Here is a 113,735-nt window from a genome sequence, read left to right on the forward strand (position 1 = left end):
TTCGGCCGCTGCCTTTCGCAACTCGATAACGGTGGCTATCGGGCCACGATCCGGCATCACTTCGAAGCGAAGGCCGGGCGGCAATCGCCGTTCGTATTTTGGTCGATGCTGACGCCCCAACTCGTCGATCTCGCCCTCGACTGCTTGCCCGCCGCGCACTTGAAACTGTGGTTCACACGGTTGCTCGAGGACATCCGAGAAAACCGCTCGGGCCTGCCCGACCTCGTCCGCTTTTGGCCCGCCGAGCAACGCTACGAGTTCATCGAAGTCAAAGGGCCGGGCGACAAGCTGCAAGACAATCAAACGCGCTGGCTGCGCTTTTGCATTGCACACGGCATGCCGGTGCGCGTGCTCGATGTCCGCTGGGCTCAAGGGGCCGGCGTTGCCACGGTGATGGCCGCGGCATGACGTACGTCGTAGCAGTGCGAACGCTGTGCGAGTTCACGGCCAAGCGCGGCGACCTCGATCTTCGCTTCACGCCCTCGCCCACGGCGTTGGAGGGCATCGAAGGTCACGCGTTCGTCACGTCCCGCCGCGCCGCCGGCTACGAGTCAGAGCTGACACTGAGCGGCGCCCACGGCGAGCTGACCGTGCGCGGCCGCGCCGACGGCTACGATCCAAAGGCAAACCGGCTCGAAGAAATCAAGACCTATCGCGGTACGCTCGATGCGATGCCCGACAATCACCGTGCGCTGCATTGGGCGCAAGCGCTCGTATACGGCCATTTGCTGTGCCAAGCAAGAGGGCTCGCGCAGTTGGATGTGGCGCTCGTCTATTTCGACATCGGCACGCGCAAGGAAACCGTCCTCGCGCAATCGTACGATGCGCCCGCACTCCACCGTTTCTTCGCCGAGCAATGCGAACGATTCCTCCGTTGGGCCGCGCGCGAAAGCGCACACCGGGATGCACGCAATGCCGCGCTCGAAGCAATGCAATTTCCGCACGGCGCATTTCGCAGCGGGCAGCGCGAGCTCGCGGTGGCGGTGTACCGTGCCGCACGTGGCGCAAGCGCATTGATGGCGCAAGCTCCGACCGGCATCGGCAAAACGCTCGCAACGTTGTTTCCCGCCCTCAAGGCCTGCGGGCAAGGGCATATTGAACGAATTTTCTTTCTCACGGCAAAGACGCCAGGCCGCGCGCTCGCGCTCGACGCCATCGAGTCGCTGCATCGGCACGCCGCCGCGCAGGCCGCCGAAGTGCCATTGCGCACGCTCGAACTCGTCGCGCGCGACAAGGCCTGCGAACATCCGGACAAAGCTTGCCACGGGCAATCCTGCCCGCTCGCACGCGGCTTTTACGATCGGCTCGCCGGCGCGCGCGAACAGGCGCTCGCCCAGCGCCGCCTCGATCGCGAGACGGTGCGTGAAGCGGCGCTCGCGCATGGCGTGTGCCCTTACTACTTGGCGCAAGAGCTAGCGCGATGGTGCGACGTGGTCGTGGGCGACTACAACTATTACTACGACGGCAGCGCGCTGCTGTACGCGCTCGCGCGCATCAATCAATGGCGTGTCGCGGTGCTCGTCGACGAAGCGCATAACCTGCTCGAGCGCGCCCGCAAGATGTACTCAGCATCGATCGACCAAGCTGCGTTCAAAGCCGCGGCAAAGAGCGCGCCGCAGGGGCTCAAGCAACCGCTGCAACGCTTGCAGCGCGAATGGAACGCGCTCAACCGGACGCAAACGGACGCGTATCTTGCGTATGCCGAGGTGCCGTCGCGGGTATTGTCCGCCGCGCAGAATCTGATCGGCGCCGTCACCGATCATCTGGCCGACGCGCCGCTTTCGATCGACGACGCGCTGATGCGCGTGTTCTTCGACGCCATGCATTTCGTTTCGCTGTCCGAACAATTCGCCGAGCATTCGATCTTCGACGTGCGCTTGAGCACGCAAGCCGCAGCGCGCCGCACAAAGCCTCGATCGACGCTGTGCGTGCGCAACGTCGTGCCGGCGCCGTTTCTCGCGCCGCGCCACGCACAGGCGCATACGACGGTCATGTTTTCCGGCACGTTCGCACCGGAGCATTTTTATCGCGACATGCTCGGCTTACCCGAGCGCGCCGCATTCATGAACGTCGACGGTCCTTTTCGCCCGCAGCAATTGAAAGTCCATATTGCGGCGCACATCTCCACGCGCTGGCGCGATCGCGAACGCTCGCTGTCGCCCATTGCCGATCTGATGGCGCGGCAGTATGCCGACCGCCCCGGAAATTACTTAGGTTTTTTGAGTAGCTTCGACTACGTTCAACGCGTTTTCACGCTCATGCAAGAACGGCACCCGGACATCCCCCTATGGGTGCAAGCGCCCGGCATGGACGAAGCGGCGCGCGATGCCTTCCTCGCCCGATTTCGCGCGGCCGAGCGCGGGATCGGCTTGGCGGTGCTGGGCGGCGCGTTCTCCGAGGGCGTCGATCTGGCAGGCGAACAGTTGATCGGCGCGTTCGTCGCCACCTTGGGCCTGCCGCAAGTGAACGAAGTCAACGAACAAATGCGCCGCACGATGGAGGCCAAGTTCGGCAGCGGCTACGACTACGTCTACTTGTACCCTGGCTTACAAAAAGTCGTGCAGGCGGCCGGGCGCGTCATTCGCACCGAGACGGACGTTGGCGTCTTGCATTTGATCGACGACCGCTATCGGCGCGCCGAAGTACGGCGCCTGCCGCCGAAGTGGTGGGCGCTGCCTTGATGCCCATTAAGCAAACGCCCCATTCGCCGTTCAGCCGAACTCTGTGCGTTGTAGGCCACGCAACGCAGCAGCGAGCGCTGCCGGTCTCCCGGCCTAAAGTCAAGGCTCCCCGCGCCGATAACACCGGATGAGATGGTCGCCATCCAACTCTATTCCTGACAGCTGGGACCCGGAGGAGGCGGAGAGTGCGTCCCCCTGCTGCTAACCAAGAGAGACTCGGACCTATGCTGGCATCGATTCGCGGACGTATCCTGGCGGCTTGCGTCGCCATCGTGGCGACAGCCCTGGCTGTGACGGGAGGCCTCGTCTACACCGTCGTCAAGCACCACAACGACGAGGCGATCGAGCAGAACTTGATGTCGATCTTGACGGGGCATTCGCTTGCGATCGATGAATGGATCTCCGACCGCGCAAGACAAACTCAAGCACTGGCCGATACGATCGCAATCGGCGAAGGCGATCCGCTGCCGGCGCTGAAGCTGCTGGCGAAATCGGGCGGTTTCGAGGTGATGACGCTCGGGTTGCCGGATAAAACCGCGTTCTCCAACGTGCCGCTCGCACCCGGGTACGATCCGACCGCGCGGCCCTGGTACAAGCAAGCGGTTGCCGCCCAGCAATTGGTCGTCACGGCGCTGTACAAAGACGCGTCGAACGGAAAGCCCGCCTTCGCGTTCGCCGTGCCGATCGTCCGCGATGGCGCCGTGAAGGCGGTCATGGCGGCCAGTCTCTACATGGAAAGTGTGAGCAGCATCGTGACATCGGTGCATCCCACGCCATCGAGCTTCGCATTTCTGGTCGACAAGGCCGGCCGCATTATCGCGTCGGCCAAAACCGATCTCATCATGAAGCCGGCCACCGAACTCTCGCCGGCGTTGACACCGGAGACGCTCGAAGGGCTGAAGTCCGGGGCTAATACGGCTACGGTCGACATCGACGGCGCCGCTAAACTACTGCGCGCGCAGCCCATCACGGGCACCGATTGGTCGCTGGTGCTTGCGCTGGACAAGTCCGACGTGACGGCGGGGATGCGCGCCGTTGCAACGACGACCCTCGTCGCCATCATTCTGGTTGCGCTGATCGCCGCCGCACTCGTGGGTGCGCTGACCAACGCGGCTTTCAAACGCGTGCTGCGCGTGCGCGACGCATTGATCGACGTCGCGAGCGGCAGCGGCGATCTCTCGACCCGATTGCCTGCCGCAGGCAAAGACGAAGCTGCTCAGATCGCACACGCGTTCAATCTCTTTGCGGAAAAAGTCAGCGCGATCCTGCTGCAGATCCGCGTAAGCAGCGAATCGGTCAACGTTGCCAGCGCCGAGATCGCTCAGGGCAATCAGAACCTATCGAGCCGCACGGAGCACGCGGCGTCTAGCTTGCAGGAGACTGCCGCGGCGCTGGAGGAAATCGCCGGCACCGCGCGCAACTCGGCAGATGCGGTCACGCAAGTGAGCCAGCTCGCCGCGTCCGCCTCGACGGTCGCGACGCGCGGGGGTCAAGTCGTGGGCGATGTCGTTTCGACGATGGAAGAAATCACGAAGGCTTCGGATAAGATCGCCGACATCATTGGCGTGATCGACGGCATCGCCTTCCAGACGAATATCCTTGCGCTCAACGCAGCAGTGGAAGCGGCACGGGCGAGCGAGCACGGGCGCGGTTTCGCCGTCGTGGCCGCCGAGGTCCGCGCGCTCGCGCAGCGTAGCGCGCAGGCCGCCAAAGAGATCAAGGAACTCATTCACTCCTCCGTCGAAAAGATCGGGGAAGGATCGGCGCTCGTGCAAACGGCCGGCGCGACGATGACCGAGATCGTCGACAGCGTGCGCAGCATCTCGGGCGTGATCGGCGAGATCACGGTCGCCGCTAGCGAGCAGAGCACCGGGCTGGGGCAGGTGAACCAGGCCCTCGCGCAGCTCGATCACACGACGCAGCAAAACGCGGCGCTGGTCGAGCAGTCGACCGCGGCGGCCGCGCTATTGCGTGAAGAAGCGTCGAAGCTCGCCCATGCGGTCGGGGAGTTCAAGCTCGCGCACCACTGAAGCGTCGTCTAACTCATGGTGATGGTGCGTCACCGCTCAGACAAGCGCATCCCAGCCTCGTCACAATCGATGGGCACGGCTCGAGAAGACCGTCTACGAGCCTGACCGGCCGCTCTGCGCGCCGTGTTTCCAACGACAAGAAAGACGAACGCAATGGGGCAGCGCCATGGCTCGTCGCATCGCATTGATCGGAGCCGGGGTCGCTTTGTTGGGACTGTATGCCGCCGCACAACCGGCGCCGCCGTTGGCTGTGCGCCCGTTCTCGGTGCGAGCGCCTCTCGCCCGCGTGGTGGTCGATGCGCCGAAGGCGGCATCCGCGGCCGATGCCACGCAAATCGAAAGCTTGTTGGCGGGCCAGCAATTGAAGCCCGTGCCCGGCACCGTTCCCGCCGATGCCGGCGCCGACGCAGCGACCGAGATCTCCCGTTGCGTTGCGCAAAACATCCGCGCCCTCGATCCGAGCAATCCGCATTGGAACGAAACGGACCCGCGCTGGCAGCCTATGCAACGAATGATCGAGCACGATTGCGCTCGACGCCGCGAATACCGGATCCAGCACGTGGAGCCGCAATTGCAGCGGCTGTACCGGGATGCACTGGCGAACAGCTATGCGAGACGCTTGTCGCATGGCGATGCAGACTTCTTGATCGGTTTTTACGCCACTGAAACGGGTCACCGTTTCCAGGCATTTCAAAACCGTTTGACGGCGATCGAATTTGCCGCCATGCAAAACATCCAGGCGCTAGGCGATCGCAACGGCGGCGTCAACCCGCCCGCCGCCGCCCCGCCCGATGTCGTCAAACGTCGTGCCTCCCTCTTGCTCATGTCGCGTCAGACCTTGCTGATGGTGCAATGGCAGCGCGATGCCGTCCGAGCGGGCGGCGACGCGAGCGGCGGCGCGGTCGCGCCGATGGTCATGAGCATGGCCGCGGCCACGGAAGGCGACGCGATCGATCGCGTCGACAAGGAGTTCGCACGCGACTTGCCGGCATTTTCCGCATTTCTCGCCTCACCGGCCGAGAAGAACGAAATCCGCGCATTGGCGGACGCGCAAATGTCCTTCGGTAAGGCTTCGGCCACGCAATTGATCAAGCTAGCGCCCGAATGGAACGGAGATTTGCGCAAGTGGCAGGAACGCTACCGCGCCTTGGCGCACGCATCGGGCGCAGCCCCTGCCAATGCACCCGAGCGCAAGTGACTGGGTACGCACGCGAGCGTAGCCGCGATTGCGCTCGATACTTCACCGCCGGGCATCTTCCACTTCGTAGTGCACGGAGAGCTGCCCTTTCTTTTCCTTGACCTTGAGGATGCGGATCGCGCCGACGGCCGCCGACGCGGCGACATGGGTACCGCCGCAGCCGTAGGCGGGCAGATGGCCGAAACCGATGACCCGTTTCTCGCCGTCCCACGTCATCTGGCGTGGCAGATCGGCGGCGACATAGGCATTGGCCATCGCGGAGACCGTGTCCGCATCGAACGCGGGCGCGCCTTCATTCGCTTCGAAGACGACGCGCGCCTCGCCCGGCCAATGGTGCCCCTTGACGGCGCGCCAGCCAAGCGCGTCGCCACAGTAGCCGATCAGATGGCCCGCCGAGTGCAGGCGCGCATGGAGCGCCCGCGATTCGCCGCACACTTCGATCGCGACTTCGCCTTCGGCAACGGCCCGATCGCAGATATGGACGACCTCGGCGTCGACCGCCACCACCCGCACGACATTCGCGTCCGCGATCGTGCCGCGATCGGACAGTTGGCCGCCCCCTTGCGGATGAAACAGCGTTGCCGATAGAACGACGTCGAAATGACCGTCATCGCGTTGCGTGCAACGCTGCACGCGCGCCTTCGTCGCGAGGCTGTCGTCCGTCATGTAGAGGCGTTCCGTCATGCTGCGTATCCTTCTCTCCGGGTGGGTTGGAGGAGAATCGAGCGCATCGTCGCGATGCGCCCGGGTCCCGCTCTTTGCATGGGCAAGAGCGTATCGGGACCCACGTCGCGGGAATTGTAAAAAATTGACGGATGGACCGCGGCAGGGCGCGATTGCCGAAATCGAGCGCGGTCCTCAATACCTCGATGGCGCCACGCCGAATGCTTGACGGAAAGCGCGATTGAAGTGACTTTGATCGTAGAACCCCACGCCGTGCGCCACTTCGGCGATCGTCTTCGAACCGCGCGCCAACAGCCCACAGGCATGCTCGAGACGCAGCCGTAGCAGCCACGCGTGCGGCGTCATGCCGATCGTCTGCTTGAACTGCCGCAGAAATTGAAAACGACCAAGCGCGCACAGCGCAGCCAGTTCATCGAGCGTAATTTTTTCGCTCAAGTGTGCGCAACAATAGTCTCTGACGCTTTGCCACTGCCACGGCGCGAGCACGCCGCCCGTCTCCCGCGGCACGATCGCGCGCGAGCGCGTCAGCAATAAGTTCATCGAGCGCAGCCACTCCGACTGCACCGCGAGCGAATCGGTCGCCTCGCTCGCCCGCATCACATCGAACAATCGCACGAGCTGCGCCGCAAGCTCGGGATCTTCGAGCAGCGCGCCGCCAAACCGCGGCTCCCGCGGCGTCTCGCTCACGGCTTCAGACACGTCGCACAGCAAATCGCGCGAAAGCCGAAACGTCCTCAGCGTGTATCCGCGCTCGCCCTCGCTTACCCCATCATGAATTTCTCCGGGCGGCATCAGCGAGATGCAGCCGGGGCCGACCCGCACCGTTTTGCCGCCGAAGCGTTGCCGCTGCACCCCCTCCGTCACGAGCCCAACGTGGTAGTCGAGGTGGAAATGACGCTCGAAGCTGAACGTCGAAAACTGCGCGGCGCCCAGCACGAGGCCGGGCATGTCGGCCAGATGCCGGTAGTGGACGAAGTCTTGCCCGACGCTGAGCGGCCTCGTTCTCGACATGTCAATCCACCTGCTCCATGGGCCGTCCCGTCATCGGCACGGCCCCGCTCGCTCGTTCGCCCGCGGCCCGCCGTGCGCCTGCGCGTGCAAGGCCCCAGTCGTCCCCGCCGTCACCGTATCGTTCACGTAGAAACGCCAAAAATGCGTTGACCTTCGGCGATGCGCTCAAGCGCGCCGGATGCAGCGCATAAAGCTGCAGCGGCTCGAGCTCCCAATCGGGCAGCAGCCGGATGAGCCGGCCCGCCTCGACGTCGCTTCGCGCCGCCTCGGGTTTGACCGCCGCGATGCCGCCGCCGCTCAGCGCGACCTGATAGCCGATCGACGGATCGGCCACGGTCAGGCGCGGTTCGAAACATACCTCCTGACGGGTTGCGCCACGGCGCAGCCGCCATGAGGCAAACCCGGCCGGAACCCCCGGCCCGCGACAGTGGACGGTGATGCAATGGTGCTCGCGCAGATCGGCCGGTACCGCAGGCATGCGCCGGCCTGCGAGATACCCGGGGCTCGCGTACGTTGCGAGCCGGATCTTGAACAGCGGCGTCGCGCGCAACGTGGAATCCGGGCTGGGGTAAGGGCCTATCACGATGTCGGGCGCGGGATCGGGCGCGCGATTCTCGCCGGACACGAGCTGCAGCTCCACACGCACTTCGGGATAAGCCGACAGAAAATCGCCCAGCACCGGCCCCACGGCGAAGCGTGCGAACGGCACCGAGGTTGCGACGCGCAACAGCCCGCGAGGCCGCGCGTGCATCGCCCCGATCGCGAGATCGGCTTGCTCGGCTTCCTCCAACATGCGCCTGCAACGCTCGAGGTAGAGCTCGCCGGCTTCGGTCAGCATCAGGCTGCGTGTCGTGCGTTCGATGAGCCGCACGCCCAAGCGATCTTCGAGCCGCGTCAGCGCACGGCTGACGCTCGATTTAGGCAGGCCGAGCCGCTGCGCCGCCACGGTGAAACTTCGCGCCTCGCAGATGTGCGCAAAGCATTGCATCTCGTTCAGGTCGATCATCGGTGCTTCTCACGCATTGTTCCCCCTCGGCAACAGATTGTTCAAGCTCTGTCAATTGTTGCAAATGATAGCCAATCTTTCGAGCGAGCGTCCGATTCGGATTCCATCCACCCGAGGGAGAACATCGATGTACGTAATTACCGGAGCAAGCGGCAATGTGGGCCGTGATATCGTTGCGCAGTTGGCGGCGGCGGGGCATCCCGTGCGCGCATATGTGCGCGACCCGTCGAAGTTGGCGCAATGGGCGGAGCGCATCGAACTGGTCGCGGGAGACTACGACACGCCCGATGCGTTCTCGGACGCGCTCGAAGGTCATGTCGAGGGCGTCTTTCTGATGAACATCGGCAGCGCCGAGGCTTTTCGCGAGCTCGTCGCGCGCATTGCCGCGAAGCGCGTGCCGCGCGTGGTTTTCCTGTCGACGGCGATGGTGCAAAACGCGCCCGACACCCTGCTCGGCCGGCTGCATGGCGAGAAGGAAGACATCGTTCGCGCGGCGGGGCTCGACGGGCGTTTTCTGCGTCCTACCGGTTTCATGTCGAACGCTTACCTATGGCTGCCGAGCATCCGCGCGAACGGCGTCGTCCCCAATCCAATGGGCGACGGGCGCGCTGCCCCGATCGCGCCCGAAGACATCGCTGCCGTCGCCGTGCGGGCCTTGACCGACGCATCGCTCAAGGAAAGTGTATTGACGCTGACTGGAGGCGAGGCCATCAGCGTGCCCGAGCAAGCCGCACTCCTTGCGCAAACCCTCGATCGCCCATTGCGCTGTGTCGACATCACGCTCGACGAAGCGCTGGGGAACCTGACGCGAGCCGGCGTGCCGCTGCCGGTCGCGGCGTCGGTCGTGAAGGCGTACGAGCAGGTCAAGGCGGGCCACGCGGCCACGATCGTGCATACCGTGGAACGCGTGCTCGGCCGCAAACCGATGCGGTTCGAGCAATGGTTGAAGACGCACGCCGAGCGTTTCGAATAACGCCTCGCGCATTCGCCCGCTCGCGACAACGGGACACGAAGCGGCACGCTTGCCGAATCAGGCTTGCGCGACGCAGTAATAGGGAGGGGTTGAATCTCCCATGCCAAGCGGACTATGCTTTCCTGTTGGTCACCCACGGGAGCGAGCATGGACCGCATTCAAGCAATGGAAGTTTTCACGCGCGTCGTCGATGCGAACAGCTTCACGCGCGCGGCCGAAACGCTGGGCATGCCGCGCGCATCGGTGACGACGATCATTCAAAACCTCGAGGCTTTTCTCGGCCTGCGTCTCATGCACCGCACGACGCGCCGGCTTTCGCTCACGCCCGACGGCGCCGCCTACTACGAGCATTGCATCAAGATCCTCACTGAAATTGCCGAGGCCGATGCGAGCTTTCAAGTCGGCAATCGCAAGCCGAGCGGTGCATTGCGCGTTCACATGCCGAGCGCGCTCGGGCGGCGCATCGTCATTCCGGCGTTATCCACGTTCCATCAACGCTTTCCCGACATCACGCTCGAGCTCGGGTTGTCGGACCGGCCGGTCGATCCGATCGAAGAAGGCGTCGATTGCATGATTCGCATCGGCCCGCTCGAGGATTCGTCGATGGTGGCGCGGCGCATCGGCATGCTCAAACGCATCACGTGCGCATCGCCCGCCTATCTCGCGCGATGCGGGGAACCCACTAGCATCGAGGATCTGGCCTCGCATCGTGCCGTGAATTTCCGCGCGGCGCATGGTGGACGACCGATTCCGTGGGTGTTCGTCATCGACGGCAAACCCGTCGAAGTCAAAATGGACAGCCTCGTCTCGGTGAACGACTCCGACGCCTACGTGACCTGCGCCATCGAGGGCTTCGGCATGATCCAGCCCACGCTATTCATGGTGCTGCCCCAACTGCTCGACGGCTCCTTGAAAGAGGTGTTGACCGGTTTCAACCCCAAGCCGAAGCCGATTTCGATCGTCTATCCGCACAATCGTCATCTTTCCGCCAAAGTACGCGCCTTCGCGGAGTGGATCGACGAGTTGTTCGATTCCATGCCGGCGCTCGACGATGTCTCCCGTCCGCGTGAAACCCCCAAACAAAAAGAAACGCGGCAACGTCGCGATGCTGTCACCGCCTGACTGGGGGTATCGGGTGGGCGTTGGTTGTTAGCTGTCGGTGATCGCGGTGCACCTGCCCGTCAACCCGGTGTGCCGCCGATCGAAATCACGCGAGGCGGCCGCACGGGCTCGACGCTTGCCGGCGGTGCGGCGCGCCACGCCGCCGGCGTGAGGCTCGTTTCCCGCTTGAACGCTCGCTGGAATGCCGCCTCCGATGCATAACCGACGGCTTCGCCCACCGCCGCCACCGACTGTTCGCTTTCTTTCAACAATCGGCTCGCTTCGGCAATGCGAATACGCGTCACGAATTCGGCGGGCGTCATCCCAGCCGCCGCGCCGAAGCTGCGAATCAACGACGAGCGCGACATATTCGCGATCTCGCCCATCTCTTCGATCGTCCAAGCTTGCGACGGCGTTTGAACGATCCGAACGGCGAGTTCCCGCAGGCGCGGATGAGCGGCCAATGCAAGCATGCCCGCGGGGGCTTGCGATTCATGCATCGCCGCACGCAGCGTAAGGCCGAACAGCGCCGCGGACAAGTTGCGCAAGACCGAGGCATAGCCGGGCTGCAACTGCTCGGTTTCCTCCTTCATCAGCGTGAGCAAACGGCCCAAGCGCCTCTCGTTCGATGTGGCGGTTGCGCTCGATGTGGCGGTTGCGCTCGCGGCGGCGCCCGCGTTCGCGCGCACGATCAGATGTTCCGGAAGCAACGCGCGATACAGCCGCCAGGCCGAGTAGCTCAATAGGAACCGCCCGCACAGCAGGACCGTGGGCACGCTGCCGGTCTCGTCGTGCATTGCCCCTTGCGCGTGGCTCGACCGCCCGTGGGCGAGCATGGCGCCGTCCGCCAGGTCCACGATGCCGTGCGCCTCGCCCGAAGGCAACACCAAGATGTCGCCGGCATATAGCGTGGTCGGTTCGAGGCTCGGCCCATGCACCACCGCAGCGCCTGCCATCACTGCGTGATAGGGCATTTCTCTCGGTCCGCTGCCTGCGTTCTCGAGCGCCCACGGCGAGCGCAATTCGCATCGCTCGTCGAGGCGGCCGTCGACGGCGCCGAGGTTCAACAGTCCATCGAGCAAATCCAAAGCTATCGGCATATGCATATTGGAACGATCGAGCATGTTTGTGAGCCTGGCGAGCATTCATCGAATGCCGCCCGCTTTCTTAAAGTACAGACACCGCATCACGCGGCTTCATCCACCGAATGCAACCCAGGAGAGCAATATGTCCAGACTTCCCGCCATCGCCCCCGAAGATACGTCCGACGCCGCGCGCCTCGTGTTCGATCGTGTCCGCAAGGCAGCCGGCAAGGTACCGAACGCCTATGCGCTGATCGGCGGCTACAGCCCCGCCACGCTCGAACTCATGCTGCAAGGCGACGCGATGCTCGCCGGCGGCCAACTGAGCAAGGCCGAAATCGAAGCGATTCGAATCGCCGTCAGTTCGCTCAACGGTTGCGATTATTGCGTAGCCGCCCATTCGATGCTGGGCCAGCGCGCGGGCTTGCCAGCCGACAGCTTGCGTCGGCTTCGCTCGGGCGAGGCGTTGGATGATGCACGACGCGATGCGCTCGTCACCTTCGCGCGCACTGTCGCCAGCACGCGAGGCACGACCGACCCCGCTGTGCTCGCGGCCGTGCGCGAAGCAGGTTATTCGCCTGCGCAAATCGTCGAAGCGTTGCTCGCCATTTCGTTGATTACGTTTACGAATCTGTTCAACCGTGTCAACGATACGGAGATCGATTTTCCGATCCCGCAATGACGGTTGTAGCGTAGCGACGCGATGCACGGCGGCACACACGTCAGTTCGAATCGAGATCGTTCGGGCTCGATTCGGTGCATCATACTAGCCCGCGATAGCAGGGGCGATATGAATTGAATTCCCGGCGATGGGGCGGCGCACGTCGTCCCTCGCCGGCCGCCGCTCGACTGTTACGAAAACCTTGATGCGTTGGAGAAGACTTTGAATAAAGCGAATTCGACGGAAAGCCGGCCCGCATCCGAACTCATCGATGAAAAAATCGCGAGCTTGGGCGACTGGCGCGGCGAGACTTTGAAAACCGTGCGCGCGCTGATCCGAGAAGCCGAGCCCAATGTCGTGGAAGAGTGGAAATGGATGGGCACACCCGTGTGGTCGCACGACGGCATCATCTGCACCGGGGAGTCGTATAAAGCGGTCGTGAAGCTCACCTTTCTCAAAGGGGCTGCGTTGAACGATCCGGCCAAGCTCTTCAACTCGAGTCTGGACGGCAACGCCCGGCGCGCCATCGACCTGAGAGCAGGCGAGCAGATCGACGCAAAGGCGTTCAAGGCGCTCATCCGCGAAGCGGTCGAGCTCAATGCCGCGAGCGCCGCAGCCAAGCCCAAGCGAGCAAAGAAGTAGCTCCCCTTTTGATCGGGGGCCGCTAAGCGGCAACGATTGCCGCGCCCCGCGCGGGCGCGCCTGTTCGACAGCGAGGAAGGGCGCGCAAACGGTCCGCGCGGCCCGCTCACGCTCGTTTCCGGCCTCGTGCAAGTCCCTAGGGGTTGTCCGCACACTTCAGAAAGCGCTCCTTGCTGCCGTTATCCCGACGGAGAGCGCAGCTTCGGCGCGCAGCGACGCCGCCGATTCAGGAACCGCAGCCTGAGCGGCACTGCTTGGACGAATAGCCACTTGGACGGCATGGAAAACCCTGAGATGGACTGCGACGACGAGTACCGCGTGCCGGTCGGAGACCTGCATATCGCCGTCATTCGCTACGATGCAAGCGGCCAGCGACGCTACATGAACCGCGCCGCCACGGCAATGATGACCGCCTTGTCGGGTGGCTCGCGCGTGGTGCTCAGCGAAGCTCAACTGCTCTCCGCGCCCCGGTACCGGCGCTACCTCGACGCCATCCGCGACGTGGCGGCCACCGGGGTCGCTCGCGAGATGGAACTCGCATTCGACGGCCTGCCCTCGGCGCAACGTCAGCATTATCTCGTTCAGTTGGCAGCCGACCCCGTCAACGACGGCACATCGAGCGTGCTCGCGATCTGCTTCGACATCACCGCGCGCATCCACGCGGAGGCGCAGCTGCGCGAACGCGAATCATTCCTCGAATCGTTGCTCGATACGATTCCGATCCCGGTCTTCTCGAAGGACCGAGCGGGGCGGTATCTGCAATTGAACCAAGCGTTTCAAGATTTTTTGGGAATTTCGAAAGCGCAATTCGTCGGCAAGACCGTATTCGAAGTCAATCCGCCCGAAATGGCGAAAACGTATTTCGAGAAGGACGAAGAGCTATTTACCCAAGGCGGCATTCAGCGTTACGAATTCAAAGCGCGCAATGCAAAGAAGGAAGACCGCGAAGTCGAATTCACGAAGGCGGTGTTTCACGACGCCGAGGGCCGACAGGCTGGGCTGATCGGCGCCATCTTGGACATTACCGAGCGCAATCGCGCCGGCGCCGAGCTGCAAGCTCAATACGACCGCATTCTCGAACTGAACAAGAACCTCGAGGAAAAGGCGCTGGAACTGTCCAAGCGCGAGCGCGAATTCCGTACGCTCGTCGAGCATTCGCCCGATACGGTCGCCCGTTACAACCGTGATCTTCGCCGTCTGTACGTCAACCCCACTTTTGCGTCGCATGCGCCCGGCGGCGTTCGTGCCGTGCTCGGCAAAACGCCCTCCGAATATCCGGGCGGCGCGAGCGCCGCGCACTACGAGCAAGAGATCGCACGGGTGCTCGCTACCGGCGTCGATAGTCAGTTCGAACTGAAATGGCGGCCGGGTGATGGCGAACAGTTGTGCCATTTGATCAGGCTGACGCCGGAATTCGGACCGAACGGCGAGGTGGAAACCGTGCTCGCCGTAGGCCGCGATATCAGCGAACTGCATGCATCGCGCGAGAAGATCCATCGCATGGCGTATTACGATCCGCTGACGGACTTGCCGAACCGGACGATGTTCAACGAAACGCTGCGCCGCGTGGCCGATGCAGGCGCGCAGGACCGGCTGACGGCCGTGATGATGATCGACATGGATCGCTTCAAAGGCGTCAACGACACCATGGGTCACGCGGTCGGCGACGAACTGTTGCGCGAGGCGGCCGTGCGGCTGCTCGAAAGCGTGCGGCCCGGCGATACCGTCGCGCGCTTCGGCGGCGACGAATTCGCCGTCCTGCTGCCGGATGCACGCAATCGCCGCACGCTGGAGCAGATTTCGACCGCGATCATCAACCGCCTTGGAGAGCGCTTCCTGCTGGGCGGCAAAGAGGTCTTCATTTCGTGCAGCGTCGGCATTGCGCTGTTTCCGATCGACAGCACCGATGCGGACGATCTGCTCAAATATGCCGATTCCGCGATGTATCTCGCCAAGCGCTCGGGCCGTCGCGGCTTTCGCTTCTACACGAACGAGCTGACCGTCGAAGCGACGTCGAATTTGCAGTTGGAAACCGAGCTTCGACGTGCTATCGATCACGGTGAACTCGAACTGCACTATCAGCCGCAAGTTGCGTTCTGCGATGCGAGGGTGATCGGCGTGGAAGCGCTCTTGCGCTGGAATCGCGCCGGTTCGGGTTTCATTCCGCCCGATCGATTCGTGCCCGTCGCCGAGGAAACGGGGCTCATCATCGACCTCGGAAAGTGGGTGCTGCGCGAGGCCTGCAAAGCGGCCGCGGAGTGGAACACGGCGGGCGCGGCGCGGCACACCGTCGCCATCAATCTCTCGCCCCGGCAGTTCCAAGCGCGCGGTTTGGTGCAGACGGTCGAAAAGATTCTCGGCGAAACAGGCTGCCGGCCCGAATGGCTCGAATTCGAAATCACCGAAAGCCTGCTGCTCGAGGAAGACGAATCGGTTACGCGCGCCCTTGCCGCATTCAAGGAAATGGGAAGCTCGATCGCCATCGACGATTTCGGCACGGGTTACTCGGCGCTCAGCTACCTCGCCCGATTCCCGATCGATACGCTGAAAATCGATCGCTCCTTCGTGCAGAAAGTCACGTGCGATGCTCGCCATGCGGAACTCGTCAAAGCCATTCTGTCGATTTCGCGGTGCCTCGGGCATCGCGTCGTCGCGGAGGGCGTGGAGACGCCGGAACAAGCGGCGTTTCTCGATATGCATGGGTGCGAAGTGGCGCAGGGCTTTCTCTACAGCAAGCCGTTGCGCAAGGTGGAAGTCGCCTCGCTGCCTCGCTACCTGAGGCCGGAAGCCGAGCTCGACTCCGACCTGCAAATGGCTAGCAGCGGCCGCTAGCCGCGATCCGGCCCAAAGCCGATGCGATAGGCGAAGCGCGGTTGCTGCGCTATCCCACCCGGGCCTTGATGCGACCCAGGATCTCCTGGGTATGCTCTCCGATCCGAGCCAGCGCCTGCCGCACGCCCGGCCGCCGGCCGCCCATCGTCAAGGGCAGCAAGACGACGTCGGTCGTACCGCCCTCGTCCGTCGTCATCGGCGCAAGGCCGCCGCTTGCCTTCAGATGCGGGTCGTCCAGCAACTGCTCGGGCCTGACTATCGGGGCATAGGGGATGCCCGCGGCTTCGAGCTTCGGCACGAGTTCGGCGACACGCTGCGCCGCGAGAAGCTCGCAAAGCATCGGAATCAGCTCGCCGCGCGCCGCCACGCGTTGCGCATTCGTCGCGAAACGCGGCTCGGCCGCCAGATCGGGACGCTGCAGCACGCCGCACAGCGCGACGAATTGCTTGTCGCTGACCGCGCCGATGAATAATTGCTCGCCCTGAGCCAGCGTGAAAACTTCGTAGACGCTCCACGCCGACACCCGCGCCGGCATGGGCGGCAGCGGCTGCCCCGTCATCGCATACTGCTGCATATGCTGCGAGCACAAGAACACGCAGTTCTCGAACAGTGCGCTTTGCACTTCTTGCCCGCGCCCCGTTCGGTCGCGCTCGCGCAGCGCCGCCAAAATCCCGATCGCGCCGAACATGCCGCCCATGATGTCGTTGACCGAGGCCCCGGCGCGCAGGGGGCGCCCGGCCGGGCCGGTCATATAGGCTAGCCCGCCCATCATCTGCACGACTTCGTCGAGTGCGAGTCGCTTCTCGTACGGTCCTGGGAGAAAGCCCTTGTGCGATGCGTAGACGAGCCGCGGGTAGCGCGCGCTGAGCGTCTCGTAGTCGAGCCCGAACTCGCGCATCAAGCCGGGCCGGAAGTTCTCGATCACCACGTCGCATTCGCCGATCAGTTCGACGGCCTGCGCTTGCCCTTGCGGCGTCGCGATATCGATGACCACGCTCTTCTTGTTGCGATTGAAAGTGCGGAAGAAGCCGATGCCCAGCCCCGGGAGCCGGCGTGTCTTGTCGCCGCCGGGCGGCTCGACTTTGATGACCTCGGCGCCAAGATCGGCGAGGATCATGCCGCAGGTCGGCCCCATCACCATATGCGTGAATTCGACGATACGAATTCCCGAGAGAGGAAGTGAGGATGCGTCGTTCATTGGATCTCGTTCGCCAAGTTGCCGGACATGCCCGTAGCCCAAGCCTTCGGCAAACCGGAGCGCGCAAGCGCGCCGTGCAACGTCTCGCCCGGCAACCAAGCAGGCAAGTGGGCGCGCAGCGCGAGCAAACGCTCGATGTCGATGCCGGTTTGGACACCCATCTCTTCTAGCATGAACACCAGGTCTTCACTCGAGGCGTTGCCGCTCGCACCGGGCGCATGGGGACAGCCCCCTATCCCGCCAAGCGATGCGTCGAACCGCTCGATACCGGTTTCGAGCGCCGCATGGACGTTCGCCAATGCAAGGCCCCTCGTATCGTGGAAGTGCGCGCACGCCAGAGCTTGGCCCGCGATCCTCCGCGCTTTCTCGAACAAGGCACGCACGGCCCCAGGCCCCGCATACCCGACCGTATCGGCAAGCCCGACCCGATCGGCTCCGGCATCGAGTGCCGCCTGCATGCAGCGCAGCACTTCTTGGTGGGGCACCTCCCCTTGGATCGTGCAGCCGAAAGCCGTGCTGATGCCCACTTCGATACGCGTGCGCGCTCCCGATGCGTCGCGCGCCGACCGTATCCGCGCGATCTCGGCCACCACTTCATCCGGCGTTCGGCGCAAGTTGGCAAGGCTGTGCGCGTGACTCGCCGATAACGGCACGAGCAGCGCGTGCGCCTGCGCTTCGAGCGCACGCTCGGCCCCTTTCAGGTTGGGCACGAGCACGGATACGGCCAGACCGGGCAAGCGCTTGGCGTAGGCGACGAGTTCCGCGGTATCGGCCAACTGCGGCATCAGGCGGGCGGGAACGAACGAACCGACCTCGATTTCGCGCTGCCCTGCCTCGTAGGCCCGGCGTATCCATTCGCATTTGCGGGCCGTGGGCAGGATCGTTCGAATGCTCTGCAGACCATCGCGCAAGCCCACTTCTCTGACGATTGCGCGGGAAGGGAGTGACTTCATCGTAAAGGCTGTCTCCGGTGACTTCGCCGGTCGCTTGCTCGCCGGCCGTGTGCTAACTTTAGACATTCCCGCCCGTCCATCAAGCGTTATTTTGGAAGCGGAGACATTCCAGATCGGAAATCCATAAACCGCAGGTTCGACTGCATACCGCACGGGCGTTCGAATGCGTGACATCGATTTGAAGACGCTGCGCCTGTTCGTGGCCGTGTGCGATCACCGCAATATGGCGCGGGCCGCCGAAGAAATGCATATCGAGCCGTCGGCGATCAGCAAACGCATCGCGCAGCTCGAAAGCGATCTGGGCGTCCCCTTGCTCGTGCGCACCCGCCGCGGCGCGCGACCGACGCCGGCCGGCATCGTCCTGCTCGAACATGCGCGCAATGCGCTGTTTACGATGGAGCGGATCGCCAACGATGTGGCGGGCTTCAAGCGCGGGCTCGTCGGCAGCGTCACGGTATGTGCATCGGCATCGGCGATCGCCGAGACGTTGCTCGACGACATCGCTTCGTTTCTGCGTCAGCCCGAACATGAAAACGTGAAGGTCAGCGTGGACGAGCAAATCTCGCTCGAACTCGTGCGGCGCGTGCGCGACGGCGAAACCTCGATCGGCGTGTGTTGGGACAACGTCGATCTGCAGGGACTCACGCATCGCCCCTATCGGCACGACCATTTGGCGTTGGCCGTCCATCCCAGCCACCCGCTGGCGCGCCACAAGTCGCTTTCGTTCGAACAAACGCTCGATCACGAGCACGTGGGCTTGCCGCCTTCGACGGCGGTGCACACCATGCTGCGCCGGGCGGCCGCCGCGCTGGGGCGCAGCGTGTCGTATCGCATGATCGTCTCCACCTTCGACGCAACGTTTCGCGTCGTAGCAGCCAACCTCGGCATCAGCGTCGTACCCGCCGAAGTGGGGCGAACCTATGCCCGGATCTTCGACATGAAGATCGTCGCGCTGACCGACCCATGGGCCGAGCGCCGATTCGCCGTGTGCTTCAAAGACTACGAAGCATTGCAGCCGGCCGCGCGCAGGCTCGTCGAGCATTTGACGGCACGCCCGGCCGCGCGTCGCAGGGAAAACGAAAGTTGATGGCCGCGGCAAGTTTGCTCACAATCGCGTGATCGACCGACGGCCATGCGCCCCGCTCTTCACGCTCGTGCTGCGCGTCGATGTCATGGCAGTGTCACGCAGGGTCTTCGCATCGAAAAACGGCGCACCGCGCGCCCACACTCAACGAGCATTGCATGGAGACACCCGATGAAAGCCACTTCTCTTGCAACTCCCATTGCGGTTCTACTCACGAGCGCGGCCATCGCCGGCGTATCGTTCTTGTCCACGGCACGTGCGGATGATCGGGACGGCGCTCGATCGAATCTCGATCGCTTGCCGTGGTTCGTCGTCGCGAGCAGCCTGAGAGCCACGACCTACGATGGCGTCAGCGACGATCTGCTCACGGCAGGGCTCGGCAAAACCGGGCTCGCCGGGCCGGCGCCCACGATCGCGAACCCCACTACGCCAACCGCCGCCGAACTGCGCCGGCTGGCGATCTGGTCGAACTACCGCGCGCTCGTCGATATGACCGCCAACGGGGGCTATGGGCGCTTCTGGGGTCCCAATATCGACGTCGACGGCAACGACACCCTCGGTGAAGGAAAAATCGCAGGCGCCGAATACATCGCCTATGCGGACAATGGCAGCGGCAAGCAAAACGTCACGTTGATGGTGCAAGTGCCCGCGCAATTCGATCCGCAAAAACCTTGCATCGTGACCGCGACCTCGTCGGGTTCGCGAGGCGTCTACGGCGCCGTCTCCGCGGCGGGCGAATGGGGGCTCAAGCGCGGCTGCGCGGTCGCTTATACCGACAAAGGCTCGGGCAACGGCGCGCAAGAATTGATGACGGGTCAAGTCACGCTGATCGACGGCCTACTCGCCGACGCCGCGACCGCCGGCAACAAGAGCCTGTTCACGGTCGACGCGAGCGCGAGCGAGCTCGCGAGCTACAACGCGGCCTTCCCCTACCGGTACGCATTCAAGCACGCCTACTCGCAACAAAACCCCGAGCAGGACTGGGGCACGGACACGCTCGAAGCGGTTCAATTCGCCTACTGGGTGTTGAACCACCAATTCGGCGCAGCCGCCGCGGGCGCGCATCGTCGCGGGCGCTACGAGCCGGGCAGCATCACGACGATCGCCGCCTCGGTCAGCAACGGCGGCGGGGCCTCGCTCGCCGCGGCCGAACAAGACACGCGCGGGTGGATCACGGCGGTCGTCGTGGGCGAGCCGCAGATCAACGTCGACATGCCCCATCGCGCTCGTGTCGTCGAAGGCGGTCAACCGATCGCGGAGGCAGGCAAACCACTGGCCGATTACGTGACGCTCGCCAACCTGCTGCAACCGTGCGCGGCGCTCGCACAAGCCGCAACCGGTGCGCCTTATTTGACCGCGCTACCCCTTGCGCGCACCACGGCGATTCGGCAAGCGCGCTGCGCCTCGCTTGCGGCCGCCGGCTACGTGAAAGGCGCCGACCTGCAAGCGCAAGCCGACGATGCGCTCGCGCAACTGCATGCCGCAGGCTACGAAGCCGATTCCGACACGTTGCAAGCGCCCATGTGGGACTCCCAGGCCGAGCCGGCCGTCGCGGTGACTTATGCGAACGCTTATACGCGCTCGAGCGTGCTCGATAACCTTTGCGGCTTCAGCTTCGGCACGACGAACCCAGCGACGGGCGCGGCAGGCGTGCCGCCGGCCGTCTCGCCCATGCCCACCGTGTTCGGCCTGGGCAACGGCATCCCTCCCACCAATGGCATCAGCCTCGTCTATCACGCCGGGACGACGGGTGCTGCCGATCATCGGCTCGCTACGCCCGACGCAAGCTTTGCGGGCGCTGTATGCATGCGTCGCCTTTGGACGCAGCACGACCCGCGCATGCGCATGAGCGTGCGCGCCATCAGCGTCCGCGCCGACTTGCACGGCAAGCCCGCGATTCTCGTCCAAGGCCGCAGCGACGCGCTGGTCCCGATCAATCACGCTTCGCGCGCTTTTCTGGCCGCGAACAGCGTGCGAGAAGGCGCACGCAGCCAGGTGTCACTGTACGAAGTGACCAACGGCCAGCACTTCGACGCGTTCCTCGGCGTGCCCGGTTTCGATACGCGCTTCGTACCGGTCCATTACTACTACCTGCAGGCGCTCGACCTCATGTGGCGTCATTTGCACGAGGGTGCGCCGCTGCCGCCGTCGCAAGTGATTCGCACCGTGCCGCGCGGCGGCACGCCCGGCGCGGCGCCGGCTCTGACCACGGCCAACCTGCCCGCCATTCGATCGAATCCGGGCAGCAACGCCATCGAGGCGCGCCACGGCGTGGTGGACGTGCCGCATTAAGCCTGAACTTCCGCGGCGTTTGCGTTGTCTTCTTATTGACCAGCGGCTTGTACCGGGCGCCACGCGCTACAAGCCGTCATTCGATCGTACGTCTCATCAGGAGAATTCATGCAACGCCGTCGATTCATTGCACTGACGGGCGCCGCACTCGCATCGAGCGGGCTCGCGCTCTCGGGATGCACGACCACGCCGCCCTCCTCGAGCGCCACACCCGAGGCCAACGCCGGACGGCGCGCATCGATCGACGCCGACGTCGACGCAACGCTCGGCCGTCTTTACTCGACCGTGCATGGGTCGCGCGAGTTGGCGGGCAACGCGCGCGGCGTGCTCGTCTTCCCCTCGGTCATCTCGGCGGGCTTCTGGATAGGCGGGCAATACGGCCAAGGCTCGCTGCGCGTCGGCGGCCAAACGAGCGGCTATTACAGCATTGCAGCGGCCTCGTTCGGGCTGCAGATCGGCGCGCAATCGAAAGCCATCATCATGCTCTTCATGACGCAAGAGGCGCTCGACAAATTCACGCACAGCCAAGGCTGGGCGGCCGGGGTCGACGCCACCGTCGCCGTGGTGCGCGTCGGCGCGAACGGCAACGTCGATACGTCGACCGCAACGGGTCCCGTGGAAGCGTTCGTGCTCACGAACGCGGGATTGATGGCCGGCGTTTCGCTGGAAGGCACGAAGATTTCGCGCCTCGTGATCTAAGGTAGCTGGCGCGAGCGCCGCCCGCGCACGGCCTGCGCAAGCGACTCGAGCACGGGCGCAGTCTGCGCCCAGCTCAAGCAGGCGTCGGTGATCGATACGCCGTGACGCAACGGCACGCCCGGCTTCAAATCCTGCCGGCCGGCCTCCAAATGACTCTCGATCATGACGCCGACGATGCGCTTTTCGCCGCTCGAAAGCTGCTCGGCGATATCGTTGGCGACGTCGATCTGCTTCTCGTGCGCCTTGCCCGAATTGGCGTGGGAGCAATCGATCATCACTTGTTCGCGCAGCCCGGCGGATCGAAGCGCTGCGCAACATGCCTCGACGCTCGCCCGATCGTAGTTCGGCCCATGCTTGCCGCCGCGCAAGATCACATGGGCATCCTGATTGCCGCGCGTTTCGAAAATCGCGGCCATGCCCATTTTCGTCATACCCATGAACGCGTGGCTCGCGCGCGCCGCGACGATCGCATCGGCTGCGATCTGCACGCCGCCGTCGGTGCCGTTCTTGAACCCGATCGGGCAGCTCAAGCCCGACGCCAACTGGCGATGGCTTTGGCTTTCCGTCGTGCGCGCGCCGATAGCGCCCCACGCGATCAGATCGGCGATGTACTGCGGACCCAACAAGTCGAGAAACTCGGTCGCCGCCGGCAGCCCCAGGCCGTTGATATCGAGCAGCAACCGGCGCGCGGCCCGCAAACCTTCGTTGATGCGGAAACTGCCGTCGAGCCGCGGATCGTTGATATAGCCCTTCCAGCCGACTGTCGTGCGCGGCTTCTCGAAATACACGCGCATGACGATGAGCAACTCGTCGCGCCATTGTGCGGCGGCGGCCTCGAGCCGCTGAGCATAATCGAGCGCTTGATCGTGATCGTGGATCGAACAGGGGCCGACCACCGTCACGAGCCGATCGTCGCGGCCGTGGAGGATGTCGCCAATTTCCACGCGCGTGCGCTCGACGAGCGTTTGCACCTCGGGCGGCACGGGCAATTCGTCTTGCAGGAGCGCGGGAGAGATCAGCGGACGCACCGCACCGATGCGGACGTCGTCGATTCGGGTCGTGTCTTGCGTCGCGTCCGCAACGCCGACTTCTAGGTCGTGTGATGGATTGTCGATGTTTCTCATTACCGTCGCTCCTGGCCGCATTAGAGGCGTCGATTATGGCACTTGCGACGCGGCCAACAGCGGCCGAAACACCCAAGGGATGAAAGGCATGCGTGAGGTCGATCACCGCACGCGAGGGTGCGGCCGCGCCATGGCGCGGCCGCCAAGGCTGGCCGCTTACTTCCTTACTTCTCCTCGCCCTTGATTTGCGGGAGCGCCGACGCCTCGCCCGGCGTGAGCAGCCCGACTTGCGAGTAGATGCGCAGCTTCTCGCGCGTGTCGGTGATGTCGAGATTGCGCATGGTCAACTGCCCGATGCGATCGCGCGGCGAGAACGTCGATTGCACCTTCTCCATCGACAAGCGTTCCGGCTGATAGGTCAGATTCGGCGACTTCGTGCTGAGCAGCGAATAATCGTTGCCGCGACGCAGTTCGACCGTTACCTCGCCCGTGATCGCGCGTGCCACCCAGCGTTGGGCCGTCTCGCGCAGCATGATGGCTTGCGGGTCGAACCAGCGGCCTTGATAGAGCAAGCGGCCCAGACGGCGGCCATTGTCGCGGTATTGCTCGATCGTGTCTTCGTTGTGAATGCCCGTGACGAGGCGTTCGTAGGCGATGAACAGCAGCGCGAGCCCCGGAGCCTCGTAGATGCCGCGGCTTTTCGCTTCGATGATGCGGTTCTCGATCTGATCGCTCATTCCGAGGCCGTGGCGACCGCCGATGCGGTTGGCCTCGAGCAGCAACTCGACGGCATCGGCATATTCGACGCCGTTGAGCGCCACGGGGCGGCCTTCTTCGAAGCGAATCGTGACTTCTTCGTTGGCGATTTTCACATCGTCGCGCCAGAACGCCACGCCCATGATCGGGTTCACGATCTTGATGCCCGACTCGAGGCTTTCGAGGTCCTTCGCTTCGTGCGTGGCGCCGAGCAGGTTCGAATCGGTCGAATAGGCCTTCTCGGCCGACATCTTGTATTCGAAGCCCGATTGGCGCATGAATTCGGACATTTCCGCGCGGCCGCCGAGTTCATCGATGAATTGCTGATCGAGCCAGGGCTTGTAGATCTTCAGACCGGGGTTGACCAGCAGGCCATAGCGGTAGAAGCGCTCGATGTCGTTGCCCTTGTACGTGCTGCCGTCGCCCCAGATGTTGACGCCGTCTTCCTTCATCGCGGCGACGAGCATCGTGCCCGTGACGGCGCGGCCGATCGGCGTGGTGTTGAAGTACGTCAGGCCGGCCGTCGATACATGGAAGGCGCCGCATTGCAGCGCCGCGATGCCTTCGGCGACGAGTTGCGCGCGGCAGTCGATCAAGCGAGCGCCGGCGGCGCCGTATTCGAGCGCGCGGCGGGGGATCGAATCGTAATCGTCCTCGTCGGGCTGGCCCAAATTGGCCGTATAGGCGTAGGGGACCGCGCCCTTGAGCTTCATCCAGTGCAGCGCGGCGCTCGTGTCGAGGCCGCCGGAGAAGGCGATGCCGACCTTCTGGCCAGCCGGGAGGCTTTCAAGAATAGTACTCATGAGGAAAACCGTTCAATCGAGGAATGGAGGTTGAATCGAGCAAACCGGCCGTCTGGCGCCCGCGCAAGCGCCGCCCCAGGGGGACGAACGAAGCGCGAAAAGCGCTATTGTAGCCCGTGCGAGGGGGAGGCGGCCCGGTTTGGGGGCTCACCGAGGGCTTCCGCATGAAGACCCGCATGGACAAACGGATTGCCGCAGCCGTAAACACGCGACAGGCCATTGAGGTTACCCGCGCGTTTTCCGGCCGCGCCGGTATCCGAGTTCGGTGTGCAGGCGTCACCTCCCGCGTCATGCGGATGCGCGTTCGCCCCGTGCCGATCGGCGGCCGGCACCGCTTGCCCTTCGGATAGCGCGGCTCGACAGGCCACAGCGAACGCCGTCATGCGGCAAGCTGCGCCGGCTTCGTCAGAACGCGCTGCCGCTTGGCGACGCGCTTCGCGCCCACGCTTTCCGCGTCCGCAAGACCGATGCGCAGCTTCCTCGGCGCGGGTCCGGTCCGTACGCTTGCAATGACCTCGGCGGCGGATGTGATGACCGCCGAGCCGAACAAATCAGTGCTTCCCTAACATACCGGAATGCAATGTAGCGAGGCACATCCAAACATGCCGACGGCAAGTACGAGTGCCGTTGCGATTTCAATGAGCTTCCTGATCATCCCTTTCCCTCTAAGTTCAAACCTCGATATATGACGCAGACTGCGACGCGACGAGCCTCGGAGGCGTTGGGCACTGGCAGACGCAGAGGTCGTCGCTTAGCGCTGCCTGTCGCCCATCCGGCCCGGTGGTTGATATCCGCGGACCATCGCACACGATCTTTCCCATCGACTTACAAGCAGGACACCAAACTGGATCGTTCTCATAGGCCTGCTCGCGATCGCCGATCAGATCGTTACCGTCCCCGCTCTGTACGATGCCGCCAGCGGTTGTGGTGTCGCCTTTGACAATGTCGTACCGGCGCATAGCGGGCTCTCTTACACCGCGCCAGGACGCAAACGCAAGCTGTTCAGCAACGTGTCCCAGACCTGAAGCGCGCCGGCTTCGTCGACGGGGGAGGTGGCTTGTTCCGGCGTTAAATCGGGGCTGCTCGCACCAAGCAGTAGTTGAATAGCCGTGTGGGGCATCGCTAGCGTACCCGGTGTGCCCGGTGCTAGCAGGTAGAACTGATAGGAAGTGATCCCACCGTCTTTAATCTCGAATAGCACTTCTTCTGCATCCATGCCGGCAACCGTGCGCTTACCTTCGCGCAGAATGCGGAAATGTCCCGGCAGGCGGTTCAACTGCGCCTGTAGTTCCGGCAGAGTTTTCGTCAGCGGCTCGTTTTGATCCCCATCTATCGAGTTGCGCATCTTGATCAGGAACAGAGCGGGCCTCCCAGGCATCAGCGCGAATGACTGGCTAACCTCTTCGCCGTATGGCGAAGAGCCCGTTACAATTCCGCCGTCAAAGCAAAAACCGGCTTCCGTCGGTACCGTCGAGTTATTTCGTACCTTAATTCTGTGGTACGTGTCGTTGTAGATTTCACCTACTCTGTCAATCGCAGATGAGCCGATCCACCCCGTTGTATGGAACAACGTCCCATCCGAAAACATGTACCCCTCCGTGTGAAAGGGCAGCTTTGCTGCCTTTGCAACCCCTTCCTGATACACAAAGACCTTGGACCCCTTAGTTGGCGAAACAATCCTCTCGAGCCAGGCATGTCCCGTCTTTTCAGTCAAATCGACGGGATTTACGCGCTGGTTGGTACGTAACGTCTTCTCCAAGGCCTCGATCTTGGAGTGATACGTTTCTGGCGACACGTTGTACTGTGTCTCGAGCCGGTCTCCTCTAATCTCGTACCGCTGGTTTGAAATCTCGCTAGTCGCGGGTCGATCGAATACGAAGCGCCCGATGCACCACGGACGCCCGTTGGAAAGTAAGGGATTAGTCATCGTCGGTTCCCCTGAGAATGCGGTCGAGAGGGCACACATGCCCGCCAGGAACAATAGAATTTTTGCAATGGGTCTCAGCATGTTGGCTCCGGTGCGTCCTGCGCGATTTGCACGATGCTGTATAGGAGGGCCCAGCGCGTCCACGGATGCTTGTAGCTGAACTGGTGATCGTAACCGTGTTGAACGAAGGCCATCCTTACGCCTGGCGCGGCATCTCCTTTCACCCCCGGAACGAGTCCCCTTGCCTGCGCTTCGGCCGACCACACGGGGACCGTGCCATCGCCAGCAATGATTCCATTCTTGCTGTCGTGCGGCACCAGGTCGGACGGGGCAGCATCTGCGGGCAGCCTGCTTGTCTTCTGCACCTCGAACTCGATGGTCAACTTGCGTGCTTCCAAATAGACGCGCAAGTTACCGGTATGCGAATCACGCAGTAGCTTTGCAGCACGCAACTCCTCCTCCGTGACATCGGATGGCATGTTGCCTTTCCATATCACCCTACCCCAGGTCAGCAGGTCCTTAAGATTTTTCCCTTTCTCAACACCCGGTTTCAGCGCGCCATTGCCATATGAAACGTATGTCGTCCCATGATATGCGTTCTTAATTTTCGATTGATTTTGTACAACTTTGAACATTGTGTCACCAAAATGTTCTAGCACGGTTTTCCCGGAATTACTTATATCAAGTTTTTTCTTTACGATTCCGGACGGATCAAGCAGCGATGGGTCCGGCACTAGGCCGTACCATTTTTGATTGACATAGATTTCATTGTACGCGTCGCCGCCTTCCGGTAACTGCATTACGGGTGTCCCATCGAGCCGTGTAAATATCCACCAAGGCTCGCCGTTGATGTAGTCCGGCATTGGGATCAGCTCGAAGGGGCCCGGTGCGTTCGCGATGACGGCTGTGAACTCGTTTGCATCACGTCCGACAAGACTGCCATTGATGAAGCTACTGAGGCCGCCTTCATTTCCACCGCCAGTGCGGAACCGCTTGGCCGCAACAGGCGCCCCCGTTGCCGGCTGCACGCTGTGAAACACACCGTGCATCAGATCCGCGGCACCGTGCATGGCGATTGCCATTCGGGCAACTAGTCCGCCCATGGAGTGCGTCAAGATGATTGCCTTGCCGGTATGGTTTTCCGCGCAGATCTCCCTGATGCCCATCAGCCGCGTTGTTTTCTTGGTCTTTGGGTCGTAGTAGTCCGAGCCCTCGATTACTTCCTTGCCTGAGTCTGCGTTCGACTGCAGCCAGTTATAGCCAATCGCATACACGCGGTACCGATACTTCGCGAAGTGCTGGAACGCTGGGGAATCCTCCGTCAGCACATCGCCCTTGCCGTATGCGCCATAGTCGGCCGGTGACGTACCCAACAGAGGCTTGAGCGCCCACGTTTCGCCCTCGGGGTCCGGGTTGATCCAGGCTCCCGTTGTCTTACCAAGCTTCATTGGTTCATTGAGTTGCTCTTCTAGCCAGGCCAGCACCGGTTGATAGCTTGTGCGATGCACAGATCCCCAGCCGCGCCGTCTCGCCTCGGTTTCATCGATAAACTGGTTTGTGGTGTCGCCCTTATCGTGCTTCCCGACATTGATCGGCCCGAGCGGCGTCACGGCCGCCTGCGTCGGATCGAAGGTTTTCTCGCGCGACGAGGCACCGGTAAACCACAACTCGATCAGCGTCCCGAGCGCTCCGACGCTTGCCGACACAGTGTCCGTGTTAGGCGCGAAAAACAGTTCGCCGCCAGTTTCCTTGTTGGTGAGCAGCGACCCCATCACGCCCGGCAAGAGAATCACCGGAATGATCGGCCGCACGTCGCACAGCATCTCTTTCGGCCGAGTGTCGCTCGCCGGCGTCAACGTCGCGTGCGCGTACGAGGCCCCATCCTTATCCGTGCGTCCCGCCAGCCGCACGACCTCTTGCTGCGCGCTGTCATCGAAGGGCGACCCGTTGCCCTGACCGTCTGTCTGGTTATCGCTCATTTCGGCTTATCGAATTAGAGTTTTTATCGCGAATCACGCTGAAGTTCCGCCGGTCTTCGGATTCGGCCGCAGCGCGCGCAGCATGATCGACTCGACGTTTTCGCTCTTCTGCTCGGGCACATGTCCGAGTTCGTTCGTCGTACCGGTAAGGCGCGTGCCGTCCGCCCGAACAAGCTCGTACGGGTGGTTCTTCAACACCTCACCGGTTATGCGATCTCGCAGCACATAAGGATCGTTGAACTTCGTTTTCGGTAAGCTGTTCATGTGCTCCGCGACGGAACTCGGCCCCTGTCTGCTGAATGAAGCCGATTTGAACGTTCTGGCGCCGCGCGTGCCATCCTCGATGCCGTCGGCCGTAATGCGGATGTAGGAACCGCCGCACGTGAGCATCAATTCCTGTTTGGCCTCGAGAATGATCCGTCCTTGGTTGCTCGTCAGCGTCATGTTCTGATCCGCGTAGAGCTGCATCTCGTCGCTTTGGGCCGCAACTTCGATCTTGCCCTTAGCCGCGAAAAGCTTCATTCCGGCCTGCTGAACGAACAGGCTGAACTTCTCGGCGGCCGCCATGACGAGTGACTTTCCAGCGGCAACATTCGCGTTTTCGCCACTGACCACGCTAACCTGTCGATCGGCCGCCAGTTGAGCCGATTGCTGCGTTGACAGAACGATGCCGGCAGGGCTCGCCATTGCGATGACTGGCGTAGCGAAGCTATTGGCTGCACCCGTGCCACCGCCCCCCGTGCGCCCACTGGGCGTGGTGCCCGAACTGCTTTGACGCGTTGCGCTCACCATCGCCTCGAGAACGTCTTGGCTCGCTTGCAACGGCTCGGCCCGTGCCGTCGTACTGGCATTCGACAACGACTCGACCAGCATCCCTGTGCGATTCAACTGATCGTGTAGCTCGTCCGCACCAAGCTGTTCACTGTCGTATGACTTTGCATGCGTGCTGACATATAGCCCGCGATTGGCTCGCACTGCCCCGTAATCATCGGTGTGCAAGATAAACCCGCTGCCCAGATAGCGGCCCCGCGTATTGCCGTCCTGCTGAATCAGGTAGCCCTGGTGGAAAGCGCTGTAGCTCTTGCCCGTGTAGCTCGTAAGGCGTGTCGCGCCCTGGTTCGTCGCGTCGTCGTGGACCAGCGCGTTATATGCTCCGGAATTGCCGAACCCGCGCGAGCGGAAACCGGAATGCAAAACGTTTGTGTGCCAAGGCGGTCGGGTCGTGCCACCCGTGAGTCGGCCGAGGACGAACGGACGATCACAATCGCCACCCCAATGGCCGATCGCCAACCATTCACCCGCGCGGGGCACGTGAACGCCGCCGTAGCCGTTGCCGGTATCGGCTTGCATCGTGAGCAACAAAGGTGAAGAAACGAATGCGCCTTCCGGTGTCTGCCGGTCCCACGCAAAGCGCGCGCGGATCCGATTCAGCTCGTCGGCCCATGCCTCTTCGCCTTGCGGCGCAACAGCCTGCGCATGCTCGATCGGCATGACGGGCTTACGGTGCTCGAAGGGGCTTCGGTATTCAACTTTTGCCGGCTGCGCCTCGAGTTCGACGACGAAAAAGCCCGTCTGCCCATCGGCAATATGCGGTTTCGACGTGAAGCGCTTGCCGTGTGCGGCTTTCGCTTGCGCAATCGCACGTTGCAGACTGTGAGGGAAGGCCGCGTCATGGCGTCCGATGGGCACGTTATTCTCGATATGCCAGCGCAATTCGATAGCGACGAACTCCCGATCCTGCGGTTGCCCCTTGGCGTGCCGCGGGTGGTTATTTAACTCGAACTGCGAACCGACATCCGCCCATCGCAAGGCGCCCACGCCCAAGAAGCGACACGCCTGCGCATCCCAGGCCTGGGTACGCAAGCGCGCACGATCGTAGCCGGCATCCGAACTAGGATAGCCGTAGGGCAGCGACTCGAACACTTCCATCGGCGCCGCCGGGATCTGGCGCGACTCATCGTATCGCCATTTCTCGATGGTGTATGTGGTCGCTTCGAGCCGACTCGACGCTTCGAAGTCATAGCCCGGCCGCATGTAGTCGAACGACCGGTTGGTATAGCGCACGCTTTGGAGCGTCTGCAGGGCCGACCACTGCGTGAGGCCGTCGACTTCATCGTCCGTATTGCCCCGATAATACTGAACCGATTTTCCCTTGGGCAGTGCCGCGAGACGATCCACGATGACAAGCGTGGTCTGCCCTGACTGGTCGCGTGCGTGCTCCCAAAAGAAGTACCAGCCTTCGTCCTCGAGCATGCGATGGACGAAATTCAGATCGGATTCCGCCTGCCGACAATACGAGCGCACGCGGGGCTCTTGCGCGATGTCAAGACGAACGCAGCCTTGCAGTTGCGGATACCGATCGAGGACGTCGAGCACGATTTGGCGCGCGTCTTTCTCGAGCCAGTAACGGTCGTCGCGAGTATGACCAAGGAAATAAAGCGCCGACGAAAATTCGAGCTGATAGACAGCTAGATCGCCGTCGCTGCCGAGCACGCCGATACGATGGACAAAGCCGTGGATGGGACGGTATGTCGAACCGGACGATGATGCAGTTGCCTGCTGAAGCCATAACGTTACGGGCTGATGCATCAAGGACAATAGCGAAATATTGTTCTGGATCGAAACCGCATCCACCGTCCAACGATAATCGCGGCCGATCTTCGCCCAGCCTTGGGCGCGCAGCGGAATGAGGACGTCCGGGCCGAGCGGTGTATCGAGCCTCAGCAAGCGTTCTCGTTGCAGCACCCCTCGCTGTATTGCAGCGTATAGGTCGCCGTACTTCAGTTCCCCGAGCGAAGCGGATCTGATTAGCATTGTTGTTCCAATCTCTCAGTTGCTCGCGACGGCCGCGGAGCGAAGAAAGCCGCTGACTTTCGTGCGGCTTCGATATTTATCCTACGATACTAACATGGTGCCAGTACCCTCTGCCTCAAAATGGCTGGGATGCTTGAGCATCCAGATGAGGGGCCTTTTGGGGTATCCGAGGCGGCGAGATTACGAATGTTTTTCAGGTCATCTGGCGCCGCGCGCTAGCTGCCAGGGCCCGTGAATGTCGGGCCGTTTGGTACCATGCAGCCTTTTCAGACCAGGCTGACCGCAGCGTGACGCACCGACTCATCACGAACGTAAGCGATTCATGCATCAGATGGGCGCGCCGCATGCGGCATCCGACCCGGCGCGGCGTGCTGTTCGCGCTTGCCGCCCCGCCCGCCCTCATCGTGCTGTACGTGCTCGTGCTGATTCCGTTCACGCCGAGCATCAGCGACATCCGCAAGGCGCGCGTCGATCGCCCGGCGCAGATCCTCTCGGCGGATGGGAAGCTGCTGGCCGAATTCAAGCCGTCGAACCGCGAATGGGTCACGCTCAAGCAGATTTCGCCGCACATGGTCGATGCGCTGATTTCGACCGAGGATCATCGCTTCTACGAGCACCACGGCATCGACTGGAAACGCACTGCCGCCGCGGCGTTGCACACCTTTCACGGCGATCGTCAGGGCGGCTCGACGATCACTCAGCAACTCGCGCGCAACCTGTACCCCGACGAAGTGGGCCGTGCCCCGACGCTCACGCGCAAGATCAAGGAAGCGATCACCGCCGAGAAGATCGAGATGGCCTACAGCAAGGACCAGATTCTCGAAACCTACTTGAACACGGTGCCGTTTCTCTACAACGCCTATGGCGTGGAGATGGCCGCACGCACCTATTTCAGCAAGTCGGCCGCCGAGCTCGACATTCTCGAAGCCGCCACGCTCACCGGCATGCTGAAAGGCAACAGCTACTACAACCCGGTGCTCAACCCCGAACGCGCGCTGCAGCGGCGTAATACGGTGCTCGCTCAGATGGTGAAGTACGGCCGGCTGAGTCCCGCCGCCTACGACAAGCTCAAAGTCAAGCCGCTCGCCGTCGATTTCGAGCGTCAAGTCGAGCCGCCCGGCCCCGCGCCGCATTTCGCGCAGCAATTGCGCAAGTGGTTGATCGGTTGGGCCGATGCGAACGACTACAACGTCTACTCCGACGGCCTGATCGTGCATACGACGATCGATGCGCGCCTGCAGGCAATGGCCACTGCAGCCGTCGCGCTGCAGGGCAAAGCCTTGCAATCGATTGCCAACGGTCAATGGAGCGGCCGCGCGGGTTGCTCGCCGGCGAACGATCTATTCAGGACGTTCATGCGCGAATCGCCCGAATATCGCAGTGCACGCGCAGCGGGTCAGAGCGACGAGGCTGCGTTGAAACAGCTCGGCGCCGACCGCGGCTTCGTGCGCACCCTATGTCGCGACAAAACCGAGGTGCAGGCGGGTTTTCTCGCGATCGATCCGCGCAGCGGTGCCATCAAGGCTTGGGTGGGTAGCCGCGACTTCACGGAAGAACCGTTCGACCATGTGCAACAGGCGCGGCGCCAGCCCGGCTCGACGTTCAAGCCGTTCGTCTATGGCGCGGCGTTCGCGACCGGGGCGAAGCCGACGGATACGTTCATCGACCAGCCCGTCGAGATTGCGCTGAAGGGCGGCGAGATCTGGCGCCCGGACGACGACGCCCCGCCGAGCGGCAAGCCGATGACGCTGCGCGATGCGCTCGCCTACTCGCGCAACCGGATTACGGCGCAGCTGATCGAACGGATCGGCGCCGAGCGCGTCGCGCGGCTCGCGCAAGCGATGGGCGTGCGCGACAGCAAGCTCGACCCGGTGCCCTCGCTCGCGCTCGGCACCAGTCCGGTCACGGTCAAGGAAATGGTGTCGGCCTATGCCACCATTGCAAACGACGGCGCCTATCTCGAGCCGCGCATGATAACGAGCATCGAGGATCACGACGGCCGCGTGCTGGCGCAGTTCGAGCCCGCCGCCCCGGAACAGGCGTTGCCGGTCGCGGCCGATCGCACGTTGATCGACGTCATGCGCGATGTGGTCAATCGCGGGACCGGCGCCGCCATTCGCTCGCGCTACGGGATTCGCGCCGACGTGGCGGGCAAGACCGGCACGACCCAGGGCAACACCGACGGCTGGTTCATTCTGATGCACCCGCAACTGGTTGCGGGCGCATGGGTAGGCTTCGACGACGGCCGCGTCACGCTCGGCGGCAATTACTGGGGCGAGGGCGCGCACAGCGCGCTGCCGATCATCGGCGACTTCTATCAACGGGCATTGCGCGCGCGCCTGATCGATGCTCGCGTGCGATTCGACACCGAGGTGCAGCCGGGCGCCTTCGATAGGTTCCGCGACAAACTGCGCGCGTGGATGGCGTGGCTCTCCGGCGCGAAGCCGCCGGTGCCGGCGCATCGCGCGCCGGTGCAACGCGCGCCGTCGCCCGCGCCTGCCGCGCCGTCCGGCCCTGCGTCGGAAGCGCCGCCTGCGTCGGCGACTGCGCCCGCTTCGTCGGCTTCACCTTCGTCGGCCTCCGCCCCGTTGCCGGCGTCGGTGCCGCCGCTGCTCGGCGTACCCGGGAGCAGCCCGCCGTCGGCGGCGTCCAGCACTTCCGGCGGCGCCGCGCCGCAACTGGCGCCAACCATCGTGCCGCCAGCGCCGAGTGCACCGAATGCGCCAAGTGCGCCGCCACCCAGTACGCCGCATGAAAACCGCGGTTTCCCGCCGATAGGGGCGGGATCGTCGCCAACCCCGACGCCCGATCAGCCGCCGGCTCCGGCTCCGGGGCCATCCGGGAACGGCGCTGCGGGCAATACACCGCAGTGAGGCCGGCTCGCGCGCTAGCTCGCCTAGACCGCGCCGCCGGTGAGCGCCCGCACGTCTCGCTGAAGCCACCCGGCCGGACGGAACCGATTCCATTCCAAGCGAACATTTCGCCACGCTACTAGAATTGCTGCTTTGCGGGTTTTCCCCGCTTGATTACGGCAGCCCGCAATGCACCACAACGAAGCAGCAGTAAGAATTAAAGCCGGCTGGGTCCTCCTAGCCTTGGCGGTAGGCGGCTTCGCGATCGGCACGACCGAGTTCGCGACGATGAGCGTCTTGCCGCTATTCGCGCAGGGCCTAGGCATCAGCGCACCCGTGGCCGGGCATGTCATCAGCGCCTATGCGTTGGGTGTGGTGGTCGGCGCGCCCGCGCTTGCCGTGCTGGGCGCGCGGCTAGATCGTCGCGACCTGCTGATCGCGCTGATGGCGCTGTTCGCCGTGGGCAATACGCTGAGCGCGCTCGCGCCGAGCTACCGCTGGATGCTCCTGTTCCGCTTCATTAGCGGACTGCCGCATGGCGCTTATTTCGGCGTCGCGGCACTCGTCGCCACCTCGCTCGTGCCCGAGAACCGCCGCACGGTCGCCGTCGGCCGCATGTTTCTTGGGCTCACGGTCGCGACCATCGTGGGCGTGCCGTTCGCGAACTGGCTCGGTCATGCAATCGGCTGGCGCTGGAGCTTCGGCTTCGCGGCGCTGATGGGCGCGCTCACGATGACGTGCGTACGGCTATGGGCGCCTTCCACGCCGGCCGCCGCCGGCGCGAGCCCGCTGCGCGAATTGAGCGCGCTAGGCCGTGCACAGGTCTGGTACACGCTCGGTATCGGCGCGATCGGCTTCGGCGGATTATTCGCTGTCTATACCTATTTGGCCAACGTGCTCATGTCGGTGACGCATGCGTCGGTGGGCATGGCTTCCTTGGTGTTGAGCATCTTCGGGGTTGGGCTCACCGCGGGCAATATCGTCGTGCCGATGTTCGCCGACCGCGCATTGATGCGCACAGCCGGGCTCTTGCTGGTCTGGAGCGCGCTGACGCTGCTGGCGTTCCCGTTGGCCGCCTCGAACGTCTGGACGATTGCGATCGATGTTTTCCTCATCGGGGTGGGCGGCGCGCTCGGCACCGTATTGCAGACGCGTTTGATGGACGTCGCGGAAGATGCGCAAAGCCTCGCCGCTTCGCTCAATCACTCCGCGTTCAACACCGCCAACGCGCTCGGGCCGTTCCTCGGCGGCCTCGCGATCGCAGGCGGCTTCGGCTGGACCTCGCCGGGTTGGGTCGGAGCGTTGCTCGCAGTGGCCGGCCTCGGCGTTTGGGCGATAGCGGGCTTCGCGCAGCGCAACGCCGAACGAAAAGCGGCGCGATTGGCGTGCGGCGCCTGCTTGGAAACTCAGGGGCGGTGAGCAGGTTCGTACCCGCCGCTGTGCGATGGCCATGTACCTGCGTAACGCGTCGGCCCGCTTCCGACTGTGCATTCTCGACATCAATGCATGAGGCAAACCTAAAGGGTCGCGGTGACGCCTCCATCGACATAAAGAATGTGGCCATTGACGAAGTTCGACGCATCGCTCGCCAAAAACACCGCCGCGCCAACGAGGTCCTCCACGTCGCCCCAGCGCCGCGAGGGCGTGCGCCCGATCAGCCACTCGCTGAACTTCTGGTCCTTGACGAGCGCGTCGGTCAACTCGGTCTTGAAGTACCCGGGACCGAGACCGTTCACCTGAATGCCATGCTGCCCCCAGTCGATCGCCATGCCTTTGGTCAGCATCTTCACCGCGCCCTTACTCGCGGTATAAGCCGCGATGCTCGGACGACCTAGTTCACTCTGCACGGAACAGATATTGATGATCTTGCCGTGCTTGCGCTCGATCATGTGCCGTGCCACCGCCTGACCCACCAGAAACACGCTTTCGACGTTCGTCTTCATCAGTTCGTCCCACTGTTCGTGCGAGAACTGTTCAAGCGGCGCCCGACGCTGCATGCCGGCATTGTTGACGAGGATGTCGATCGCACCGACATCCTGCTCGATGCGCGCGACGGCACGCTCGACGTCTTCCGGCGAGGTTACGTCGAAGGGGGCGGCATGCGCCGTCGCCCCCTCGCCGCGCAATCGCGCGACCGCTCCAGCGAGCCGTGCTTCGTTACGCGCATTCAGCACGACTTCAGCGCCCGCGCCCGCCAACCCTCTCGCCAGCGCGAAGCCGATTCCCATGCTCGCCCCCGTGATGAGCGCACGGCGGCCCGTGAGATCGAACATCCCCAGATTGCTTTTCAATTCGACTCCTCGTTCAATCGATACATTCCCTGCGGTCGCCCTGCGCCGCGATCCATCGGATCGCCTCGACCAGGTTGCGCTCTACGGACTGTCCCGCGGATAAACACAGCACGCGTTCCTCGCCCACGGGCGATTCCAGCGCGGCGAACTGATCGGCCACGAGCGACGCGGGAAACGTATGCCCCTGCCGTTGCGAGACGCGTGCGTTCGCTTCGGGCAGCGGGATCTCCAAGAACACGAACATCAGGCCGTTCAAGCCGCCGCGCAAGCGCTCACGGTAGCTGCGTTTCAGCGCGGAACACGAGAGGATCGTCGTCCCTTCGTCCGCACCCATGCAGGCACACAACCGGTCGAGCCAAGGCTCCCGATCGCGGTCGCACAACGCAATTCCTCGACTCATCTTGGCGCGGCTCTGCGCACAATGATAGTCGTCCCCTTCGATGAAACCGCCGTTCAACGCCTTGGCGAGTTGCAGCCCGAGCGTCGACTTCCCCGATCCGGACACGCCCATCACCACCACTTTATGCGCCACGTTCCGCAGTCCAATTCAATGCTTCGCTCGTCGATACCGTCATACCGGCGCATGGATCACTCGCGCCGGCATTGCTTTCGGGGTGTTCATCCTCATCACGGGCCTGCGAACGTGCCTTCCCGGCCGCAGTGCACAGGCCCCTAGCTCGAATCAAGACAGCGGCGTGAACTTGAGCTGATCGATGGGCGTCACCTTATCGGTGCGGGTAAGTCCATAAGGTGTCTTCGGCCCAAGCCACTTGTCGAAGATACTGCTCATTTCGCCACCTTGCTCCATCGCATTGAGCGACTTGTTGACGGCGTCCAGCATCGCCGGCTCGTTCTTGCGCAAACCCACGGCGATCGGTTCGATCAGCATCGGCTCCGACGCGATCGCCACGGCGCCGTCGGTGCCTGCCACCTGCTTGACGATTTCCGTGGCCGTCATCTGATTCGTGACGAAGCCTTTCACTTTGTTCTGCTCGAGCGCCAGAAACGCCGAGCTCGTGTCGTGGAACGTAACGGCCTGCCCGCCTTTGATCGAGAGCGGGATCGACTGCGCCGAAGTCGATCCGTCTGCCGCGCTGATCTTCTGTCCCGCGAAATCAGTCAACTTCTTGTTCGCATCGGACTTCTTCACGACCAGCACTTCCTTGGTTGAATAATACGCATCGCTGAAATCGATCTGCGTCGCTCGGGTCTTCGTATACGCTAGATTCGCCACCACGATATCGACACGCCCCAGCTTCAGTTGCGGAATGCGCGCCTCCACGGCCAGCGGTTCGAGCTTCGCCTTGACGCCAATGTGCTTCGCCACGGCGGTGCATAAGTCGACATCCATCCCTTCCAGTTGACGCGTTTGCGCATTGGGATACGAGAAAGGCTGGACATTCGAGTACACGCCGCAGGTCAGTTCACCGCGGCCTTTGATATCGGCCAGTTGATCGGCGAAAGCGGGAGCCATCCACGCGACAGCGCCCAATGCGACCCCTATCCCGGCGTAAATCTTCTTTACCTGCATTGCAAACTCCTCATATTGTGTAGTGCGCTAAACCACCAATCAACCGGGCATCTGGGCGATGCCCAACCTGCTTCTCGAGCGCCTGCCGACGCACTCAATGCGTACGAAGATCGGACAGGAACCGCTGCGCCCGCGCGTGCCTCGGGCGCGTGAAAAACTCGTGCGGCGGAGCCGTTTCGAGTATCTGCCCCGCGTCCATGAACCACACTCGGTCTGCCACTTCGCGTGCAAAGCCCATCTCGTGCGTGACGCACATCATCGTCATGCCCTCCTGCGCGAGGCTCTTCATCACGCTCAATACCTCACCTACCATCTCAGGGTCGAGCGCACTGGTGGGCTCGTCGAATAGCATTGCCGGGGGGTCCATCGCCAGTGCGCGCGCAATCGCGACACGCTGCTGCTGCCCGCCCGACAACTGCGCCGGGTACGCATTCGCCTTGCTGGATAGGCCGACTCGCGACAACAGATCGTTGGCCTTGCGCTCCGCTTCCGCGCGCCTGAGCCCATTTACTCGCATTGGCGACAGCGTGATGTTCTCGAGCACGGACAGGTGCGGAAATAGATTGAACTGCTGGAATACGAAGCCGATACGACTACGGTACGTGTTGAGCCCGAGCTTCTTATCGTGGATGTCATGGCCGTCGAAGAAGATTTTCCCGCGATTGATTTCCTCTAGACGATTGACGGTGCGAATCAATGTCGACTTGCCCGACCCCGAGGGCCCGCACACAACGACAACCTCGCCTTTGCGCACCTCGGCGCTCACGCCCACGAGCGCGTGATACTCGCCGTACCATTTGTCGACGCTGGAAAATTTGATCATGCGACATACCTCGAAATGAAGGAGCGCCTAGTTCTTGGTGGGCAACGGATCGGCCAACGCGACCGCACTCGCCTTCAAGTTCGCGACGGGCGTGCCTGCCCGCTTGCGCGTCACACGCCGCTCCAAGTACTGTGCGAATTGAGTCAGCCCGTAGCACAGCACGAAGTAGCTCATCGCAAGGATCAGGTAGACGGGGAATGGCTTGGTCAGCAAGCGATTGTTGATTTGATCGGCGGCAAACGAAATTTCTTGCACGTTGATGATGTAGCCGAGCGAGGTCTCTTTGATGGTCGAGACGAACTGAGTGACCATGCTCGGCACCACGTTGTAGAGCGCCTGCGGCAAGATCACGGCGCGCATGGTCTTCAGATAGCTCAGCCCCAGCGCGCGCGCTGCTTCCGTCTGTCCGCGCGGCAGCCCTTCGATGCCGGAGCGAATGATTTCTCCCAAATAGGCCGAGTCGTACACCACGAGCGCGCACAGCATCGTGACGAAGCCCGTGACGGGATAACCGGTCAACACGGGCACGAGGAAATACACCCAAAAGATCACCATGAGAAGGGGCACGCCGCGGACCAAGTACACCAGCCCCGTGGCGGGGGCGCGCAGGATCGCGAACGGGCTGATGCGCGCCAGCGCAACCAAAACGCCCAGCGGAAAAGCAATGGCGAGTGCCGAAAGCGAAAGCAAGATGGTGAGCACGACGCCGCCTAGCGGACCATGTGGGTATTGCCCGATCAGCAGAAGCGTCCAGTTCTCGCGCAGGATGTCGAACATGTTCACCTGGCTCCCGGAACACGGAAGTGCGCTGCAACCCGCGCCCCGCACAGCATGATGACGAGCGAGATGCCGAGGTAGACCACCGTCGCGACGAAATACGATTCAAACGACAAGAACGTCTCGTTTTCCACCTGGCGCGTCACGTAGGTGAGTTCCGCCGCGCCGATGGCCATCGCGAGGCTGGTATTTTTGAAGAGCAGCACCGTGTGATTGATCATCGGCGGAATTGCCTTGCGCAGCGCCTGGGGCAGTACCACGTGACGCATTGCACTGAGAAAATTCAGACCCAGTGCGCGCGACGCTTCGAACTGTCCATACGGAATAGCGCGCAACCCGCTGCGGATATCCTCCGATAAATACGCGGCACTGCACAAGCCAATCGCAATGACCGCGAAGATGAACTGTCCGTTGTAGTTGTTGAGTAGCGCTTGCACCTGAGGCGGCAGAATGTTCGAAATGCCGAAATACCAAAAGAGGATCTGCACCAGCATCGGAACGTTGCGATGATAGGCGACGAACCCGGCGACGAACGCCGTCGCGAGACGGAAAGGGGTCATGCGAATCAGCGTCAGGAGAATGCCGACGATCATGGAAAACACCCAGGCCAACGCCGCCATCGCGAGCGTAAGCCCGATGCCGTGGAGGAACAACGCCCCATAATCTCCATGCAGAACAGCTGCTAGGTCAAAATGAAGCTTCATGTGTCGCATCCTCTAAATTCAAATCCGGATTCGAACCGGTCCCATACGACGGCATTAAACGCAGTTTTGAACCGTGCGTCGTCCGCCAGCGATCGTTTTCCTTGCAGGGTTGAATCGATACTAGCTCGCAAAAATAAGCCCTTGCAGACGCCTTTCCTCTGGTGCGATAAGTTTCGGAAATGACGGCCGAAACGAGCCCGAAGCCGTGCCTCGCCGAAATTGGGCACAATGCGTAGCGCCAATGCGAGGCGCATCGCCGGGCGCTGTATCGTTCTTCGCGGCATGCACGCACTCGCAATCCGAGCGCGTCGCCTTCGGTCACGTGACGCGCTCTACGGTTGCGCGAGCGCGCTCGTCAAAACCTGCGGATTCACGGGCGTCGGCGGCTTGCCCGCGGAAGACCCGCAGCCCAAAGCGGCAATCAGGTTCTCCACGCAAAGCGAGGCCATGGCGCGCCGCGTCGATACTGACGCACTTCCGATATGCGGGGTCAACACGACGTTCGCCTGCGCGAGCAAGGCTGGACAAACGAGCGGCTCGCCTTCGAAAACGTCCAGCCCCGCCGCCGCGATGCTGCCTTCGTTGAGCGCCACCGCCAGAGCGGCATCGTCGACCACGCCCCCGCGCGCGATATTGGTCAGCGTCGCCGACGATTTCATCTGTTTCAGCTCTGCCGCGCCGATCGCGTGATGCACACTCGCGGAATAAGGCACGACAACGATCAGATGATCGGATTCGCGCAGCAGGGTTGCCTTGTCGACGTAGCTTGCGCGGCAGGTCTGCTCAACCTGCGCGGGCAATTGCGAGCGGTTGTGATAAATCACCCGCATGCCGAAGCCGAACGCCCCTCGCCGCGCGATTGCTTGCCCGATGCGACCCATGCCGAGAATGCCGAGCGTCGTCCCATGCACGTCGCCGCCGACGAACATGTCGTAGCGACCCGTCTTCGTCCATAGGCCGCCGCGCAGATAGTGCTCCGACTCGACGATGCGCCGTGCGGCAGCCATCATCAGCGCGAAGCCGAAATCGGCCGTCGTTTCCGTCAGCACGTCCGGCGTATTGGTCACGAGCACGCCGCGCGCGGTGCATGCATCGACGTCGATGTTGTTGTACCCGACGCCGATATTGCACACGACCTTCAGGCCGGGACAGGCATCGAGCAGCGTCGCATCGATGCGGTCGCTGCCCGCCGTCACTGCGCCCGCTTTACCTTGTAAGCGCTCGATCAACTCGGGTTGCGTCCAGATCGTGTCGTCCGGATTGTCGGCAACGTCGAAGGCCGCCCGCAAGCGATCGACGATATCGGGAAACGACGCTCGAGTCACGAGTACCGGTAAACGCATGAAAATCTCCTTATCGAACCGATGCAGATTGAAGGGGCAACTAGGTCTCGGATACTCGAAGACGGTGATCGCCTATTTGCCCTGCCCGGCCGGTTCCCGCTTGATCGTGGTTAGGCCGCCCGGCACTTGCAGCGTGGGCAAAATCTCCATGTTGCTGATGTTCACCGCCAGCGGCGCTGCAATGGCGAATGCGATGGCGTCGGCAATATCGCTCGGCGTCGGCAGTTCGAAACCTTCGATGAACTGCTTGCGCGCCTCTTCGAGGTTGCCATGCACGTGACCGAAGATATCGGTCGCGACACGGCCCGGGCAGATCTCCGTGACGCGCACGCGCTTGCCCGTCGCATCCACGCGCAACTGGCGCGATAGCGCATGAATCGCCGCCTTGGTCGCGTGATAGATCGAGTTGCCGTTGAAGTTGTAGATCGCCGCAATCGAGCTGATATTGACGATATGGCCGCGATCGCGTGCGACCATGCCCGGCATCGTGAGTCGAACGATATGCAGCACGGCCTGCAGGTTGACTTCCACTTGCACGTCTACATCCTCGACGCCGGCATCCAGGATCGAGCCCTTGCGCGATACGCCGGCATTGTTGACGACGATGTCGAACGGCACTTCCTGCGTCAACTTCGTCACGGCAGGCAGATCGCTGACATCGATCGCATGGGCGATGCAACCGGTACGCTGCGCCAGTTCATCGAGGCGATCGGCGCTGCGCGCCAGCGCATGCACTTCGAGTCCTTCGCGGCAAAAACGCTCGACGATCGCGGCGCCCATGCCCGTGGAGGCGCCCGTGACAAGCGCGGTCTTATAGTCTGAAAATGGCATGAATAACCTCTGTTTCAAGTTCTGCGTATCGCGCGGCGATGCGGACGGCACGTCTACGATCAATGTATGCGTCGTTAAAACGCGAGCAAAAGACGACTTGGCTTTGCGGCAATAAGGCTCGCTTATGGATGGTCATCGCCTGCATCGCCGGCGCGAAAGTTATCGGACGAGCTGCGAGAGTGGCGTCACCCTGCCGCCCGCCGCTTCAATCGCGCCACGCACCGCCCGCGCAAGCTCGACAGCTCCGGGCGTGTCCCCGTGCAGCAGGATCGACCGCACCTTCATGTCGAGCCTGCCGCCCGTGATGGTTGTGATCGTGCCGTCTTCGAGCAACGACTGGACCCGCGCCATCACAGCCGCGCGGTCCTTGATGACGGCCCCTTCGAGCTTGCGCGACACGAGGGCGCCCTGATCGTCGTAAGCTCGATCGGCGAGAAACGTAGTTGCCGTTCGTATGCCGATGCGATCCGCTGCGCGTTCGATCTCCGTATTGGTGGACACGCTGACGATCAGCTCGCGATCGAACTCCGCGACGGCCCGCACCAGCGGCTCGGCCAATTCGTATGAAGCGGCGGCCATATTGCCCAGCGCGCCGTGGAAGCTCATATGGGTGACGCGATGCCCCGCCGCCTTCGCGATGCCGGCGAGCGCACCCATCTGATACAGGACGTACTTCGCCACTTCAAGCGGGTCGGCCTGAATCGGCCGACGGCCGAAGCCCAGCAGATCCGGAAAACCCACATGTGCCCCAACGTCGATCCGGCGCTCGAGCGCGAGACGCACGGTTCGGTCCATGATGACGGGATCGCCCGCGTGGAATCCGCATGCAACGTTTGCGGACGACACCACCTCCAGCATCGCCTCGTCTTCACCCATCCGGTACGGTCCGAAGCCTTCTCCGAGATCAGCATTCAGATCTATTTCCATTTCTTACGCTCCGTTCTTCGATTCGATGCCATGGCTCATTGCCACCTTCACGGCGCCGGTGAAATGTCGAATAACGGCGTGCCATAGCCCACCGTCGCTCCATGGGCCACGAGGCGCCGCACCACCACGCCAGTGCGCGGAGCGACCACGGGCAAGCACAGATGCGAAATCTGCAAGAGGCCCACCGTGTCGCCTTCTGCGACGCGCGAGCCGGGGGCGGCCAGCGGCGTCGAACGCGCCGGATGCGACGCGAGAAACACGCCGACCGATTTCGCGGTGACGGTAACCGTCCTCGATTTAAACGGCTGCATTTCGTCGGCCGCATGCGCAAATGCGACGGTCGATGGGTAAGCACGGGAGGAGCGCGACGCGTCGTCATCCTCCCTATCTTCGACCTCCAAACGCAGCATCGTCCCGGGCCCGCTCACCTCGATGCATGTGACGCCGCTCGCCGCCAGCCACGACGCGATTTGCCGAATCTCCCCGAGATCCACTTCGTTTCTCTGTGTCATGTCTAGTGTTTCGATGGACGCACGAGGCCAACGAGATGCCGGACCCGCGTGAGGTAGCGATCGAGTTCTTCCAGCGCGGCGACGGCTTGCCGATACGTCGTCTGCACGAAGCGTATTTTCGTCCCGATGCGGGCCTGTGCGAGCCGCCACAGGTCCGCTTCGATCACCGTGCCGATTTTCGGATAGCCGCCGGACGGCTGCGCGTCGCGCAATTGGATGATGGGCTGCCCGCTGCGCGGCACCTGGATCACGCCGGGCACGATGCCGTGCGATCGCTTCTCGACCTCGCGCGCGGGGATGAGCGCGGGGCCGGCGAGCCTGTAGCCGTAACGGTCGCTCTGCGGCGTGACTTTCCATCCTTCGCGCCAAAAAACGTCGATCGACTGCGGCTGATAGCAATCGTATTCGGCCGCGGGCAGCACACGCACGACGGTGTCGCCCGCTTCAGCGCTCGGCGCACAGATAGGCGCCGGCAATGCATGTTCGGGCGGCACCGTGCCAAAGGCTGCGTCGCACACGGCGGCCTCGCGCACGGGTACCTGCGCGGCGCCGATCGCCTTGAGCACATCGCCTTTTTGCAGTTGACGGCCTTCATGACCGCCGAATTGGCCGCGCAATTGCGTGCTGCGCGAGCCAAGGACGACAGGCACGTCCACGCCGCCCGCCAGCGACAGATAGCAGCGCGTACCGTCGGTCGGCACACCGATCGTCAACACATCGCCCCTTCGCGCATGCATTGTCCACCAGGGCAGCGCGGGTTTCTCGCCCAGGCGCGCGGCGCAGTCGGCGCCCGTGATCGCAAAGGCGAGATTCTCGAGAAAGCGGACGCGAAACGGGAACATCGGAATTTCGATGCCGGCCGCGTCGTCCGGATTGCCGAGCAGTAGATTGCCAACGGCCAGCGCCAGCCGATCCATCGCTCCCGCCGTACCGACGCCGTAGCGCAGACAGCCTTCGCGCCCATGGTCCTGTACCGTGGCCAGCGCGGATGAAGACAGTACCTCGATCATCGAATAACCCTCTCGACGCAAAAACGGATCATGTCGCCGGGCGCGAGCGTCGCGGGCTGCTCGCGCGACGGATCGAAGAAGACCATCGAAGTGTGACCGATCGTGTTCCATCCGCTCGGTCCCGTCGATGCGGACACGCCCGTCTGCGCGCCGCCTATCGACACGGCGCCGCCCGGCAGACCCAGCACCGGCACCTTGCGGCGCGGCGTGGCAATACGCGGATCCATGCCGCCCAGATAGCAGTAACCCGGGTGGCTGCCGAGCGCATAAACGGTATAGAGCGGCGCACAATGCAACTGCACGACTTCATCGACCGACAATCCCGTGTGGTCGACGACATCCTGCAGGTGCGGCCCGAACTCGCCACCGTACGCGACGGGCAGTTCGATCACCTTGCCTTCGATCTCCAACTCGGCTGCCCTCGCCCATGCCTCGAGCAATGCGGCAGCAAGCGCATCAGGGTCGGCCGGCGGGCGCACGAACGTCAGCATCAGATTGGTCACGCCGGGCACGGCCTCGCGCACGCCGGGCCACGTTTCGACCTCGCGGGCGAGCGACCAGATACGCCGTTGCGCCGGCAAGTCGAGTTCGCCCGGCGCTTCGAACAGCATGGCCGTCGTCCCGAGCATGCTGATGGCCGGACGCTGTTCGGCTGGGTCGTGGTCGATTGCGGGCACGATCTCCTTCCCGTCCTGTCGACCCCCACCGCTTGTGGCCGCGCCACCCATCGACGCGTGTTCAATGGTCAGCGTCATCGTGTTTCCTTTGTGCGAGCCAGCGTTCCAGATGATGAATATCCACCCCGCCTGCTTCGAAGCCCGGATCGCAAAGCACGGCTCGATGCAGCGGCACGTTGGTGCGGATGCCGTCGATGCGCAACTCAGACAACGCGCTGCGCATGCGTTCCAACGCCTCGCGGCGCGTATCGCCATGGGTAATGACCTTAGCGATCAACGAGTCGTAATAGGGCGGAACGACGCTTGCGCAGCTCATGTGGGAATCCACCCGTACGCCGTTGCCGCCGGGCAACTCCCATGTCTCGATGCGACCCGGGCAAGGCACGAACGAGAACGGGTCCTCGGCATTGATGCGGCATTCCAGCGCGTGCCCTCGGGTGCGGATATCGCGCTGGCTCAACGTCAGCGCATGACCCTGGGCGATGCGGATCTGCTCGCGCACGATATCGATGCCCGAGGTCATCTCCGTTACCGGGTGTTCGACCTGTAGGCGCGTATTCATTTCGATGAAGTAGAAGCGGCCATCCTCGAACAAGAACTCGAACGTGCCGGCGCCGCGATAGCCGATTTGCCGGCATGCGTTGGCACAACGCTCACCGGCTTCGAGAAGCAATTCAGGATCGATGCCCGGCGCCGGCGCTTCCTCGAGCACCTTCTGATGCCGCCGTTGCAGCGAGCAATCGCGCGAACCCAGCCAAAGCGCCGTGCCGTGCGTATCGCATAGCACCTGGATTTCGACATGACGCGGATGCTCGAGGAATTTTTCGATATACAGCTCGGGTTTGCCGAACGCGCGGCGCGCTTCCTCGCGCGTGACGCTGACAGCCTCGAACAGTTGCGCCGGCTCGCGCACGACACGCATGCCGCGGCCGCCGCCACCGCCCGCCGCCTTCACGATCACGGGAAAGCCGATCTCCTCGGCAATCTTCATGATCGCCTCGCGATCGTCCGGCAGGCTGCCGTCCGGCCCCGGAACGCAGGGCACCCCGGCTGCGCGCATCGCGCGCTTGGCGGCCACCTTGTCGCCCATCGCGCGAATCGATTGCGGCGCCGGGCCGATGAAGGTCAATCCAGCCGCCTCGACCGCCGTTGCAAAGTCCGCGTTTTCGGAAAGGAACCCGTAGCCGGGGTGAACCGCCTCAGCCCCACTCACATGCGCCGCAAACAAAATGGCGGCGGCGTTCAGATAGCTCTGGCCGGGCGCTGCGGGACCGATGCAAATAGCGTCGTCTGCCAATCGAACGTAGCGCGCATCGGCATCCGGCTCGGCGTAGACCGCGACGGTTTCGAGCCCGAGCTCGCGGCAGGCGCGCTGAATGCGGAGCGCAATCTCGCCGCGATTGGCAATCAATACTTTGTCGAACATGATCGATCAGCCGATGCGAAAGAGCGGTTGGCCCGATTCCACTTCACTGCCGGGCGCCACGAGCACCTCACGCACCGTGCCATGGCAATCGGATTCGATCGCGTTGAACATCTTCATCGCTTCGATTGCGCACAGCACCTGCCCCTCTTCGACTGTATCGCCCACTTGCACGAAGGGCGCTGCGTCCGGTGAAGGAGTAAGGTGAACGATGCCGAACATCGGCGCACACACGAGCTTCGGCAAAAGCACCGGGGTGCTTTGCGCCACGCCTTGCTGCGGCACGATGGCGGCCTCCACAGGGTCCGCCGCATGCGCCGCCTCGCTGCGCGGCCGGTCCGATCCCTGCCCGGCCACGGCCGGCGGCATCCCGGCGCCGGCGGCGCTGCGCTTGCCTCGACGTTTCGCCTTCACGAGCTTGACCCGCTCTTCACCCTCGATCACTTCGATCTTCCGGAGCGGCGAATCGGCTAGCAGTTCGATCAGTGCTTTTATCTTCTGAAGATCCATCTTTGAGTCCGTAGCCGGTTAGGCGCACGCCGCGAGACTGGCGTGCGCGAAACACCGCGGCTGCTCAACGCCCCGGACTCGGGGTCCGGTGAGGTCGCCAGCTCGACGGCAAGCCGTGTCGCGCCGGCTCACTGAGCGCCGGGCGAGTGGCGATGGACTCACTGTATCCGGCGCGGAAAAATTGCGCCAAGACGGTTTGGCTTTGTCGCGATAAGGTGCGCTTATGTATCGCTTCCCGGCCCGGCACGCACGCCGAGCGCGAGGTCGCCGGCCAACTCCAGCAAGATATCCCTGACGGCCGCCGCCGGCTCGGACAGCGGAAGGTGGTCGGACAGACACACCGACAGCGGAATCTTGATGACGGGCGACACGATGCGCGACTGCACGATGTCCCCCGTCGCCGCCACCACGCGCGCGGTGGATTCGGGCAGGATGGTCGCGCCGATCCCCGCGCTCACGGCAGCCGACAAGGTCGACGCGGACTCGATCTCGGCCACGACGTTCGGCGTCATCTGCACGCTCGCGAAGCCTTCGTCGACGTACTTGCGCAGGTAGTTGTACGGGCGCGGCAGCAGGAGCGGCACGTCCCGCAGGTCGCTCACGGCGAGCTTATCCTGCACGATGCCCATGCTGCGCGGCGCGACGAGAAACATCTCCTCGTTCATCAGCAGTTGGAACGACAAACCATGCACCGGCTTGTCGCCGTACAGCACAGCCATGTCCATCCGACCGTTCATGATGAGCTCGCTCAGCGTCGTGCCGAAATTTTCGTTGATGTAGAGCAGGATGTTCGGATGTCGCGCCCGCACCGTGCGCAACAGCGGCAACGACAACGCCGACGCGCCCGTGCCGGGCGCGAGCCCGACGGACACCTGCCCCGACAACGCTTGGCCGGCGCTTTTTACGTCGGCCTGCGCCTGTTCGTATTGGCGCAGGATCAATTGTGCGTGGCGATAGAGTGTGGCGCCCGCCTCGGTAGCCGTGACGCCGCGCTTCGTGCGCACCAGCAACTGCTGCTGGAATTCGTCTTCTAGCGTGATCAACTGCTGGCTCAACGCGGGCTGTGCGATATGGAGCACTTCGGCAGCCTGCGTCAGGCTGCCGACATCGACGATCTTCACGAAATACTTCAAACGCCGCAAATTCACGGTTTTGCGTCTCAGGTAAACGGACTGCAATCATCATAGGGCAAGCGCCGCGCAACGGACAGCCGCCAAAACCCCCAGTCTCGCGCCAGGCAGCCTCGCCGCTCAGCGCACGCATTGCGGCGCCGCACGTGCCACGGCGCCCATCTACCGACATCGCCAGCCGTCTCGCGCGAGGGTGGGCCTCGCGGTGCGTCATAAGCGGATGTTATTGCGCCAGCAGAAAGTCATCTTGGCTCGAACTTTTTCGCGCGCTTAATGTTAAGCCTCATCAAATGCCGTCGAGGAGTCCAGTGTGAGTGCATCGCGCATCGCCGCCCGCGTCCAGCGAATCAAGCCGTCCCCCAGCAGCGCGGCGGCTGACCGCGCCGCGGCGCTCAGACGGGAGGGAAAGCATATCGTCAACCTCGTCATCGGCGAACCCGATTTCGACACGCCTGCACATATCCGCAAGGCCGCTTACGAGGCGATGGAGCGCGGTGAAACACGCTATACGCAAACGGCCGGCACACCCGCGCTGCGCGCGGCAATAGCGGCGAAGCTGCAACGCGAGAACGGTCTCGCCTACGATCCCAAGAACATCGTCGTGACCTGCGGCGCCAAGCATGCGATCTTCAATGCGCTAGCGATCACCGTCGAAGCGGGCGACGAAGTGCTGATTCCCGCGCCGTACTGGGTCTCGTACCCGGATATGACGCTGGCGTGCGACGGGGTGCCCGTTGTCGTGCCCTGTTCAGAAGCCCACGGTTTCAAGCTGACGCCTGCCTTGCTCGAAAGCGCGATCACGCCACGTACGCGATGGCTGATCATCAATTCCCCAACCAATCCGACGGGCGCAACCTACGCGGCCGGAGAACTGAGGGCGCTCGCCGACGTGCTGCTGCGTCACCCGCACGTGCTGATCATGATGGACGACATCTACGAGCACATCCGTTTCCAATCCGACGCTGCGCCACATCTGCTCGCCATCGAACCAGAGTTGGCGTCACGCACGCTGGTGGTCAACGGCGTCTCGAAGACCTACGCCATGACCGGATGGCGCATCGGCTACGTGGCCGGCCCCTCCGACTTGATCGCCGCGCTCGACACGCTGCAATCGCAATCGACGAGCAATGCCTGCTCCATCAGCCAGGCCGCTGCGCTTGCCGCGCTGACGGGCGACCAGAGTTTCGTGCGGGAATCCGTGCGGACCTACGAGGCGCGCCGCGACTTCGCGCTCGAAGCCCTCAACGCAATTCCTGGCATCAGTTGCAAAGCACCGGGCGGCGCGTTCTATTTGTATGTGAGCTGCAGCGGCATGATCGGACGCTCGACGCCCCAAGGCAAGCGGCTCGAAAGCGATACCGACGTCGTCCTGTATCTGCTCGAGCAGGCGGGCGTCGCGCTCGTCGCCGGGTCTGCCTATGGCATGTCGCCGTTCTTCCGGATGTCGATTGCGACGAGCATCGACATCATCGACGAAGGCTGTCGAAAGATCTCGGCCGCCGTCGCAGCGCTGGATTGAGAGTGACGCGGCGGGGCCGACCAAGGGACCGCCGCGCGAACGTAGAAAGACATGCGGCGCCGTGGGAATGCTGCAGTCGGATGGGCGATTTCTTCTTTCGTTTAACAGGCAAGGGGCGTATTCGTGAAAAAAATATTATTAGGAGTACTAATCATCTCGGCCATGGCTTCGTCCGATATGGCGTGGGCCCAGTCGAGCGTCACCCTCTACGGCATCATCGACGAAGCGGTGCGTTTCGATACGCACCAAAACGCGTCGGGCGGAAAGCTCTTCACGATGGGGAGCGGCGGCGAGATTCAGGGCAGTCGCTGGGGCTTGCAAGGCACCGAAAATCTGGGTGGCGGTCTCGCCGCCATCTTTCAGTTGGAAGGCGGCTTCACGCCGAATACCGGCGTGACCCAGCAATCCACGCCGTCGGGCGCGGCGCGCCTGTTCGGGCGCACGGCGCTGGTCGGCCTGAGCAGCCCGTACGGTACCGTGACGTTAGGACGCCAGTACACGCTCGTCCATGAAACGGGTTGGACCCACGATATCTTCGCGTTCGCCAATTACACGGGCACGATCGGCTTTCAGGGTGCGGGCCTGACGGGCGGCGGACGACTCGACAATACGGTTCGATATACCTCGCCGACGCTCGCGCGCTTCACGGTCAAGGGCGCCTATACCTTCGGCCAGACGGCGGGAAACTTCCATCAGAATTCGTCGCCCGCCGTCAGCGTTTCGTATGACAACGGGCCCTTGAGCGTGGGTGCGGCCTATCAGATCATCAATAACATCGGCGGCTTGACGCCTTCGACCACGGCTTATGGCAGTACGTATTTCGGCCTGACGATTCCCGACAGCTCGCAGAAGGTCTTCACGGCAGGCGCGACCTACAAGTTCGGCGCGGCCAAGGTGTTCGGCTCGTACATCTACAGTCACGTTTATCCGGCGGACTATCGCAACGACTCGTTCTCTGCCGCCGTGCAGTACGCCTTCACGCCCACTTTCGTGCTCGATCTGCCCTTCTACGTCGATTTCGTTCATCACGCCGGTCAAAGCGGCACGCGTATCACGGGCGGCCCCACGTTCGACTATCTGCTGAGCAAGCGCACCGACGTGTATCTCGGCGTGGACTACAACCACCTGACGGGCGCATGGACGACGCTCGCAGCAGCCTCGGGCGGGAACCAACCGTTCTTCGGCCACAACTCGCTGTTCGAAGCCGCGATCGGCTTGCGTCATAAGTTCTGATGCTCTGATTCGCCTGGCGTCCTGGGATACCCCACTCGCGACGCCTGCTTATTTCCTCCCCTTGATCGATCGCATCGGGACACGCCACGTGTCCCGATCGTGCTCGCCCTTCGTCCGACAGGAAATCGGGTTCGATCCACCGCCCGACTTCCGCTATTTCAGGAGCACATCCAGATGAGAATCGGCATCCCTGCCGAGATTCGCGCCGGCGAAACACGTGTTGCCGCGACGCCTGAGACTGTCAAGAAGCTCGCAGCGCAAGGCCATACCGTGCTCGTCGAGCAAGGCGCCGGAGAGCGCGCCTACTTCACCGACGCCGCCTACGCGCTCGCCGGAGCAGTGCTGGTCGACACCATGCAAGCCTGGAATGCCGATCTCGTGCTGAAGGTGCAGGCGCCGACCGACGCCGAGCTCGCGCACCTCATCCGCGGCAGCCTACTCGTTGGCATGCTCAATCCGTTCGATGCGGACCAAACCGCACGCATCAACGCACACGGCGTCCGCGCGTTCGCGCTCGAATCGATCCCGCGCACGACGCGCGCGCAGAGCATGGACGTGCTCTCTTCCCAAGCCAACATCGCGGGCTATAAAGCCGTTCTGGTTGCGGCAACGCTCTACCAGCGCTTCTTTCCAATGTTGATGACGGCGGCAGGCACGGTCAAGGCCGCGAGGGTACTCGTACTCGGCGCAGGCGTCGCCGGCCTGCAGGCAATCGCGACCGCAAAGCGCCTGGGCGCGGTGATCGAAGCATCGGACGTGCGCCCCACCGTAAAAGAGCAGATCGAATCGCTGGGCGCGAAGTTTCTCGATATCCCGTACGAGACCGAAGACGAGCGCGCGGCTGCCCAAGGCGTAGGGGGCTATGCGCGCCCGATGCCCGCCACATGGCTCGCACGCCAGAGCGCACGGGTGCGTGAACGAGCGAAAGAGGCCGATATCGTCATCACGACGGCGCTGATTCCAGGGCGCGTGGCCCCCGCGCTCCTCGATGAAGATACGGTCCGTGCCATGAAGCCGGGCTCGGTCATAGTCGATCTCGCCGCAGGCCGAGGCGCGCCGAGCGGCGAGCGGTGCGGCGGAAACTGCACGCTCACCGAGGCCGATGAAGTGGTCGTCAGGCATGGCGTGCTTATCGTCGGCTACACGAACTTGCCCGCGATGGTGGCGACGGAAGCGTCCTCGCTCTATGCACGGAACGTATTGGAATTTTTGAAACTGATCGTCGATGCCGACGGCCAGCCGAAGATCGACCCCAGCGATGACATCGTCGCTGCGACGTGGCTCGGTCACGACGCGTCGATGCTGAAGACGGCATAAGGAGAACACGATGGAAATCATCGCCCACACCACGACCAACCTCATTACCTTCGTCCTAGCCATCTATGTCGGGTATCACGTCGTCTGGAACGTGACGCCCGCGCTGCATACGCCTCTCATGGCCGTGACCAACGCTATCTCCGCCATCGTCATCGTCGGCGCCATGCTTGCGGCGGGATTGACACTCGGCACGGCGGGCAAGGCATTCGGCGCCATCGCCGTCGCACTCGCGGCAGTCAATGTATTCGGCGGCTTCCTCGTCACGCGCCGCATGCTCGAGATGTTCAGGAAAAAGGACGGCGGCAAGCCCGCTGCGAGCCAAGCCACCGGAGCTTCGCGATGAGCATGAACGTCGTCACGCTGTTGTATCTGGTCGCCTCCGTTTGCTTCATCCAGGCGCTCAAAGGACTCTCGCACCCCAAAAGCGCGCGGCTCGGCAATACCTTCGGCATGGCCGGCATGGCGCTCGCGATCCTCACCACGGTGGCGCTCATCGCCAAACAGGCGTCAGCGCTGGGCTCGAACCTGACCATCGGTCTGTCGGCGCTTGCTTTGGCGCTGATCGTCGGCGGCTCGATCGGTGCGGTGATCGCCGCTCGCGTCGAAATGACGAAAATGCCCGAACTGATCGCAGCGATGCATTCACTGATTGGGCTCGCGGCCGTTTGCATCGCCTATGCGGTGGTGATCGAGCCGTCCGCATTTGGTCTAACCGCAGCGGATGGCGCGCTGCCCTATGGCAACCGAATCGAACTGTCCATCGGCACGTTCATCGGTGCGGTCACGTTCTCGGGATCGATCATCGCGTTCGGCAAACTGTCCGGCAAATACCGCTTCCGGCTCTTTCAAGGCACGCCCGTCGTGTTCCAAGGCCAGCATGGGCTCAACCTTGCACTTGCGCTCGCCGCGATCGCTTTCGGCGTCGTGTTCGTCGTCACGCAGGCGTGGTTGCCGTTCGCTATCGTCACGGCCATCGCCTTCGTGCTCGGCGTGCTCATCATCATTCCGATCGGCGGCGCCGATATGCCCGTCGTCGTCTCGATGCTGAACTCGTACTCCGGGTGGGCGGCCGCGGGCATCGGTTTTTCGCTCAACAATTCGATGCTCATCATCGCGGGATCGCTCGTGGGTTCATCCGGAGCGATTCTCTCGTACATCATGTGTCGCGCAATGAACCGCTCGTTCTTCGGCGTGCTGCTGGGCGGCTTCGGCTCGGAATCCTCGGCCAACGACGGCGCACAGCGTGAACAGCGTCCCGTCAAATCCGGTTCCGCCGACGATGCCGCGTTTCTGCTCGGCAATGCTCAATCCGTCGTGATCGTGCCCGGCTACGGACTGGCCGTCGCGCGCGCGCAGCATGCGCTCAAGGAGCTGAGCGACAAGCTCGTGAGCAAGGGCATCGACGTGCGCTATGCGATCCATCCGGTGGCAGGCCGCATGCCGGGCCACATGAACGTCCTGCTGGCCGAAGCGGAAGTGCCGTACGAGCAGGTGTATGAAATGGAGGACATCAACGCGGAGTTCAGCCAGACCGATGTCGTGCTCGTGCTCGGCGCGAACGACGTGGTCAACCCCGCGGCGAAAAACGATCCGGCATCGCCGATCGCAGGCATGCCCATCCTCGAGGCGTATAAGGCACGGACCGTGATCGTCAACAAGCGGTCGATGGCGTCGGGGTATGCCGGTCTCGACAACGATCTCTTCTACATGGACAAGACGATGATGGTGTTCTCGGACGCGAAAAAGGTCATCGAGAACATGAGCAAGGCGCTCGACTAGTTAGACATAAGCCACGGCTATCGGCCCATAGGACTTCGATCTTTGCCAACGGCTCGATTAGCGTCTACCGTTCGAAGGATCGTTCCATGCTCGCTCCCTCTTCATACAGGCAAATCACCATGCACGCACTCGTCATCCACGCGCCGCAGGATCTGCGCATCGAGGACGTTCCGACGCCGGAACCCGAAGCCAATCAGTTGCTCGTGCGGATTCGCGCCGGAGGCATCTGCGGCTCCGATCTTCACTATTTCAACCACGGCGGCTTTGGCACCGTCCGCATTCAGGAACCGATGGTACTCGGCCATGAAGTCTCGGGCGTGATTTCGCGCGTCGGTTCGTCAGTGAGCGACATGCCCGCGGGCACGCGCATCGCCATCAGCCCGAGCCGGCCGTGCGGAGCGTGTCAGTACTGTCAGCAAGGGCTGCAGAATCATTGCATCGACATGCGGTATTACGGTAGCGCGATGCGCGTGCCTCACGTTCAGGGTGCTTTTCGCCAAGAGATCGTGATCGACCGTTCGCAAGCCCACGTCGTTGCCGATTCGCTGAGCGACGCCGAAGCGGCGATGGCCGAACCGTTATCGGTCGCCCTGCATGCGGTTCGGCGCGCCGGCCCCATGCTCGGCAAACGCGTGCTCGTCACCGGCTGCGGACCGATCGGCGCGCTGATCGTCGCCGCCGCTCGCCGGGCGGGCGCTGCCATGATCGCCGCGACCGACATGAACGAATTGCCGCTGGAAAGCGCCAAGAAAGTCGGCGCCGACGTCGCGTTCAACGTGGCCGACACGCCGGACGCGCTGCAACCCTTCGCCGCCGGCAAGGGCCACTTCGACGTCCTGTTCGAAGCGAGCGGTAGCGCAGCAGCACTGCGGGGCGCCTTCGACGTGCTCAAACCGCGTGCGGTCATCGTCCAAATCGGCCTCGGCGGAGAAATTGCATTGCCGGTGAACGTGCTAGTTGCGAAGGAATTCGATCTACGCGGGGCGTTTCGTTTTCACGAAGAATTCGCGGTGGCCGTCGAGTTGTTGAACAAGGGGCTCATCGACGTCAAACCGTTGATCTCGGACGTGTTTCCTTATCGCGAATCGGTGCAGGCGTTTAGAACCGCGAGCGACCGATCGAAGTCGATGAAAGTGTTGATGACGTTCGATTGATATCGCCCCGGCCCCAGTCGTGGCCGGTCGCACGATGGCGATGTGTGGCCGGCCGAGGGCTTGGCGTTGCACATTGCTCGCGATGACTGGAAGAAAAAAAGCCGACGCAGCACATCGCGCGTCGGCCTTTTTCCTAAGGCCAGTTCGATCAGTTGTTGCAGCGTGCCTCCAACGCATCGACGAATGCGCGACTCCAGCGTCCTTCCTTCATCGCGCGAATGGTTTCGGCTTCTGCCGCGAGCACCGCACGCGCTTTCTCGATAACCTCTTGCACGTCCACTTGCGCAATAGCGAGCAGCCCGTCCTGATCGCCGAGCACGATGTCGCCCGGATTCACCACCATCCCGCCTACCGATATGGATACGTTGATTTCGCCAGGGCCGTCCTTGTAGGGTCCGCGATGCGTCACGCCGCGAGCGTAGACCGGAAAATCGCGTTCGCGAATCTCCGCCACGTCGCGAATGGCGCCATCGATCACAAGACCGACCACGCCCACGCTCGCCGCGTAGAACGTAAGAATGCCGCCGACCACGGCGTTGTTCAAATCGCCGCCGGCATCGATCACTAGCACGTCGCCGGGGCGGCAAAAATCGAGCGCGCGCAGATACGTCAGGTTATCGCCGCCGCGCGAGCGCATCGTCACTGCCGTACCGGCCATCGTTGGCTTGCTCGGCAGGTGGTATGGCTGTAGTCCGACCGTGCCGATGTTGCGGTGCATGCTGTCGCTGAGCGCCGAGACCGGGAGATTGCGAAGCGCATCGAGCAGCGATTCGTCGGCTTGGCAGGCGGAGGGATTCTTTCTGATGGCTTTGTACATGATCGGTCGCAATTGGGCTGCTATGGATGTAACAGTACGTTCCCCGTGCGAGCCCCGCCAAGACAGGATTAGTCTGGCGCAATAGCGAAGTCTTATGGTTGGGTCACATCGATTTGAACCTATCGGCCGCGACCCCGCGCAGGAGCCCTATCCCCTCATCACTGCGAAAACGCCTCGAACACCAACTGCCGGAGCCACTGATTGCTGGGTTCCCGATGGTTCCGTGCGTGCCAGAGCACATTGATCGTGATATCGGGGATCTTGACCGGGCATGGGGCACTATCGAGACCGAAGGGCTCGAGCGTGCGCGCAGCGTATGCCTCGGGAACCACCGCAATCAAATCGGTCGTCTGAAGGATATGCCCGACGGCCACGAAGTGCGGCACGCGCAGACGAACACGACGCGGCACGCCTGCGCGCTGGATCGCGGTATCGACCATGCCGTGCCCCGTCCCCTCGGCGACGATCGAAACATGCTCCGCTTCGAGAAATGCCTTCATCGTCATTCCCCCCTTCGCGAGCGGGTGCCCCTCACGAAACAGACACACGTATCGCTGCTTGAATAATCGGCGTTGGAAGTAGCCCGTTTTAAGGTCAGGCAAAAAGCCGATGGCGAGATCGACCTGGCCCGCCTCCATGGCATCGCACAGCGCATCGGCCTGATTGCGCACCGTGCTGATCGTGACGCCCGGTGAAGCCTCGGCCAGGCGTTTCATGAGTGCCGGCAAAAAATAGATCTCGCCGATATCGGTCTTGGCGACCGTAAACGACCGGTTGCTCGAGGCCGGCTCGAAACTCGACGTCGCATTGAGCGTGTTGTAGATCGCACCAAGCGCGTAACCGATCGGCTCGGCAAGCGACTCGGCGAACGGCGTCGGCATCATGCCCTTCGAAGTGCGAAGAAAAAGCTCATCTCCCAGCAACTTACGCAATCGGTTCAGCGCATTGCTGATCGCCGGCTGCGAAATGCCCAACGTAGTGGCAACGGTCGACACCCGCCGCTGGCGAAGCAACTCGTTGAAGACCACGAGCAGATTCAGATCGATGTCCTGAAGCTCCATTGCTTTGTCTTCCTCCTGCTCCGCCTCTCACGTGCCCGCGTTTCCATGCCGCATTATCACTACCGATGATGTGAATTATCAAGCAGATTCTATTTATCAATAGCGCAGCCGGCGGCATCATGACCTCGTGAATTGACCAGCCTCGGAGACACTGGCGCCATGGATGTTTCGATTTTGCCGTTGCAGCGGATGCTCGATGTGCGCGCCGGCGAAAACCTGCTCGATGTGCTGCGCGCGCATGAGATCCCCGTTTCCTACAGTTGCATGGCGGGCCGCTGCGGCACCTGCCGTTGCCGTGTGGTTTCAGGCAACGTGCTCGTGACGGGATCGCGGGAGACGAACGCCCCCGCGGCGACGGGTCAATCCGTTCTGGCCTGTCAAACGACGATCATCGAGGACTGCGCGATCGAGCTGCCCGAAGTCGACGAGATCGTCGTGCATCCGGCCAAGATCATCAAGACGACCGTCATAGGCATCGAAGACGTGACGCACGACATCAAGCGCGTTCGTCTCGCACTGTCGAAGCCGTTCGAATTTTCGCCGGGACAGTATGCGACGTTGCAGTTCACCCCGCGGCATATCAGGCCCTATTCGATGGCCGTCACCCAGAATCCGCACGCGGTGGAGTTTCATATCCGTCTCGTGCCGGACGGACGCGTGACCTCTTATGTGGCGAATCGCCTCAAGGTAGGCGATACGGTGCGTCTGAGCGGCCCGCTCGGCACCGCCTACTTGCGTCGCAGGGCGACCGATCCGGTCGTATGTATCGCCGGCGGAACCGGCTTGGCTCCCATCCTTTCGATTCTGCGCGGCATGGCCGAAGCAGGCACGGCCACTCCCGTGCACGTGTATTTCGGCGTGCGCTCGCCACGCGATGTCTATGGCACGCATTGGCTCGACGAACTGCAAGAGCGACTGCCGAATTTGACCGCGCACGTCGTCGTGGCTTCGTGGGACAAGTCGGAAAAGTATCGCCGGGGCGTGGTGACGGAGGCCGTCGGCGCAGATTGGTCGAGCCTCAAAGGCTGGCGGGCCTATCTGGCCGGCGCGCCGGTCATGGTGGAGGCCGCCTCGATCCTGCTTCGGCAAAAAGGCGTCGCCAGCGAACATATCTACGCCGATGCGTTTTATGCGAGCGGCGTCTGACCGCCTCGCTCAAGACATCGCAACACCTACAGCAAACTCAGGAGACAGCGTATGAACGACACGCCGCTCGTTTTCACTGCGCCGCAATGGAAGCGGGAAGGTTCAAGCCGGATTCCGTTTTGGGCGTATACCGATGCCGACATCTACCGCCGCGAACTCGAGCGCTTCTTTTATTCGGGCCATTGGTGCTACGTCGGGCTCGAAGCCGAGATTCCGAATCCGGGCGATTTCAAGCGAACGGTCGTAGGCGAGCGTTCCGTCATCGTCGCGCGCACGCAGGAGGGCGACATCAGCGTCGTCGAGAACGTCTGCGCGCATCGCGGCGTACGCTTTTGCAGGGAAAAGTTCGGCAACCGCAAGGACTTCACCTGCCCTTACCATCAATGGAACTACGACCTAAAGGGCAACCTCGTCGGCGTGCCGTTCCGCCGCGGCGTCAAGCTCGACGGCAAGATCAACGGCGGCATGCCCGCCGATTTCGACACGAAGGAGCACGGGCTCACGAAGCTCAACGTGGCAACGCGTAACGGCGTCATCTTCGCGTCGTTCGATCACGACCTGCCGTCGCTCGAAGCGTTCCTCGGCCCAACGATACTGCGCTACTTCGACCGCGTATTCGACGGGCGCAAGCTGACGATCCTCGGATACAACCGTCAGCGTATTCCCGGCAATTGGAAGCTGATGCAGGAAAACATCAAGGATCCGTACCACCCGGGCCTACTCCATACGTGGTTCGTCACGTTCGGCCTTTGGCGTGCCGACAACAAGTCCGAATTGAAAATGGACGAGCACTTTAGGCATGCCGCGATGATTTCCGCGCGAGGCTCCGGCGGCAAGGGGGAAGTGACGAGCGGCGTATCGAGCTTCAAGGATCAGATGACGCTGAACGACAACCGCTTTCTCGACGTAGCCCATGAGCCCTGGTGGGGTGCGCCGACGGCCGTCATGATGACGGTCTTCCCGAGCGTCATCATCCAGCAGCAAGTGAATTCCGTGTCCACGCGGCACATTCAGCCCAACGCAGAGGGCTCGTTCGATTTCGTCTGGACGCACTTCGGCTTCGAAGAAGACAGCGAAGACATGACGCGCCGCCGGTTGCGACAAGCGAACTTGTTCGGGCCCGCGGGCTTCGTCTCCGCGGACGACGGTGAAGTCATCGAATTCTCTCAAGAAGGATTCGAGCAAAAACCGTTTCATCAAACCATCGTGGAACTAGGCGGGCGCGAAATCGCCGACACCGATCACATGGTGACCGAAACCCTGATTCGCGGAATGTACGACTACTGGCGACGCGTCATGGAGATCTGACATGCTCGATTTCGATACCTACCAGAAACTCCTCGCGCTCTACGCAGACTACGCCGCTGTGGTGGATAACAACGAGTGGGACAAGTGGCCGGAATTCTTTACCGAGCATTGCGTCTACAAGGTCCAGCCGCGCGAGAACTACGACCGCGCTCTTCCCCTCGCGACGCTTTCCTTCGAAAGCAAGGGCATGTTGAAGGACCGCGTCTACGGCATGACCGAAACGATTTTTCACGACCCTTACTATCAGCGGCACGTCGTAGGAACTCCACGCGTTCTGCGCGCCGATCACGAGCGCATCGAAGCTCAGGCGAACTACGCCGTGTTTCGTACCAAGCCCGATGAGATGTCGACCGTCTTCAACGTCGGCCGATACATCGATGTAATTCGCCGCACGAAGGACGGCTTGAGGTTCGAGTCGCGGCTTTGCGTGTTCGACAGCGAAATGATAGCCAACTCGCTCATTTATCCGATTTGAGGTCAATCATGTCGAAGCAGTGGACCAAAGTCATCGATTGCGCGGCAGTACCCAGCGCCGATGTGGTAGCCGTCGAGGCTGCCGGGCGCGAACTCGCCATCTATGGCGTGGACGGGGAAGTGTATGCAACGGACAACATTTGCACGCATGGCCACGCGCGCCTGTGCGACGGATTCCTAGAGGGTCACGAGATCGAATGCCCTTTGCATCAAGGCCGCTTCGACGTCCGTAACGGAAAGGCGCTGTGCGAGCCGCTCGCCGCCGATATCCGCACCTACCCCATCAAGATTGAAGACGGAAGCGTGTACGTCGAAATTTGATCACTCATGACCCGAAGGAGACGCTGATGACGATAGCTTCGATGCGCGAAGCACGCTCGACCTTCTACGTGAAACTCGGAGAACAGCGGCTCTCTCCGCTGTGGGAATCACTGCACCACCTCGTGCCGAAGGCGCCTCAGCCGCAAGCAGTCGCGGCCATCTGGAAATATTCGCAGATTCGCGACCTCGTCATCGAGGCGGGCACAGTGATCAGCGCGGAAGAAGCGGTTCGGCGCGTGCTCGTTCTAGAAAACCCCGGTTTGCCTGGAAAGGCGAGCATTACGTCCACCCTGTACGCCGGTCTGCAGCTCATCTTGCCGGGAGAGATCGCACCGAGCCACCGGCATACGCAATCGGCGCTGCGGTTCATCGTCGAAGGCAGCGGTGCATGGACCGCCGTCAACGGCGAGCGCACCACCATGCGCCCGGGCGATTTCATCATCACGCCCACTTGGACTTGGCACGATCACGGCAACCCAGCGCTGGACCAGGGCGGCGAACCGGTCGTCTGGCTCGACGGACTCGACATTCCGTTGATTGCGAACCTCAATGCAGGCTTCGCGGAAAGCTATCCCGAATCGACTCAACCGATCACTCGCCCTGAGGGCGACAGCTTCGCGCGCTTCGGCCACAACATGTTGCCGGTTCGTCATCGCGTATCCGATCCGACCTCGCCGATCTTCAGCTATCCCTATGAGAGGACCCGAGAAGCGCTCGATGCGCTCTATCGGAACGGCGATCTCGACGAATGGGACGGCGTGAAGCTGCGCTACGTAAATCCGACGACGGGCGGATGGCCGATGCCCACCATCGCCACCTTCATGCAGTTTTTGCCCTCCGGCTTTTCCGGCAGAACTTATCGCAGCACCGATGCGACTGTGTACTGCGTCGTGCAAGGGCATGGCCAGGCATCGATCGCCGGTACGCCCTTCGCGTTCGAACCGCACGACGTGTTCGTCGTGCCTGCATGGCAGCCCGTCAGTCTCGCCGCTTCCACGGACAGCGTGCTGTTCAGCTACTCGGACCGGCCCGTGCTGTCCGCGCTCAACCTGTTGCGCGAAGAACGCGCGTAGCGCGCGCAGTACCCATCGATCGAGGGCAAACCGTTGCGTTGCGTTGCATTGAGTTGCGCTGCATTGCGCTTCGTCTCCTCGCCCTTCCCGGTCGATGTCGCTCATTCGAATCTCTTCTCTCGACAATCGAGGCCTACCGTCATGTCATTCGTCTTCCCCCCCGAACCGACCGTCGCCGTCCCCGTCGCCGGCACTCAGGACCAGTTCCCCGTGCGGCGTGTTTACTGCGTGGGTCGGAACTACGCCGCACACGCCCGCGAGATGGGCTTCGATCCCGATCGCGAGCCGCCATTCTTTTTCTGCAAGCCCGCCGATGCCGTGGTACCCGTCGCCTACGGAGACACGCTCGAGCTGCCGTTTCCCGCGCAGACGGCCAACTACCACTACGAGGCAGAACTCGTGGCTGCGATCGGCAAGGGCGGCTCGGACATCGCGCTTGCCGATGCGCCCGATCATGTCTGGGGTTATGCCGTGGGCCTGGACATGACTCGCCGCGACTTGCAAATGAAGATGCGCGAAATGGGGCGGCCGTGGGAAATCGGCAAGGCCTTCGATCGTTCGGCGCCGATCGGGCCGATTCACGTCGCGAGCGAGGTCGGGCATTTCGAACACGGTCGATTGTGGCTGAACGTGAATGGCGTTCCGAAGCAGAACAGCGACGTCTCGCACTTGATATGGTCCGTTGCAGAGACGGTCGCCGATCTCTCGAAGTTCTTCCGTCTCGAGCCCGGCGATCTCATCTATACCGGGACCCCGGAAGGCGTGGGCGCGGTGGTCAGAGGCGATTTGATGACCGTCGGCGTCGAACGTCTCGGCGAGCTGAACGTTCGCGTCGCCTGAGGCGGAGCCTCCATGAATCTTCATAGCTTCTTCAACAGCTCGGCTTCGTATCGCGTGAGGATTGCACTCGCACTGAAAGGGGTGCCTTTCGATTACATTCCCGTGAACATTCGCACCGGCGTGCATCGCGAGGCGCAATACGTCGAGCGAATCAACGCTTCGGCGAGCGTCCCTGCTTTGGTCGACGGCGAACTCGCCCTCGGCCAATCGCTGGCTATCATCGATTATCTCGATGCGCATTACCCGGAGCCCCGCTTGGTTCCGGTGGGCACGATGCAGCGAGCGCGCGTTCTCGAGTTGTCGTATTTGATCGCTTGCGACATTCATCCCGTCAACAATTTGCGCATCCTCAAGTACCTCGACTCGGTGCTCCACGTTACGCCCGAGCAAAAGGACGCCTGGTACAAGCACTGGATTGCCGAGGGAATGAGCGCCGTCGAACGGATGCTCGCACAACACTGCGATGGACCGTGGTGCTTTGGCGACACGCCGACGCTTGCCGATTGCTGCCTAGTGCCGCAAATGGCGAACGCGCAGCGAATGGGCTGCGAGATCGGCCGCTATCCGTTGAGTCTCGCCGTGTATCGCCATGCCATGGCGCATCCGGCGTTCGACGCGGCACAACCGAACCGGCAGCCCGATTTCGTCGGGACGTGAGGCGCGGGCTTCGCGGGCGCCGTGACAATTGAATCGCCTGCGGCCGATACGGCACGCGGGCGATTCACGTCGTTTCGAAGAACCTTAGAACTTGTGGCGTATGCCGAGACGCATGCCGATCTGCTTGTCCGTCGAAGAAGGCGTGAAGCCGCTGACGTTAGCCACGGCGGGCTGCCCCAGCGAATCGCGCCCCGTGGCGCGCTGGAGGACGGCGAGCGCGTAGAGATCCGTCCGCTTCGAAAGACTGTAGATGGCGCCAAGATCGAGTTGCAGATACTTTGCCCCACCGTCTCCGTTGACGGAATTGCGCTTCGTGTAGTCGAAGGCCGCGCCGGTCAGCAAAGCTGGCGTCCAACGGTATCGCACGCCGAGTTCTGCGCTCGTAAAGGCTGCGTGGCCCGTATAGCCGCGCGGATTCGGACCTGAGGAAGCGCCCAGCGCATCGAACCGCGTGCTGGTCACGACAGCCGACACCGTTGCGGCGCCGAGCGTATAGGAAGCGCCGGCGCCGAGTATTTCGGTCGTATGTGCGGATGCGTATCCCGCAATCGCCGGCGACGACTCGGGCGTCGTCGCCGATCCGAACGATCCAATATTGTTTGCCGACGCAGGTCCCTTGTTTGGCGTATTGCCATAGAACGAGATGTTCGGATTGCGTGCGTTCAGATAACCTATCCCGGCCGCAAACGTGTCGCTGCTGTAGCTCGCGCCCACCGACCAGATCTGATTCTGGCTCTGGTTGCCCGCGACGCCGCCGAAACTATAGAGGGCTCCCGCGCGCAGCCCATGAAAATTCGGCGTAGTGAACTTGATCGAGTTATTGATCCGATTCGTGTTGCTGAGATTATCGACGTCGTTCAGATGCGAGGACATGTAGCCGCCCCACGCACCCGAGGCCCCGAATGGCTGCACCGAGTCGACCAACGGATCGTATTGGCGCCCGAGCGTGACGGTACCGGCGTTCGTCGACATCAGACCCACGTAAGCCTGCCTGCCGGACTCGGCGCCGCCTTGCGCGAGGGCGCCGCTATTCGTCATGAAGCCGTTTTCCAGAACGAAGATCGCACTAAGGCCGCCGCCGAGCTCTTCTTTGCCTCGCAATCCCCATCGGCTTCCCGAGAGCCCCGTGGTATGCGCATCGGAGATCGCGAACTGAGCGCCTCCGCGCGGGACGCCACCCGTCACCCCCGTTTGCGCGTTGTTGGTGTAGGTGAGCCCGATATCGACGATACCGTAGAGCGTAACGCTGCTCTGGGCGTGCGATGCCGTTGCCGCGACGGCGAGGCCGCAAGCGGCGAGTTGCTTCTTCATCGAGTGTCTCCGTGATGTCGTTAGGACTACTTAGGGTTGGCAGTTGACGGCGATCTGCAACGTATGACGAATTGCAGAGCGCTCGGCCGCTTCTCTTAGGAATGTTCGTCGTGCAGTTGGATGCCGATCGCGCCAACGAAGCGGTGCTCAGGACGCATCGGCCCTAGCCAGTGCCGCGAGCGCTGTCCCTGCCGCACGTCGGCTCGCTTGCAGGCCGCACAGGTAGATGGCGGCGGCCGCGATAACCGCTGGCGCCGCAACGATAAGGAACAGCACCGGGAGGCGGATATTGGCTGCGAGTAACGCGCCGCCGAAGAGCGCGCCGCATACGGAGCCGAGGCGGCCGATGCCGAGTGCCCAACTAAGGCCGGTGACACGACTCGCGGTAGGGTAGTAACGCGCGGCGAACGCGTTTGCTCCGATTTGCGAACCGCTGATGCAAAAACCGATACCGGTCACGGCTAGGCCGAGCGCGGCGCCGTGCGCGGAGCCTGTCACCGCGAGAAAGACGGCGCCGAGTGCGTAGGCGAAGGCGAGCACGACAGTGGCGGAATATCGATCCATTAGTCGCCCAATCACCAGCGCACCGAGCGTGCCGCCGACCTGATAGAGGACGGCGATTCGCGATGCGGCGACTAGCGACAGGCCCGACGCGTGAATGAGCATCGGCAGCCAATTGGTCATGAGGTAGACGATGAGAAGGCTCATGAAGAACACGCACCACAAGAGCACGGTTCCGACGCGGAACGGCTCGTCGAATAGCTGCTTCACCGGCGAACCCTCGGTCTTCACCTCGTGCAGCACGAAGCGCGTGTCGGCTTCGTTCGGCACCGGCGCGATACGCTCTAGCAACGTGCGCACTTTTTTCGGGTCTGCGCCGCTCACGACCAGGTAGCGAACCGATTCGGGCAGCCACGCCGCCATCGCGCCTATGAGGACAAGCGGCGCCACACCGCCGAAGACGAACACGCCGCGCCAGCCGTAGTCAGGAATCAGTTGCGCCGCGATCACGCCGCCCAGCCCAGAGCCCATCGTAAACCCGCAGAACATGACGGTGGTCAGAAATGCCCGGCGGCGCTCGGGACAATATTCGGACGTCAGTGCAATGGCATTGGGCATCGCAGCGCCGAGCCCAAGGCCGGTGGCAAAGCGCAACGCAACGAGGACCGGCACGCTCGCGGAGAACGTGGTGGCGAGGCTCGCCATGCCGAAAAAGCCGACCGTGGCCATCAGCGTCTTCTTGCGTCCGATGCGATCGGCGACCGGCCCGAGCAGCAACGCGCCGATCATCAGCCCGCCGAGCCCTGCGCCAAACAACACGCCGAGAATCTGCGGGCCCAGGTGCCAGTCACGCATGAGCACGGGTGCAATGAAACCCACGCACGCCGTATCGAAACCGTCCACGGCGACGATGCAAAAGCACAGGAAAAGGATTCGCCATTGAAAGAACGAGAAGGGGCGCCCGTCGAGCCACGCTCGAACGTCGATAACGGATACCGGGGGTTGCTGCATTGACGTGTCTCCTTTCATTTCGGCCTTCATGGCCTTCGTTATGGAAGGAAACTAACCGGGCAGTGCGGTCCCGTCGACATAGGAACGTGAATGCGCCGCATTCACCGCGTCAATATTGCTGAAGCGCGCGGCACGACTGCGCGACTTATCGGCCGATGAAATGCACTATCCGCTTTGGTCACGCAGGTCCGACTGCCCTACCGGCTCCATTCAACGCAAGGCCGAGAAAGCGACCGCCACGGAAAAAGCGCCAAGCACGAGCGAAGCACTGCGTAGCAGACGTGTCGGCGTCAAAACCCCTAGGCGACCGGTGCCGAGTCGTGCACCCAGCCCCACCCATAGCAGTCCGATCGGAAATACCAAGGCGAGAAAACTCCCCATCGCCTGCAGATAGGCCACGCCGCTTGCGAAGGCTGCTTTCGGAAAAATGGTACCGGCAAACAGAATCGCTTTTGGATTCAGCGATGTCGCCAAAAACAGGTCCCGCATACCGATCACTTTATGCTCCGCGTCCGTGAGCGCTAGCGTCGCATTCCACAAGCGCACCGCGAGATATGCGAGGTAGGTCGCGCTTCCAACGCGCACAACGGCGGGGAGCCAAGGCAAGATTTGCGCAAGCGTGGCAAGGCACATACCCCAGAAGGAAATAGCGACCACATAGCCAGCGGATTCCGCCAGCGTGAGCCGCGATGCCCGGCGAAAACCGCTTGCCAGTCCGGCGGCGGCAAGCAGCGTATTGGTGGGGCCCGGCATCACTAGAACGAGGAGTGCTCCAAGAAGGAACAAGCCGAGGCTTTGAATCGGAATCATCGTGTCGTGAGAGGGTGTGTCCGTGCGGACTGCATGAACTGCGCCGAAGCCCGCGACTATGTGTATATCAACCCTACGTTGTCAAGGCCCGACGGTAGCGTCGATAGCGTCCCGTCACTGCTTCTCCCGGCGGAGGACGTCTGGGGATCAGTTCTCGAGCAAGAGGCCGATCGTGATTTCTACAAGTTTCGTTACATCTCTTACGCCCCCCGAACCACACGGCAACATTTGCCTTTCTGCGACTGGATATACTTTGCGCGGTCATTTTTACGAGAATTAAAGGTCTGACATGCGAAAGAAAAACGTTCGTATTGCTGTATCGGCAACGGTGGTCGCACTGGCCGCATTGAGTTCCTTGCCGGTCTTCGCGGGCGATTTGAACAATGCTCTCGGCGGGGCGGTTGGCGGGGCGGCCGGCGCGGCCTTGGGCGGCGCCGTAGGCGGTAGCACCGGCTCCGTCATCGGCGGCGCGGTAGGCGGCGGCGCGGGCGGCGCCATTACTTCGAATCGCCGAGAACGCACCGGCGCGATTGTCGGCGGCGCGCTCGGTGGCGGCGTAGGCGCGGCGGCTGGCAACGCGATGGGCGGGCGCACGGGCGGCATCATCGGCGCTGCTGCCGGCGGCGGGGGCGGTGCGGCGCTTGGCGGCCATATCTCCCGCGCGAATTCCTACGCTAACGACTACCGCGCCCACCCGAGCTGGCGGCATCGCCGGCATCATCATCGCGACTAACAGCAGACGCAGGAAATCGATCGTGTAAGCGGTCATCACGAGCAGCGTCATCAGTGCGAAGCGCGTTGCATGCACTCAGCGCGCTACGCGAACGTCGACGTGACGAAGTCGATGAAACTACGCATCTTCGGGGTCAGCCTGCGATCGGGCGCAAACAAAACATGCATGGGGTGCGACGGCGTTTCGTAGTCGGGCAGCACGCGCACGAGGCGGCCTGAAGCGAGGTCATCGCCCAACAGCTCGGTTGGCTGAAGAATGATGCCGAGCCCTGCGAGCGCCGCCATTCGCAGCGCCTGGCCGTTGTTGATCGACAAGCGGCCGCCGACGCGCACGCTGTGCCGTCCCCGCTCGGTCGTGAATTCCCATTCGGGTTCGGGTGGGCGCGCCCAGTACGCGAAGCCGAGGCATTCGTGTTCGGCGAGATCCTCGGGGCGTTGCGGAACCCCGCGCGCCGCGAGATAGCCTGGCGACGCGCATGCAATGAGACGATAAGGCGCAAGCGGGCGCGCAATCAGGCGGGAATCGGGCAGCGGCGCGATCCGAATCACCGCGTCGTAGCCCTCGTCAACCAGATCGACGACGCGATCGCTAAGCGTCAAATCGATTTGCACCTCGGGATTGTCGGCCAAGTAGAGCGCGAGTGCAGGCACGAGCCGATAGGCGCCGAAACTCACAGGTGCGTTCACCCGCAGCTTGCCGCGCGGGACGGCTTGCACGTTCGCCGCAAGCGCCTCCACGGCTTCGGCTTCGGCCAGCAACGCCTTGCTGCGTTCGTAGAACGCCCGCCCGGCTTCCGTGAGGCTCTGGCGCCGCGTCGTGCGATTGATGAGCTGCATCCCGTAACGGGTCTCCAGCCAGCGCACATGCTTGCCCACCAGTTGCGACGACAGACCCAACGCGCTACCCGCAGCGGCGAACGAGCCGGCCTCGGCCGCCTTGACGAAGATTGCCATGCTCGTGAGTCGATCCATGATTAGAAACGATCCGTTTCGACAGAATGATCATGCACGTCGTTTTTCTCCGTTTTGGATCGAATTATATTGAGCTTCCTTCAATCCTGCGGAGAACCCGTCATGTCACGAATCGTCCGCTTCCATGAGCATGGAGGCCCTGAAGTTCTGAAGATCGAGGAACTCGCCACGCCCTCGCCCGGCCCCGGCGAGGTCACGTTGCAGGTCAAGGCGATCGGCCTGAACCGAGCCGAATCGATGTTCCGAACCGGGCTCTATATCGAGTCGCCCCGGTTTCCTGCCCGGCTAGGCTATGAGGCCGCCGGCGTCGTCGCCGCGCTCGGCAGCGGCGTCGATGGCTTGTCGATCGGCGACGCGGTCAGCCTCGTGCCGCCGCCGTCGATCACGCGTTGGGGAACGTATGGCGAGGTCGCGAACGTACCGGCTCAATATCTCGTCAAGCACCCTGCTTCGCTTAGCTGGCCGCAGGCCGCCGCCATCTGGATGCAGTACGTGACAGCCTGGGGCGCCCTCGTCCATCTAGCGCAGCTAGCACCCAACGACACCGTGATCGTCACGGCCGCCTCGAGCAGCGTTGGCATCGCCGCCATTCAAATGGCCAAGATGATCGGCGCGACCGTGATCGCGACGACGCGCACGAGCGCAAAGCGCGACGCACTCCGGGCGGCAGGCGCCCACCATGTGGTTGCGACTCAGGAAGAAGACTTGGTCGAGCGCATTCGCGAGATCACGAATGGCGCCGGCGCACGCGTCGCCTTCGACGCTGTTGCCGGGCCTCAGTTCGAGCAAATCGCGCAAGTCCTCTCGGCAGATAGCGTCGCGCTCGTTTACGGCGCGCTGAGCCCCGAACCCACGCCGATGCCGCTGTTCCCAATGCTCGGCAAGCGCATCAGCGTGCATGGCTATACCTATAAGCGCGTCATCAACGATTCCGACCGATTCGCGCGCGCCAAGCGTTTCATTGTCGATGCGCTGCGATCGGGCGAACTCGAGCCGGTCATCGACAAGATATTCACATTCGACGATATCGTCGATGCGCACCGCTATCTCGAATCGAATCAGCAATTCGGTAAAATCGTCGTGACGTTGTAAGCAGCTGCAGCAGTCGAAACAGCTCGCCGAAAGCGATCAGAACCGGTGAGCCATGGCTACGCCCGCCTCGATCTGATTGCGCGTGGACGACGGAATGCCGCTGAAGCCATCGCCGATCGACGCCGTCGCGCTAACGATTGCCCCTATCGCCGATAGTGCCGTTTGCGCGCCGCCATTCGAGGTGTTCGAGAATGCACCCCACGCCCCGCGGCCCGAACTCTATGCTTGTTCTGCACCACAGTCCAATGCTCGAGGTGATTCATGACGGATACGTCGCCGCAACTTCAACCGCTGTCTTCCGGGGCGTTGCCTTTGGCGCATTCTTTTGACTTCCATGGCCAGTCGGTAAGATACGGCGTCATCGGCTCAGGACGGCCAATGGTGCTGGTACATGGAACGCCGTTTTCTTCGCAGGTCTGGCGTCGCATTGCACCGATCGCGGCTCGCTTTCGCCAAGTCTTCTACTTCGATCTCCTTGGCTATGGCATGTCGGAGCAGCGCGCCGACCAGGACGTCTCACTCGGCATTCAGAATCGCCTGCTCGCGGCCTTGCTAGAGCATTGGCAACTCGACAAGCCTGACATGGTTGCTCATGATTTCGGAGGCGCCACTGCACTTAGGGCGGCCTTGTTGGATGGATGCGAGTATCGATCGTTGTTGCTGATCGATCCCGTGGCGCTCGCCCCATGGGGCTCGCCGTTTGTTCGTCATGTGCTCGCGCATGAGGCTGCATTCGCGAGCGTGCCCGCGTACATTCATGAGGCGATGGTCGATGCATATCTACGGGGCGCCGTGAACCGAGCACTGGCTGCAGACACCATGCGCATTTACTCGTCGCCATGGATAGGCGAACGGGGTCAAGCGGCGTTTTATCGCCAAATCGCCCAGATGGACCAGCGCTATACCGATGAGGTCCAGCCGCGTTATAAAGAACTTCGCTGCCCGGTTTCGATCTTGTGGGGCGAAGACGATGAGTGGATTCCGGTCGATCGGGGCGTGGAATTATCGGCGATGATCCCCGGCGCACGCTTCACTCGGGTTCCCGCCTCGGGACATTTGATGCAGGAAGACGCGCCCGAAGCGATTGTCGGTGAGATGATGGATTTTATGCAGTTGGGCGCGCGACATTAGATCGGCCATATGCAACTTCAAACCGGTAACTTGTTCAGCTTCGACGGGAAGCACGGCGGCGATGAGCAGATCGACATGCTCGTCGCGGAGCCGCACCTGAACGTGGAGCGCATCGTATCGATGGGCCACGCGAGTCCCGAGGGCTTCTGGTATGACGACTCGCGAGTCGAATGGGTGGTGCTGCTATCGGGTGCTGCCGTGCTCGAGTTCGAACGGGACTCGACGCTGCTCGAAATGCGTCCCGGCGACTACGTTCTGATCGAGCCGCATTGCCGGCATCGCGTCGCGTCGACTCATGCAGAAGAGCAAACCGTCTGGCTTGCGATCTATTACGAGCGCTGAAGCGCGCGCGACTTCATACACGGTAGCCGGGACTCCACCTGCCGGGTAGTTCACGCCCGCCGTCTTTCCCTACGGCTATCCCGCGGTAAATCGGTCTAAGAAATCAGACCGCTAGTGGTCCAACCATCCCTTCTCTAGCAAAATCGCGCCGCGCAATGCCAGGTCCGACGAAGGCACGTCTTTCGGCTACGCGTATTTGTCGCCTACCGTACTGCGAATCGGATGGGTATCGTAGACGATGATCATCCGCTCGATGAGCCCATTGTCGTCGAACTCGAAAACATCGACGCACTCGAAACGCACCGCAGACCCGTCCTTCAGCCCCCAGTCGTAGACGAAGTACCCGGTCGCCCGTCGAGCCCCCATCGTGCTAGCGCAGATATCGATAAGCGTGATTCTGCTTTCTCCGGACGCTGCTTTGACCTTTGCAAAGAAAGGCGCAGCGGGCATCCAGCCGAGAAACGGCGAGAAGATCTGCGCGTCCGGCGTGAAGAGCGCACAGATCGCTGCGACATCGCCGCGCTCCAACTGCTCGAGATAGCTGCGCACCTGTCGCGTGTATAGCGCTTCCGACGTTGAGGTCATCCTCATCCTCCGATCATTCGTTGACAACTGCGCGCGTTCGAACGAACACGTGTCCGGTACGTGGCGCCGTTGGTTGCCCAATTAATCGCCACGCGTCATCTCAGCCGCCGCAGGACCACTTCGGCCGTACCGCCGCTCGAAGCCGGCGTCGTCCACTTGAGTTGGTCTCCATCGATGTTAAACGGCCGCTTCTGCTCGACGCCATTCCAGTTCGGAAACGAACTGGTGGCGACATGGAACGTGATTGTCTTGTCAGACTCGTTCACTGTATAGGTGCCGAAGTGAGCGATCATGCAACACCGCCGAAGTACGCCCCGCGAAAGAGCCCATTTGTCTCATCACGCTTCTCCAACAGAGAATACTCGGGAACGGTTCGCCGTATCTCGCCATCGGGTTGTTTTGAATGCCGCAAATCCAATTACCGAGCTGCTTCAGAAGACTACTTGGCAACATGTCGTGCGACTAGGCTCGTTTTCCTGCATTGGTGAGGGGGCCATGAGCCCGCCATCCGTGCCCGCGTGGCTCTCTTCGCAAGCGTGGTCATACGTTCCTAATGGGACACGTTGGGGCGAAGGCCGCAGCAACCGAGGACTCGTCAACCGAGATCAGCCAGCGAAGGTCCGCTGCCTCGTGCGGCCCGGACGTTCGATTGTCGGGCATCGTACAAGGCCGACTGGCCTGTTATGGCCGATCGGCGACCGACGATGCCGTCTCAACGCTCGACGCCGTGGGGAGGTCGTAGTTCGACGCAAAGCGGATCTCCGATCAGCCCAAAGCGGCTGATCGGGTGCGAATGCTCGCCTCTCTCGGACACAGTTTCGTTGCCCGCGCCAAAGTCCTGACCGCGCGGGCAATACCGTGCTTGTTACTTGACGGCAACGCCCGCCAGATGTCCGATCCCGTCGGCCGTCTGTGTGCCCACGTTCCTCGCGACGACACCCAGGCCACCCACCACCGTGACGCCCGTGTCGGCCACCTCGAACTCGGTTCCGGCGACCGCGACCGTCCCCTTGATGTGGTCGCTGCCGGCCAGCGCGCCGAAGAGTATCCGTGCCGCAACGGGACGTGTCTTAAATTCGCTTACGTGAAGAACGACCGGAGCGCCTGACGCCGTAACCGGAATACCGATCTTCGTCATCTCAGCATGGAAGGCCCCGAGAAGGTCCGCCTTCGCTTCAGAGGAAATGTCGAACGATCCAGCATCGATCTGCAACTCACTCACACCGCCGGTAAGTGCGACACTTACATCGTGCCCCCGGTCCGCGGGTAGAGGATTCATGGTTGGTGTTCCAGCACACGCGGCAAGGGCGATGACGCAGATCGCTGAAAGGGAGATCAGACGCATTTTGATATTTCCGAATTTATTGTTGAGAAATTGATGATCGGCAGTGCCGCAGTCAAGGCTTCGCCACGCAGAGCATCCGAACTTTTCAGACCGCGGGAGCTGCGGTTCGTCATCGGTCTGATGGGTGAGTATCGGCCGTGGGAGATGAGTTCTTTAGGGTTATCGTGTCGCACGGCCTCGGTTTGGAATATGAAGAAGACTTGCTCCTATACAAACCGCCGGTAATCCGCCCGCCATTCACCATTATTGACCTTGCCGCCGTTTCGCCTCATTGCAATTGGGCCAGTGGGCACCGATCGCCGCCACTCTGGCGCGTACCGTCGAGAGTCTGAAACTGGCCGACCAGTGCCCCGCAATCAAGCGCAGCGATCGTCCGTGGACGAGCATCTAATGCAGAAGGCATGAAGTACCCCCAACCGCCGTTAGGGTTGGTGAAACATTAATGGCGGCTTCCAGGACCGTTTGGGACATCGGCCCGGCGATTTGCTGCACCTCGCAGGTGGTGGGGTGTGCCTTTCGTTCGTGCGACGTGACAGGGTGTGCTTGCAGTCGGCCTCATTCCTTTCGTTCAGGAAAGAGACACCCGCCATTGCGGACCAGCGCCTTCACCTCTTCGCTCACCTGTAAGGGGCTTTGACTCAATCGAGCAACGAATTCCTTACGGCGTCTGACGTACGACTTCGAATCGTACTTCGCGCTCCAAAGGACTATGTTGAGCACGACGGGAATGAGGTCCAAGCCCTTCTCGGTGAGCGTGTAAAAGTCCTTCCGCCTGTCGTCGGGGCTGGGTGCCCTCGAGAGAATTCCTTGCTGCTCAAGAAACGCAAGGCGGGAAGCAAGGACATTGGTCGCGATTCCCTCCTCCGATTTCAGGAACTCGCCATACGTCTTCTTGCCGACAAAAACGATGTCGCGAATGATCAAGAGCGACCACCGGTCGCCGAAGATCTCCACGCCGTAGTTCACCGCACAATGGGACCGAACGTCTTCTTTGGATGTCGTCTTCATCGCTAGATATTAGCATCGCTTGCATCTTGCAAGTTAATTTGCGCTGTTTACTTGCTTTTTGCAAGTGATATACCTAGGATGCGTGTTAGGGGGTGCGGGCAGCACCCAACAATCCACCAACTTCTCAATCGGCGTCAGCCTTCTCGGCTGAGCGCACCGGTACGCCCCCTTCTCGCATCACATTACTCGTAAGGAACATTCACATGCACGTTTTCGTCACTGGCGGGACCGGCCATTCCGGTCCGTACATCATCTCCGACCTCATCGCCGCCGGCCATGAAGTCACCGCCCTGGCTCGTTCGGACAAGGCGGCTGCTGCGGTGTCCGCACTCGGCGCGAAGGCGCGTCTTGGTAGCCTCGAGGATCTTGACGGTCTTAAAGAAGCGGCCACCGCCTCCGACGGTGTCATCCATGTCGCACACCGACAAGACCTGATTCCGGCCGGCGGGATCAACGCCGTGGCCGATGCGGAGCTTCAGATCATGCTCGCATATGGCGAGGCGCTGGCCGGCACCGGAAAGCCGCTGGTCTCATCGGGAAGCATCGGCTCGCCCGGCTGGGAAAACCTGGGTCGACCAGCCACCGAGGAGGATCCGCCTCTTCCCGGCGGCGATCCATACAAGAACACCTTGCGGGTTCGTAACATCGTGGAAACCACCGTAATCGGCCTCGCCGAAAAAGGCGTGCGGTCTTCGGTCGTTCGGATTCCTGAAATCATGCACAGCACGACCGATCATGCCGGCTTCCTCCCGCTGCTGATCGGGCTGGCGAAGGAAAAGGGGGTCGCCGGTTACCCCGGAGACGGTGCGAACAGGTGGGCCGCCGTGCACACCCGCGACCTCGCCACCGTGTTCCGCCTGGCGCTCGAGAAGGGCGCCGCCGGCAGAAGCTGGCACGCGGTTGCAGACGAGAGCATTCCGTACCGCGAGATCGCCGAGGCCATCGGCAGTCGCTTGAAGCTGCCCGCCGTGCCCATTCCCGCGGACGTGCTGATGTTGCCAGGGTATTTCGGGTTCCTTGCGAATCTAGTCACGCTGGATACCCCGGCGTCGAATGCCATCACGCGCCAGACGCTCGGCTGGACACCAACGCAGCCCGGCCTGCTTGCCGATATGGACAACGGCCACTACTTCCCTGTCAACTAAGCTAAGCGGACGGTAGGGACTCCCGCATCGCGCCGAGGCCGACCACAAGACACGAACCTCCCGGAGGGGCAGGAGAGCGACGCAAGTGGCTCGGCGCACACGAAAAACATTATGGGCGAAAGCCTCGTACGGATTACGGGCATGCGCCACTCGAAAGGATATTTTCATGAGCACGATCAGCATCATTGGCGCAGGAAGCATGGCCACGGCGGTCGCCGGCCGTATCGCCAAAGCAGGACATACCGTCGAGGTCCTGAGCCGCAACCCAGCCAAAGCGCGGGCGCTGGCCGATAAGCTCTCGGCGGGAGCGATCGCGGGGAGTTACGCCTCAGCGCCGACGGGCGATATCGTCATTCTCGCCGTGCCGTACGGCAGTGCGTCGGCGGTAGTGGTCGATTTCGGAGCTGCGCTCGACGGCAAGGTGATCGTCGACATCACCAATCCGGTCGCCCCGGACCTTTCCGGCCTCGTCAGCCCACACGGCAGTTCGGGCGCGCAGGAGATCGCCAAGGGTCTTCCCGCCACCGCGCACGTCGTAAAGGCGTTCAACACCGTCTTTGGCCACGTCCTTGCCAAGAACGGACGCCTCGACGCGTTCATCGCAGCCGACGATGCGCAGAGCAAGGCGCGCGTTTCGACGTTCATCGAGAGTCTCGGACTACGTCCGTTGGATGTCGGTGGCCTGCACATGGCCTCGACGCTCGAGGCGCTAGGTTTGATGATGATCGGACTGGCCAAAAATGGCGCCGGCACCTGGGATATCGCCTTGAACGTCGAGATCGGCTGAAGCACCGGCACCACGTCTTCACCGGCGGGTTAATCGAATTCGTCACCGGGAACCACCGGCTCCGATCAGGCGTTGGAACGAGCTTCCGGCACGCATGCGGTCAGTCGAAACTCATGACGCACCGCCGCTGCGATTCCGTCAACGACATCCGTCGCTAATAGACGTCCCTTTTCGCGGCTCGAGTCTTTCGCCGACGACAAGACTCCGCTCGACGGGACCCAGTCGGTACGAGCCGGGTACATGTCATAAGCCGGAAATCGAGCGGGCCCGTGCGCCGGGATGCGCTCGAGCGACACGAGTTGCGGGTGATAGTGAAGCATCATCGACGTCTCGATCACGGCCGCATGTTCGAGCGCAATGCCGGGAAATCCCTTCGGGAAAATCTCGTCGAGCGTTTCTCTGCGACAAAACTCCCAGTGCTCGACGCGCATCACTTCCATCCCGCTGCCAATGCCCGCCTCCCGCATCGCGAGTTCGATGCCCTCGGTGACGAACCACTGGTTCTCAAAATGCCCAACGACGATTACAAGACGCCTGACGCCGTGGTGATGAAACTCGCGCACCGTGTCGCGGATCATCGCGCTCAACGTCGCTCCGTCGACGCTCGTGGTGCCGCAAAAATGCTGACCGCCGCCGCTCCTGGGTTGCGACTTATAGCCGTATGAAAGCGCTGGCGCCACGATGCCCCCTACCTCCCGCGCAACGTCCTCGCTAATCGCGCTGGCCAGCATGGCATCCGTTCCAAGCGGCAGATGAGGGCCGTGCTGTTCCGTCGCGCCGCACGGCAGAAATACGACAGACCCAGCTTTGACTCGCCGTTCGTATTCAACCCAGTTCATGTTGTCCATGCGCACGTTGTTCACGTCGAACTCCTGTTGTCAGCGACAGAGCCCGGCTCAGATCGGGCGCCTTGTCTTGCGGTATAGAAAAAGTAGTAACTTCCGCCCCCCACCACGAGCCCTGCGAGCCATGAAAGATCGATGCCGCCCAGCGCCATCGCAATGGGTCCCTGCATCGACTCGATACTGCCGACCTGAAACAGCCAGGCTGCAACGACACCCAACGCCAGCGCCACAGCGCCGGACCCATTGACGTCGCCACATGGGCTCTCCGAGTGGTGGCGGTAAAGCGCGCCGACATCGATCTGCCCACGCCGGATCAAGAAGAAATCGACGAGCACGATGCCCGCCCACGGCGCAATCCACACGACAAAGAAGACCATCACATTCTCGAAGGTGTCGGCGAACGCGCCGGAATGCAGGAATAAATAGAGAATCACGAGACCGACAACGCCCGACACAACGGATACGATCCAGCGCGGAACACGCAGATCGAGCGACAGCGTGGCGAGCGCCGCCGAATAGACGACAACGATGTTGGTCGCGATCGGACCGTGGACGAGCATGAGCAGGACGGGCAACGCCATCGCGCCGAACACCGCGATGATGAGTTGGGCAGGATCCGCGCCGCTCCCTGCCGACGCGATCATCGCTCCCAAAAAGGCAAGCCAAACAGTTGGAACAAACATGCCGAGCGCGGTCGCACGAAATACCTGCAGGCTGCTCAGCCGCGGTTGCGTAAAGCGCGTGTAATCCGACGCATAGACCAGCCACGAGATACCCCACCCGATACCGATCGCCGTCATGAGCTTGCTCATCGCGGAAAGCTTGCCGATGCCGTGAGCGGTCGCAACGTGCCAGCGAATGTCCACATGTGTGAAGGCAAGCACGGTCATCACGACCATGATGGCCAGAACGACCGGCATCGTATAACGCTCGAAATAGCGAATCGCGTGAAAGCCCCATGTCGCGATACCCACCTGAATGAGCATGACCGAAATCGCGATGACGTACTTGAGCTCGATGCTGCCCGCTATTCCCATGCGCTCGAGCGCAGCGGCAGCGAGATCCAAAACGATCCATGTATTGATCGCCACCCATCCCATCGGCATCAACACTTGCATAAGCGTAGGCAACCACGCTCCGCGCCGGCCGAATGCCAGCCGCGAGAGCACCATTTGCGGAACGCCCGTGCGATGTCCAATCACGCACATCGCGCCAAACAACGCGCATCCGAGCGCGTTGCCGACCACGATAACGGCCAAGGTCTCGATGAGGCTCAAGCCCAGTTGGATGCCGATTGCTCCCAACACCCAGTTGATCGGAGCGACGTTCGCACCGGCCCAGATCCAAAACTGGTCCAACTGCCCGGATGTCCTGCTCGCGTGCGGTACGGGTTCTATGCCATGCATGTCGAATACGCCGTCCGCGGTCGTATTCGCTTGCGTTGCTCGATCGGTTGACACGATTGTCTCCTCCTTTGATCGCGACTGTGATTCTCTGAGTCCGCATTTAAGCCGAGACAAATAAACGGCGAAATCGACGAATCCTCAACGGGGGTTGAGAAAAATTCGACCGGGTTCGCGGCATCTCCCAGGTAGTTGAGTTTTTCTCAACACCAAAGAAAAATTCATCAATCGTGCAAATGAGCGCGTCGTGGCTAAATCGGTGCTCTCGTTCTATCTGTTTGAGCAAGCAAAGGAGTGCACACGCCATGACTACCCTGCTTCACATCAACGCCAGCGCGCGCGGTGACCGGTCACTGAGCCGCAAGCTTTCCGGCGCCTTCATCGACGCCTGGAAAGCGCTCGAACCTGCGGTGCAAATCATTACCCGTGACGTGGGCGCCAATCCGCCGCCGATCATCACGGAAGGCTGGATCGCCGCCGTCTTCACGCCGGAAGAGCGAACGACACCGCAGCAACGCGAGGCGTTGCGTCTTTCCGACGAACTCATCGACGAAATCGACCGCGCGGACCTGATTGTGATCGGCACGCCCATGTACAACTATGGGATGCCGGCGGCGCTCAAGTCTTGGTTCGACAACGTCATTCGCATTGGAAAGACATTCACGTTCGATCTCGCACGCGGGGATTTCCCGCTCGAACCCGTAATGCGCGGCAAGACGCTCGTCATCCTGAGTTCGCACGGCGAGTTCGGCTTCGGCCCTGGCGGCGTTCGCGAGAAGATGAATCACCTGGAAACGCATATCCAAACCTGTGCGCACTATCTGGGCGTTGAACAAAGCCACGCGATCAGCATCAGCTATCAAGAATTCGGCGATGCACGACATGAGGTGTCGGTGGCCGATGCTTTCGCCGCGGCTCCCGTGTTGGCTCGTCAACTGGCCGAAGCTCGCTCGAAACACCTGACCATCGAAGGCTCATGCACACCCGTTTGACGATGGCAGAGACTGCCTCGAAGCTGCAAGACCGAAGCATCGATGCGGTCGACTTGGTCGACGCCGCAATGAGGAAAGCGCGCGCCTCGCGTGGCGTCTTCATCTCGTTCATCGATCGGGCGCACGACGATGCCGTGGCATCCGCGCGCCGACGTAGATTGGGCACGCCGCTTAGTCCGCTCGACGGCATCCCGTTTGCCGTGAAGGACATGATCGATGTGGCAGGCAGCAGAACGACGGCTGGATCGATGACACGGATAGATGCGCCGCCGGCATGCGACGACGCTTACGTTGTTAGCGCCATGCGAGGTATTGGCATGATCCCTATCGGCAAAACGAACCTCAGCGAATTTGCCTTTTCGGGTCTTGGGCTCAATCCGCACTTTGGCACTCCGACGGCGGACTTCCACGCCGTATCGTCGCGTGCGCCAGGCGGCTCATCGTCCGGGTCCGCAATCGCGATCCAGCGCGGCTTCGTAACAGCCGCGATCGGCACCGACACCGCGGGGTCCGTCCGCGTACCGGCGGCGCTCAACGGGCTGGTCGGATTCCGGGCATCGACCGGCCGTTACGGCATGGAGGGCGCACACCCGCTCGCCGTCACCCTTGATAGCCTCGGGCCGCTCGCCCGCAGTGTCGAAGACTGCGTACTGCTCGATGGAGCGATGCGAGGGTGCGCCAACGCCGAAATACGGGCTGTTCCGCTGGAATTGGAGCAGGTCCGGTTTGTAGTCGATTCGTCGATGCTCGAGGACCCTACGCTTCAGTCAGACGTGGCGACGAATTTGCGCAGCGTGGCGGCACGGTTGCGCCAATGCGGCGCATGCGTGGAAGAACGCCCCGTGGAAGCACTCATGCGTACCCGCGAGGCGATTTCGAACCACGGCTGGCTCGGGGCGATCGAGGCCTGGTCGGCACTTCGGCAAGTGGTCGAAGGCGAACGCGGTCATCAGATCGATCGTCGTGTTCGAAGCCGATTGCTAGCCGCGAAAAGCATCGGTCCGCAGGCGGAAGCACACCTGCGTATGCTGCGCGCCGAACTGATGCAACACATGCTGCATGAACTCGGCGACGCCGTTCTCGTCACGCCTACGGTAAAGCATGTGGCTCCGCCGCTTGCGGCACTCGAGGCCGACGACAGGCTGTTCGCCGCAACCAACCTCGAAACGCTTGCGCTGACGATGCCCGGCAGCTTCCTCGATATGCCGGGCGTCGCCGTCCCGTCCGGCGCCGATCGACAGGGCCTGCCCACGTCCGTTCTCTTCTCCGCCCCGCAAGGACACGATGATCGTCTGTTGCGCGCGTGTCTTGCGGTCGAGTCGGTGCTGCCGACCCGATCGATCCTATAAAACGTTTGAGGAAAGCACCCATGAACACGACAACCCCGCACGTTGACAACACGCTCATGCGTATTCCCGCCCGTAGCGGTGTGGCGATCGAACTCGCCAAAGGCAAGACGATCAAAGTCATCAATACTCATGGTCATCAGGTAGTCGACACGTGGGCATTCAATCAGGAAGACATCGAAGAATGTATGTCGATGGAGCATAGCCGCGCGTCTCTCTTGACGCTCTCGCCGAAGGTGGGCGACACACTGGTCACGAACCATCGGCGAGCCATCCTAACGCTCGTCGAAGACACGACGCCAGGCGTGCACGACACGCTGATCGCAGCCTGCGACCGGCACCGGTATAAGCAATTGGGTGTAGACGGCCACCATGACAATTGCACCGACAACCTCGCCGCCGCGCTCGGCAGTCTCGGCCGGACCGCCGAAGCAACGCCGTGTCCGCTGAATCTGTTCATGAACGTGCCGGTACACGCGGAGGGGCGGCTCGAATTCGTCCCGCCCGTGAGTCAGGCGGGCCAATACGTCGCCCTACGCGCCGAAATGGACCTCATCATCGTGATGTCGGCTTGCCCTCAGGATGTCACGGCAGTCAACGGGATGGCTCCTACGGACGCGCACTATTCGATTTGTTGAATGCGCTGTGGCATGCCACGCGGCGCTGCGACGGTCGCTGCGTTCGCCGATAGGTCGACGTGGTGGGCGTAGGCTTCGAGCAAATGCGCACCGCTTTGTGCGGTAAGATCCATGCACTGCAACCGGCCGGCTTCCGGATGAAGGGTTTTTCGCTATGCGTAAGTTGCCACCGCTCAATTCGATCCGCGCGTTCGAGGCGGCGGCCCGACATCAGAGCTTCACGGCCGCCGCGGCTGAGCTGTCGGTCACGATCACGGCGGTGAGCCATCAGATCCGGCAACTCGAGGCCCGCATCGGGCACAAGCTTTTCGAAAGAACGGGCCGCGCCGTCACGCTTACCCCTGTCGGCAAGACGATCTACCCGATCCTGAGAGACGGCTTCGACCAGATTGCTCAGGCATTCGAAGTCGTCAATGCCCGCGCAAACGAAGATTCGATCCAGATCTCGGCCACTCGCGCCTTTGCGGAGCGCTGGCTGATGCCCCGCCTATCGCAATTCAATGCGCTCCACCCGGACGTCATGGTGCATATTCACGGCTCCGAGAAAGCGGTCGATTTGCGTGCCGAAGAGATCGACCTTGCCATCCGGTACGGTCCCGTCGAAACGGACCAACAGGATTCGGTGATTTTGAATGACTGCTATGTCGCAGTTGCCGATCGAAGCATCTGTGCCGAAGGCCGTACTCCAACGATCGAGGACTTTCGCAATCGTCCGTTGCTCGCCTACAAGTGGGAAAACCGCGCGCTGAATGCCCCGGACTGGTCCGCCTGGCTCGCGCTCGTGAAACACGATCAAACGGTCGACTTCCGCATTTCCTGGTACAGCGAGGAAATGCTCGCGCTCTATGCCGCCGAGTGTGGTCTGGGGCCGCTGATATGCAGCAATGTGCTGATCGACGAAGAGCTGCGCACCGGACGCCTGCGCAGAATCGAAGGCCCTTGTTTGCCGGGCTTCTCTTATCGGCTCGTGGAGATGCCCTCTCCACGGCCGAAGAAAGGTCTTCACCTTTTCACGAAATGGCTCCGTGAAGAGGCCGAATTGTTTCGCACCAAGGCCCAACATTCTCACGATGCCAGCCATGCATGAGGCTGCGCATGCTGTCGGATTGAAACCGCGGAACGTCGTCACGTCACGAAAATTGTGTGGGCCGATCGAGAACCACGCTAACAAGTCCACCTCGAGCGCGGGCGGCACATAACCCACGATCGAAAAAAATGGCACCGCAGGCGCTTTGCCCGCGATGCCATCGTGCAGCGCTACGACGAGAACGGCATGACGACCGAACGATTCGCCGTAGTACACCAGCACGCTTACATCGTCACGGTGTCTGCCACTTCCTTGAAATCTTCGATTTGACCGAAGTTCATGTATTGGTAGATCTTGTCGCCGTTGGCGTTCAGCACGCCCATGTCGGCCATGTACTCCTCGCGGGTCGGAATGCGGCCCAAGCGCGAGCAGATCGCGGCGAGTTCCGCCGAGCCCAGATACACGTTCGTGTTCTTGCCCAAGCGATTCGGGAAGTTGCGAGTCGAGGTGGACATGACCGTTGCACCTTCGCGTACCTGTGCCTGGTTACCCATGCACAGCGAGCAGCCCGGCATTTCGGTACGCGCTCCCGCGGTACCGAACACACCGTAGTGGCCCTCCTCGGTCAATTGCTTCTGATCCATCTTGGTGGGCGGGGCCACCCACAACTTGACCGGGATGTCGCGCTTTCCTTCCAGCAGCTTGGACGCGGCACGGAAGTGGCCGATGTTGGTCATGCACGAGCCGATGAACACTTCGTCGATCTTGTTGCCGGCCACGTCCGACAGCGTCTTCACGTCGTCCGGATCGTTCGGGCAGGCCACGATCGGCTCGTGGATGTCGGCCAAGTCGATCTCGATGACCGCTGCGTACTCGGCGTCCGCATCGGGCGACAGCAGTTGCGGGTCGGCCAGCCACTGCTCCATCGCCTTGATGCGGCGCTGCAAGCTGCGCGGGTCCTGGTAGCCTTGCGCGATCATCCACTTCAGCAGCGTGACGTTGCTGTTGAGGTATTCGATGATCGGTTCCTTGTTCAGGTGGACCGTGCAGCCTGCGGCCGAGCGTTCGGCGGATGCATCGGACAATTCGAACGCTTGCTCGACCTTCAAATCGGGCAGGCCTTCGATTTCGAGGATGCGGCCGGAGAAGATGTTTTTCTTGCCTTGCTTGGCAACGGTCAGCATGCCTTGCTTGATGGCGTAGAGCGGGATCGCGTTGACCAAGTCACGCAGGGTCACGCCAGGCTGCATCTTGCCCTTGAAGCGGACCAACACCGATTCCGGCATATCGAGCGGCATGGTGCCGGTGGCGGCAGCGAAGGCGACCAAGCCCGAACCAGCCGGGAAGCTGATGCCGATCGGGAAGCGGGTGTGCGAATCGCCACCCGTCCCTACGGTGTCGGGCAACAACATGCGGTTGAGCCACGAGTGGATCACGCCGTCGCCCGGGCGCAGCGCGATGCCGCCGCGGGTGCTGATGAAGTTCGGCAAGGTATGGTGCGTCTTGACGTCCACCGGCTTCGGATAAGCGGCGGTGTGGCAGAACGACTGCATGACGAGATCGGCTGAGAAGCCGAGACACGCCAAGTCCTTCAGCTCGTCGCGGGTCATCGGGCCGGTCGTGTCCTGTGAGCCGACCGACGTCATCTTCGGTTCGCAGTACGTGCCCGGCCGGACGCCCTGACCTTCCGGCAGCCCGCATGCGCGGCCGACCATCTTCTGAGCCAGCGAGAAGCCTTTGCCGCTATCGGCCGGTTGCTGCGGCAGACGGAACAGCGTGGACGGCGGCAGCCCCAACGCTTCACGCGCCTTGGCGGTCAACCCGCGGCCGATGATCAGCGGAATGCGGCCACCGGCGCGCACTTCGTCGAACAGTACATCGGACTTGACCTGAAATTCGGCAATCACCTCGCCATTCTTCAGCGCTTTGCCTTCGTAGGGGCGCAGTTCGACCACGTCGCCCATTTCCATCTTCGATACGTCGAGTTCGATCGGCAACGCGCCGGCGTCTTCCATCGTGTTGTAGAAGATCGGCGCAATCTTGCCGCCCAGGCAGACGCCGCCGAAGCGCTTGTTCGGGATGAAGGGGATGTCTTCGCCCGTGAACCACAGCACCGAATTGGTGGCCGACTTGCGCGAGGACCCGGTGCCGACCACGTCGCCCACGTACGCGACCAGGTGGCCCTTTTCCTTCAGCGACTCGATGAACTTGACTGGACCGCGCTTGCCGTCCTCTTCCGGCGTGATGCCGGGACGGGCGTTCTTCAGCATGGCCAGCGCATGCAGCGGGATGTCGGGGCGGGTGGTGGCATCCGGGGCCGGCGACAGGTCGTCGGTGTTGGTTTCGCCCGGCACCTTGAAGACGGTGACCGTCAAGCTTTGCGGCACTTCCGGACGGCTCGTGAACCATTCGGCGTCGGCCCAGCTTTGCATCACGGAGCGGGCGTTGGCGTTGCCCTTGTCGGCGAGTTCCTTCACGTCGTGGAACTGATCGAACATGAGGAGCGTTTTCTTCAGCGCGTCGCCCGCCGTGGCGCCCACTTCGGCGTCGGACAGCAGGTCGATCAGCGGCTCGATGTTGTAGCCGCCCAGCATCGTGCCCAGCAGTTCGGTGGCATGTGCCCGCGAAATCAGCGCGCAGACGGTTTGACCCTTGGCCACGGCGGCAAGGAACCCTGCCTTCACTCGCGCCGCTTCGTCCACGCCGGCCGGCACGCGGTGGGCGAGCAGATCGACCAGGGTCTGTTCTTCGCCGGCGGGCGGATGGGCCAGCAGTTCCACCAATTCGGCCGTCTGCTGGGCCGTCAGCGGGAGCGGAGGAATGCCGAGCGCGGCGCGTGCGGCTGCGTGAGCACGATAGTTTTCGAGCATGAGGGACCACCTGCAGGTATTGCGGTTCAGGGGAAGGGCCAGGTGCGCCGAGGCTGTTCCTGGCACCGGTACGATCGCGATTCTAGTTTCATTGCCGGGCAACGTCAAATGTCTTATGTCTTATATAAGACATACAAACGCGACGTTGAGCTTGGAAGGCGGCTCACGAGTTCGCCCGTGGCAAATAAAGATGGCGCCCCCTATATCGTCTCACTGTGCCGGTAGAGGGCGCCCACAGTTGCCGTCCGCCTTGATTTCCTGAACGCGGATCGCGGCCGCTGCATTGGCCGCGTTCAAATACGCCCCTGAGAAAAAATCCAAGCTGCCGCCCGGACTGTGCGGCTAGGCGCGCGCCCGTCTTCGAGCTCGCGCCGGTTGCCCGGTTAGACAGCGACGGGCGCAGACTGCAGACAGGACCATGAGGACTGGAGCCGTTCGCGGATCTCCGCGAGTGTCGTAGTCACCAGCAGCTCGCCGTTGCGGAACACCGGTCTCAATTCCCCGCGCTCGAATTCCTCGGGTGACTGCTGTTCGTACAGCACGTAGTCGTTGCCTTCCTTCTCCACCCGGAGCAAGCCCTTCGCAGACTTCTTCGTGCCGTCGTCAGTCGCTGGGTCTTTGTAGATATCGACCTTTTCATTGCCGACTTCGGCATAAATGGCTTTCATGGCCCAGCCAAAGGTGTCGCGCGAAAGCATGTTGTACGTGTACGATCCGATGCCGAACACCACATTGCACGATGCAAAACCTTTCTCGGCTAGGCGCGTCAGAATCTCGAAGGCGCGGGCGAGGCTGATGCTGTCTCCGTAGATCAAGCCCACTTTGTCGTTGAGGACCTTGTAGCCTTTCGTCGTTGCGGTGCCGCCGTAGATATCCCACAGACATTGGATCGACCCCTTGCGTTCAGCCTCCGTGATCGACGATCCGTTCGACTCCACGATGTATCCGCCGTCCTGCATGCGCAGAGAACCATCGGCCTCACGAACAAGTTCGCTATCGCGGTAGCCCGCCACGATACGCACCGGATCTCCACTGTCCGGACGAAACACGACACGGCTTTGGCCCAGTGCGTTCGGCATGCGCGCCAAGATATCGTTTTTCAGCTCCTTGGCGATGACCGTGATCACGTTCCAATAGTCGAAGCTGTCCGACACCAGCGACACCATTCCGGCCGGATAATCCTCGGTCACGAACTCACGAATGACTTCACGCTCCGCCTGGCGGCGCAGTTCCTTCTCATCGAGCCATTCGTTGCCCGGGGCACGCTTCAAGCGATCGAGCGTTGCCAGAATGCGCAGGGTCATGACGCTATGCTCGGAGGCTGGAATCGAGCCACCGACCAGTTCCAGATCGGCGTTGGCGCCGTAGTAGTCCTCGACGTAGTCAATCGCCGGGATCGTGTCGGTTCCCGCGAACGATAGGAGGTGGCCTGCGCCGCAGCGCATCGCGTCATGCACGCCGCTCATCCCGCGCATCGAGAAGTCGTGTCCTTGCCAGTTCACGAAATCGAGCGGTGCAGCGGTGATGTCGGCGAAGTAAGTCAGCACCTTGCGGAATTCGAATGCAATGGTGGCCACGGTCGTAGGCTTCCAAATTTCCGTGCTGAACAGCGTCTCGAAGTAGGTCGAGACCCATGGGAAATCCGGGTGCGTATTGATGAACACGATCGGCGGCACCTTGATGTTCACACGCACGCCTTCCGGAAGTGCACGAAGTTCGAGCGGCAGATAGCCGAGGTCGTGCAGCGCCTCGAGACGATCGACCGGAACAGCGCCCGGGCCTAGCGCGGTGTCCATGCGGCGCTTGTACTTGCGGATGGCTTCGGCCTTCGGCGCGCGGAAGAACTCGCGCTGGAACACGTCGACCAGCCATTCCTTGATGAAACCCTGCAGGCCGAACCAGACGATCTTGTTGTCGAAGAATTGCGGCAGCACCGGGGCGTACTTCGCCGAGCGCGGCGTGAAGTTGGCGACGAGTTTGGTCGTTGCCGCCGGGTACATGGACGGGTGGCCCGTCTTGTAGAAGTCGGCGATATTGAAAGGGATCAGTCCGTTCATTGTTGTTCTCCCGAGGCTGTGAGGATGAGTCAGACTTGGATGGCGCGCGAATCGCTCGTCCAGTTGTTGCGAGTGAATACGCCACGATAGATGTCCAGCAACGGGTCGAGGCCTTTGCTGAAAATGCCGTGCGTGACGTACAGGTACAGGAGATGGCTTGCTCCGCACGCGGCCTGCCGCGCGTAAAGGGCACGACCGAGTTCGGTAAAGGTGCGCCCCCCGTCGCAGATATCGTCCACCACCAGCAGCGCGCCGTCCGGGACGTCGTCCTGCACCTGGGTGCCCCTGATCGCGCCGGTCTTCGTGTCGCGAGTCTTGTCGGCGAAGACCACTGACGCCTCGAGCGCGTCGGCGAGCTTCTGCACGCGCTTGCGCGCACCGGCATCGGGCGCAACCAGCGTGACCTTCGTGCAGGTTTGCTTGATGTGATCGACGACGCGGCGCAGCGCCGGCACGGGATCCTCGATTTCAACGCGATCGAGCAGTGCGGTAACAACATCGCTGTGCGGGTCTTGCACGACGACTCGGCGGTAGCCCTGTGCGTTGATCAGATTGCAGAAGACCTTGGCGCTGAGCGCCTCGCCGGGATTGGCCACGCGGTCCTGGCGCGCATACGGCACGTACGGCAAATGCAGGTCGATCGGCAATTGCGGATAGGCTCGGCGCAGCGCATCCGTCGCCATAAGCAGGGTCATCAGCGCATCAGCGTGCGGCAGATGCGCCTTCACTTCAAGTTCGCTTCCGGGCACACCGGTCTGGACCGTAACGTGCATTTCCCCGCCCGGAAACTTCATAGCCGTCATTTCCACTGGCTTACGCCCTTTCCCAGGGGACTCGAACTCGTGCCTCGTGACGCTCAACGCGCTGATATTCAGCATCGCCCTCTCCACTTAGTTATAAATTACGACTAACATGGCGCGAAGCATAGCTCTGCTTAGTCGATAATGTCAACTATGTTGTGCTAGAATTTTTCAATCGCTAGTCAGGCAGGGGATCACACATGGGCAAAGGCTATGCAAAACCGGACGTGAGCGTGGACGCGGTGCTGCTCACCCTGTCGAAAGAAGGTCTGATGGTTGCCCTGCACGAGCGCAATAGGGAACCGTTTCGTGGAGCGCTGGCGCTGCCTGGCGGGTACATCCATACGAACGAGGACGCCTCGCTCGAGGACGCAGTGCGTCGCATGATGCGTGAGAAGACCGGGCTGGAACCGCGCTATATCGAGCAGCTCCAGACTTTCGCCGGACCCGCTCGAGATCCTCGCGGGTGGTCGGTCGCGATCAGTTATGTTGCGCTCGTACCGATGGAAGATCTGATTGCGAGGCAACCAGGCGTGTTCCGGTTCTATGCGGTGGACGAGCTTCCATCTCTGGCCTTCGATCATGCGGATCAGATCCGCGCCGCGGTGCAGCGGGTGCGAAACAAATCGAGCTACTCAACTCTGCCTTGCTGGTTGCTCCCCGGGAAGTTCACATTGACCCAACTGCAACATACCTACGAGGGGGTGTTCGGTGAAACGGTGACGAGAGCGACCTTTCGTTCGCGACTAGGGATCAAGGTTGGTGATGTACAGTCGGGCGAAGCGGTTGATGAAGCCGGCGTGATCATTGCCACGGAGGACTATCAACTCGGTAATCAGCGGCCCGCGCGCCTGTTCCGCGTGGACCAGCTCGGGTTGTACAAGCGTGCAAGCTGGTAGCCAACCGTCCTCGTGCGATCACTGCCCCCGGGCAGCGCTCGGTTCTGGACGAAGCAATTCTGCGTCGCGCGTCGGCGTTGCCTGCGCAACAGGCAGCGGAATGCGCACTTCGATCGACGTGCCGCCACCGGGCGACGACTCGATACTAACGTCGCCCCCGACAAGATAGGCCCGCTCGCGAAGGCCCGATAGCCCAAACGAATTTAGCTTGCGCGGCATTGAAAGATCAAACCCGACGCCGTTGTCTTTCACGATCAACAAGACGTGATCGTCCTTGCGCGTCAAGCTCAGTGTTGCTCGCGAGGCGTGCGCATGTCGTCCGATGTTGGTCAGCGACTCCTGCATGATGCGAAACACTGCAGTCGCTTGCGGCTCGTCGAGATCGAGGCTGGGTGGCTCGACGGTTAGCTCGCATTCGATGCCGTGGCGCTGTCGGAAGTTCTGCGCGAGCCAATCCGCCGCGGCGACGAGGCCGAGGTCGTCGAGCACCAAGGGTCTAAGATCCGCCGCGATGCGGCGGGTGGCGACGATCGCGTCGTCGAGCAGCGTATGCACGGGCGCGAGTTCCGCACTCAACGCCTTGCGTTCAGAGACCAATTCAAGCTCGAGGCGCGATGCTGCCAGCGTCTGGCAAAGTTCATCATGCAATTCCCGCGCGATACGTCGATTTTCTTGCTCGCGCGCGGAGGTCCCAATCGACGCCAGTTCGCGCAACTCCTCGCGTGAGTGCCCGAGCGCCGCTTCGGCGCGCTTGCGCTCGAGCACTTCATTGACCAAGTCGCGGTTCGCCGCCGTCAGCGCAGCCGTGCGTGAAGCCACGCGCTGCTCCAGCAGCGCATTCGCTTCGTTCAATTGCACGGTCTGCAACTGCACGCGTTGCCGCTCGATACGTTCGCTCTCGAGTGCCTGTACGACGCGCGCGTAGAGGCCGATGTTTTCGAGCGTCAATATGACGAGCACGAAGCTGGCAGCGCATAGGCTGTAAATGCGGCCGACGTAGAAACCAAGATCGAAGCGGCTATGATTGAGCACGCCCGCGAACGTGATATCGAAAAGCCACGCGCACATGACGACCATGAGCCATAGGTCCAGCACGGAGTGCGGCCGCCGCAAGAGGAGCGTCGCGAGCGCAAGCAGGCTGAGCAACCAGATGAGCGTCAGTACGACGCCGTGCGCCACTGTGTAGCGCGGTGCCAGCGGCGGCCCGGACAACTGCGGCGGCAGCAAATCGTAGCCGCGGGTGGCCAGTATCGCGAACGCGACAGCGAGGAGCGCGGCAAAAGCAATGCCGGCCAAAATCGCCGGCGCGCAAGCGCCCTCCCGCTGCCTTCGCGTTGCTGCGCCGTCACGCTTTAGCCACGCATAGGCAATGACGACGAGTGGAAAACTGCCATGCCAGAAAACGTAGAGCCAGGCCGTGCTTTGACTGCGCGCCCCTAACCAGCCGGTATCGGAGAAAACGCCGGGAAACGTTAGTAAGTGCGCCGTCGCCGTGAAGGAGGTCAGCAAATATCCCGTAGCCAAGACCAGCAATGCGCGCGACCGCAAAATGCGGTACTGGCCAAGCAAGAGCGCTGCCGTAAGCAAATCGCATACGACGACCGCGGATTCGTAGACCGGAATGAAGGCCCAAACCCTCGGTAACTGAAGTTTCGCGAATGGCACAGCTGCAAGGAAGGCGACCGCTGTAATCAGGACGACAGCAATCGCGAGTCGCCGCTCGCGGCGACCGGGCGGCAAGGTCGAGAGGAATACCCGTGAATCGGTCGTCACCTCGGTCACGCTCGCCCCTGTGCTCGTTCATGCGTTGGTTTTGGATCGATGCCGGGTATCTTACTACCAGAAAATGCAACGCTGCACGTCGTCACCAACCCTGCTCATCACGGCGGCCGGTGATTGCACGCGCTCCTACGTATTGCAGGGCCCCGCTGGAATGCGGGGCCCTGCGCCTTGCGATGCCGCATCAATGTTTGTGGCGATGCAGCCAACTCATGTGGTGCGAGTCGAGCCACTGATCCATCGTCCCCTCGTCGGGGTGCTCGCGCCTGTAACGTTGTGCCACCATGAACCCGGCGATCAACAAGACCGCCAAGCCGACGACGAGGTAGATCATAGACTGAGTCATGGCAGCCTCCTTATAAGGTCGCGACCATGGTTACATTGTAGGTCAGCGGTTTGGGCGCTGCGCCCCAGGCTTGCGTTTGTTTTCGCCGCTTTGTCGGCGCGGCTTCTTGCCGATCACCTGCGCGGCGCTCGACGCAGCCCGCAGTGCTTTGGGCTTCTTGGGCTTTTTAGGTTTCTTGATGATCTGGCCCGTCGTGCTGGTTTGCGGCACGCGGTGTTCGGCTTCGAACCCCGGCTCCTCTTCGCGGGGCAGCATTTGCCCGATCAGCGCTTCGATCGCGGCCAGTTGCGGCGCTTCGTCGGCGCATACGAGGGACACCGCCACGCCACTGGCGCCCGCGCGTCCGGTACGGCCAATACGGTGCACGTAATCTTGCGCCACGATCGGCAGATCGACGTTGATCACCAGCGGCAGGTCGTCGATATCCAGCCCGCGCGCAGCCACATCGGTGGCTACCAACATATTTACTTCGCCCGTTTTGAAGCGCTCCAGCGCACGCAGGCGCGCGGGTTGCGGCTTGTCGCCGTGGATGGTGTCGACCGCGTAGCCCGCTTCGTCCAGCACGGCCGCCAGGTAATCCACGCCTTTGCGGGTCTTGACGAACACTAGCGCGTGCTCCCAGCCGTTCTGGGCCACCAGGTGCATGAAGAGGTCGGGCTTGTTCCTTTTATCCACCGGAACCACCCACTGCTTGATCTTGCTGGCCGTGGCATTGGGCGGGCTGACGCTGATATGGACCGGGCCGCGCAGAATGCCCGCCGCCATGGCGCGAATATCATCGGTAAACGTGGCAGAGAACAGCAGTGTCTGGCGCCGAGCGGGCAACGCAGCAAAGACCGCGTTGAGTTCGCGCGCAAAGCCCAAATCCAGCATGCGGTCGGCTTCATCCAGCACCAGCGTTTCCACCTGATCGAACTGCACCGCGTTCTGCCGATTGAGATCCAACAAACGACCGGGCGTGGCAACGAGCACATCCACGCCTTTGCGCAGCTTCATCATCTGCGGGTTGATACTGACACCGCCATAAGCGGCCAGAAATCGTAGATCGAGGCCTTTACCGTAATCGACAAAGCTTTGCAGCACTTGCTCAGCCAGTTCACGCGTGGGCACCAGCACCAGAACACGCACGCGGTTGCTGGAAACCGCCGGGCCCTGTTGCACCAGCCGTTGCAGCAGCGGCAGCGCAAAGCCCGCGGTTTTGCCAGTGCCGGTTTGCGCGGCAGCCATGACGTCCTTGCCACTGAGCACAGCTGGAATCGCCTTGGCCTGCACCGGCGTAGGCGTCTGGTAATTGGCGTCCTGCACATTGCGCAGCAAGGGATCAATCAGGCCAAGCGAGGCAAAAGACATTGGCGTATTCCGGGCTAAAACCGCGAATTGTAGCGGTTACCGGCGCAGAGCGGCAGCTCTCCGAGGTCGCGCTGTCATACGCCGTGCCGCGCACTACTTCCACTTCGAGCCAAGCATTTCGAGTCCGGCCTTCTTGAGGTCCTCCGCCACCATCACGACGCGAAACTCGCAGTCGGCATTGAACGTCAGAAACCATGGCTCGGCGAATTTTGGAATCTGCGACGGCTCCTCGAGGTCAACGACGAGGATTGCTCCCCGTGTTCCGTTCTGCTCCGTAAAGTAGGCGGCCTCCGGCTTCATTTCTGCGAGTATCTTCTCTATCAACACGCCGATGGATCCATCGCGCACAAACGCGTTGAATGGCTCATGAGGTATTCGTATGTTTAGAAGCATGCGCATGGTCTGTCTCCTCGATAGGGTCCAAATGGACTCTTCAAGCATAGGAGTTAGTCGGGAGTTTCGAGTTCTATAATCAAAAAAGTGCCGGCTTCGATCGCATTCGGAACGATGGCGCAACCCATGCCAACTGGCTCAGGCGCATCGGCGTGGCCAGGTGGCGCTAGGGCACGCCGCCGCACAACCGCACGAAGCAATACGCGCGACGGCACATCCACCGACAGGCAGCGATAGCTCAGTGAGGAACGTATGGAAATTGAACCGACGGGCTGGTTTCCGCTCGACGACTTCGCCCCGGTCCGCGATGGATGGTACGAGGTTCAACTCGTCAGTGGGGACACGACCTTCGCGAAGTTCGGCGCGGGCGAGTGGACCGAAAAGCCCTTGCTCGTCTTTACTCATTGGCGCGGCTTGAGCGCCGATCCGGCCAGATCCGGCGAAACGGAAACGATCGGCGCGGAGGCAACTCTGGCAGAAGGCGTCCGCGACGTCTTGAACGTTTTTTTCCCCGGCCGGGGCAATGAGGCGCATCAGCCGTCCGAAGATTCCGAGCACGGCAAGGGGTAGTTGCGCGCCGCGCGCGGCGGTCAAGGTATCGCTGGGCGCAATATCGCAGGACGCCGTCACGCCGGCGGTCACGGCGAAACGCATGCCCCGGCAGGCTCACTTCGGAGCGGCGCGATACGCATCGAGACTTCTGCGCGCTCGCGCTCGAATTGCCCGCTGCACGAAAGGCGTCCAGCCGAGCAAGGCCCCCTTCGTGCCCAGCGCTTGGCGCGCCCACCGCCACACATCGAAGCTGTCGCGATGCTCGACAATGCGCCCGTCGCGAAACACAAAGCGCGCCTCGATCCGGTTCGTCACCGCGCGTCCGGTCGGACTGAACAAATAGCGCGCTACCCACCGCGCCCGCCCGGTCTGATCGTTCGCGTCGACATCGGCAAACGTCAACGAAAACGCTTGTGCGCGCTGCACGAGCATGCGCCACATGTCGCGTGCGGCCTCGCCGCGCAGTTCACCGAACACGGGATCGCTGAAGACCACGTCGTCGGCATAGCAAGCAGCCATCGCGGTCGCATCGCGCCGCTGAAAAGCCTCGTAAAAGCGTTGAATCAACGCGGTGTTGGGATGAATCATCTTGAGTGTCGTCGTCGTCGTCGTCGTCGTCGTTGTCGTTGTCGTTGTCGTTGTCGTTGCGAACGAGCCCCTGGCTCGACGCGGTGGCGAGATACCGAGCAGGAGCAACGATATCGCAAATCGGCCAAGCCGTCGCATACGCGGGCCGCCGAATCAGGGCTTGCCAACGAAAACCGTGCGGAATGATCAATCCCGCCCTCGCGTATTAGCAGGCTGTTGAAGTATCCCGCTCGCTGAAGTGCTCGCCGGAGAGATGACCGCGTGCATGCGCCGTCTCCACCATCTCGTTGAACAAACCCACGATGACATCGTGCGCCATCAGTCGATCTCGGTTCTTGCTGAACGTCGAGTGGTCCCACACCGCATCGTCGATCGCCAGGCCGACCAACCAACGAAACAGCATGTCGTAGGAGATTTGCTCCATTAGGATGCGCCCGCTGCGAATCGTGTACAGCACCTGCAGCAACAGCGCGCGAATTAGCTTCTCGGGCGCAATGCTCGGCCTGCTGCCTTTCGCATCGCTCTCGTACATGCACGCAAACACCCCGTCCATGCGCTTGAGAGCGTCGTTCAGCCGGAGGCGAATCGGTCGCAGCGGAAGATTGACCGGCACGAAGTCATCAAGCTTCGCAATCGTGAACATGGTCTCGGTGTATCCGTCCGCTCCGCGCATCCCTTCGCTCTCAGTGTTGGTCGATTCCTTGTTTCAACGTTTACCCCTCCCGCTCGGATGACGTCTGCGGGAGGTATTTCAACAGCCTCTTAAAACTTCGAACGAATGCCGACTCGAACGGCCAGTTGATTTTGATTGTTCGACGCGCTCAGCGCACTGATCGATGCGACAGCGGGCACGATTGCCGTCCCGGCGGTCGACAACGTATCCCCCAGCGCGTGCTGATACACCCCGATCGCGTAGAGGTCGGTGCGTTTGGAAAGGAAGTAATCGATTCCCAACGACAACTGGTGAAATTGCGCGGCCGAATGGCCGTTGACCTGACTGCCGCGCGTAAAGTCGTATGCCGTTCCGAGTAGCAAGGCCGGCGTAGCCCGATAGAGCAAGCTCAATTCGCCGTTGTTGAAGCTCGCCGATTGCCCGGCGAACGGCGACGCGTAGGACGAGCCGAGAGACGTGAACTTGATGTTCGAATAAGTCGCCCCGAGCGTTCCCGCGCCCAGTTTATAGGTGCCGCCCGCACCGATGACCTGGTATGTGTTCGCGGAACCGAAGCCGGAATAGACCGGCGAACTCACATTCGATGCCGTCGACGAAACGGTGCCGGAAGTACTGTTCCCGAAAAAGCTCACGTTCGGATTGCGCACGTTCAAATAGCCGATGCCGAGCGTGAGCGGCCCGCTCGCATATCCTGCGCCGAGCGAATAGATCTGGTTCCGGCCCGGCTGACCGGCGATGCCTCCAAGGCTGTACAGGCCTCCAAACGTGAAGCCGCGATAGTCTGCGCTGCGAAATTTAATGGCGTTGTTGACGCGATAACTGTTGTTGAAGTTGTCGATATCGCCCGTGTGGGCGGTGATGCTCCCGCCGAACTGGTCGCCAAACTCCAAGCGGCCGACGTAGTCGACCACGGAATCGTATTGGCGGCCCACCGTGACGGAACCGTAGTCATTCGCAAGCCCAACGTAGGCTTGCCGCCCGAACTCCAGGCCGCCCTGAGCGAGCTTGCCGTTGCTGATATCGAAGCCGTTCTCGATCACGAAGATCGCCCTCAGGTTCCCGCCGAGGTCCTCCGTTCCGCGCAGCCCCCAACGATTGCCCTGCATGTTCCCGCTCGCCATGCTGTACAAATGCTTGCCGCCCGAGTTCGAGACGAAGCTGAGTCCTTCGTCCAAGATGCCGTAGAGCGTCACATTGCTCTGGGCAAACGCCGCGGAAGAGACGACGCTCATCGCCGCAAAAACAACCAATCTACTTTTCATCGAGATATCCCCTAGATCAACGGGCTTGTATTAATAGGAACTACGGAAGAACGGGCTCCAAACAACGCGTGGTTTATTTAGTTATCCTAATTAATCATTGCGCTCGCCCGCGTACAGCGAGCGGCCCAAGATAGGCCCGGCAAATTTCGCTGTCAAAGGCCGTTATTCGCGTGGGTTATTCCGAGGGGTTATATACGGATGCGCGTGTGAATGTGCGGTCGACCAGCTCGCCAGGGGGCGCCAGGTCTGCGCGGCGAGCGCAGGAAAGCACCCCGCACATGCTCGACCGGGAAGCGTGAACGGGGCCGGTATCGATGCAAGACTAGATGAGTCGACCTACGACCGATCCGACATCTCCCGCACGACCTCCCCCGCCACATTACGCACCTCTTCGAAGAACGCTTCGACCAGATTCGAGTTCTGCGAGGCAGGCATTCGGCAAAGCTGAAAGCGAAAGTTCACTTCCGGCTCGAAACGGCGCAGCACGATACGGTCCTGCATCCCGCCGCCGAACAGCGGGTGAATCAACGAGACACCCAAGCCCTGCGCGACGAATTCGCATACGCTAGGCGCGTTATCGGTCTCGAGCACGACGTTCAAACGCACGTTGTGATTTTCGAAAACCGTCTCCACCAATTGCCGCGTTTGGCTCATGAAAAAGAACGTGACGAACGGCAGGTTGTCCAGATCACGCGGGCGAATCACCTTCTTCTTGCAGAGCGGATGCGAGGGTGGCAAAGCGCAGACGAGCGCATGCTCCATCAAAGGTTCTCGTTCGATGTAACTGTTGTCCACCAAGCCGTTGACGAGCCCCAGATCCAGTTGGCGCGTAACGAGCCACTCGGTCACGATCTGCGAACTGCGAGAGTGAATCGCCAGTGTCACGTCCGGATGCGTTTTCAGAAAATTGAGCGTCACACGCCGGATGAACGAGCCGCCCAATGCGGGCAACGTGCCGACCGTCAAGTGACTCTGCTCGTCGCGACGGATCGAGTCGATGGCCTGCTCGAGTTGACGCAACCCCGCGAAGATCCGATCGATTTCACCGTATAGCCGCATCCCCTGACGCGTGGGCGCGAGCTTGCCTCGCACACGGTCGAACAACGTCAAGCCGGAGTCGTCCTCGAGATGGCTCAGCATCTTGCTGACCGCAGGCTGCGAAATATAGAGGATCTCGGCGGCGCGGCTCACCGTGCCCTGTTCGATGACGGCCTTGAACGCCTCGATTTGCCGCAGATTTACCTGACGCTTCATATCGTCACCCGGTAGGAGCAATTTCATGGGGCAGTGCTTCGAAGCTACGATCATGCATCGGAGGCGACGATATCCGCAATGCGCTCCTGCACGCGGACGTCTCGATCCCGCCACCGCCCTCGGCATCAACGTGCCCTGCGCTCCAGCGTCGGCGTACCGAGGCACGCCATCAGGCTCGCCCCATCGCCGCAAGCCAATGCGTCGACAGCGTCGAGCACTTCGCCGCGCTGCGCCTCCGATGCCACCCACTTCGTGGCCGAGTGAAACTTTGCCTCGAGTTCTGCCCAGGTCAGCGCATTGGTTGCGTCGCCGCTCGGCGAAGTGACGTCGGATGTGAACGACCGGCCAGCGCAGGTCACCTTGACGCGGGCCAACGTCCGTGCGGGGAAGCACGCATCGAGCTCGGGGTCCAATCGCAGCGTCACTCTTTCCGCCAACGCGCTCACATCGCTCCGAAACAATTGCAAATCGCTGCCCGCCCGGAGCCGAACGTCTCGAGCGCCATCCCGCGCACGGCGACCACGCCCGGCTCGTGCAACCCCGCCGCCGCCGCGCTCAGTAAGTCGAGGATGCATCGAAATGCCGCTTGTGTGTCCGCTTCGCTCGCGCGGTCGCCACGTGCCGTCACCACGAATTCGGCAATGCGCCGCACTATGCCGCGGGCACGCGCCGAGCCGCTCACGCTCGCCCCCTTTGGACTCGCCGCCTGCAACCGCTTGTTCGAAGCAACCATGATGGGCTCTGACGATTCGTCGGGTTGGGTTGAGTTGAGTCGAGTTCGGTTGTGAGGCGGCGCGCGGCCCGCTGGTTTCGGTGAAAGTCGAACGCGTGCCGTCGCCATGACTAGGTCGATGCGATCGCACACCCCTGCAACGGAAAGTAGCAGGCGACTCGGCGTTCCGATGCAACCAGGTCCAGATCCGGCGCCCGCTCCATGCACGCGCCGGCCGCGCGCGCGCACCGCGGATGAAAGGCACAACCCGCCGGTAGGTTCGTAGGCGAGGGGATTTCGCCTTCGATCTTCGCAAGCACGATCCTGTTGCTCGGATCGGGGACGGGCGATGAGTCTCGCAGCACGCGACTGTAGGGGTGCGCAGGCGCATCGAGCAACGAACGCGTCGGCCCGCTCTCGACGATGCGGCCCAGATACATCACGCTGACCGTATCGCAGAACTGCCGTACCACCCCCAGGTCGTGCGAGACGAAGACGAACGATAGGCCTCGCTCTTTGCGCAGCTTCTCGAGCAGTTGAAGGATCTGCGCCTGCACTGAGACATCGAGTGCTGAAACCGGCTCGTCAGCAATGATGAGTTCGGGATCGAGCACGAGGGCGCGCGCGATGCCGACACGTTGACGCTGCCCGCCTGAAAATTCGTACGGGTAGCGCTCGAGCGCATCGAGCGGCAAGCCCACGTCGATCACGGTTTGCGCGACCTTATCGGCAATCGCGCGAGCGTTGCCCCGCCGATGGACCCGCAGCGGCTCCTCCAACGTTTGCCGCACGGTCCGGCGTGGGTTGAGCGACGCGTAGGGATCCTGAAACACTATCTGAATGCGCTGCCGCAATGCGCGCATGTGGGCCGCGCTCGCACGCCGCAGATCGATGCCGTCGAAAATGATCGAGCCGGAATCGGGCTCGATTAGGCGCAGCAACGTGCGCGCAACCGTGGATTTGCCGCAGCCGGATTCACCCACGAGGCCCATCGAGCTGCCCCGACGCACGGCGAAAGAGACTTCGTTGACGGCGCGCACGACCTTCTTCGGCGCATCGAATCGGCCGCCGCCGCTGACGAAATGCTTGACGAGATTGTCCACGCGCAAGAGTTCGCTCATAGCGGTGACTCCGAATTGGTTCTCAACTGTTCGACGTTGACGGGGCAACGCACCCAATGCCCCGGCGTGCTGCCCGGCACGGGCAGCAGATCCGGATGCGCCTGCTCGCATCTGGCTTGCCGATGCCTGCAGCGCGCCGCGAACGCACAGCCGGAGGGCATCGCCGCAAGCGAGGGCGCTTGTCCCGATATGCCCTGGAAGTCATCGAGATCCACGTCCACGCGCGGCATCGCACGCAGCAACGCCTGCGTGTAAGGATGCGTGGGCTGCGCGAAAAGCGCATCGACGTTCGCCAACTCGACGATCTCGCCCGCATACATGACTGCGACGCGATCGGCGATTTGCGCGACGACCCCAAGGTTGTGCGTGATGAACAACACCGACATCCCGTGGGCCGCCTGCAATTGCGCGAGCAACGCCAAGATTTGCGCTTGGATCGTGACATCCAACGCAGTCGTGGGTTCGTCGGCCACTAGCAGCGCGGGCTTGCAGGCCAACGCCATGGCAATCATGGCGCGTTGGCGCATGCCGCCGGAAAACTGATGCGGGTAATCGCCGAAACGGTTCGCCGCGCCCGGGATGCCGACTTCCCGCAACGCCTCGAGCGCGCGCCGGCGCGCATCGGCATAAGACACGTCATGATGTTGACGGATGGCCTCGACGATCTGGTCGCCCACGCGCATGGTGGGATCGAGCGAAGTCATCGGATCTTGGAACACCATGGCGATTCGATCGCCGCGCACCTGCGAGAGCTGGGCTTCGGACAACGTCGACAGATCGCGTCCTTCAAACAGAATCTGCCCGCCGCCATGACGCGCGGCCGCGCCGGGAAGCAAACGCAAGATCGATAGCGCGGTCACGCTCTTGCCGCTGCCCGATTCGCCGACGAGCGCAACGGTCTCGTTGCGTTCGATCGTCAATGACACGCCACGCACGGCTGCATGCCATTGCCGCCGGATGCGAAATTCCGTTCGAAGCTCGCGAAGCTCGAGGACTGGCGAAGGCTGCGTCATCGTTTTTCTCCACGAAGCTTGGGATCGAGCGCATCGCGCAAGGCATCGCCCAATAGGTTCAACGCCAACACCGTCAGCAAAATGGCAACGCACGGAAAGACGATCAGCCACCAGGCGTCGAGTATGTTGTCGAAACCATCGCGGATCATGCCGCCCCAGGTCGCGATCGGCGGCGGCACGCCCAGGCCCACGAAGCTGAGCGAGGCCTCGGTGCGGATCGCCGTGGCCATCCACATCGATCCGAGCACGATCACTTCGGAAATCATGTTCGGCAGGATATGCACCGCCATCAAGCGAATCGGCCCGAACCCGAGCGCCCGGCCCGCCTCGATGAAGTCACGCTGTTTGAGCGCGATCGTCGGCGCCCGCGCGACCCGCACGAACGGAGCGATCTCCGTAATGGCGATCGCCACGATCAAGTTCTGCAAGCTCGCGCCGAGCATGGCGGCCACCATCAGCCCGAGCAATAGCGCGGGAAAGGACAGCAGCACGTCGACGAGCCCCATCACGATTTGGTCGACCCAGCCGCCGAGATACCCCGCCAAGATGCCGAGCGAGGAGCCCACGACCATCGCGATCAACACGGCGAGAAAACCGACGAGCAACGAAATGCGCGCGCCGTAGATCAAGCGCGAAAGAACATCGCGCCCGTAGCTATCGGTGCCGAGCCAATACTGCGCCGAGGGCGGATCCAAGCGGTAGGCGATGTGCTGTTGAATTGGATCCTGCGGTGCGATCCAGGGCGCGAACAGCGCGGCCAATACGACGACCGCCAGAAGAAACAAGCCGACCCAGGCAATGCGGTTGCCGAGTAACGTGCGCCATGTCTTGGGGGGACGGCTGACGGGCGCGCTGCTAGGGGAAGAAGTTGCGACAGTGCTCATTTGTATTTCACTCGCGGGTCGATCCACGCATAAGCGAGGTCGGTCAATAGATTGACGACGATCACGCAAAACGCGAAGACGATCATCAGGCCTTGCAACAAGGTGTAGTCGCGCGCGTTCAACGCGCCGAGAATCAGCTTGCCTATTCCGGGCCGGTTGAACACGATCTCGGTCAAGACCGAATTGCCGATCAGCGTGCCGAAGTACAAGCCGACGACGGTCAAAATCGGGATCAGCGCATTGCGCAACGCATGGCGCAGAATCAGTTGACCAGGTCGCAGCCCTTTGGCGCGAGCCGTGCCAATGTAGTCTTCGCCTAGCACGTTGAGCATCGACGAGCGCGTGACGCGCGTCACATAAGCCGTCATGATGAGCCCGAGGTTGAAGGCGGGTAGCACGAGACCGCGCCACTGTCCCCACGGGTTGCCCGAGGTCGTGCTGCCTATGACGGGAAACCAATCGAGTTCGATGGCGAAGGCGAGCAGCATCAAGATGCCCGAGACGAAGGCCGGGAACGATAAGCCCGCCAACGAGAGAACGCGCGTGAGATAGTCGGGCCACGCATTGCGCCGCAGCGCAGCCCAAATGCCCAAGGGCAAGCCCAGGCCGATACCGACGACGACCGCCGCGACGGTCAGTTGCAGGGTCCAAGGCAAGACGGCCGCGACTTCTCGCAACACGCTTTGTCCGTTCGAGAGCGAACGGCCCAAGTTGCCGCTCAGCACATCGCCCACGAAATGCACATACTGCGTGTGCAACGGCAGGTCCAGACCGAGCTGCTTGCGCAATGCCGACAGCGCCTGGGCGCTCGCCTGATCGCCCAGCATGGCGGCGGCCGGATCGCCCGGCACGAGACGCACGAGCACGAACACGGCGGTCAGCATCGCCAATAGTGTGGGGATTGCAAGCAGCAGGCGTTTGACGGTATATCGAATCATGCGGAAACCTCCGAAAGCGAAGCGGCCATCAAGCGGCGCGCACCGAGGGCCGCGATCGGGCGGCGGGTCGAACCATCGACGATCAAATCCGCCAGCGCGGCGCCGACCACGGGCGCGAGTTGAAAGCCGTGACCGGAATAGCCGAAAGCATGGAACACGCCCGGCGCGTTGACCGCGGGCCCCACTACCGGAAGCAAGTCGGCTGTCTTCGCTTCGAGGCCGGACCACACTCGCACGATCCGAATGTCGCGCACGTCAGGAAACAAGTCGGTGGCCGCGCGCGCTCCTTTGGCCAATATGCCCATTCGCACCTCGGAGGTCTCCCGGTCGAGATCGGGCACGCCCTGCAGTCCGCCGCCGATCACGAGCGTGCCCTGGTCCGCTTGCTTGAAAGACAGCGAGCGGCCCATGACCGAGACGACGGGTTCGATCATGGGCGCGACGCGCTCGGTGACGATCATCATCGAAGCCTTCGTGCCGAGCGGGATGGAATCGCCGACCATTGCCGCGACACGCCCCGCCCAGGCCCCGGCAGCATTGACGAGAGCGGGCACGACGAGCCGGTGGGCATGCCCCGGAGCGCCGCCCCCAGCATGATCGATGTGCAGCGTCCAATCCGGCCCATGCCGCTCGATGCGAGCTACGCCAGCGCCCTCGCGAATCACGACACCGACCGCTTCGGCACTGCGCCGAAACGCGGCCAACGTGCGATGCGGATCGGCTGCGCCGTTATCCGCCGCAATCGACGCGCCGACGCAATGCCCGCTGATCGCGGGCACGCGCCGCTGCAGTTCCTTGCGATCGATGATCGCTTCATGGGTGTACCCCCTTGCGTTCAGATCGGCGACGCGTGCCTCGAGCTTCGACAGATTCGTCCCGTCTTCGGCCACGCAAATCTGCCCGTGCGCGTGAAAACCGCATGTATCGCCCACGAGCGAGCCGATGCGGTGCCACATCTGCATCGCCTCGAGCGACAGGTCCAATTCGCGCAGATCGCGATTGAGCGTGCGCACGCCGGCCGCCGATGCGCCCGACGCATGTCTGCCCACCCACGCCCGCTCGAGCACGACGACGCGCTTACCGGCGCGAGCAAGATGCAACGCAGCCGACAATCCGTGCAGTCCGCCGCCGATCACGGCGACATCGAATACGGTCTGGCTCGTCAAGTGTCGCTCCCCGCGTCGAGCGATGCCAACTCGCCCAGCGTCAACGGTTTCAACGGCGGCCGGATCCGATAAAACCCGACCTGCTCGATGCGCTTGCCATGCGCCCCCGCCAGAATATGCGCGACCGTGTATCCGCATTGACGTCCCTGGCACGGCCCCATGCCGGCGCGCGTAAACGCCTTGATCTGGTTCGGTCCCGGCTGGCCGATGCGAGCAGCTGCCCGGATCTGGCCTGCCGTCAGTTCCTCGCAACGGCACACCACCGTATCGTCGGCCGGATCGAACAGATCGGCGCGCGGCGGATACACGGCATCGAGCAGAGGACGAATCGAAAGCTGGGCCGCGAGCTGCCGGCGCAATGGCGCGGCAAGCCGCCGTGCGGCATCTGCGTTCAACTTGCCTGCGCGCATCGCAATGCCGAGCGCGGCCAATTTCCCCCGCGTGCACGCAGCGCGCGCCCCCCCTATGCCCGCGCCGTCGCCGGCCGAAAAAATGCCGGGCTTGCTCGTTTGCCCCCATTCGTCGAGCTTCGGCGCCAGGCAGCGTTGATCGTCGCGCCACTCGTGCTCGCAGCCCAGCGCCTGCGTGACATGAATCGAAGGCACGATGCCTTCATGAATCAGCAACGAGTCCAAGGCGACCCGCTGCGATTGCCCATCGGCGGTGCGAAAACATAGATGATCCAAGCGCGCTTCGCCTTCGCCACGCAATTGCGTCACACCGCGCACGATGGGAAAGCCCGCGCGCTGCAATTCGCGCGTCCAACCCAACCCCTCGATCAAGTCCTTCCATGCGCGCATGGCGCCCGCCAAATGCGGCAAAGCGCGCGACCAGCCGCCGGGCGGCGTCGTATCGAGCCAACCGGCGATCGTGCCACCGGCGCGCAGCAACTGCACCATATACAGCAGCACGAGGGGACCACTGCCGGCGATCCACACCGGACTCGCCGGAATTTCGCGCGCCGTCTTGAGCAGAATCTGCGCCGCGCCTACGGTCAGCACGCCCGGCAACGTCCAGCCCGGAAACGGCGCGGGCCGCTCCTGCGCGCCCGTGGCCAGCAGAACGTTCGCCGCTTGCACGCATTGCGCCTTCTGCTCGCGGCTCATGAACACCTGCCAGCCGGGTTCGATTTGCCATACTTGCGTGCGCGGCTCGTATAACGCGCCGCTCGCGCGAAACGCCTGCGCCAGGGGCAAACCGGCGGCATATTCTTCGCCCAGCAAATCGCCGACGCGCGTGCTCGCGCGTGCTTCCACCGCGCGCCAGATTTGGCCGCCCGGCGCCTGTTGATCGTCCACGACGAGCACGCTCAGACCGTGGCGGCGCGCGGTCAGCGCGGCGCTCATGCCCGCGGGACCGGCCCCGACGATCAGCAAATCGACTGCGCGGCTCATCGTGGCGCTCCTTGCTGCGGGGCTTCCTGCACGCCTTCCCGAACTGGGCTGCCGGCGGCGGGAGCCGCGCCGGAGGCATCGTGCGCGGCCATTGCCGACAATACGCGGCGGCCATGTTGCCGCGCGATGCACATGCCGTCGCGAACGGGCACGAGACAGGTCTGGACCGAGGCCATGCCGTCGACGTTCGCGAGGCACTCGAAGCAAACCCCCATCATGCAATACGGTGTGCGTGGACTGCCGTTGACCGGGGTCGTGCGGGAAATCGGCGGGTCGAGCCGGAGCAAGACGGCGGCCACGCTTTCGCCGGGCTCGGCACTGACCGCCAGCCCATCGATCGTCACCGTCACGGTGGGGGTGTTCTCCCCCGGGTCATGCAGTTTGCGGAACATTGAAGCGTCCATGGTGAAAGATCTGTAGTTCGTCCGGAATCCGTGCTTGCGCGAATGCTGCGGCCAACGGCCCGGCGTGGAAAGCCGCGAGCGTGATGCCGGAGTGGCAGAGGGCGACCCAAGCGCCGGGATGCTCGCTCGACTCCGCATACACGGGGGAGCCATCGGGGGTCATGACACGCAGGCACGACCAGTGCCGTACGAGTTGCGCTTGTCGCAGCGCGGGCACGATGCGGCCCGCTTGCCGGCTCATATGGGCCGCCGCCGCAGTGGTCGTACTCAGGTCGTAGCCCACTTCTTCCTGCGTCACGCCAATCATCACGGTGCCTTCGCCCGTTTGCCGTAGGCCGCTGGCCGGCAACGGCAGCAGCGGCGCCAAGCGTTCGGTGACCAGCAATTGCCCTCGTTGCGGCCTCAAGGGAACGTCGAGTCCCACCATCGGCCCGAGCGCGGACGAACCTAGCCCAGCGGCGATCATCACCCTTGCCGCCTCGAACCTCTTGGACCCGGCATACACCGCGAAGCCGCCCCCGGTGCGCGGCGCAATGCGCGAGACGGGACTGTTCGTGCGCAAGGCGCCGCCGCGCTCTTGCAACGCGCGCTGCAAGGCCGCCAGCAAGCGCAGTGGATTGACATGACCATCGGTCAGGCCAAAGCTCGCACCGCTCACGTCCGGCCCAAATTGCACCTTGGGGAAGAGACGTTGCAGTTGCCCGCGGTCGAGCATTTCGGTGCAGCTTTCATAACCGGGCAATTGATCGGCCCAGCGCGCGAGCTTCTCGGCCCGCTGGTCCCACTGCGCTTGACCGATGCAGAAATGAATACCGCCTTCGGCACGGTAGTCGAGTTCGATGCCGCTATCGGCCGTCAATTCGCGCGCGAACTCCGGCCACAACGACGCGCTGCGGCGCGACAGCGCTTGATAGGCGGGCTGGCCGTACCCTTTTCCTTGCACCCAAACCAGGCCGAAATTCGCTTTCGCCGCGCGCAAGTCGCCATCGGCGCCGTCCAGAACCAGCACGCGCAGGTTGCGCCGCGCCAAACCGTAAGCGACCGCGGCGCCGACGACACCACCGCCGACGACGATCGCGTCGTACGATTGCGGGTCTCGAATATATTCAGGACTACTATCTAATTTCATTGAAGTATCAGGAAAATGACACCATCGGGCCGGCTCCGTCACGCGGCGTCGTTATCGACGATTCGAGCGGGACCCGTCGATGCTACGAGACCTCGATACCGCTTCAGTGGCTCGCCAGCGTGGTTTTCTCCGTGATGAGCGGCGCAAGGTTCAGCGAGCCCTTCAAGTCGTAGCCGTACTGCACCTTGTCACTGTGCACCCAAACCTGTAGCAAGCCGAACAGGGGCACCGAACACACATCCGCGTGAATCTTCTGCTGGGCGCTCTTCCATAGCGTCAGCTTCTTGCTCGGATCGGGTTCCACGCGCGCCGCACGGATATCGGCATCGGCTACGGCACAATGCGAGAAGTTCGACATCGCGGTCGGTGTATTCACCGATGCCGCCGAATCGTAGAATTCGCTCAACCAAATGTCGGCGCTCGGATAACGCGCCGCACCGTAGAAGACGAGCGCGCTCAAGTCCTTCCGGCTCTCGGCCTGATACGTCGAGTGATCGACGATCTGCATTTCCAACTTGATACCGGCCTTGGCCAATTGCGCCTGAACGATCTCCATGATGGGCTGCTGCGCCGAGATGTTCGACACGATCGACCTGATCGTGATGCCGTTCGGATATCCCGCCTCGGCAAGCAGCTTGCGTGCATTCCCAACGTTGTAGGCATACCCTCCGCCCGAACAGTCTTCGCCTAGGTAGCCGGGCGGGACCGACGAACACCCTTTGACGGCAACCTCGCTCCCTACGTAGTGCATGATCTCGTCGACATCGATCGATGCCGCGATGGCCTGGCGCACCTTGATGTTGTCGAGCGGCTTGATCGAGCGGTTGATGAACAGCGTCCGATATTCCGCCGGTTGGAAGATATCGATATGCACGCCGCTGCGTTTGCGCTCGCGTTCCACCCAGCGCTTTTCGCGCTTGCCGTAGATCACGTCGAGTTCGCCCGAGGACAAGGCCAGCTCGCGATTGCTGTCGGAAGGAATCATTCGATAGGTGATGCCCGCAAGCTTGGGCGCGCCGCGGAAGTATCGATCGTTCGCCACGAGTTTCACGTATTGCTGCGTGACATGCTGGCCGAATGCGAACGGCCCCGTGCCGATCGGGTGGCTGCCGAATTGGCTGCCGTATTTCTCGGCCGCCTTCATGCTCACGATATAGCCCCCGTGATAGTTCGAGACGCGGCCGAGGAACGTCGCATCGGGGTACTTCAAAGAGACGCGCACGGTATAGGGGTCGAGCGCTTCCACCTTGTCGATTTCCGCGAAGTCCGCCGCGAAGCTCGAGCGTTTCGGATCGGCAGCTCGCTCGAGCGAATAGACGACGTCGGCCGAAGTCAGCTCTCCCCAGCCGCCTTGAAACTGCACTTGGCGACGCAGCTTGAATGTCCACACCTTGCTGTCTTTCGACGCTTGCCAACTCTCGGCAAGATCGGGTTCGAGCGACCTCGCGTCCGCGCTGCCGGGAGCGAACCGCACGAGCGCGTTGAAAATCTCGGCGACCACGCCCACGTCGTTGGTCGAGGTGGCGCGATCGGGGTCGAGCGTCACGATGTCCTCGGCGCCGGAGCTCACGCGAATCACGGGGCGGGAATCGCTCTGCGCAACCGCCGGGAGCGGAAGCGATGCAATCGCGGCAACGAGCATCGAGACAAGCGAGGAAACGAAGCGACTGTTCATTGTGGTCCGTTCTGGGTCGAGACGCGTGGATGAAACGCATCGTGAATGAGCACCCCAACGGTAGGACCATCAATTTTATGTGTCAAAGACCGGTATCCGCCCAGGCTATTCCGCAGGGTTATATATCGGGTTATCCCTATCGAAACGTCACGCTACGCATGCCGGCCGGCGCGCCGTCGCGGGACCTCGATCGTATTTGCGGGCGCTCGGCCGCCCAGCGGCGCAAGCCCGAGGCGATCGATAACTTCGCGGAATGCAAACCCAGCGAATCGGACTTGGACTTCGCCCGCCCGCCTCTCTAGACTCGATCCGCTCCATCCAACGCTAAAAAAAAAACGCCGCAATCAGGAGTGATCCATGCGAATCGGCATTCTCGGAGCGGGCGCGGTGGCTTATGGCGCAGCCGCGTATCTCAACGAAAGGGGACACGAACCGGTCCTTTGGTCCCCATCCGGAAAGCGCACGGCACAGTTGGCCGCAGGGCTGCCCCTGGTGGCGAGCGGCGCCGTCGACAGATCATTTGCGCCGCACATCGCTTCATCGTGCGCCGACGCCATTGCCAGCGCCGATGCGATCATGATCGCGTTACCCGCAAATGGACACAAGACGGTGATAGACGCCGCGGCGCCTCACATTCGCCACGGCCAACCGGTCATCGTCAGCGGACACCTTTCGTTCGGCGCGCTTTATCTATCGAAGCGTCTCGCTGCGCGAAACGTGCGAGCGCCCATCGGCCGTTTGATCGAAGCGCTGGACACCGAGCGCTTGAACATTGCCCGAACACTGGGCCTGGCCGTGAAAACCGTGCAAGAGCACTTCGCACTGTCATACCGCGTTCCGATCGGCGGCGTGTCGGACATGAATCAGGAAAGGCACCGTCTTGGGCTCGGGGGCTTCGGTCCAAATACGATCGAGACGCGCTACGTGCTCGAAGACGTCCCGTTCGGATTGGTGCCCATGGTCCTTCTCGCGCGCCGCGTCGGGTCTCGAGCGATCTTGCACGAGTCCGGCATCGCCCTGCTGTCGGCCGCGTACGGACGTGATTTCGCACGGGAGAACGATCTCTTGCCCGAACTAGATCTCGACGGGCTTACCGTACCCGAGTTGCAACGGCTCGCGCGCGACGGCTACCCGTGACCACCGGCAGCGCCCACGTCTTCTTGCCGTTACCAGCGCAGCCATCCTTTGCCGCGCGCGACCTCGACGAACGCGCGAGCGCTCTCTGCGATCTGCGCATCGGCGCCCGGAAAGGCTGTCTGCAGTTCGCTGACGATCGCCGAAACGCTGCGCGCGCCATCGCAGCGCTTCAAGATTTCACCGGCGCTCACATTGAGTTTGACGAGACCTTCGGGATACAGGATGACGTAAGCATTCTGACTGTCTTCCCAGCGGAAAACGAAGTGCGGCGCCAGGCGCGGGCGCACGTCGTCAGTGACGGACGAATCGATGTTCATGGCTCGATGAGCGCAGGCGTCGGACGGAGACGCTGCCGCTTCCGTCCGGTCGCCTTTTAGCGCACGTAGACGTAGGCGGTGACCTCGAAGCCGAGGCGGATCTCGCAGAAAGCCGGATTTTCCCAAGTCATATCAAGTCTCCTTTTATTTCGGAAAGGCAACATGCCATCCGTGGGCCGATTATTGGCTTCGAATCGAGCGCGCTCCAGCGGCATCTCGCCAAAAAAGGCTCATGAAAATCATGACTCCACGACGCACCGCTGTCTCGTTTTGAAGCAATCTGCTGTCGCACGTGTCTCGCATTGAAACAAGCAAGGGCAGGCAAGCGGCCACGCGCCGCCCCGCAGCGACTCGCCGCTAATTGTGGTATCAAATTTGCATGTTTAAATTTTCAAGAACCGGGGCGCCATAGCCCTCGCTCCACAAGAGGGAGTGCATGAGAGGATGACAACACTACGACGACTCAAGCCATTGAGCCTGCATACCCGCATCGGCCTGGTATTGACGGTGCTCGCCGCCATTCTGATGACGACGCTCGGCGCGCTGTGGGTGAGGCAGACACGCGCCGCGATTCATGAAGAAGTGACGGCCGCCGCACGCGTGGCCGAGCAATGGCTGACGGCCTCCGCCGCCGAGCTGAGGGCGCAGCCGTCGAACGCCAACCGCGCGCGCCTCATGGCGCAAATCGTCGCCGTGGGCCGGATTCGCGCCAACGCGCTCGAAGTGATCGACCTGGGCGGATCGTGGCGCTATTTGTCGCCGCCGTCGAGCTACAAAGCCGGTCGCGCGGCGCCCGCGTGGTTCGCCGCGCTCGTCGAACCGGCGTTCACCGCCTGGCGTATCGATGCGGCAGGACTCACGCTCGTCCTTCATCCCGATCCGTCGCGCGCGACGCTCGATGCCTGGGACGACTTGTGCGCCATGGCCGGTTGGGCCATCGTCCTCCTGTCCGCTTTGTTCATCGGGGTGCGCCACGCGCTCGAGCATGCGCTGCGCCCGCTCGGTCAGATCATGACGGCGTTGGACCGCACGGGTGCGGGATGCTTCGACACGCGTCTTCCCGCCTTTCCGATACCGGAGCTGGGGCGCCTTGCCAAAGCGTTCAACGGTATGGCCGATCGCCTCGCGCAGGCGGTCGACCACAACGTGCGCCTCGAGAGCGAACGGGAATTGGGAGAGCAAGTGCATGCAAGGCTCGAAGCCGAACGCCGGCATATCGCGCGCGAGTTGCATGACGAATTGGCGCAAGGCATTACGGCAGTGCGTGCGCTGGCGGGCGCCATCGCTCAGCGCACCGACGAAAAAAGCGCATTGCGCGGCCCGGCCGAAAGCATCATCGCCGCGACCAATCAAATGCAAGACGGCGTTCGCACGATCCTGCATCGTTTGCGCGACGCGCCAGGTCACGATGCGTCCGCTACGCATGCGCCGCTGCGGCACTACTTGCGCATCTGGCAGCAGCATTACCCGGACATCGCATTGACGGCGACATTCGCGGAGCACGTGATGCCGATCGCGGAGACGATCGACCACGCGATGTTGCGGATCGTTCAAGAAGGGCTGACTAACGTGGCCCGTCACGCCCGCGCGACACGCGTCGACGTAACGGTGCGGCGCTCGGGCAACGGCAAATGGCTCGAACTCGTCGTTGCCGACAACGGCGGCGGCCTCGCCGTCGCCTCGCGCACCGTAGGCAGCGGCTTGGGCCTGGCCGGCATGCGAGAGCGCGTACGCATGCTCGGCGGCGAATTCGTTTTCGAACCCGGCACCGGCGGTGGCACTCGGCTCGGCGTACGGCTGCCCGCGATCGCCCCCGCGCCTTCGGAGCGTCCATCATGAGTCCCTCTCTCGCCGGTCTCAGCGTGCTGTTGGCCGATGATCACGCCATGGTCCGCATGGGTTTTCGCCTGCTGCTCGAGGGAGCGGGAGCCACCGTGCCGGCGGAAGCCGAAAGCGGCGAACAAGCGCTTCGTCTTTACGATGAAATCAAGCCCGACGTATTGACGATGGACGTGTCGATGCCGGGCATCGGTGGTCTTGCCGCGCTCGAACGGCTGCGCGCCCATCATCCCGCCGCGCGTGTGCTGATGCTGTCGGCCCATCACGATGCCGTGATTCCGGTGCGGGCGCTGAAGGCGGGCGCCGCCGGCTATCTGTGCAAGCGTTGCTTGCCGCAGGAATTGATTCAGGCCGTGCGGCTCGTCGGGCACGATCGACGTTATCTCGATCCCGAACTCGCGCAGCAGGTGGCGTTGACTCAACTCTCCGGCGCCGCGCATCCGGCCCAAGCCTTGACCGACAAGGAGTTCACGGTTTTTCTGCAACTCGCGCAGGGCCGCTCGGTCAACGAAGTCGCCTGCGATTTTCACCTGAGCGCGAGCACGGTCGGCACGCATCTTTATCACATCAAGCAAAAGCTCAACGCGAGCAACGCCGCCGAATTGGCGGTCATCGCCATGCGCGCCGGGTTGATCGAGGCGTGAAGCAACCGCCGTCCCGCACGCTCATGAAAATCACGAGGCCGCTTTACCCGAAACCGCGAGCGCGTTCTCCATGGATTCGCGTCGTCACGCTCGCGGCGCGGGCCAAAAATATGTCGAAAGGGTGGGCGCATCGCACCACCTGATGGAGGAGAGAGGAAACGGCTATGCCTAAGGAATCCCACGGAATCAGCCTCGACGGTCAAGGCCAGCCCCTGTGGCTCACGCTCGAACTGACCTACCGCTGTCCGTTGAAATGCGCGTGGTGCAACAACCCGCTCAATTTCAAGGACTACGCGAAGCGCGAACTCTCGACGCAGGAATGGAAAGAAGTCCTACGCGATGCTCGCGCGTTGGGCGCGTTGCAGCTCGGTTTCTCCGGCGGCGAACCGCTGGAGCGGGACGATTTGGAGGAACTCGTCGCCTACGCCGACTCGATCGGCTTTTACACGAACCTCATCACCTCCGGCATCGGGCTCACCGAGCAACGCATGATCGCGCTCAAGCAAGCCGGCCTGAAGCAGGTTCAGCTATCGCTGCAAGCGATGCGGCCGCAACTGAACGACGAGTTGGTCGGTGCGAAGGCGCACGCGCACAAGCTCGAAGCCGCGCGCCGCATCAAGGCGCACGGCTTGCCCATGGTGCTGAACATGCCGGTGGGCCGGCAGAACATCGGCGAGATCGATGCGGTCTGCGAATTTGCCGCCGAGATCGGCGTGGAATACATCGAATTCGCCAATATCCAGTACTACAACTGGGCGCTGCTCAATCGCGACGAGCTCATGCCCACGCTCGAGCAGGTGCGGGAAGCCGAAGCGACGATTCGGCGCTGGCGCGACAAACTGGGCGAGCGCATGACGATTTATTTCGTCATTCCCGACTATTACGAGGGCCGTCCCAAAGCATGCATGAACGGCTGGGGCGCGATCCATCTGACCATCGCACCCGATGGCGTCGCGATGCCCTGCCAGGAAGCGCGCGTGATCCCGGGGCTGGTGTTCGAATCGGTGCGCGAGAAGCCGCTGTCGTGGCTGTGGCACGAATCCGAACTGTTTCGCCGGTATCGCGGCCTCGATTGGCTGCGCGAGCCCTGCCTTTCATGCGCCGAAAAGGAAAAAGATTTCGGCGGCTGCCGCTGCCAGGCCTTTCTACTCACAGGCGATGCGGCCAATACCGATCCAGCCTGCAGCCGCTCGCCGCATCATCATCTCGTGCAACAGGCCGCGAGCCAAGCGACGCAGCCGCTGCGCTTTCGCAAGCCCCTCGTCAAACGCAGCGGCAGCGGCGTGTCCACGGCTTTCATGGAGGATTGAATGCGCCACCCTTACGACACCGCCACCGGCACGATCGTGCTGGGCGCGTTGATCAGCGCAGTGCTCGTCGCCATCGCGCGGCTTTTGATGACTTGAGGAGGTAGCGCGTGATGACGATCGATCTTCTGCTGCGCTGGACGCATTTCATCGCGGGCATCATTTGGGTCGGCCACAACTACTCCAGCGTCATTCAACGCCCGAGTTGGCGGCCGCTTGCGCGCGCGGACTTGAGCGACGACCAAAGCCCTCGCTTTCAAGCGCTGCTCAATCGCGAGCACGGCATCTTCCGCTGGGCCTCGGTCATCGCCTGGTCCGCGGGCATATTGATGCTCTGGCGCCGCGGCTGGCTGCCTGGTGCGCTCTCGCTGCAGGGCGACCTCGCGCCGATCGGCATCGGCATGTATATCGGCACGCTGATGATGGCGAACGTATGGCTCGTGCTCTGGCCACATCAACAGAAAGTGCTCGGGCTCAAACCCGCGGCGCTCGACGAGCGCCTACGCTGCGCGCGCATTACGCACCTGTCCTCGCGCACCAATACGATGTTGTCGATCCCGCTGCTGTTGTTCATGGCTGCGGGCGCGCACGGCGGCATTGCCGCGGGTTGACGAGCATGATCTCGACCTCGTCTTGCACGGTCGCGCAAAGCGACGCGGCGTGGAGCTTCGCGGCCGGGCCTTCGCGTCTGCCCGATGC

Annotated in this window: 107 protein-coding genes and 2 pseudogenes (2 of these 109 cut by a window edge); 46 read left to right on the forward strand and 63 right to left on the reverse strand. The window is 62.4% G+C overall.

All coding sequences use genetic code 11. From position 1 onward, the window contains the following. The 4 genes from QQS38_RS05095 to QQS38_RS05110 form a co-directional block, all read left to right on the forward strand. Window positions 1–408, forward strand: the final stretch of a protein-coding gene (locus QQS38_RS05095; protein ID WP_479644284.1) for a VRR-NUC domain-containing protein. The gene continues 1,278 nt to the left of window position 1, outside the view; only the last 408 of its 1,686 coding nucleotides appear in the window; its start codon lies off the left edge, out of view; its stop codon occupies window positions 406–408. After that, window positions 405–2,681 carry an ATP-dependent DNA helicase gene (locus tag QQS38_RS05100; RefSeq protein ID WP_479644285.1) on the forward strand — a complete coding sequence of 759 codons (2,277 nt, stop codon included), beginning with the start codon at window positions 405–407 and terminating at the stop codon, window positions 2,679–2,681. The genes QQS38_RS05095 and QQS38_RS05100 overlap by 4 nt, the downstream gene beginning before the upstream one ends. Before the next feature lie 224 nt (window positions 2,682–2,905). After that, on the forward strand, window positions 2,906–4,711 hold the full coding sequence (locus QQS38_RS05105) for a methyl-accepting chemotaxis protein (protein WP_479644286.1): 1,806 nt from the start codon (window positions 2,906–2,908) through the stop codon (window positions 4,709–4,711). Window positions 4,712–4,877: 166 nt separating this feature from the next. Beyond that, a complete protein-coding gene (locus QQS38_RS05110) occupies window positions 4,878–5,909 on the forward strand; it encodes a DUF2059 domain-containing protein (protein WP_479644287.1) in 1,032 nt (343 codons plus the stop codon). A gap of 42 nt (window positions 5,910–5,951) precedes the next feature. Here QQS38_RS05110 and QQS38_RS05115 read toward each other — a convergent pair whose 3' ends face one another. The 3 genes from QQS38_RS05115 to QQS38_RS05125 all read right to left on the reverse strand — a co-directional run bounded on the left by QQS38_RS05115 (window position 5,952) and on the right by QQS38_RS05125 (window position 8,610). After that, a complete protein-coding gene (locus QQS38_RS05115) occupies window positions 5,952–6,593 on the reverse strand; it encodes an alanyl-tRNA editing protein (RefSeq protein ID WP_479644288.1) in 642 nt (213 codons plus the stop codon). A gap of 174 nt (window positions 6,594–6,767) precedes the next feature. Further along, complete coding sequence (locus QQS38_RS05120; protein WP_479644289.1) at window positions 6,768–7,604, reverse strand: AraC family ligand binding domain-containing protein; 837 nt, start codon at window positions 7,602–7,604, stop codon at window positions 6,768–6,770. Between the two features lies 1 nt (window position 7,605). Next, complete coding sequence (locus QQS38_RS05125) at window positions 7,606–8,610, reverse strand: LysR family transcriptional regulator (protein WP_479644290.1); 1,005 nt, start codon at window positions 8,608–8,610, stop codon at window positions 7,606–7,608. Between the two features lie 127 nt (window positions 8,611–8,737). On the opposite strand from QQS38_RS05125, the gene QQS38_RS05130 reads away from it, so the two are divergent. Together QQS38_RS05130 and QQS38_RS05135 are read left to right on the forward strand one after the other, a co-directional pair. Further along, on the forward strand, window positions 8,738–9,583 hold the full coding sequence (locus QQS38_RS05130) for an NAD(P)H-binding protein (RefSeq protein ID WP_479644291.1): 846 nt from the start codon (window positions 8,738–8,740) through the stop codon (window positions 9,581–9,583). Window positions 9,584–9,730: 147 nt separating this feature from the next. Beyond that, window positions 9,731–10,705, forward strand: a complete 975-nt coding sequence (locus QQS38_RS05135) for a LysR family transcriptional regulator (RefSeq protein WP_479644292.1) — start codon at window positions 9,731–9,733, stop codon at window positions 10,703–10,705. Between the two features lie 59 nt (window positions 10,706–10,764). On the opposite strand, the gene QQS38_RS05140 is transcribed toward QQS38_RS05135, so the two are convergent. Continuing rightward, entirely contained in the window at window positions 10,765–11,808 is a 1,044-nt protein-coding gene (locus QQS38_RS05140) for a cupin domain-containing protein (RefSeq protein ID WP_479644293.1), read from the reverse strand. 103 nt (window positions 11,809–11,911) lie between these two features. On the opposite strand from QQS38_RS05140, the gene QQS38_RS05145 reads away from it, so the two are divergent. The 3 genes from QQS38_RS05145 (at window position 11,912) to QQS38_RS05155 (ending at window position 15,901) form a co-directional block, all read left to right on the forward strand. Beyond that, a complete protein-coding gene (locus QQS38_RS05145) occupies window positions 11,912–12,448 on the forward strand; it encodes a carboxymuconolactone decarboxylase family protein (protein WP_479644294.1) in 537 nt (178 codons plus the stop codon). Window positions 12,449–12,649: 201 nt separating this feature from the next. Beyond that, window positions 12,650–13,069 carry a DUF1801 domain-containing protein gene (locus tag QQS38_RS05150; protein ID WP_479644295.1) on the forward strand — a complete coding sequence of 140 codons (420 nt, stop codon included), beginning with the start codon at window positions 12,650–12,652 and terminating at the stop codon, window positions 13,067–13,069. Window positions 13,070–13,348: 279 nt separating this feature from the next. Then, a complete protein-coding gene (locus tag QQS38_RS05155) occupies window positions 13,349–15,901 on the forward strand; it encodes a sensor domain-containing protein (protein WP_479644296.1) in 2,553 nt (850 codons plus the stop codon). A gap of 49 nt (window positions 15,902–15,950) precedes the next feature. On the opposite strand, the gene QQS38_RS05160 is transcribed toward QQS38_RS05155, so the two are convergent. Together QQS38_RS05160 and QQS38_RS05165 are read right to left on the reverse strand one after the other, a co-directional pair. Further along, window positions 15,951–17,099, reverse strand: coding sequence for a CaiB/BaiF CoA transferase family protein (locus QQS38_RS05160; RefSeq protein ID WP_479644297.1), 1,149 nt, complete (start codon window positions 17,097–17,099; stop codon window positions 15,951–15,953). Next, window positions 17,096–18,052, reverse strand: a complete 957-nt coding sequence (locus QQS38_RS05165) for a hydroxymethylglutaryl-CoA lyase (RefSeq protein ID WP_479644298.1) — start codon at window positions 18,050–18,052, stop codon at window positions 17,096–17,098. Before QQS38_RS05165 ends, QQS38_RS05160 begins: the two co-directional genes overlap by 4 nt. Window positions 18,053–18,215: 163 nt before the next feature. Between QQS38_RS05165 and QQS38_RS05170 the strand changes: the two genes are divergently transcribed. The 3 genes from QQS38_RS05170 to QQS38_RS05180 all read left to right on the forward strand — a co-directional run bounded on the left by QQS38_RS05170 (window position 18,216) and on the right by QQS38_RS05180 (window position 22,127). Then, window positions 18,216–19,139 (forward strand): LysR family transcriptional regulator, encoded by a 924-nt coding sequence (locus QQS38_RS05170; protein WP_479644299.1) that lies wholly within the window; start codon window positions 18,216–18,218, stop codon window positions 19,137–19,139. Between the two features lie 168 nt (window positions 19,140–19,307). Continuing rightward, the gene (locus QQS38_RS05175; protein WP_479644300.1) at window positions 19,308–21,428 is read left to right on the forward strand and encodes a D-(-)-3-hydroxybutyrate oligomer hydrolase; all 2,121 of its coding nucleotides are present in this window, start codon (window positions 19,308–19,310) and stop codon (window positions 21,426–21,428) included. Between the two features lie 108 nt (window positions 21,429–21,536). Further along, entirely contained in the window at window positions 21,537–22,127 is a 591-nt protein-coding gene (locus QQS38_RS05180) for a BPSL1445 family SYLF domain-containing lipoprotein (RefSeq protein WP_479644301.1), read from the forward strand. Here QQS38_RS05180 and QQS38_RS05185 read toward each other — a convergent pair. The 6 genes from QQS38_RS05185 to QQS38_RS05210 all read right to left on the reverse strand — a co-directional run bounded on the left by QQS38_RS05185 (window position 22,124) and on the right by QQS38_RS05210 (window position 31,470). Beyond that, on the reverse strand, window positions 22,124–23,251 hold the full coding sequence (locus QQS38_RS05185) for a 3-deoxy-7-phosphoheptulonate synthase (protein ID WP_479644302.1): 1,128 nt from the start codon (window positions 23,249–23,251) through the stop codon (window positions 22,124–22,126). The two genes, QQS38_RS05180 and QQS38_RS05185, sit on opposite strands and share 4 nt — an antisense overlap. Before the next feature lie 164 nt (window positions 23,252–23,415). After that, complete coding sequence (gene argG / locus QQS38_RS05190) at window positions 23,416–24,750, reverse strand: argininosuccinate synthase (protein WP_479644303.1); 1,335 nt, start codon at window positions 24,748–24,750, stop codon at window positions 23,416–23,418. Between the two features lie 671 nt (window positions 24,751–25,421). Continuing rightward, on the reverse strand, window positions 25,422–25,709 hold the full coding sequence (locus tag QQS38_RS05195; RefSeq protein ID WP_479644304.1) for a PAAR domain-containing protein: 288 nt from the start codon (window positions 25,707–25,709) through the stop codon (window positions 25,422–25,424). Window positions 25,710–25,720: 11 nt separating this feature from the next. Beyond that, entirely contained in the window at window positions 25,721–26,758 is a 1,038-nt protein-coding gene (locus QQS38_RS05200; protein ID WP_479644305.1) for a T6SS immunity protein Tli4 family protein, read from the reverse strand. Continuing rightward, window positions 26,752–28,656, reverse strand: coding sequence for an esterase/lipase family protein (locus tag QQS38_RS05205; protein WP_479644306.1), 1,905 nt, complete (start codon window positions 28,654–28,656; stop codon window positions 26,752–26,754). Before QQS38_RS05205 ends, QQS38_RS05200 begins: the two co-directional genes overlap by 7 nt. 33 nt (window positions 28,657–28,689) lie before the next feature. Further along, complete coding sequence (locus tag QQS38_RS05210) at window positions 28,690–31,470, reverse strand: type VI secretion system Vgr family protein (RefSeq protein ID WP_479644307.1); 2,781 nt, start codon at window positions 31,468–31,470, stop codon at window positions 28,690–28,692. Window positions 31,471–31,757: 287 nt separating this feature from the next. Between QQS38_RS05210 and QQS38_RS05215 the strand changes: the two genes are divergently transcribed. Together QQS38_RS05215 and QQS38_RS05220 are read left to right on the forward strand one after the other, a co-directional pair. Beyond that, window positions 31,758–34,343, forward strand: a complete 2,586-nt coding sequence (locus QQS38_RS05215; protein WP_479644308.1) for a penicillin-binding protein 1A — start codon at window positions 31,758–31,760, stop codon at window positions 34,341–34,343. A 168-nt stretch (window positions 34,344–34,511) separates the two neighbouring features. Further along, window positions 34,512–35,741: an MFS transporter gene (locus QQS38_RS05220; protein WP_479644309.1), complete on the forward strand. Its 1,230-nt coding sequence runs from the start codon at window positions 34,512–34,514 to the stop codon at window positions 35,739–35,741. A gap of 98 nt (window positions 35,742–35,839) precedes the next feature. Here the strand turns inward: QQS38_RS05220 and QQS38_RS05225 are convergent, their stop codons facing one another. From QQS38_RS05225 to nac, 15 genes are all read right to left on the reverse strand, one after another. Then, window positions 35,840–36,595 (reverse strand): glucose 1-dehydrogenase, encoded by a 756-nt coding sequence (locus tag QQS38_RS05225; protein WP_479644536.1) that lies wholly within the window; start codon window positions 36,593–36,595, stop codon window positions 35,840–35,842. A gap of 31 nt (window positions 36,596–36,626) precedes the next feature. Further along, on the reverse strand, window positions 36,627–37,145 hold the full coding sequence (locus QQS38_RS05230) for a gluconokinase (RefSeq protein ID WP_479644310.1): 519 nt from the start codon (window positions 37,143–37,145) through the stop codon (window positions 36,627–36,629). A gap of 150 nt (window positions 37,146–37,295) precedes the next feature. After that, window positions 37,296–38,144, reverse strand: coding sequence for a transporter substrate-binding domain-containing protein (locus QQS38_RS05235; protein ID WP_479644311.1), 849 nt, complete (start codon window positions 38,142–38,144; stop codon window positions 37,296–37,298). 94 nt (window positions 38,145–38,238) lie between these two features. After that, window positions 38,239–38,967: an amino acid ABC transporter ATP-binding protein gene (locus QQS38_RS05240; RefSeq protein ID WP_479644312.1), complete on the reverse strand. Its 729-nt coding sequence runs from the start codon at window positions 38,965–38,967 to the stop codon at window positions 38,239–38,241. Window positions 38,968–38,994: 27 nt separating this feature from the next. After that, on the reverse strand, window positions 38,995–39,744 hold the full coding sequence (locus QQS38_RS05245; protein ID WP_479644313.1) for an amino acid ABC transporter permease: 750 nt from the start codon (window positions 39,742–39,744) through the stop codon (window positions 38,995–38,997). 2 nt (window positions 39,745–39,746) lie between these two features. Beyond that, complete coding sequence (locus QQS38_RS05250; RefSeq protein WP_479644314.1) at window positions 39,747–40,448, reverse strand: amino acid ABC transporter permease; 702 nt, start codon at window positions 40,446–40,448, stop codon at window positions 39,747–39,749. Window positions 40,449–40,780: 332 nt separating this feature from the next. Next, entirely contained in the window at window positions 40,781–41,791 is a 1,011-nt protein-coding gene (locus QQS38_RS05255) for a 2-hydroxyacid dehydrogenase (RefSeq protein WP_479644315.1), read from the reverse strand. A gap of 72 nt (window positions 41,792–41,863) precedes the next feature. Then, window positions 41,864–42,622 (reverse strand): SDR family oxidoreductase, encoded by a 759-nt coding sequence (locus QQS38_RS05260; RefSeq protein WP_479644316.1) that lies wholly within the window; start codon window positions 42,620–42,622, stop codon window positions 41,864–41,866. 159 nt (window positions 42,623–42,781) lie between these two features. Beyond that, window positions 42,782–43,549, reverse strand: a complete 768-nt coding sequence (locus QQS38_RS05265) for a LamB/YcsF family protein (RefSeq protein WP_479644317.1) — start codon at window positions 43,547–43,549, stop codon at window positions 42,782–42,784. A gap of 47 nt (window positions 43,550–43,596) precedes the next feature. Next, window positions 43,597–44,061 carry an acetyl-CoA carboxylase biotin carboxyl carrier protein gene (locus tag QQS38_RS05270; RefSeq protein ID WP_479644318.1) on the reverse strand — a complete coding sequence of 155 codons (465 nt, stop codon included), beginning with the start codon at window positions 44,059–44,061 and terminating at the stop codon, window positions 43,597–43,599. Window positions 44,062–44,063: 2 nt separating this feature from the next. Then, on the reverse strand, window positions 44,064–45,071 hold the full coding sequence (locus QQS38_RS05275) for a 5-oxoprolinase subunit C family protein (protein ID WP_479644319.1): 1,008 nt from the start codon (window positions 45,069–45,071) through the stop codon (window positions 44,064–44,066). After that, a complete protein-coding gene (pxpB, locus tag QQS38_RS05280; RefSeq protein WP_479644537.1) occupies window positions 45,068–45,700 on the reverse strand; it encodes a 5-oxoprolinase subunit PxpB in 633 nt (210 codons plus the stop codon). The genes QQS38_RS05275 and pxpB overlap by 4 nt, the downstream gene beginning before the upstream one ends. 109 nt (window positions 45,701–45,809) lie before the next feature. After that, entirely contained in the window at window positions 45,810–47,174 is a 1,365-nt protein-coding gene (gene accC / locus QQS38_RS05285; protein ID WP_479644320.1) for an acetyl-CoA carboxylase biotin carboxylase subunit, read from the reverse strand. Window positions 47,175–47,180: 6 nt separating this feature from the next. Next, a complete protein-coding gene (accB, locus tag QQS38_RS05290; protein WP_479644321.1) occupies window positions 47,181–47,681 on the reverse strand; it encodes an acetyl-CoA carboxylase biotin carboxyl carrier protein in 501 nt (166 codons plus the stop codon). Between the two features lie 221 nt (window positions 47,682–47,902). Further along, window positions 47,903–48,829 carry a nitrogen assimilation transcriptional regulator NAC gene (nac, locus tag QQS38_RS05295; RefSeq protein WP_479644322.1) on the reverse strand — a complete coding sequence of 309 codons (927 nt, stop codon included), beginning with the start codon at window positions 48,827–48,829 and terminating at the stop codon, window positions 47,903–47,905. 292 nt (window positions 48,830–49,121) lie between these two features. Between nac and QQS38_RS05300 the strand changes: the two genes are divergently transcribed. From QQS38_RS05300 to QQS38_RS05325, 6 genes are all read left to right on the forward strand, one after another. After that, a complete protein-coding gene (locus QQS38_RS05300) occupies window positions 49,122–50,330 on the forward strand; it encodes an aspartate transaminase (RefSeq protein WP_479644323.1) in 1,209 nt (402 codons plus the stop codon). Between the two features lie 162 nt (window positions 50,331–50,492). After that, a complete protein-coding gene (locus tag QQS38_RS05305) occupies window positions 50,493–51,563 on the forward strand; it encodes a porin (RefSeq protein ID WP_479644324.1) in 1,071 nt (356 codons plus the stop codon). A gap of 174 nt (window positions 51,564–51,737) precedes the next feature. Beyond that, complete coding sequence (locus QQS38_RS05310) at window positions 51,738–52,880, forward strand: Re/Si-specific NAD(P)(+) transhydrogenase subunit alpha (RefSeq protein WP_479644325.1); 1,143 nt, start codon at window positions 51,738–51,740, stop codon at window positions 52,878–52,880. Between the two features lie 10 nt (window positions 52,881–52,890). Further along, window positions 52,891–53,223 carry an NAD(P) transhydrogenase subunit alpha part 2 gene (locus QQS38_RS05315; RefSeq protein ID WP_479644326.1) on the forward strand — a complete coding sequence of 111 codons (333 nt, stop codon included), beginning with the start codon at window positions 52,891–52,893 and terminating at the stop codon, window positions 53,221–53,223. Continuing rightward, window positions 53,220–54,659, forward strand: a complete 1,440-nt coding sequence (locus tag QQS38_RS05320) for an NAD(P)(+) transhydrogenase (Re/Si-specific) subunit beta (protein ID WP_479644327.1) — start codon at window positions 53,220–53,222, stop codon at window positions 54,657–54,659. The genes QQS38_RS05315 and QQS38_RS05320 overlap by 4 nt, the downstream gene beginning before the upstream one ends. Before the next feature lie 119 nt (window positions 54,660–54,778). Then, a complete protein-coding gene (locus tag QQS38_RS05325) occupies window positions 54,779–55,813 on the forward strand; it encodes an L-idonate 5-dehydrogenase (protein WP_479644538.1) in 1,035 nt (344 codons plus the stop codon). Between the two features lie 148 nt (window positions 55,814–55,961). Here QQS38_RS05325 and QQS38_RS05330 read toward each other — a convergent pair whose 3' ends face one another. Together QQS38_RS05330 and QQS38_RS05335 are read right to left on the reverse strand one after the other, a co-directional pair. Next, entirely contained in the window at window positions 55,962–56,630 is a 669-nt protein-coding gene (locus QQS38_RS05330) for an RraA family protein (RefSeq protein WP_479644328.1), read from the reverse strand. A 158-nt stretch (window positions 56,631–56,788) separates the two neighbouring features. Then, entirely contained in the window at window positions 56,789–57,691 is a 903-nt protein-coding gene (locus tag QQS38_RS05335) for a LysR family transcriptional regulator (protein WP_479644329.1), read from the reverse strand. 159 nt (window positions 57,692–57,850) lie between these two features. On the opposite strand from QQS38_RS05335, the gene QQS38_RS05340 reads away from it, so the two are divergent. The 7 genes from QQS38_RS05340 (at window position 57,851) to maiA (ending at window position 63,510) form a co-directional block, all read left to right on the forward strand. After that, window positions 57,851–58,837, forward strand: coding sequence for a 2Fe-2S iron-sulfur cluster-binding protein (locus QQS38_RS05340; RefSeq protein WP_479644330.1), 987 nt, complete (start codon window positions 57,851–57,853; stop codon window positions 58,835–58,837). A 51-nt stretch (window positions 58,838–58,888) separates the two neighbouring features. After that, window positions 58,889–60,145 (forward strand): aromatic ring-hydroxylating dioxygenase subunit alpha, encoded by a 1,257-nt coding sequence (locus QQS38_RS05345; RefSeq protein ID WP_479644331.1) that lies wholly within the window; start codon window positions 58,889–58,891, stop codon window positions 60,143–60,145. Between the two features lies 1 nt (window position 60,146). Beyond that, window positions 60,147–60,620 (forward strand): aromatic-ring-hydroxylating dioxygenase subunit beta, encoded by a 474-nt coding sequence (locus QQS38_RS05350; protein WP_479644332.1) that lies wholly within the window; start codon window positions 60,147–60,149, stop codon window positions 60,618–60,620. A gap of 8 nt (window positions 60,621–60,628) precedes the next feature. Beyond that, complete coding sequence (locus QQS38_RS05355) at window positions 60,629–60,940, forward strand: non-heme iron oxygenase ferredoxin subunit (RefSeq protein WP_479644333.1); 312 nt, start codon at window positions 60,629–60,631, stop codon at window positions 60,938–60,940. Between the two features lie 41 nt (window positions 60,941–60,981). Beyond that, window positions 60,982–62,013, forward strand: coding sequence for a gentisate 1,2-dioxygenase (gtdA, locus tag QQS38_RS05360; RefSeq protein ID WP_479644539.1), 1,032 nt, complete (start codon window positions 60,982–60,984; stop codon window positions 62,011–62,013). Window positions 62,014–62,154: 141 nt separating this feature from the next. Then, on the forward strand, window positions 62,155–62,853 hold the full coding sequence (locus QQS38_RS05365; protein WP_479644334.1) for a fumarylacetoacetate hydrolase family protein: 699 nt from the start codon (window positions 62,155–62,157) through the stop codon (window positions 62,851–62,853). Window positions 62,854–62,865: 12 nt separating this feature from the next. Continuing rightward, entirely contained in the window at window positions 62,866–63,510 is a 645-nt protein-coding gene (maiA, locus tag QQS38_RS05370; protein WP_479644335.1) for a maleylacetoacetate isomerase, read from the forward strand. Between the two features lie 84 nt (window positions 63,511–63,594). Here maiA and QQS38_RS05375 read toward each other — a convergent pair whose 3' ends face one another. The 3 genes from QQS38_RS05375 to QQS38_RS05385 all read right to left on the reverse strand — a co-directional run bounded on the left by QQS38_RS05375 (window position 63,595) and on the right by QQS38_RS05385 (window position 67,143). Continuing rightward, a complete protein-coding gene (locus QQS38_RS05375) occupies window positions 63,595–64,821 on the reverse strand; it encodes a porin (RefSeq protein ID WP_479644336.1) in 1,227 nt (408 codons plus the stop codon). 147 nt (window positions 64,822–64,968) lie between these two features. After that, window positions 64,969–66,333: an MFS transporter gene (locus QQS38_RS05380; RefSeq protein ID WP_479644337.1), complete on the reverse strand. Its 1,365-nt coding sequence runs from the start codon at window positions 66,331–66,333 to the stop codon at window positions 64,969–64,971. 210 nt (window positions 66,334–66,543) lie between these two features. After that, entirely contained in the window at window positions 66,544–67,143 is a 600-nt protein-coding gene (locus QQS38_RS05385; protein WP_479644338.1) for a LysE family translocator, read from the reverse strand. Between the two features lie 289 nt (window positions 67,144–67,432). Here QQS38_RS05385 and QQS38_RS05390 point away from each other — a divergent pair, with 289 nt between their 5' ends. Continuing rightward, entirely contained in the window at window positions 67,433–67,876 is a 444-nt protein-coding gene (locus QQS38_RS05390) for a hypothetical protein (protein WP_479644339.1), read from the forward strand. Between the two features lie 83 nt (window positions 67,877–67,959). Here the strand turns inward: QQS38_RS05390 and QQS38_RS05395 are convergent, their stop codons facing one another. Further along, on the reverse strand, window positions 67,960–68,847 hold the full coding sequence (locus QQS38_RS05395) for a LysR family transcriptional regulator (RefSeq protein WP_479644340.1): 888 nt from the start codon (window positions 68,845–68,847) through the stop codon (window positions 67,960–67,962). A gap of 102 nt (window positions 68,848–68,949) precedes the next feature. Here QQS38_RS05395 and QQS38_RS05400 point away from each other — a divergent pair, with 102 nt between their 5' ends. From QQS38_RS05400 to QQS38_RS05410, 3 genes are all read left to right on the forward strand, one after another. Next, complete coding sequence (locus QQS38_RS05400; protein WP_479644341.1) at window positions 68,950–69,939, forward strand: zinc-dependent alcohol dehydrogenase family protein; 990 nt, start codon at window positions 68,950–68,952, stop codon at window positions 69,937–69,939. Window positions 69,940–70,200: 261 nt separating this feature from the next. Continuing rightward, entirely contained in the window at window positions 70,201–71,070 is an 870-nt protein-coding gene (locus tag QQS38_RS05405) for an alpha/beta fold hydrolase (RefSeq protein WP_479644342.1), read from the forward strand. 9 nt (window positions 71,071–71,079) lie between these two features. Then, the gene (locus QQS38_RS05410) at window positions 71,080–71,412 is read left to right on the forward strand and encodes a cupin domain-containing protein (RefSeq protein ID WP_479644343.1); all 333 of its coding nucleotides are present in this window, start codon (window positions 71,080–71,082) and stop codon (window positions 71,410–71,412) included. Window positions 71,413–71,598: 186 nt separating this feature from the next. On the opposite strand, the gene QQS38_RS05415 is transcribed toward QQS38_RS05410, so the two are convergent. From QQS38_RS05415 to QQS38_RS05430, 4 genes are all read right to left on the reverse strand, one after another. Next, window positions 71,599–71,997: a nuclear transport factor 2 family protein gene (locus tag QQS38_RS05415; protein ID WP_479644344.1), complete on the reverse strand. Its 399-nt coding sequence runs from the start codon at window positions 71,995–71,997 to the stop codon at window positions 71,599–71,601. Between the two features lie 95 nt (window positions 71,998–72,092). Beyond that, a complete protein-coding gene (locus QQS38_RS05420; protein WP_479644345.1) occupies window positions 72,093–72,290 on the reverse strand; it encodes a lipocalin-like domain-containing protein in 198 nt (65 codons plus the stop codon). Window positions 72,291–72,862: 572 nt separating this feature from the next. Next, window positions 72,863–73,342: a hypothetical protein gene (locus QQS38_RS05425; RefSeq protein ID WP_479644346.1), complete on the reverse strand. Its 480-nt coding sequence runs from the start codon at window positions 73,340–73,342 to the stop codon at window positions 72,863–72,865. A 555-nt stretch (window positions 73,343–73,897) separates the two neighbouring features. Continuing rightward, window positions 73,898–74,350, reverse strand: coding sequence for a winged helix-turn-helix transcriptional regulator (locus QQS38_RS05430; protein ID WP_479644347.1), 453 nt, complete (start codon window positions 74,348–74,350; stop codon window positions 73,898–73,900). A gap of 203 nt (window positions 74,351–74,553) precedes the next feature. On the opposite strand from QQS38_RS05430, the gene QQS38_RS05435 reads away from it, so the two are divergent. After that, a complete protein-coding gene (locus QQS38_RS05435) occupies window positions 74,554–75,495 on the forward strand; it encodes an SDR family oxidoreductase (protein WP_479644348.1) in 942 nt (313 codons plus the stop codon). A 166-nt stretch (window positions 75,496–75,661) separates the two neighbouring features. Continuing rightward, complete coding sequence (locus QQS38_RS05440; RefSeq protein ID WP_479644349.1) at window positions 75,662–76,282, forward strand: NADPH-dependent F420 reductase; 621 nt, start codon at window positions 75,662–75,664, stop codon at window positions 76,280–76,282. Window positions 76,283–76,347: 65 nt separating this feature from the next. Here the strand turns inward: QQS38_RS05440 and QQS38_RS05445 are convergent, their stop codons facing one another. Together QQS38_RS05445 and QQS38_RS05450 are read right to left on the reverse strand one after the other, a co-directional pair. Next, complete coding sequence (locus tag QQS38_RS05445; protein ID WP_479644350.1) at window positions 76,348–77,145, reverse strand: creatininase; 798 nt, start codon at window positions 77,143–77,145, stop codon at window positions 76,348–76,350. After that, entirely contained in the window at window positions 77,142–78,587 is a 1,446-nt protein-coding gene (locus QQS38_RS05450; protein ID WP_479644351.1) for a purine-cytosine permease family protein, read from the reverse strand. The genes QQS38_RS05445 and QQS38_RS05450 overlap by 4 nt, the downstream gene beginning before the upstream one ends. A gap of 248 nt (window positions 78,588–78,835) precedes the next feature. Here QQS38_RS05450 and QQS38_RS05455 point away from each other — a divergent pair, with 248 nt between their 5' ends. The 4 genes from QQS38_RS05455 (at window position 78,836) to QQS38_RS05470 (ending at window position 82,593) form a co-directional block, all read left to right on the forward strand. Further along, window positions 78,836–79,522 carry an FMN-dependent NADH-azoreductase gene (locus QQS38_RS05455; protein WP_479644352.1) on the forward strand — a complete coding sequence of 229 codons (687 nt, stop codon included), beginning with the start codon at window positions 78,836–78,838 and terminating at the stop codon, window positions 79,520–79,522. Continuing rightward, window positions 79,507–80,871, forward strand: coding sequence for an amidase family protein (locus tag QQS38_RS05460; protein WP_479644353.1), 1,365 nt, complete (start codon window positions 79,507–79,509; stop codon window positions 80,869–80,871). The genes QQS38_RS05455 and QQS38_RS05460 overlap by 16 nt, the downstream gene beginning before the upstream one ends. A gap of 20 nt (window positions 80,872–80,891) precedes the next feature. After that, complete coding sequence (locus QQS38_RS05465) at window positions 80,892–81,506, forward strand: DUF1989 domain-containing protein (RefSeq protein ID WP_479644354.1); 615 nt, start codon at window positions 80,892–80,894, stop codon at window positions 81,504–81,506. Window positions 81,507–81,660: 154 nt separating this feature from the next. Beyond that, window positions 81,661–82,593, forward strand: a complete 933-nt coding sequence (locus QQS38_RS05470; protein WP_479644355.1) for a LysR substrate-binding domain-containing protein — start codon at window positions 81,661–81,663, stop codon at window positions 82,591–82,593. 224 nt (window positions 82,594–82,817) lie between these two features. Here the strand turns inward: QQS38_RS05470 and acnB are convergent, their stop codons facing one another. The 3 genes from acnB to prs all read right to left on the reverse strand — a co-directional run bounded on the left by acnB (window position 82,818) and on the right by prs (window position 88,338). Next, window positions 82,818–85,403 carry a bifunctional aconitate hydratase 2/2-methylisocitrate dehydratase gene (gene acnB, locus QQS38_RS05475; protein ID WP_479644356.1) on the reverse strand — a complete coding sequence of 862 codons (2,586 nt, stop codon included), beginning with the start codon at window positions 85,401–85,403 and terminating at the stop codon, window positions 82,818–82,820. A 383-nt stretch (window positions 85,404–85,786) separates the two neighbouring features. Then, window positions 85,787–87,403 carry a nicotinate phosphoribosyltransferase gene (locus QQS38_RS05480; RefSeq protein WP_479644357.1) on the reverse strand — a complete coding sequence of 539 codons (1,617 nt, stop codon included), beginning with the start codon at window positions 87,401–87,403 and terminating at the stop codon, window positions 85,787–85,789. Window positions 87,404–87,489: 86 nt separating this feature from the next. Next, window positions 87,490–88,338 carry a ribose-phosphate diphosphokinase gene (gene prs / locus QQS38_RS05485; RefSeq protein ID WP_479644358.1) on the reverse strand — a complete coding sequence of 283 codons (849 nt, stop codon included), beginning with the start codon at window positions 88,336–88,338 and terminating at the stop codon, window positions 87,490–87,492. 122 nt (window positions 88,339–88,460) lie between these two features. On the opposite strand from prs, the gene QQS38_RS05490 reads away from it, so the two are divergent. Beyond that, complete coding sequence (locus QQS38_RS05490) at window positions 88,461–89,159, forward strand: NUDIX hydrolase (protein ID WP_479644359.1); 699 nt, start codon at window positions 88,461–88,463, stop codon at window positions 89,157–89,159. 18 nt (window positions 89,160–89,177) lie between these two features. Here the strand turns inward: QQS38_RS05490 and QQS38_RS05495 are convergent, their stop codons facing one another. The 4 genes and pseudogenes from QQS38_RS05495 to QQS38_RS05510 all read right to left on the reverse strand — a co-directional run bounded on the left by QQS38_RS05495 (window position 89,178) and on the right by QQS38_RS05510 (window position 93,033). Next, window positions 89,178–90,941, reverse strand: coding sequence for a sensor histidine kinase (locus QQS38_RS05495; protein WP_479644360.1), 1,764 nt, complete (start codon window positions 90,939–90,941; stop codon window positions 89,178–89,180). A 181-nt stretch (window positions 90,942–91,122) separates the two neighbouring features. Further along, window positions 91,123–91,284, reverse strand: a complete 162-nt coding sequence (locus QQS38_RS05500) for a hypothetical protein (RefSeq protein WP_479644361.1) — start codon at window positions 91,282–91,284, stop codon at window positions 91,123–91,125. Window positions 91,285–91,338: 54 nt separating this feature from the next. Beyond that, window positions 91,339–92,634: pseudogene (locus tag QQS38_RS05505) on the reverse strand (DEAD/DEAH box helicase); the annotation flags it as partial. 93 nt (window positions 92,635–92,727) lie between these two features. Next, entirely contained in the window at window positions 92,728–93,033 is a 306-nt protein-coding gene (locus QQS38_RS05510) for a panthothenate synthetase (protein WP_479644362.1), read from the reverse strand. Between the two features lie 246 nt (window positions 93,034–93,279). On the opposite strand from QQS38_RS05510, the gene QQS38_RS05515 reads away from it, so the two are divergent. After that, window positions 93,280–93,597 (forward strand): hypothetical protein, encoded by a 318-nt coding sequence (locus QQS38_RS05515; protein ID WP_479644363.1) that lies wholly within the window; start codon window positions 93,280–93,282, stop codon window positions 93,595–93,597. A 96-nt stretch (window positions 93,598–93,693) separates the two neighbouring features. Here QQS38_RS05515 and QQS38_RS05520 read toward each other — a convergent pair whose 3' ends face one another. From QQS38_RS05520 to QQS38_RS05590, 15 genes and pseudogenes are all read right to left on the reverse strand, one after another. Next, window positions 93,694–94,167: a nuclear transport factor 2 family protein gene (locus QQS38_RS05520; RefSeq protein WP_479644364.1), complete on the reverse strand. Its 474-nt coding sequence runs from the start codon at window positions 94,165–94,167 to the stop codon at window positions 93,694–93,696. Between the two features lie 232 nt (window positions 94,168–94,399). Continuing rightward, window positions 94,400–94,840, reverse strand: a pseudogene (locus QQS38_RS05525) (transposase); the annotation flags it as partial. Window positions 94,841–94,929: 89 nt separating this feature from the next. Beyond that, window positions 94,930–96,102, reverse strand: a complete 1,173-nt coding sequence (locus tag QQS38_RS05530; protein WP_479644365.1) for a porin — start codon at window positions 96,100–96,102, stop codon at window positions 94,930–94,932. 336 nt (window positions 96,103–96,438) lie between these two features. Then, on the reverse strand, window positions 96,439–97,383 hold the full coding sequence (locus QQS38_RS05535; RefSeq protein WP_479644366.1) for a LysR substrate-binding domain-containing protein: 945 nt from the start codon (window positions 97,381–97,383) through the stop codon (window positions 96,439–96,441). Between the two features lie 98 nt (window positions 97,384–97,481). Then, window positions 97,482–97,781, reverse strand: coding sequence for a hypothetical protein (locus tag QQS38_RS05540; RefSeq protein ID WP_479644367.1), 300 nt, complete (start codon window positions 97,779–97,781; stop codon window positions 97,482–97,484). A gap of 17 nt (window positions 97,782–97,798) precedes the next feature. Further along, window positions 97,799–98,089 carry a hypothetical protein gene (locus tag QQS38_RS05545; RefSeq protein WP_479644368.1) on the reverse strand — a complete coding sequence of 97 codons (291 nt, stop codon included), beginning with the start codon at window positions 98,087–98,089 and terminating at the stop codon, window positions 97,799–97,801. Between the two features lie 110 nt (window positions 98,090–98,199). Beyond that, window positions 98,200–99,189 carry an ABC transporter ATP-binding protein gene (locus QQS38_RS05550; protein ID WP_479644369.1) on the reverse strand — a complete coding sequence of 330 codons (990 nt, stop codon included), beginning with the start codon at window positions 99,187–99,189 and terminating at the stop codon, window positions 98,200–98,202. Then, window positions 99,186–100,202, reverse strand: a complete 1,017-nt coding sequence (locus QQS38_RS05555) for an ABC transporter ATP-binding protein (RefSeq protein WP_479644370.1) — start codon at window positions 100,200–100,202, stop codon at window positions 99,186–99,188. The genes QQS38_RS05550 and QQS38_RS05555 overlap by 4 nt, the downstream gene beginning before the upstream one ends. Next, window positions 100,199–101,086 (reverse strand): ABC transporter permease, encoded by an 888-nt coding sequence (locus tag QQS38_RS05560; protein WP_479644371.1) that lies wholly within the window; start codon window positions 101,084–101,086, stop codon window positions 100,199–100,201. The genes QQS38_RS05555 and QQS38_RS05560 overlap by 4 nt, the downstream gene beginning before the upstream one ends. Next, window positions 101,083–102,024, reverse strand: a complete 942-nt coding sequence (locus QQS38_RS05565; protein ID WP_479644372.1) for an ABC transporter permease — start codon at window positions 102,022–102,024, stop codon at window positions 101,083–101,085. Before QQS38_RS05565 ends, QQS38_RS05560 begins: the two co-directional genes overlap by 4 nt. Beyond that, on the reverse strand, window positions 102,021–103,190 hold the full coding sequence (locus QQS38_RS05570) for an NAD(P)/FAD-dependent oxidoreductase (RefSeq protein ID WP_479644373.1): 1,170 nt from the start codon (window positions 103,188–103,190) through the stop codon (window positions 102,021–102,023). Before QQS38_RS05570 ends, QQS38_RS05565 begins: the two co-directional genes overlap by 4 nt. Next, entirely contained in the window at window positions 103,187–104,584 is a 1,398-nt protein-coding gene (locus QQS38_RS05575; RefSeq protein WP_479644374.1) for an FAD-dependent oxidoreductase, read from the reverse strand. The genes QQS38_RS05570 and QQS38_RS05575 overlap by 4 nt, the downstream gene beginning before the upstream one ends. Continuing rightward, the gene (locus QQS38_RS05580) at window positions 104,581–104,976 is read right to left on the reverse strand and encodes a (2Fe-2S)-binding protein (RefSeq protein ID WP_479644375.1); all 396 of its coding nucleotides are present in this window, start codon (window positions 104,974–104,976) and stop codon (window positions 104,581–104,583) included. Before QQS38_RS05580 ends, QQS38_RS05575 begins: the two co-directional genes overlap by 4 nt. Beyond that, entirely contained in the window at window positions 104,957–106,117 is a 1,161-nt protein-coding gene (locus QQS38_RS05585) for an NAD(P)/FAD-dependent oxidoreductase (RefSeq protein ID WP_479644376.1), read from the reverse strand. Before QQS38_RS05585 ends, QQS38_RS05580 begins: the two co-directional genes overlap by 20 nt. Before the next feature lie 103 nt (window positions 106,118–106,220). Next, the gene (locus tag QQS38_RS05590) at window positions 106,221–107,792 is read right to left on the reverse strand and encodes an ABC transporter substrate-binding protein (RefSeq protein ID WP_479644377.1); all 1,572 of its coding nucleotides are present in this window, start codon (window positions 107,790–107,792) and stop codon (window positions 106,221–106,223) included. A 29-nt stretch (window positions 107,793–107,821) separates the two neighbouring features. On the opposite strand from QQS38_RS05590, the gene QQS38_RS05595 reads away from it, so the two are divergent. After that, on the forward strand, window positions 107,822–108,094 hold the full coding sequence (locus QQS38_RS05595; RefSeq protein WP_479644378.1) for a hypothetical protein: 273 nt from the start codon (window positions 107,822–107,824) through the stop codon (window positions 108,092–108,094). Window positions 108,095–108,149: 55 nt separating this feature from the next. Continuing rightward, window positions 108,150–108,929: an NAD/NADP octopine/nopaline dehydrogenase family protein gene (locus QQS38_RS05600; protein ID WP_479644379.1), complete on the forward strand. Its 780-nt coding sequence runs from the start codon at window positions 108,150–108,152 to the stop codon at window positions 108,927–108,929. Between the two features lie 29 nt (window positions 108,930–108,958). On the opposite strand, the gene pqqD is transcribed toward QQS38_RS05600, so the two are convergent. Both pqqD and pqqA read right to left on the reverse strand, forming a co-directional pair. Then, the gene (pqqD, locus tag QQS38_RS05605; RefSeq protein ID WP_479644380.1) at window positions 108,959–109,246 is read right to left on the reverse strand and encodes a pyrroloquinoline quinone biosynthesis peptide chaperone PqqD; all 288 of its coding nucleotides are present in this window, start codon (window positions 109,244–109,246) and stop codon (window positions 108,959–108,961) included. Window positions 109,247–109,302: 56 nt separating this feature from the next. Beyond that, on the reverse strand, window positions 109,303–109,461 hold the full coding sequence (gene pqqA / locus QQS38_RS05610; protein WP_479644381.1) for a pyrroloquinoline quinone precursor peptide PqqA: 159 nt from the start codon (window positions 109,459–109,461) through the stop codon (window positions 109,303–109,305). Between the two features lie 229 nt (window positions 109,462–109,690). Between pqqA and QQS38_RS05615 the strand changes: the two genes are divergently transcribed. The 5 genes from QQS38_RS05615 to serC form a co-directional block, all read left to right on the forward strand. After that, window positions 109,691–111,085 (forward strand): HAMP domain-containing sensor histidine kinase, encoded by a 1,395-nt coding sequence (locus tag QQS38_RS05615; RefSeq protein ID WP_479644382.1) that lies wholly within the window; start codon window positions 109,691–109,693, stop codon window positions 111,083–111,085. Then, complete coding sequence (locus QQS38_RS05620; protein WP_479644383.1) at window positions 111,082–111,729, forward strand: response regulator; 648 nt, start codon at window positions 111,082–111,084, stop codon at window positions 111,727–111,729. The genes QQS38_RS05615 and QQS38_RS05620 overlap by 4 nt, the downstream gene beginning before the upstream one ends. Before the next feature lie 164 nt (window positions 111,730–111,893). Next, window positions 111,894–113,039, forward strand: a complete 1,146-nt coding sequence (gene pqqE / locus QQS38_RS05625; protein WP_479644384.1) for a pyrroloquinoline quinone biosynthesis protein PqqE — start codon at window positions 111,894–111,896, stop codon at window positions 113,037–113,039. A 110-nt stretch (window positions 113,040–113,149) separates the two neighbouring features. After that, window positions 113,150–113,647 (forward strand): urate hydroxylase PuuD, encoded by a 498-nt coding sequence (locus QQS38_RS05630; protein ID WP_479644385.1) that lies wholly within the window; start codon window positions 113,150–113,152, stop codon window positions 113,645–113,647. A gap of 5 nt (window positions 113,648–113,652) precedes the next feature. Further along, window positions 113,653–113,735: the beginning of a 3-phosphoserine/phosphohydroxythreonine transaminase gene (gene serC / locus QQS38_RS05635; protein WP_479644386.1), read on the forward strand. It continues 1,045 nt past the right edge of the window; the window shows 83 of its 1,128 coding nt (coding positions 1–83); it begins with the start codon at window positions 113,653–113,655; its stop codon lies beyond the right edge, outside the window.

The sequence above is a fragment of the Trinickia sp. Z7 genome, from assembly GCF_056498045.1.

Coding starts and splice junctions, on each gene's coding strand:
- QQS38_RS05100 (WP_479644285.1), top strand. CDS start 405: ATGACGTACGTCGTAGCAGTGCGAACGCTGTGCGAGTTCACGGCCAAG.
- QQS38_RS05105 (WP_479644286.1), top strand. CDS start 2,906: ATGCTGGCATCGATTCGCGGACGTATCCTGGCGGCTTGCGTCGCCATC.
- QQS38_RS05110 (WP_479644287.1), top strand. CDS start 4,878: ATGGCTCGTCGCATCGCATTGATCGGAGCCGGGGTCGCTTTGTTGGGA.
- QQS38_RS05115 (WP_479644288.1), bottom strand. CDS start 6,593: ATGACGGAACGCCTCTACATGACGGACGACAGCCTCGCGACGAAGGCG.
- QQS38_RS05120 (WP_479644289.1), bottom strand. CDS start 7,604: ATGTCGAGAACGAGGCCGCTCAGCGTCGGGCAAGACTTCGTCCACTAC.
- QQS38_RS05125 (WP_479644290.1), bottom strand. CDS start 8,610: ATGATCGACCTGAACGAGATGCAATGCTTTGCGCACATCTGCGAGGCG.
- QQS38_RS05130 (WP_479644291.1), top strand. CDS start 8,738: ATGTACGTAATTACCGGAGCAAGCGGCAATGTGGGCCGTGATATCGTT.
- QQS38_RS05135 (WP_479644292.1), top strand. CDS start 9,731: ATGGACCGCATTCAAGCAATGGAAGTTTTCACGCGCGTCGTCGATGCG.
- QQS38_RS05140 (WP_479644293.1), bottom strand. CDS start 11,808: ATGCTCGATCGTTCCAATATGCATATGCCGATAGCTTTGGATTTGCTC.
- QQS38_RS05145 (WP_479644294.1), top strand. CDS start 11,912: ATGTCCAGACTTCCCGCCATCGCCCCCGAAGATACGTCCGACGCCGCG.
- QQS38_RS05155 (WP_479644296.1), top strand. CDS start 13,349: ATGGAAAACCCTGAGATGGACTGCGACGACGAGTACCGCGTGCCGGTC.
- QQS38_RS05160 (WP_479644297.1), bottom strand. CDS start 17,099: ATGAACGACGCATCCTCACTTCCTCTCTCGGGAATTCGTATCGTCGAA.
- QQS38_RS05165 (WP_479644298.1), bottom strand. CDS start 18,052: ATGAAGTCACTCCCTTCCCGCGCAATCGTCAGAGAAGTGGGCTTGCGC.
- QQS38_RS05170 (WP_479644299.1), top strand. CDS start 18,216: ATGCGTGACATCGATTTGAAGACGCTGCGCCTGTTCGTGGCCGTGTGC.
- QQS38_RS05175 (WP_479644300.1), top strand. CDS start 19,308: ATGAAAGCCACTTCTCTTGCAACTCCCATTGCGGTTCTACTCACGAGC.
- QQS38_RS05180 (WP_479644301.1), top strand. CDS start 21,537: ATGCAACGCCGTCGATTCATTGCACTGACGGGCGCCGCACTCGCATCG.
- QQS38_RS05185 (WP_479644302.1), bottom strand. CDS start 23,251: ATGAGAAACATCGACAATCCATCACACGACCTAGAAGTCGGCGTTGCG.
- argG (WP_479644303.1), bottom strand. CDS start 24,750: ATGAGTACTATTCTTGAAAGCCTCCCGGCTGGCCAGAAGGTCGGCATC.
- QQS38_RS05195 (WP_479644304.1), bottom strand. CDS start 25,709: ATGCGCCGGTACGACATTGTCAAAGGCGACACCACAACCGCTGGCGGC.
- QQS38_RS05200 (WP_479644305.1), bottom strand. CDS start 26,758: ATGCTGAGACCCATTGCAAAAATTCTATTGTTCCTGGCGGGCATGTGT.
- QQS38_RS05205 (WP_479644306.1), bottom strand. CDS start 28,656: ATGAGCGATAACCAGACAGACGGTCAGGGCAACGGGTCGCCCTTCGAT.
- QQS38_RS05210 (WP_479644307.1), bottom strand. CDS start 31,470: ATGCTAATCAGATCCGCTTCGCTCGGGGAACTGAAGTACGGCGACCTA.
- QQS38_RS05220 (WP_479644309.1), top strand. CDS start 34,512: ATGCACCACAACGAAGCAGCAGTAAGAATTAAAGCCGGCTGGGTCCTC.
- QQS38_RS05225 (WP_479644536.1), bottom strand. CDS start 36,595: ATGTTCGATCTCACGGGCCGCCGTGCGCTCATCACGGGGGCGAGCATG.
- QQS38_RS05235 (WP_479644311.1), bottom strand. CDS start 38,144: ATGCAGGTAAAGAAGATTTACGCCGGGATAGGGGTCGCATTGGGCGCT.
- QQS38_RS05240 (WP_479644312.1), bottom strand. CDS start 38,967: ATGATCAAATTTTCCAGCGTCGACAAATGGTACGGCGAGTATCACGCG.
- QQS38_RS05245 (WP_479644313.1), bottom strand. CDS start 39,744: ATGTTCGACATCCTGCGCGAGAACTGGACGCTTCTGCTGATCGGGCAA.
- QQS38_RS05250 (WP_479644314.1), bottom strand. CDS start 40,448: ATGAAGCTTCATTTTGACCTAGCAGCTGTTCTGCATGGAGATTATGGG.
- QQS38_RS05255 (WP_479644315.1), bottom strand. CDS start 41,791: ATGCGTTTACCGGTACTCGTGACTCGAGCGTCGTTTCCCGATATCGTC.
- QQS38_RS05260 (WP_479644316.1), bottom strand. CDS start 42,622: ATGCCATTTTCAGACTATAAGACCGCGCTTGTCACGGGCGCCTCCACG.
- QQS38_RS05265 (WP_479644317.1), bottom strand. CDS start 43,549: ATGGAAATAGATCTGAATGCTGATCTCGGAGAAGGCTTCGGACCGTAC.
- QQS38_RS05270 (WP_479644318.1), bottom strand. CDS start 44,061: ATGACACAGAGAAACGAAGTGGATCTCGGGGAGATTCGGCAAATCGCG.
- QQS38_RS05275 (WP_479644319.1), bottom strand. CDS start 45,071: ATGATCGAGGTACTGTCTTCATCCGCGCTGGCCACGGTACAGGACCAT.
- pxpB (WP_479644537.1), bottom strand. CDS start 45,700: ATGCTCGGGACGACGGCCATGCTGTTCGAAGCGCCGGGCGAACTCGAC.
- accC (WP_479644320.1), bottom strand. CDS start 47,174: ATGTTCGACAAAGTATTGATTGCCAATCGCGGCGAGATTGCGCTCCGC.
- accB (WP_479644321.1), bottom strand. CDS start 47,681: ATGGATCTTCAGAAGATAAAAGCACTGATCGAACTGCTAGCCGATTCG.
- QQS38_RS05305 (WP_479644324.1), top strand. CDS start 50,493: ATGGCTTCGTCCGATATGGCGTGGGCCCAGTCGAGCGTCACCCTCTAC.
- QQS38_RS05310 (WP_479644325.1), top strand. CDS start 51,738: ATGAGAATCGGCATCCCTGCCGAGATTCGCGCCGGCGAAACACGTGTT.
- QQS38_RS05315 (WP_479644326.1), top strand. CDS start 52,891: ATGGAAATCATCGCCCACACCACGACCAACCTCATTACCTTCGTCCTA.
- QQS38_RS05320 (WP_479644327.1), top strand. CDS start 53,220: ATGAGCATGAACGTCGTCACGCTGTTGTATCTGGTCGCCTCCGTTTGC.
- QQS38_RS05325 (WP_479644538.1), top strand. CDS start 54,779: ATGCACGCACTCGTCATCCACGCGCCGCAGGATCTGCGCATCGAGGAC.
- QQS38_RS05330 (WP_479644328.1), bottom strand. CDS start 56,630: ATGTACAAAGCCATCAGAAAGAATCCCTCCGCCTGCCAAGCCGACGAA.
- QQS38_RS05335 (WP_479644329.1), bottom strand. CDS start 57,691: ATGGAGCTTCAGGACATCGATCTGAATCTGCTCGTGGTCTTCAACGAG.
- QQS38_RS05340 (WP_479644330.1), top strand. CDS start 57,851: ATGGATGTTTCGATTTTGCCGTTGCAGCGGATGCTCGATGTGCGCGCC.
- QQS38_RS05345 (WP_479644331.1), top strand. CDS start 58,889: ATGAACGACACGCCGCTCGTTTTCACTGCGCCGCAATGGAAGCGGGAA.
- QQS38_RS05350 (WP_479644332.1), top strand. CDS start 60,147: ATGCTCGATTTCGATACCTACCAGAAACTCCTCGCGCTCTACGCAGAC.
- QQS38_RS05355 (WP_479644333.1), top strand. CDS start 60,629: ATGTCGAAGCAGTGGACCAAAGTCATCGATTGCGCGGCAGTACCCAGC.
- gtdA (WP_479644539.1), top strand. CDS start 60,982: ATGCGCGAAGCACGCTCGACCTTCTACGTGAAACTCGGAGAACAGCGG.
- QQS38_RS05365 (WP_479644334.1), top strand. CDS start 62,155: ATGTCATTCGTCTTCCCCCCCGAACCGACCGTCGCCGTCCCCGTCGCC.
- maiA (WP_479644335.1), top strand. CDS start 62,866: ATGAATCTTCATAGCTTCTTCAACAGCTCGGCTTCGTATCGCGTGAGG.
- QQS38_RS05375 (WP_479644336.1), bottom strand. CDS start 64,821: ATGAAGAAGCAACTCGCCGCTTGCGGCCTCGCCGTCGCGGCAACGGCA.
- QQS38_RS05380 (WP_479644337.1), bottom strand. CDS start 66,333: ATGCAGCAACCCCCGGTATCCGTTATCGACGTTCGAGCGTGGCTCGAC.
- QQS38_RS05385 (WP_479644338.1), bottom strand. CDS start 67,143: ATGATTCCGATTCAAAGCCTCGGCTTGTTCCTTCTTGGAGCACTCCTC.
- QQS38_RS05390 (WP_479644339.1), top strand. CDS start 67,433: ATGCGAAAGAAAAACGTTCGTATTGCTGTATCGGCAACGGTGGTCGCA.
- QQS38_RS05395 (WP_479644340.1), bottom strand. CDS start 68,847: ATGGATCGACTCACGAGCATGGCAATCTTCGTCAAGGCGGCCGAGGCC.
- QQS38_RS05400 (WP_479644341.1), top strand. CDS start 68,950: ATGTCACGAATCGTCCGCTTCCATGAGCATGGAGGCCCTGAAGTTCTG.
- QQS38_RS05405 (WP_479644342.1), top strand. CDS start 70,201: ATGACGGATACGTCGCCGCAACTTCAACCGCTGTCTTCCGGGGCGTTG.
- QQS38_RS05410 (WP_479644343.1), top strand. CDS start 71,080: ATGCAACTTCAAACCGGTAACTTGTTCAGCTTCGACGGGAAGCACGGC.
- QQS38_RS05415 (WP_479644344.1), bottom strand. CDS start 71,997: ATGACCTCAACGTCGGAAGCGCTATACACGCGACAGGTGCGCAGCTAT.
- QQS38_RS05420 (WP_479644345.1), bottom strand. CDS start 72,290: ATGATCGCTCACTTCGGCACCTATACAGTGAACGAGTCTGACAAGACA.
- QQS38_RS05425 (WP_479644346.1), bottom strand. CDS start 73,342: ATGCGTCTGATCTCCCTTTCAGCGATCTGCGTCATCGCCCTTGCCGCG.
- QQS38_RS05430 (WP_479644347.1), bottom strand. CDS start 74,350: ATGAAGACGACATCCAAAGAAGACGTTCGGTCCCATTGTGCGGTGAAC.
- QQS38_RS05435 (WP_479644348.1), top strand. CDS start 74,554: ATGCACGTTTTCGTCACTGGCGGGACCGGCCATTCCGGTCCGTACATC.
- QQS38_RS05440 (WP_479644349.1), top strand. CDS start 75,662: ATGAGCACGATCAGCATCATTGGCGCAGGAAGCATGGCCACGGCGGTC.
- QQS38_RS05455 (WP_479644352.1), top strand. CDS start 78,836: ATGACTACCCTGCTTCACATCAACGCCAGCGCGCGCGGTGACCGGTCA.
- QQS38_RS05460 (WP_479644353.1), top strand. CDS start 79,507: ATGCACACCCGTTTGACGATGGCAGAGACTGCCTCGAAGCTGCAAGAC.
- QQS38_RS05465 (WP_479644354.1), top strand. CDS start 80,892: ATGAACACGACAACCCCGCACGTTGACAACACGCTCATGCGTATTCCC.
- QQS38_RS05470 (WP_479644355.1), top strand. CDS start 81,661: ATGCGTAAGTTGCCACCGCTCAATTCGATCCGCGCGTTCGAGGCGGCG.
- acnB (WP_479644356.1), bottom strand. CDS start 85,403: ATGCTCGAAAACTATCGTGCTCACGCAGCCGCACGCGCCGCGCTCGGC.
- QQS38_RS05480 (WP_479644357.1), bottom strand. CDS start 87,403: ATGTACCCGGCGGCAACGACCAAACTCGTCGCCAACTTCACGCCGCGC.
- prs (WP_479644358.1), bottom strand. CDS start 88,338: ATGCTGAATATCAGCGCGTTGAGCGTCACGAGGCACGAGTTCGAGTCC.
- QQS38_RS05490 (WP_479644359.1), top strand. CDS start 88,461: ATGGGCAAAGGCTATGCAAAACCGGACGTGAGCGTGGACGCGGTGCTG.
- QQS38_RS05500 (WP_479644361.1), bottom strand. CDS start 91,284: ATGACTCAGTCTATGATCTACCTCGTCGTCGGCTTGGCGGTCTTGTTG.
- QQS38_RS05510 (WP_479644362.1), bottom strand. CDS start 93,033: ATGCGCATGCTTCTAAACATACGAATACCTCATGAGCCATTCAACGCG.
- QQS38_RS05515 (WP_479644363.1), top strand. CDS start 93,280: ATGGAAATTGAACCGACGGGCTGGTTTCCGCTCGACGACTTCGCCCCG.
- QQS38_RS05520 (WP_479644364.1), bottom strand. CDS start 94,167: ATGATTCATCCCAACACCGCGTTGATTCAACGCTTTTACGAGGCTTTT.
- QQS38_RS05530 (WP_479644365.1), bottom strand. CDS start 96,102: ATGAAAAGTAGATTGGTTGTTTTTGCGGCGATGAGCGTCGTCTCTTCC.
- QQS38_RS05535 (WP_479644366.1), bottom strand. CDS start 97,383: ATGAAATTGCTCCTACCGGGTGACGATATGAAGCGTCAGGTAAATCTG.
- QQS38_RS05545 (WP_479644368.1), bottom strand. CDS start 98,089: ATGGTTGCTTCGAACAAGCGGTTGCAGGCGGCGAGTCCAAAGGGGGCG.
- QQS38_RS05550 (WP_479644369.1), bottom strand. CDS start 99,189: ATGAGCGAACTCTTGCGCGTGGACAATCTCGTCAAGCATTTCGTCAGC.
- QQS38_RS05555 (WP_479644370.1), bottom strand. CDS start 100,202: ATGACGCAGCCTTCGCCAGTCCTCGAGCTTCGCGAGCTTCGAACGGAA.
- QQS38_RS05560 (WP_479644371.1), bottom strand. CDS start 101,086: ATGAGCACTGTCGCAACTTCTTCCCCTAGCAGCGCGCCCGTCAGCCGT.
- QQS38_RS05565 (WP_479644372.1), bottom strand. CDS start 102,024: ATGATTCGATATACCGTCAAACGCCTGCTGCTTGCAATCCCCACACTA.
- QQS38_RS05575 (WP_479644374.1), bottom strand. CDS start 104,584: ATGAGCCGCGCAGTCGATTTGCTGATCGTCGGGGCCGGTCCCGCGGGC.
- QQS38_RS05580 (WP_479644375.1), bottom strand. CDS start 104,976: ATGTTCCGCAAACTGCATGACCCGGGGGAGAACACCCCCACCGTGACG.
- QQS38_RS05585 (WP_479644376.1), bottom strand. CDS start 106,117: ATGAAATTAGATAGTAGTCCTGAATATATTCGAGACCCGCAATCGTAC.
- QQS38_RS05590 (WP_479644377.1), bottom strand. CDS start 107,792: ATGAACAGTCGCTTCGTTTCCTCGCTTGTCTCGATGCTCGTTGCCGCG.
- QQS38_RS05595 (WP_479644378.1), top strand. CDS start 107,822: ATGAAACGCATCGTGAATGAGCACCCCAACGGTAGGACCATCAATTTT.
- QQS38_RS05600 (WP_479644379.1), top strand. CDS start 108,150: ATGCGAATCGGCATTCTCGGAGCGGGCGCGGTGGCTTATGGCGCAGCC.
- pqqD (WP_479644380.1), bottom strand. CDS start 109,246: ATGAACATCGATTCGTCCGTCACTGACGACGTGCGCCCGCGCCTGGCG.
- pqqA (WP_479644381.1), bottom strand. CDS start 109,461: ATGCCGCTGGAGCGCGCTCGATTCGAAGCCAATAATCGGCCCACGGAT.
- QQS38_RS05615 (WP_479644382.1), top strand. CDS start 109,691: ATGACAACACTACGACGACTCAAGCCATTGAGCCTGCATACCCGCATC.
- QQS38_RS05620 (WP_479644383.1), top strand. CDS start 111,082: ATGAGTCCCTCTCTCGCCGGTCTCAGCGTGCTGTTGGCCGATGATCAC.
- pqqE (WP_479644384.1), top strand. CDS start 111,894: ATGCCTAAGGAATCCCACGGAATCAGCCTCGACGGTCAAGGCCAGCCC.
- QQS38_RS05630 (WP_479644385.1), top strand. CDS start 113,150: ATGACGATCGATCTTCTGCTGCGCTGGACGCATTTCATCGCGGGCATC.